Below are 115343 nucleotides of genomic sequence, written 5' to 3'. Positions count from 1 at the left end.
GCCATTGAAATACCAATCAACCGTTCCTTGGGTTTCTCATCAATCACTCGGCGTAGATCAATCAATGCTGTTTCATAATTGCGCGTCACCCCTGTAACCATTGCATCAGCATCCCCTAATGCTACCATACACGCAGAAAAATAATTGCGATCATTATTGACACGGCGATGACAATCACGCAATAACCAACCTTGGCGTTGCATCTTTTTATAAAGATAATTCGCATAAGCGTCCGTGCGACAAGAAAGCTTAGCGTTCATAATAGAAATACCTTCACGCTCAAGATCAATGCCAGCAATAGCAGCAGTTTCTCTCACTTGTTCTTCACGACCAATCAAAATTGCTTGTCCTAGTTTTTGATGAACATAAGAAACAGCTGCCCGCATTACTTGCTCTTCTTCACCTTCTGCAAAGACAATTTGTTTGGGCGCTTGACGAACATGATTATAAACTCCACGCATCACAGAAGAAGTGGGATCACGTCTTGCCCTCAAATCACGCTCATAAGCCTCTAAATCATCAATATGTTTTTGCGCAACACCGCTTTCCATTGCCGCTTTTGCCACTGCCATTGAAACAACCGTGAACAAGCGCGGATCAAAAGGAACAGGGATGATATAATTTGGACCAAATTTTAACCGCTTTCCACGATAAGCCTCCGCAACACTGTCAGGTACTTCCTCATGAGCTAAGCCCGCAAGTGCCCTTGCTGCAGCAATCTTCATATCTTCATTGATAACCGTCGCATGCACATCAAGCGCACCACGAAATATATAGGGAAAACAAAGAACATTATTAATCTGGTTTGGATAATCTGAACGACCTGTTGCTACAATGGCATCACCACGCACTTGCATAACTTCTTCTGGCGTAATTTCTGGATCAGGGTTAGCCATAGCAAAAATGATCGGTTGTGGTGCCATCGACTTTACCATTTCAGGAGTAATAGCGCCTTTAGCAGAAACCCCGAAAAACATGTCAGCGCCTTCCATTGCCTCAGCAAGTGTACGCTTATCTGTTCGAATGGCATGAGCAGACTTCCACTGATTCATTCTCTCTTCACGACCTTCATAGACAACACCCTTCGTATCACATAAAATAATATTTTCAGGTCGAAATCCCATCACTTTAATCAGTTCAATACAAGCAATCCCAGCAGCACCAGCACCATTACAAACTAACCGAGTATTTTGCATATCGCGCCCCGTTAAAGATAAGGCGTTGAGCACACCGGCAGCCACAATAATCGCTGTACCGTGTTGATCATCGTGAAAAACAGGAATATTCATAACTTCACGTAAGCGGCTTTCAATCATAAAACACTCTGGTGCTTTAATGTCTTCAAGATTGATACCACCAAAAGAGGGCTCCAAATGACGCACTAAATTGATAAAACTCTCTGGATCATTAGTATCAACTTCCAGATCAATAGAATCAATATCTGCAAAGCGTTTAAAAAGCACTGCTTTGCCTTCCATCACCGGCTTAGATGCAAGCGCACCTAAATTGCCCAAACCCAAGATAGCTGTTCCATTTGAAATAACAGCAACAAGATTGCCTTTTGCCGTATAGTCATAAGCCAACACTGGATTTTGCGCAATTGCTTTAACCGGAACAGCAACACCTGGCGAATAAGCAAGTGCTAAATCATGCTGCGTTGCCATAGGTTTGGTAGCAATAATTTCGAGCTTTCCAGGCTGACCACGACTATGAAAATCAAGGGCTTCTTGCTCACTGGCATTATAAACCATTTGAGGCATTTTCTGATCCTGCTCTCTTTTTTTCATCTCACTTAATTTTCTCCAAAAACAGTGTAAATTCTGCTTGATAATACATGTCATTATACGATTTTAAAATTTGATTCATATACCATAAATCACTATGCTTGCTTTAATGAACCTGTTCATGCGTTCAATTGAGAGATAATGAAGATAAACATTGAAGTAAACAAAAAATGGCGTCAAAGCCTCACTTGAAAAAACGAGCGCGTAAAATGGATAAGAAAACTAACCATAAAAACAATTTAATCCCACAACCTACGTCCTCATCTGCTCCCCACCAAGAACGTCTCACACCTATGATGGAGCAATATATAGAAATCAAAGCAGTTAATAGCGATTCCCTTCTCTTTTATAGGATGGGTGATTTCTATGAACTATTTTTTAATGATGCGGTTGAAGCTGCTCAAACTTTAGGAATCACACTCACAACACGTGGCAAACATTTGGGTGAAGATATTCCTATGTGCGGTGTACCCGTTCACGCTGCAGATGATTACTTGCAAAAATTGATCGCCTGCGGTTATCGTGTTGCTGTTTGTGAACAAACAGAAGATCCTGCAGAAGCAAAAAAACGTGGTTCAAAATCCGTTGTTCGACGCAATGTGGTTCGCCTTGTTACCCCTGGAACTATAACAGAAGAAAAGCTTCTTGATCCAACGCGTGCAAATTATCTGATGACACTTGCCCGTATCAAAACCAGTGACGGAGAAGATTTTGCCCTTTCTTGGATTGATATCTCAACAGGTATATTTCGTGTAACAGAAAGCCGCCATGAAAAACTTTTGACAGACATTATGCGTGTGGACCCACAAGAAATCATTGTTGCTGACTCTTTTTTTCATGATAAATCCCACAAGTCACTTTTTAATGTTCTCGATCGCATTGTTTCACCTCAACCCGCTAATCTCTTTGATACAATTACCGCTGAACGTGATATTTGTAGTTATTTTAAACTCTTAACCCTTGAGGGTGTTGCCGATTATTCACGCACCGAACTCTCCGCTATTGCCGCTGCTATTCGTTATATCGAAAAAACGCAAATCACGCATCGCCCTCCTCTCATGCGCCCTGAACGCCAAAATGAAAGCGCTACTCTTTTCATTGATGCAGCAACTAGGCTGAGTCTTGAGCTTATCCGAACCACATCAGGTCAACGAGATGGAAGCTTACTAAAAGCTATTGATCGTACTGTAACAGGTGGTGGATCACGCCTTCTCGTCGATCGCCTCATTGCTCCTCTCACCACACCTTCAGCTATTGAGTATCGTCTAGATTCGATCTCCTTTTTTCTACGCAATACATCCCTTGCAGAAGCTGTAAAGCTCATTTTAAAAGGGGGAACAGATATGCCACGCGCAGTTTCTCGGTTAGCTCTTGGACGGGGAGGTCCTCGTGATATGGCCGCAATACTACGCGGTTTTGAAATCATTCGTGAACTTCATCAACTTCTTAACGATGCATTGCCTCCTCAAGAAATAAGCGACGTACAGCAGGTTTTCTCTCACTTACCTACTGCTTTGCACTTTCATTTAGAACAAGCACTAGCCGATGATCTTCCATTGCTTAAACGTGATGGTGGTTTTATTCGTCCTAAGTATCATAAAGAACTGGATGAAATGCGTGCTTTACGTGATGAATCTCGTCGTGTCATTGCTGAACTTCAGGCACAATATGCCCAAGAAACAGATATTAAAACACTCAAAATCAAGCACAACAACATCCTAGGCTACTTTATTGAAGTAACCAGCATACAAGCTCCTGCGCTTACAAACAGTCCACAAGCAAAAGCCCGTTTTATCCATAGGCAAACGATGGCAAATGCTATGCGCTTTACCACAACAGAGCTCGCTGACCTTGAAAGCCGTATCGCTCACGCTGCCAACCACGCATTAACAATTGAATTGGAAATCTTTGATATCCTTGTTAATGAAATTATTGAACAGGTTGATTTCATCCGTAAAGCTGCTGAAGCTCTTGCTGTTTTGGATGTATCTGTGGCGTTAGCACATCTCGCTGAAGAACAAGGATATTGTCGTCCTGTAATTGATCATTCACTTACCTTTCATATTACCGCTGGGCGCCATCCTGTCGTCGAGCAAGCATTACGAAAGCAAGCAGTAGAACCTTTTGTTGCCAACAATTGTGATCTCTCCCCCCAAGAAGGTCATCAATATGCGGCAATTTGGCTTTTGACAGGTCCAAATATGGGAGGAAAATCAACTTTTTTACGGCAAAATGCTCTCATAGCCATTATGGCGCAAATGGGCTCCTTTGTCCCTGCAACTTCAGCCCACATCGGCGTTGTTGACCGCTTATTTAGTCGTGTTGGTGCTTCTGATGATCTTGCACGGGGGCGTTCAACCTTCATGATGGAAATGGTCGAAACAGCAACAATTCTTAATCATGCAAGTCACCATTCCCTCGTTATTCTTGATGAAATTGGACGAGGAACATCAACTTTTGATGGACTTTCCATTGCTTGGGCAGCTGTTGAATATCTTCATGAAGTTAACCATTGTCGTGCCATTCTTGCCACACATTTTCATGAAATGACAGCCCTTACCCAAAAACTTAATCGTCTTCATAATGTAACCATGAAAGTCAAAAATTGGAATGGTGATGTGGTTTTTCTTCACGAAGTCACGCCAGGAGCTGCTGATCGATCCTACGGCGTACAAGTGGCAAAGCTTGCTGGACTTCCCGCGGAAGTTATTACCCGTGCTACAAATGTTCTGCACCAATTAGAACAAAGCGAAATGGCTGAAAAAGGACATAAATTAATTGACGACTTACCTCTGTTTTCTCTTAAAACAGTATCTTCTATAAATGAAAAAACACACAAACATTGCATAATTCATGAAGCTTTAGAAAATATTCATCCCGATGAACTTTCTCCTAAGCAAGCTTTAGAAGCGCTTTATTGCCTTAAACAACTTGAGAAAAATACTTCCCTATAGGAAATCTTAAACAAAACACTTTTTCATAACTATTCTTCACGCATAGCGATCATTCATAGTATTATTTTTATTTCTTTTTATACCAAATGTATCTTGGTAAGCATAATGCATAGACAACAAAAGCCTATGCATGGTATTTCTTAAGATCAATTCTTAGCTCTCAGATAAAAAAATCTCTAAAAACCCTAGCTTTCACAAGATGAACTCTTCATCTCATCAAACATTACGAACTGCTCCCTTAGCAGCAGACGTCGTCATAGCTGCATATGCTTTGAGAGCCTTTGAGATTTTACGCTTACGCTCTTCAACTGGTTGCCAAGCTGCTTGTTTTTTTGCTTCCATTTTGCCATGACGATGCATCATCTCAACGTCATCGACTACCATGTGAATGGTACGATTAGGAATATCTATTTTTATAATATCTCCCTCTTCTACCAAAGCAATTGCTCCTCCTTCAGCAGCTTCTGGTGAAACATGTCCTATCGAGAGCCCTGAAGTTCCCCCCGAAAAACGACCATCCGTTATAAGTGCACAAACTTTTTCTAATCCTTTAGATTTGAGATAGCTCGTGGGATAGAGCATTTCTTGCATTCCAGGACCACCACGTGGACCTTCATAACGAATTACAACAATATCACCTGATTTAATTTTATTATTCAAAATCGCTGAAACAGCTGAATCTTGACTTTCAAAAATTCTTGCTGGACCTTTAAAAGTTAAAATTGATTGATCAACACCTGCTGTTTTTACAATACAGCCATCTTTTGCAAGATTTCCATAAAGAACTGCCAATCCTCCATCTTGAGAATACGCATGTTCATTATCGCGAATCACACCTTTTTCACGATCAAGATCTAGAGTTTCATAGCGGCAAAATTGACTAAAAGCTGTCTGAGTTAGAATACCTCCTGGAGCTGCACGATAAAATTCATGGATCGTTGGTTCATTGGTTTGCTTCACATCCCAACGACTAAGAGCTTCTTTCATCGTTTTTGCGTGCACCGTATAAGCAGATGTATCAATAAGTCCAGCTGCATCTAATTCTCCTAAAAGTCCCATAATACCACCAGCGCGGTGTACATCTTCCATATGAACATTCGCTACAGAAGGTGCAACTTTGCATAAAACGGGAACACGGCGCGAAAGGCGATCAATATCCGTCATAGTAAAATCCACCTCACCTTCTTGCGCCGCAGCTAAAATATGCAAAACAGTATTGGTTGACCCTCCCATAGCAATATCCACAGTCATTGCATTTTCAAAAGCTTTGCGCGCAGCAATAGAACGCGGCAAAACTGTTTCGTCGCCTTTTTCATAATAACGCTTAGCCAAGGTAACAATCTGTCGTCCAGCTTCTTCAAAAAGTATCCGACGATCTGCATGTGTTGCTAGCATCGTTCCATTTCCTGGAAGAGAAAGCCCTAATGCCTCGGTCAGGCAATTCATAGAATTAGCAGTAAACATTCCTGAACAAGAACCACATGTAGGACAAGCAGCACGTTCCATTTCAGCAACTTCTTCTTCCGAATTATGCTCTGAAGCCGCTGCAATCATAGCATCAACTAAATCAACCGTAAGATCTTGGTTTTTCCATTTAATCTTACCCGCTTCCATGGGACCACCTGAAACAAAGATTGTTGGAATATTTAAGCGTAAAGAAGCCATCAGCATGCCAGGTGTGATCTTGTCACAATTAGAAATACAGACAAGTGCGTCAGCACAATGAGCATTGACCATATATTCAACAGAATCAGCAATAATTTCACGGGAAGGCAGAGAATAAAGCATTCCATCATGACCCATGGCAATTCCATCATCTACAGCAATTGTGTTAAATTCCTTCGCAACACCACCAGCAACAGCTATTTCTTGTGCCACTAGTTGCCCAAGATCTTTTAAATGGACATGCCCTGGTACAAATTGTGTAAAAGAATTCGCAATCGCAATAATGGGTTTACCAAAATCAGTCTCTTTCATCCCTGTTGCACGCCAAAGACTGCGAGCCCCTGCCATATTTCGCCCATGAGTCGATATCCTTGAACGGTAAGAAGGCATTATTTTTTTCCCCTCAAATAATTCCATTTTCTCTGTTGTGCTGCAAGCCAGTCTTAAAGACAAGAACTCTTACGTGAAAAAGAGAAAAATGCCTCTATCGGGATAATTAAATCACAAAATTAAAGCTACGCATAGACCCATTCGAGAGCCATTGTTCATAATACAATAAGGATCTCCAATAATATTGTTTTTAAGAAAAATGATCTCTATCATTTGTAGAATTGCGAATACCTGCCTCTTGGCTGTATAAACCTTTAAGAGTGAAGCAATGTTGAAATAGGCATTTACCTAGTCATGGGAAAGGTTGGTTCATCCTATAACACAACCTTTATCGGTGATAACTTTCTAATCTAAAAGCTTTTTATTTTCTATACTTTTATCACGAATGCTAAACAGCTCGTGTTTTTGTCTACACCAGAAGAATATCACCAACCTGTTTTTTCGTTTTTATTACAATAAATCCTATGAATACTATAAACGAACAAACATAGTGAACAATTTTGAAGAAGCACCTTATGAAATCATTGAAAAATACAAGTAGAAGTTACATTGAAGCAATTTCTATGGAAAGCATCGTTCTTCTCAATCAGAGTACAAAGTGTTTTTATAAATTGCCACTGCTTTATTAACCAATTTTTTATCTTTTTGGTGGAGCTAAGCGGGATCGAACCGCTGACCTCTTGCATGCCATGCAAGCGCTCTCCCAGCTGAGCTATAGCCCCACATAAAGACAGATTTCTTCCCTAAAAGAATAGCAAAAAACATTAGAGAAATTTTGTAGAACGATAAAAATCGAAGATCAAGAAGATTTTGCATTCAATGAAAAGAATGCCCTCTCACTCTTTTTAAGAATCATCATTGTTAGAAACACCACCTCCGAGAATATCGGCAACGTCATCATCCTCATCGTCTTCATCGTGAGACAAAAACGTATCATCGTCATCACCGAGATCCACATCACTATCTTCTAAATCAGGAAGATCATCATCTTTAGAATCGTCACCATCCTCTTCAAGAAGCATAAAGGCAGATTTTTCAAGTGCTGTATCAAGCTCTTCCGTATCAACTTCTTCTTCACTACTTGCTTCAGCTGCTGCAACCTCAAAATAAGAACGCGGATAAGAAATTCCTGTATAAGGCGACACAATAGGGTCGCGATTAAGATCATAAAACTTTTTTCCCGTTTCTGGATCAATACGCTTAGTTCCAAGATCCTGTTTTGCCATAAACCATGCCTCTTTGTTTAATTGTAATTCCGTGAAAAGATAAATTTCATGGTGCTTAATCAAAAAATAATGTCTTTGTCAAAGATAAAAACATAGTGCCACATGGATTTCTTCATGACGCCTTTTAAAGCATGTGCTAAAAGGAGCGTAATTTAACAAAACGCAGACAAGATTAAATAGAATTTCTATGCAAAAAGCAATACCCATAACCGCCTACAAATCTGCCAGTCTTTCTGGTAAAATTAAAATACCAGGAGATAAATCAATCTCCCATCGATCTCTTATATTGGGAGGGTTAGCAAGTGGTGAAACACACATTCATGGACTTCTTGAAAGTGATGACGTTCTCAATACAGCTGCTGCTATGCAAGCTATAGGCGCTTGTATTATTAGGAAAAACGGTCTCTGGATCATTCGTGGAACAGGAAATGGTTGCCTTTTAGAAGCACAAAGCCCTTTAGATTTTGGGAACTCTGGAACAGGTGCACGCCTCGTTATGGGAATGGTGGGCCCTTATCATATGAAAACAACCTTTGTCGGTGATACCTCTCTCTCCAAACGCCCTATGGGGCGTATTCTCGATCCACTGCGTTTAATGGGTGTTGAAATCGAAGCAACACATGGCAACGGTCTCCCTTTAACGCTTTATGGACCAAAAATGGCTAACCCGATTCGCTATCGTCTACCAATGGCTTCCGCCCAAGTTAAATCAGCAATCCTCCTTGCTGGACTCAATACCGCCGGCACTACAACTGTTATCGAGCCCATTCTCACACGAGATCATACAGAAAAAATGTTAAAAGCTTTTGGTGCTGAACTTGAGATAGAAACAGATGCTGAAGGTACGCGTTTTATTCATCTTAATGGCCAACCACACCTTACTGGACAAATTCTTGATATCCCAGGTGATCCCTCTTCTGCGGCTTTTCCGCTTATTGCCGCCCTCCTTGTGGAAGGCTCTGATATCACCATTGAAAATGTTCTTATAAACGACTCTCGAATGGGGCTTATCAAAACCTTATGGGAAATGGGAGCTCAAATTGAGCTTTTGAACCAACGCCAAACAGGTGGAGAGGATGTTGCTGATCTGCTAGTACGATCATCAATGCTAAAAGGCGTAACTGTGCCTAAAGAACGCGCTCCGTCAATGATTGATGAATATCCCGCTTTAGCGGTAGCCGCAGCTTTTTCTGAAGGCAAAACAGTCATGCTAGGAATTGAAGAATTACGCGTTAAAGAATCAGATCGACTATCTGCACTTGCGCAAGGGCTAAAAATGAATCACGTAGAATGCGAAGAAGGTAAAGATTTTCTCATTGTTCACGGAAAAAACTCCGCAAAAGGACTAGGTGGTGGACACGTCACCACACATCTTGATCACAGAATTGCTATGTGTTTTCTTGTCTTTGGGCTGGCATCAGAAAAACCCGTTACTATTGATGATAAACAGATGATCGCTACCAGCTTTCCAGAATTTATCCCTTTCATAAAACGACTTGGGGGGAAAATCGCTTGAAACCTTTTGTTATTGCAATTGATGGACCGGCAGCTTCAGGGAAAGGAACATTAGCACGAAAAATTGCTACACATTATCTTCTTCGTCATCTCGATACTGGTCTTACTTATCGCGGTGTTGCCCAAGCACTTCTACAACAAAAATTGGCTCTCGATGATGAAAAAAGTGCTCTTGCTTGTGCCACAGAACTTGATTTTAATACTTTAAATCCAGCCCTTCTTTCTTCTCATGAACTTGGTGAAGCCGCTTCAAAAATAGCACTGATCCCTACTGTACGCGAAATTCTTGTCGCTAAACAACGTAACTTTTCTAAAATTTTGCCTGGTAGTGTGCTTGATGGGCGTGATATCGGCACTGTCGTCTGTCCCAATGCCGATATTAAGCTTTATGTTCTAGCCAATGTTCAAACACGTGCAAAACGCCGCTATCAGGAGATTTTAAAAATAGGAGCCAAAGCAGATTACCATGAAATCCTAGCTCAACTTGAACAACGCGACAAGCGCGATATAACCCGTAGACACAGCCCGCTCAAACCAGCAAAAAACGCCCACTTGCTTGATACGTCAGAATTGAGTATAGAAGCAACATTTGCAATTGCATGCACTTTTATTGATCCGGTCATAAAAACGCGTATAATTGGATGATGTCGTCAAGGTAATTTCCGGCCAAGCGCTAATCTTTCTTCCTGTATTAAGGAAAAAGGCAGGAAGTTACCGTGTATTAACACTAACCTAGCGCTTATACCTTTTGCAATTATAAGGTATGTATCAGGAGTTCTTATGTCACAATACAATCCTACAACAGCGGATTTCGAAGCTCTTTTAATGGAATCCTTTCAAACCAATGATCTTAATGAAGGATCCGTTGTTAAAGGCCGTGTCATTGCAATCGAAAAAGATATGGCCATTATTGATGCTGGACTTAAAGTCGAAGGACGTATTCCACTCAAAGAATTTGGAGCTAAAGGAAAAGACGGTTCTTTACAAGTTGGTGATGAAGTTGAAGTTTATATTGAGCGCATTGAAAATGCGATGGGTGAAGCTATTTTATCGCGTGAAAAAGCACGGCGTGAAGAGAGCTGGATTCGTTTGGAAGAAAAATTCAATGCCGGTGCACGTGTCGATGGAGTTATCTTTAGCCAAGTAAAAGGAGGATTTACAGTTGATCTCGATGGTGCTGTTGCTTTCTTGCCTCGTAGCCAAGTTGATATTCGCCCCATTCGTGATGTTTCACCTCTCATGCATAATTCTCAATCCTTTGAAATTTTAAAAATGGATCGTCGTCGTGGTAATATTGTTGTCTCACGTCGTACCGTTTTAGAGGAAAGTCGCGCAGAGCAACGTTCAGAAATTGTTCAAAATCTCGAAGAAAACCAAATCGTTGAAGGTGTTGTTAAAAATATTACCGATTATGGTGCCTTTGTTGATCTTGGTGGAATTGATGGTCTCTTACACGTCACCGATATGGCATGGCGGCGTGTTAACCATCCCTCTGAAGTTCTGACAATTGGTCAAACGATTAAAGTCCAAATCATTCGCATCAATCAAGATACACACCGTATCTCTCTTGGCATGAAACAGCTTGAAAGTGATCCTTGGGAAAGCATCAGCGCTCGATATCCGGTTGGTAAAAAAATTACTGGTGCTGTTACCAACATTACTGATTACGGTGGTTTTGTTGAAATCGAGCCAGGAATCGAAGGATTAATCCATGTTTCCGAAATGAGTTGGACAAAGAAAAATATCCACCCAGGAAAACTTCTCTCCACATCACAAGAAGTAGAAGTAGTTGTTCTTGAAATTGATCCATCTAAACGTCGTATTTCTCTTGGCTTGAAGCAAACATTTGAAAATCCATGGGTTGCTTTTGCCAATAAATTTCCTGTTAACTCGCAGATTGAAGGAGAGGTTAAAAATAAAACAGAGTTTGGCCTCTTTATTGGCCTTGAAGGTGATGTTGACGGTATGGTTCATCTCTCTGATCTTGATTGGAATCGTCCTGGTGAACAAGTCATTGATACTTACAATAAAGGTGATATCGTTAAAGCAGTGGTCCTTGATGTTGATGTTGAAAAAGAACGTATTTCTCTTGGAATTAAACAACTTTCCAGCGATAAAGTTGGAGAAGCAGCGGCCTCTGGTGAACTTCGCAAAGGTGCTGTGGTGACATGTGAAGTTACTGCAGTGAATGATAATGGCGTTGATGTAAAATTAATTGACCACAATCTTGAAACAACCATTCGTCGTGCTGACTTGGCTCGTGATCGTGATGAGCAGCGCCCTGAACGTTTCGCAATTGGTCAGAGATTTGATGCCCGCATCACAGCATTCGATAAAAAAACACGTAAGCTTTCAGTTTCTATCAAAGCTTTAGAAATTGCAGAAGAAAAGGAAGCTGTTGCTCAATATGGGTCAACAGATTCAGGCGCTTCTCTTGGCGATATTCTTGGTGCAGCTTTGAAAAAACAAGAGCAAGATTAATTATTAAAACATTTAAACAGTTGTTAAAATTAAGGTCGCCTGTTTTCGGCGACCTTTTTTGTTTTTCAAAGAAATTGTCTGTTTATTTCTTAAATTGTAGGCTTAAAAATAGCAAATACTCTCAAAGAAAAGCAAAAAGTTCGTTTTTTTTCTTTGAACTGCTCATTATTAAGATAAAGTGTTCACAGCCTATTAAACATAAAGAAACCGCGTAATTGAATAACAAAGAATATTATGGCACACACAATATCTTTCATGAAATGTTTTTTTTCTCAACAAACAGAACATCTCTATCTTACTGAAACTAACTTTCCTATTCGCTCAACTTATAAACCGCAGAATGAACTTTATAAATTAGGCTATGATATAGCTTCGAAAAGAGAAATCTCGTTTCCTGAATATAAAGGAGAAAATAATTTTCACAAAAGGTTGAAGGAAAATGCCAAACTCATTCTCCACGCCTTTCATACCAGCGATGTTGCCGCTCGTAATGATGAAACTATTGCACCCTCTGCTCAATGGCTCATTGATAATCATTATACCATTGACAAAACTATACAACAACTGCGCCGTGACTTATCCAAGTCCTTCATCAAGCAACTTCCCCTTTATAAACAAAAGGCAGACATACCACGTATTTTTGCTTTAGCTTGGCTTTATATTGCTCACACAGATAGCGAATTTTCACAAGAAACACTCACAGCTATAATCAAGGGATTCCAAAAAATTTGCGCCCTTAAAATTGGTGAGTTATGGGCACTCCCTTCTGTTATGCAAATGCTGTTGATTGAGAATGTTCGTCGTCTTTCATTACGTATTGAACAAACACGGTATATGCGTCATCTCGCGCATAAAGTAGCTGATAAAATTTCTCTCGCAGACAATGAAACAAAATTACATTCTCTTTTTATGCAATATAAACCATTCACTGCCGATTCAACCTTTTCAGCGCATTTATTCTACCGTTTACGTGGTGCATCTATCGATGCAACAACAGCACTCACCTGGCTTGAAAAGCAACTACAGAACCAAAACAGTAGCTTAGAAATTGCAACAACCAATGAACATACCAGACAAGCTTCAGATGGTGTAACCATGGGCAACATTGTCCGTTCCCTTAAAGCCATTGATGGTATTGATTGGACAATATGGTTTGAAACAGTTAGTTCTGTAGACTCTATTTTGCATGAAAACAGTGATTTTTCCGAAATTGATCCTCACTCACGCAATATCTATCGGCAAGTAATTGAGAAAATTGCGCGCTTTTCACCTCTCAATGAGCTGGAAGTTGCACGCAAAGCTGTAGAAATGGCATCTTTTTCCTCTAAAGAGTCCTTTCATTATAATAATCCCTCCGTTGGCTGGTATCTCGTCGATGAAGGACGACATATTCTTGAAAAGGCTTGTGGATACACCCCACCCCTTTTCATAAAATGGACCAAAGTTCTTTATTGTTCAAAAATAAAAATTATTGCAATTCCTGTTTCTCTTTTAACCTTCGCTCTTTTATTTATTGTCTACGCTTTTTTAAAGACATCTGGCACAACACCATGGATAACATTTCTCTTTACCGCATTGGCGCTTTTTCCTGCTATGGATGCAGCTTTTGCTTTCTTTAACACTTTTGTTTCATGGTTTATCCCATCAAAACAGCTCATTGGTTATGAATATAAAGAAGGTATTCCAAAACATGCACGTACAATGGTCGTCGTTCCTACTTTCATCACATCATGCGATTATATTGATGAACAGGTGCGCAATCTTGAAATACACTACCTTTCCAATTCAAAAGGTGCCATCCACTTTGCACTCATCACAGATTGGATAGATTCTTCCTTCGAACAAACGCAAGATGATCTTGATTTATTGCACTATGCACAAAGGAGTATTGATAAACTCAATCACCGTTATCATCGTGATGATATTCCCCTCTTTTTCCTTTTACACCGCCGGCGCCTTTATAATACTAGCGAAAAATGCTGGATGGGATGGGAACGCAAGCGTGGTAAACTTCATGAACTTAATCTGCTATTAAGAGGTGATAAAAACACAAGCTTTTACCCCTCCAATCCACACCTTCCCATGGATTGTCGTTTTGTGATGACCCTAGATTCAGATACACGTCTCACCCCTGACAGTGTTACAAAACTCGTTGGAAAACTTAACCATCCGCTCAACTATCCCATTTTTGATCCACACAATGGAAAAGTTGTAAAAGGTTATAGCATTTTGCAACCGCGTATTACACCTTCTCTTACAACAGAAAAAGCAACATCGGTTCTACAACGGTTTTTTTCTACAAATCGTGGTATTGATCCTTATGTCTTTGCTGTTTCTGACACTTATCAAGATCTTTTGGGAGAAGGAACTTTCATTGGCAAAGGTCTTTATAATATTGATGCATTTCAACAAGCGCTTAAGGATAAAATTAAAGAAAATACTGTCCTTAGTCACGACCTCTTGGAAGGAGGATATGCACGCACTGCATTAGTAAGTAACGTAGAAGTGATTGAAGATTATCCAACAGCTTATAATGTTGATGTTGCGCGTCATCACCGCTGGATTCGCGGTGATTGGCAACTCTTGCCTTATCTCTTGCCCCCCCATAAAATTAGCTCCATTACGCGTTGGAAAATGCAAGATAATCTGCGCCGTTCTCTTACACCACTTATGTGGTTGATCGCAGCAGTTACAGGATGGTCTCTTTTACCGTTTAAAATAGCAATTATTTGGCAAACATTCTTGCTACTTAGCCTCTTCGTCTCACCAATTTTAGGCGTATTACAAATTTTTGTTCCCTCAAATATTGATTATTCTTTGCGCGAATATCTTCAATTAATTTTGAACAAAAGTACTTTTACGCTAACAAATATATTTCTTAGAACCACGTTCATTGCTCATTCTGCTTATTTTATGACTGATGCAATTGTTCGCACACTTTATCGTATGGGGATTTCAAAACAGCACCTCCTTGAATGGAAAACCTCAACCTCAATCAAAACAATGCCTAATAGTTTGGGTTTCTATATCCTTACAATGTGGCCCACGTCGCTCATTGGTATTCTTGCCATAGCAGTGCCTTTCTCCTTTCATAATCTTACAAGCTTTATTGCTTTACCCTTTGGACTCGCATGGTTTTTTTCACCTTTGATTGCATGGATTGTTAGTCAACCCTCAACATTTGAAGATACTCTTCATATATCTTCAGGGGATAACAAAACTCTGCGATGCATTGCACGACGGACATGGCTTTATTATGCAACCTTTGTCAATGCGCAAAACAATTATTTACCACCCGATAATTTTCAAGAAGATCCAGAACCTCTTGTTGCCAAACGTACATCCCCTACGAATATTGGAGTTTATCTGCTTTCTATTATCGCTGCTCGTGATTTTGGTTGGATTAGTTTTAAAGAGGCTATTACGCGCGTCGAATATACATTACGCTCTCTTGCAAAAATGGAAAAATTCCGTGGTCATCTCTACAATTGGTATGAAACGGATACACTCAAACCTCTCTTGCCAACTTATGTGTCAACTGTTGATTCAGGAAATCTTGCCGGCCATTTGGTGACACTCTCTTCAGCCTTAAGTGAATGGGCTAAAAAACCCCATGTTTTTTTTCAAAGTGATCGAGCAGGCTTACGTGATGTTAATGCTATTCTTGAAGAAACTGTAAAAGAGATCCCAGATAATCAATATATTTTACATCCCCTACGTCAACGAATCGAAGAGTATATCACTAATTTTCACCACTTTATCAATGTTTTCAGCAAAAAACCAGATACGACCACTTTCCACACCACTAATCTTTCTCTCGCAGCCCGTAATATTTTATCCTTAATAGAAGAACTCGATCAAAAAATCCAAACAATAGAATCCGCTCGTGCACTCTCTTGGGCCAAATGTCTTGTAGAAACCTGTGAAGCCTATCATCATGACGCTACTGGTAACTATGACAATGAAAAACTACGTAAAAAATTAAACACTTTAGCTGTAAAGGCACGACAAATAGCCTTTGATATGAAATTTGACTTTTTAGAACAACCTAAAAGGCATCTTTTGTCCATTGGATATCGTGTTCAGGAAAACAAACTCGATGAAAGTTGTTATGACCTGCTGGCTTCAGAAGCGCGCCTTGCAAGCCTTTTTGCCATTGCGAAAGGCGATATAAAAATTAAACATTGGTTCCATCTTGGCCGACTCCTCGTCCCCATTGGTTGGAAGGGGGCGCTTTTATCATGGTCTGGCTCCATGTTCGAATATCTCATGCCATCTCTCGTTATGTGCGAACCTTTAGGATCTCTTTTAGATCAAACTAATAGGCTTATTATTCGTCATCAAATACAATACGCCCATAAACGGAAATTACCTTGGGGCATTTCAGAAGCTGCATTTAATGCTCGCGATCACTTAATGAATTACCAATATGCTAATTTTGGTGCTCCAAACCTCGGACTCCAACGTGGTCTCTCACGCAATGCTGTTATTGCCCCCTATGCTAGCCTTTTAGCAGCACAATACGTACCTCGCCAAGCTGTAACTAATTTAAAACGGCTGCGTGATCTTGGTGCTTTAGGTACATACGGTTATTATGACTCTGTTGACTTCACCCCTTCACGCGTGCAAACAGGAAAAAAATATGCTGTTGTGCGTAATTATTATGCGCACCATCATGGCATGTCCATTCTTGCCATTAACAATGTTATTTTTCAAGGGCGGATGCGTGATCGTTTTCACCGTGATCCAGTCATTGAAGCTGTACAATTATTATTACAGGAAAGAGCTCCGCATCAAATTCCCATCATTCATACCAAAGTTATGAATCACATGCGCAGTAACCCTCGAGAACTTGACGGCATCCCTTTGCGTATTATCACTAACCCGCTGCTCAAACCACGTGAAACTTTGCTCTTATCCAATGGTTTTTATTCTACAATGTTGACAGCCAATGGTTCTGGTTACAGCCGTTGGCATAATTATGCAATTACGCACTTTATTCCTGATACGACAGAAGATCAACAAGGTACTTTATTTTTCCTACGTGATACACATAGTGGACGTTGGTGGTCTGTTACTGGTGAACCGACACGCGTTGTTGAAGAAGAAGCGATCTGCATTTTTACAGATGAGAAAGCTGAATACACGAAAATGGTTGATGGTATCAAATCAACACTTGAATGTCTTATTACATCTGAAGGATGCGGCGAAGGCAGACGTATTCAACTTATGAATATAACAAACAAAGATCGTCTCATTGAAGTAACCTCTTATGGCGAACTAGCACTTGCAACAATGGACACGGACTGCGCTCATCCTGTTTTTTCTCGGATGTTTATAGAAACAGAAATTACTGAGGAAGGAAGAACGATTTTTGCTAAAAGGCGTAAACGTTCGCCTAGTGACCCTGAGATTCATATTGCCCATTTTGTTACAGATACAACAGGTACTATCCAAGAAACAGAAGCTGAAACTGATCGCTCCCTATTTATTGGTCGGGGGCGATCCATTCATCGACCTGCTGCATTTGATCAAAACGCCCGTTTTAACAATAGTCAAGGTTGTGTTCTTGATCCAATCATCTCTCTCCGATGCCATATAAAAATCCCAGCACATGAAAAAGCAGAACTTATTTTTTGGACTTTTGCTGCCAATACAAAAGAAGCACTGCACAATCATATTCATCATTATCGACAACCTCATATATTCCAGCAAGAATTTTCAATGGCATGGACACGTTCACAGGTCTCGCTGTATCAGAGTAACATCAATCTTAGAGAAGCTATTACATATCAAAAATATGCAACACCGCTTATCTATCCCAATCCCAAATGGGGTCTTTCTTCAAAAATATTAGCGAAAACTCTTGGTAAACAATCTGATCTTTGGCCAATGTCTCTTTCAGGAGACTACCCTATCTGTCTTCTTAGATTAGATAATAAGGGAGACATAACTGTCTTGCGCGAACTGCTTAAGGCACATGAATATTGGTGCATGCGCGGGCTTATTGTTGACCTGGTCATTCTCAATGAACAGGCATGTTCTTATATACAAGATACGCAACGTGCTGTTGAATGGGTATGCGAATCTTATCGTCACCATACTTATGACACAGATGAACACCAACATATTTTCACGCTTCAACGTAATCAAATGAATGAACAGAGTCTTAAGACACTTCTTGCATCAGCACGCATCATTCTTGATGCCCAAAATGGCTCTTTGTCTGAACAGCTCAAACGACTTGATGAGAGTGATTTCGATCTTACAACCCGCATGATTCATCAAGAATCTCACTATCAATTAAACTACAAAAAATACGACGAGGGAAGACAAGTTACGACACAAACTAAACAAAGCCTTTTTGCTTCCATTGGTCTTATCAGTCATCAAAAAGATTCTATTCTCCCTGTTGATGGACAAGACCTACAATATTGGAATGGTTATGGCGGGTTTGACCAGCATAACTATTATGTGATACGTCTTCATGGACACACCACCACACCACATCCGTGGATTAACGTCATTGCTAATCACAACTTTGGCTTCCATGTTTCTGCTGAAGGTGCACTTTTTACTTGGGCCAACAATAGCCGCGATTATCAATTAACCCCTTGGAGTAATGATCCCATTTCTAACCGTCCAGGGGAGGCAATTTACTTGGTAGACCGCTTATCTTTAAAACGTTTCTCACCCGTTTCTGCCGTTGAATGTGATGAAAATGTTATCTATGAAGCTTGCCATGGTTTTGGATTCTCAACCTTTAAATCCACACATTCAGAAATCAAATTAGAACTTACCCACACACTTGATCAAGAAAAATCTGTTCGCCTTTCACGTCTCATCCTTAAAAATGAGGGAAAAAAACCGCGATATTTGCGTCTTTACAATTATGTTGAATGGGTGTTGGGCAATGTCCGTACAAAATATGCACCCTTTATCCTCGCTTCTTATGATTCCAAACGTGGTGCACATTTTATTCAAAATCCTTATCATATTGAAAAATCTCAACACGTAGCGTTTTTATCCGCATCCGAAATACCATCTAGCACCACCACCAATCGCGCTGAGTTTATCGGTTCAACAGGAACAGTTATACATCCTCACGCAATCCGTAAAGCTGGAGCCCTTTCAAATACAGTTGAAACAGGATGTGATCCTTGTTCAGCATTAGCTTATGATATTGATCTTCTCCCAGGGCAAACGAAAGAAATCACTTTCTATCTTGGCAGCGCGGAAAATAGACAAGAGGCTGAAAAATTACTAGACAAAATACATGCGCGTGATTTTGAAATTCTGCTCACACAACAAAAACAACAATGGAGCGATTTTGTTTCTCCCCTCCAAGTAAAAACACCTGATCCCTCTTTTGATATTATGGTCAATCATTGGCTCCCTTATCAAATCTACGCTTGTCGCATGATGGCGCGCGCAGCTTTTTATCAAGCCAGTGGTGCATTTGGCTTTCGCGACCAATTGCAAGATAGCTTGTCTTTATTATTGCTAGAATCGAACCTAGCACGTGAACAATTGTTAAATGCTGCAGCGCATCAATTTCTTGAAGGTGATGTACAGCATTGGTGGTTCCCTCACACAAATGCAGGTGTTCGCACACATATTTCTGATGATATCGTCTGGCTTGCTTATGGAACAGCTCTTTATGTCAACACGACTGGTGACTACACATTTCTCGATACTCCAATCGCTTTCATTGAAGGAGCTGCTCTCAACGATGGACAACATGATGCTTATTTTCAACCCACACAATCCTCAAAAATTGCAACGGTTTATGAACATTGTGCTTTAGCTTTAGATCTTGCCATCAAGCGCTGTGGACAACATGGACTTCCTCTTATTCTCGGCGGTGATTGGAATGATGGCATGAATTTAGTAGGCATTGAAGGAAAAGGCGAAAGCACTTGGTTAGGGTGGTTTCTTGGAACCACACTACAAGAATTCATCCCCCTTGCTAAAATCCGTGGTGATAACAATCATATGCAAGCATGGAGTACACACCTTGAACGTTTGACGAACGCTCTAGAAGACCACTGTTGGGATGGTGCTTGGTATCGACGAGGTTATTTTGATGATGGGACCCCTCTTGGCTCTAAAATGAATGATGAATGCCAAATTGATACTATTGCTCAATCTTGGGCTGTCATTTCTCAAATGGCATCTCTTGAACGTCAAAAACAAGCAATGGCATCCATGCTTGAACATCTGTGTGATGAAGACGGCGGCCTTATACGTCTTTTCTGGCCACCTTTTAATAGAAGTATTCTCGAACCTGGTTATATTAAAGGCTATCCTCCTGGAATACGAGAAAATGGTGGTCAATACACACATGGAGCTATTTGGAGCATTTTAGCGCTTGCTGAAATGGGTGAAAGAGACAAAGCCTATAATTTGTTCTCTATGATCAATCCCATTACTCATGGGCAAAATCCTGAAACTTATCGTGTTGAACCTTATGTTATGTCCGCAGATATTTACGCTACCCAACCACGTCGTGGACAAGGTGGTTGGACATGGTATACAGGCTCAGCAGGCTGGTTCTACCGTGCCGCGATACAAAGCATTCTTGGGATTAATCGTAAAGCTAATCTATTATCTTTACGTCCTAATTTACCTCCCTTATGGCCAGAATATGAAGTAAAAATGAAATTTCATGATGCTGTTTATACCATTAAAGTAAAATTGGGATCTGAAAATACGCTCAGTGTTAATGATAAAAAATATGCTGATGTTCATGCAGAAATAAAGTTAAAAAAAACAGGAAAACATGAAATTATACGTACTGTTAAATCTTAAAAATAGAAAAGTGAAGAGAATTTTTTATTCTTGCCCAAAACTATAGAATTGTTACCATTCCTATATTGGTCGTGTTGATGTATAGTAACTTTAGATTCTACAATACTGAAAGAAAGAGGGTTATGAATCATCCAGATATTGCGAGACGTGTTTATAATCATACTTGGAAGCTTGATCCTATCATTCGTTCCCTTTTGGATACGGATTTTTATAAACTTCTTATGGTACAGATGATTTGGGGGCTTTATCCCAATGTCAATGTTACTTTCTCCCTCATAAATCGTACCAAAACAATACGTCTTGCCGATGATATTGATGAGGGTGAGTTGCGTGCTCAACTTGATCACGCCCTCGGTTTGCGTTTTACAAAAAAAGAAATGATCTGGCTTGCTGGTAATACATTTTATGGACGTAAACAAATTTTCGAGCCAGATTTTCTTCATTGGCTTGAGAACTTTCAACTACCAGAGTATGAACTTATCCGCAAAGATGGCCAATATATCCTCCATTTTCATGGTTTGTGGTCCCATAGCTCCATGTGGGAAATCCCCGCACTTGCTATTATCAGTGAATTACGTTCACGTGCTGCTATGAAAAAACTAGATCGTTTTGCTCTTGATATACTTTATGCACGTGCTAAAGCAAAAATATGGAGTAAAGTTGAACGTCTCAAAAAATTGCCTGATATTAAAATATCTGACTTTGGTACAAGGCGTCGTCATTCTTTCCTATGGCAACGCTGGTGCGTTGAAGCATTAAAAGAAGGTATTGGCGATTCTTTTACGGGGACTTCCAATGTTCTTCTTGCCATGGATACAGATTTGGAAGCCCTTGGAACCAATGCACATGAATTGCCCATGGTCATTGCTGCTCTCGCTAATAATGATAACGAATTGTGTAAAGCACCTTATAAAGTTTTGCAAGATTGGAACCGTTATTATGGTGGAAATCTTCTCATTGTTTTGCCTGATACCTTTGGTACAGAAGCATTTTTACGCAATGCACCAGATTGGGTCGCGGATTGGACAGGTTTCAGACCTGACAGTGCTCCACCTGTTGAAGGTAGCGAACGCATTATCCAATGGTGGAAAGAAAAAGGGAAAGATCCACGTGAAAAGTTATTGATTTTTTCTGATGCCCTTGATGTCAATACAATTGAAAAAACCTATCATCATTTTCATGGGAGAGTGCGTATGATTTTTGGATGGGGAACAGATCTTACCAATGATTTTGCAGACTGTGCACCCCAAGAAATTGCAACCTTTGATGCTCTTCCCCTTGTTTGTAAAGCCACTCATGTCAATGGTCGACCAGCCGTAAAACTCTCAGATAATCCTGAAAAAACCATCGGTAATCCGCAAGAAGTAGAACGTTATCTTAATTTTTTTGGTAATGAAAAACATGTAGCTACACCTATAAAAATTTAATTATAAGCTTATTTGTATAAAATTAAAGACAAACGGCTATAAAATCGATTGCTGATGGATACCAATTTGCTGATGCGGACTCTTTTCGCATTAACAAAGTAGTGTAGTGTTCCTCTGTTCATAAAATTGTTTCATGAATATATTATTCTGTCTCATGAATCCTCCAGAAGGCTTATTATCTCATATACATCCTTGATATGGAAACTTTAACCCTAAATTTGAGGATAGAAAGTCTCTGGCAATAACTCTAACGCACCAGCAAAGATAAAAAGAGAATTTGATTCATAAAGCCTTTCATTTCTGTCATTATGAAGATGGACGCGTCACAATATAAATGGCAATCAACAATAAAACAGCCGCAACTAATAAAGCAAACCACCAAGCAGGATGTAGCATCACCAAAAATGATAAAAAGCCTCCCACCATACTCACCACCGCAAAAACTTTAACAAATGGTGGAATAACTTTCTTTTCTTCCCATTGCTTAATAGGCGGACCGAAAACGCGGTGATTATTCAACCAATGATGAAAACGTGGTGATGAACGCGCAAAACACCATGAAGCAACTAATAAAAAGGGGACAGTTGGCATAATAGGGAGCACTATGCCGATGATACCCAATATAACCATTACCCAACCCACTATAGACGTGAAAATGCGCAAAGAGTGAGATGTAGTAAAATCTTTTTTCATCTTCTAGCACCATTTTCCTCTACGAAAAGTCATCATATATTTTCTCTGCTTTTTACATGCCTTGGTATATAATCACTTCTCAATACCATTTCATTTATAAGCGTATTTCTTGGTGATAACTCCTTATCAAGGCATAGAGCAACTTACGCAATATGATAATCATTTCAAAAGTTTCAAGAAAGCAAAATAAATTGTTAAGAAATAAAAAATAAAAAGGCTGCAGAATAAATCAATGCAGCCTCTTAATTATAAATGCAGTGTTGGGGGGAGAATACATACTGCATCCATCTGCTAGACATTAGGAGGAAAACGACCTAGCAGCACGTTTTTTAGTTAAAACAAGCTTGAGAGACAATAGACAAAAACGCATATCTGCTATGCACGGACTTTGTTACACTTAAATTTCCTGAACTGTAACTCGGCGAAAAAAGGTCGACATAAAAATAGTGATAAAAATCAAAGTTAAAATCAACACAATCGTGGAAGCAGAATCAGAACCCAAAAATAAGCTTAGATAAACTCCTAAAAAACCAGAAAAAGCCGCAACAAGTATAGAGATCACCAACATAAAAGAAAATCGCTTTGTGATAAGATAAGCTATTGCTCCAGGTGCTATCAGTAAAGAAATAACGAGAACAATTCCAACAGCCTTCAAAGCTGCAACAATCGTGAGAGAAATCATTGTTAAAAGAGTATAGTGGAGTACTGATATTCGCAACCCCATTGCACGACCTTGAACTGAATCGAAAATATATAGCATAAAATCGCGCCATTTTGCCCCTAAAATACAAGTGACAATAGCAGAAATTATCGCTGTTTGGGTAATATCAAGCCAGTTAACACCCAAGAGATTACCAAATAGAATATGGTTCAAATCTAAGCTACTATAAATAGCCGTTGCCAAAACAAGCCCCAAACCAAACATTGATGAAAAAACAACACCCATCACAGTATCCTGTTTGATGCGGCTATTTCTTCCTAAGAAACCTGTTGTAAGAGTACAAACCATACCTGCAACAAAAGCACCACAAGTAATCAAGGTCATTGTAACATTCTCTGGACGTACATGCTGAAACCAAGCAAATGGCAAAGAAGACAAAAATGTTATCATCCACGGTGTTGCCATATAGCCCGCAACGACACCTGGAAAAACTGCATGAGAAATTGCATCTCCTAAAAGCGCCCATCCTTTCAAAATAAGAAAACAAGAAAGCATCGCCATTGGAACAGAAAGGATTATGACAATAAGCATGCCTTTAAGCATAAAAGAAAACTGAAAAGGAAGTAGTAATTGATCAATCATGATAACATCACACCTTTTTTTGCCGCATTTATACGTAGGCGCGCAGCAATAAAACCATGTTTAGGAGCAAAAATAAAAGCTAAAATAAACAGAAATGCTTGAAAAAGTACAACAACACCACCCGTTTGCGCATTCAAAAAATAACTCACATAAACACCTAATACACTTGTGAATGTCCCAATTATAACTGCAATAATCAAAACGTTCACAAAACGGTCACTTAAAAGATAAGCTGTTGCTCCAGGCGTCACCACAAGACAAATAACCAAAAACGCTCCAACTGTTTGCATGGCAGCAACAGTACAAGCGGCAAGCAATGTAAAAAAGAGAATCTTTAAAAATTTTACGTTTAATCCAATAGCACGCGCGTGCGTCTCATCGAATAAAGAAACAAGGAGATCCTTCCATTTCACAAGCAATATAAGCAAAGAAAAAAAACCAATAAAAGCCAATTGTATAATATCTGATGAGCTGACAGCTAAAATATTTCCCAAAACGATCGTATCAATATTAACTGCCATTGGTTTTAATGATTTAAGAAACAAGCCAAAAGCAAAAAAGGAAGAAAAAATGAGACCAATAATAGTATCTTCTTTCAGCTTTGTCCGGTGATTAAAAAAGAGCATCGCTGCCGCAGCAAGCCCACCAGAAAAAAAAGCACCAAGAGAAAAAGGTAATCCTAAAAGGTAAGCTCCTGCTACTCCAGGAACAATCGAATGAGAAAGTGCATCACCAATCAGTGACCAACCTTTTAACATCAAAAAAGCAGAAAGAAAGGCACAAACACACCCAACTAATCCAGAAACCCACATTGCGTTAACCATATATTGGTAACTTAGCGGTTCAAGCAACCAAGATATCATGCAACGTGCTCCACTTTTTCAATATTCTCGAGAACTACAGATTGTTTTCCCGACGTGAAAATATTATTTTTTTTTGCGTCTTGAAGATTAAAAATATGATGGTGTAAAGCACCACCAAAAGTCTTCTCAAGATTTTCCTTTGTAAAGACAGTTTCAGTTAATCCAGAAGCCAAAACTGCTCCCTTTACTAAGACAGTGTGATCACAAAATTCACGAACAGAACCTAAATTATGGGTAGAAACTAATATCACAGCTCCTTCTTCACGCAGGTCTTGTAACAAAGCAATAATTTTGTCTTCCGTTGTGATATCAACCCCTGTAAACGGTTCATCTAACAAAATAGCTTTTGCCTGCTGCGCAAGGGCACGCGCCAAAAAAACACGCTTTTTCTGCCCACCAGAAAGTTCACCAATTTGACGCTTGGCAAATGCTAACATATCGACGCGTTCTAATGCGATACGGACAGCTTCATAATCCCGTTCCCGTGCATAACGAAAAAAATTCATGTGACCATACCGCCCCATCAAAACAACATCTTCAACGAGAACAGGAAAATTCCAATCAACATCTTCACTCTGAGGAACATAAGCAATAAGATTTTGTTTTAAAGCCGTATCAACAGGCAAACCAAAAATGCGAATTTTTCCTTTGGATGGTCGTACAAAACCCATAATAGCTTTAAATAATGTTGACTTACCTGATCCATTAACGCCAATCAACGCTGTAATGGAACCTGTTGGACTCTCAAAATTCACGTCGCGCAAAGCTGTATGTCCATTACGATAAGTGACTGTTACCTCTTGAGCAAATATTCCAGATTCTGTCATTGACCCTTTATCCCATCTAATAAGGCATTGCTAATACGCCCACTTGTGACACGTAATAAATCAATATAGGTTGGTACCTCACCATTTTTTTCACTCAGAGAATCAACATACAAAACACCGCCGTATTTAGCCCCTGTCTCTCTCGCAACCTGTTTAGCAGGCGCAGGGGAAATAGTGCTCTCAGAAAAAACTGCTTGTATATTGTGTTTGCGAACCATATCAATAACATGCTTAACTTGCTGTGGCGTTCCTTGCTGATCAGCATTAATTGGCCATAGATAGAGTTCTTTCAGATCAAAATCACGTGCCAAATAGCTAAATGCGCCCTCACTCGTTACAAGCCAACGCTTGTCTTGCGGTACTAATTCCAATTCAGCCTTGATTGGATCAATCGTTGCGCGAATCTTCTGCTTATAAATTTCGGCATTTTCTTTATAAATAGCAGCATGCTCGGGATCGTGCTTTACAAAAGCGTCGCGAATATTATCGACGTAAATCAAAGCAGAGGTTGGCGACATCCACGCATGAGGGTTTGGCTTACCACTGAAAGGCCCCTCACCAATTTTAATCGGCACAATGCCTTTTGAAACAACAACACTTGGAACATCCTTGATATTTTGAAAAAACTTTTCAAACCAAAGTTCCAATTCTAACCCATTCCACAACACAAGATTTGCATCTTGCGCCCGCATAAGATCACGAGGGGTAGGTTGATATTCGTGAATTTCAGCACCTGGTTTGGTGATTGATTCAACATCAGCTGCATCACCTGCTACATTGCGCGCCATATCAGCAATGATCGTGAATGTCGTAACAGCTTTAAATTTGTCAGCGCTAAAAGCGAAATTGGGTGTAAAAAAAACAACACTCCCCCACAATATGGTAAAAAGTATTTTTACGTTCATTGAGCCTCTCTTTATTGCTAATAATTTGCATTATCATTTATGAATAACAGTTATCCTTGACATTTGCAATGAAGGATTCTGACAAAAAATAACTTTTCAAGTTGTTTAAAAACATTCTTTCACACTTAAAAAAACTGATGATTTAAAGAAAATCTGCTTTGTATGGAAAATTTCTTTCAAGAAACTTCATAAACCATGAATGCCAGAAAAATAAGGGAGCGCTTTTGAGTGCTTACTCTTTATAAAATAATCTGATAGAAGAGAAGAAAACTAACAGCGTAAACATGCACCTGTTACCTTAGTGACATTTTCCACCACTTTCAAAGCAAGCTCTTCTAGATCTTCATCCGTTAAAGTCCGTTCAATGGGCTGAATAGTGACTTCAATCGCAACAGATTTTTTATCTTCACCAAGGCTTGAATCTTCAAAAAGATCAAAAACCTGCACTGAATGAATAAGTTTTTTATTCGCTCCACTTGCAGCACGTACGATAAGAGAGGAGGAAACCGTTTTATCAACAACAAATGCAAAATCACGCCGCACCATTTGAAAAGGTGATAGTTTCAATGGAGAACGACTTTTGGTTACCTTTTTCTTTGAATCTGGGATCTTATCAAGAAAAATTTCAAAACCACAGACAGGACCACTTACATCTAACTTTTCCAATGTGACAGGATGAAAAACGCCAAAAAAACCAAGAATAATCTTTGATCCAAGCTTCATAACCCCTGAACGACCAGGATGATACCAATTAGGTGCTCCAACTTCAATTTGAATCTTGCCTATATCCATACCGCACGCTTCTAAAACAGCCATTGCATCAGCTTTGGCATCAAAAACATCAACTGTTGCAGCATTACCGTGCCAAAAACGCCCTGCCCCTTCAAGTCGTTCTGTTCCTCGACGAATTCCACCAGCAACACATTGCTGTTTATCAGGTGTATCACCTTCATAGATGCTGGAAACCTCAAACAAAGCAAGATCTGGAAAACCATGATCAGCATTTCGCTGTGCTGCAATCAGCAAACTAGGTAAAAGAGAAGGACGCATCACCGACATATCAGCAGAAATAGGATTTACTAATTTAAGCTGTTCTTGACCACCACCAAAAGCAAAAGCCTGACTTTCAGAAATAAAAGACCACGTCACGGCTTCCTTCATACCACGATATGCTAAAGCTAAACGCGCAACACGTGAATGAACCTGTGCATTTGTCAAAACTGAACCTTTTCCCACTGTAAAATCTGCTAACGGAATAGGTTTAATTTTATCCAACCCATAAATTCTCATTACCTCTTCTACTAAATCAGCTTTATCAGCAATATCAGGACGCCATGTTGGTACTTTAATGGTAACTACATTTCCTTTCCCTTCAATACGAAATCCAAGCTGCATCAAAATAGTAATGGCTTGTTCACGCTCTATTTCTAAGTTTGTCAAACGCTTCATTTCAGAAAAAGGAAAGGCGATTTGTTTGGTTTCTGGTTGCTGATAACCAATGACCTTCGTCTTGGATACCTCACCACCACAAAGGTGTAAGGCTAATTCTGTAGCAATCTCAAGCCCTGTTTCCATAAAAGCCGGATCAACACCCCGCTCAAACCGATAACGCGCATCACTGATAAGCCCTAATGCACGTCCCGTCTGCGCAATACTCTTTGAATCCCAAAGCGCCGACTCAATGATAACGCGACAGGTCTTCTCATCACAGCTCGTTCTTTCACCACCCATAATACCGGCAATCGAAACAACTCCCTCTTCATCTGCAATGACACAATCTTTGACACCCAAATCATAGACTTTTCCATTAAGTGCTTGAAGTTGTTCACCTTCACGACCACAACGCACACTCAAATTCCCTTTAATCTTATCCGCATCAAAAACATGAAGCGGACGACCAAGATCAAAGCTTATGTAATTGGTCATATCAACCAACGCATTAATAGGTCTCAAACCAATTGCACTCAAACGCTGCTGCATCCATTGTGGTGACGCACCATTTTGAACATTGCGTATTTCACGCCAAGCAAAACCTGAACATAGCAATAAGCTTTGCGAAAACTCTAAAGAAACATGAAGCGGTGTTTCAAAAGAAGCATCAAATTGTGGCAACGATAATTCTTTTAATCGCCCAATTCCAGCAGCAGCTAAATCACGCGCGATACCACGAACACCCGTGCAATCAGAACGATTGGGAGTCAAACCAATATCAATGACTGGATCATCTAAACCTGCATAAGCAACGAATGAACCTCCTATAGGTGCATCCTCTGGGAGTTCGATAATCCCATCATGCTCACTTGATAATTCAAGCTCTGCTTGTGAACACATCATCCCAAAACTTTTAACCCCGCGAATTTTTCCTACAGACAAGGTCACATCAAGTCCTGGCACATAAGTGCCTGGCAATGCAAGAACACCAACAAGTCCAGCACGTGCATTTGGCGCCCCACAAACAATTTGCATAGGCATACCAGACCCCGTATCTACTGATAAAATCTGTAATTTATCTGCGTCGGGATGTTTTGTTGCTGTTAAAACTTTTGCAATCACAAAACCTTTTAAAGAAGAACGGTCATCAACATGATCAACCTCAAGACCGATAGCGGTTAATTTATCGCAAATTTCATTCAAAGATGCATCTGTCTCTAAGTGATCTTTCAACCAAGACAATGTCAATTTCATTTTAAAACCTCACATCAAAGCTATGATAAGATCACACATTATTTAAAGCAGGAAAAAAGCAGGCATATCAAAGCAACGAAAGCCATAATGATCTAGCCAACGCAGATCAGCATCAAAAAAAGCTCGCAAATCAGGCATACCGTATTTCAACATGGCAATGCGATCAATGCCCATTCCCCACGCAAATCCCTGATATTCATCGGGATCTAAACCAACATTCTTCAATACATGAGGATGAACCATTCCACATCCCAAAATTTCCAGCCAATCCTGTCCCTCACCGAATTTTACTTCTGAACCAGAACGATCACACTGGATATCCACTTCCATAGATGGTTCCGTAAAAGGAAAAAAAGAGGGACGAAAACGCATCTTCACAGATGAAACTTCAAAAAAAGCTTTACAAAAAGTCTCATGAAGCCACATCATATGTGCAATGGTAGAGGTTTTATCAATCACAAGGCCTTCTACTTGATGAAACATTGGTGAATGAGTTGCATCTGAATCCATACGGTAAGTTTTTCCAGGAATAATGATACGTATGGGTGCTTTTTGTTTTTCCATCGTACGAATTTGCACGGGTGATGTATGGGTGCGCAATAATTTGCGCTCTCCTGTTTTACCGACATCAAAAAAGAAAGTATCATGCATTTCGCGTGCTGGATGGCCTTCAGGAAAATTCAATGCCGTAAAATTGTAATAATCTGTTTCAATATCTGGTCCTTCTGCAAGTGAAAAACCCATATTTGTGTAAATAGCTATAATTTCTTCAATCACCTGTGAGATAGGATGGATACGCCCCCGTTCTATAGGTGAAGAACGAACAGGTAAGGTTACATCAACCGTTTCGCTAGAAAGGCGAGCATCCATTGCTTGTTTCTTAAGAAGATCACGCCTTTGCGTCCATAACTCTAAAACACGATTTTTTAACCCATTAAGAGCCGGCCCCATTTTATGGCGTTCTTCAGCGCTCATCTTTCCTAATGTTTTTAATTTTTCAGAGATGCTCCCTTTTTTGCCTAACGCCGCAATACGCACTGCTTCAAGTGCCTGTTCATTATCCGCTGCTTCTAAAGCTAAACAAATTTCTTGTTCCAGATGCTCAACATCGCTCATCTTTTTGCCTATTTTTTTAATAAAAAAAACCCGCACTCGTAAAAACCAGTACGGGACCCTGAATAAATGAATGCTTTAAGAGAACACGACTGGCTTACTTGACAGCGCCTTCAAAAGCATTAGGCGTCGTGTCTTTTAAATATTCCAAAGCCTTCTTTGCATAAACTACTAAAGTAGAAAAAGCTTCTGCTTCGTGAACTGCTATATCTGAAAGAACTTTACGATCAACCTCAACTCCAGCCTTTGATAAACCATCAATAAAGCGCGCATAAGTTAAACCTTCTGCACGAACAGCGGCATTAATTCTCTGAATCCACAAAGCACGGAAAGTACGTTTCCTATTCTTGCGATCACGATAAGCGTACTGCTTTGAACGATCAACTGCTGCTTTAGCTGCACGAATAGTATTTTTGCGCCGGCCGTAAAAACCTTCAGCCTGTTTCAGAACTTTTTTGTGCTTAGCATGCGCTGTCGCACCCCTTTTTACACGTGCCATGTAATAATCTCCTAAAAATCAAAAGCGTAAAGTTTAAACACCATTTGGCAAATAATACTGAATGACTTTTTTAGCATCTTGTTCGCTCAAAACCATCGTTCCACGGGCATCACGAATAAATTTATTTGAACGCTTAATCATGCCGTGACGTTTGCCAGCAGCTGTTACTTTAACTTTGCCTGACGCAGTGATTTTAAACCGCTTCTTAGCGGACGACTTGGTCTTCATCTTGGGCATTTTGCTACTCCATACAATTTTATTTATTCAAGTGGACCTATTCACTCAAGCGAAACAACGGCGGAACAACGCTTGAATAAGCATTTAAACAGCCACGGCATGCCCTGCCGGGCGGTTCTAACAGCGTTTTCATAAGCTAGTATACACAAAATAGCAAGACCATATCAAAAAAAAATCGGAGACCCATTGCCTTGAATTTCAACCAAAGGTGCTGGAATTGCATTTGTTTTGATGGCTGCTTTACACAGATCAGCAATAATACATTGCGTACATTGTGCTTTACGCGCTTGGCAAATATAACGCCCATGTAAAATAAGCCAATGATGCGCATGACGAAGATAATGCACCGGTATAATCTTTAGTAATTTTTCTTCAACAATCTCTGGTGTTTTGCCAAATGCTAAACCAAGACGGTTTCCAAGCCGAAAAATATGCGTATCTACCGCCAATGTAGGCTGATCAAAAGCAACATTCAAAACAACATTAGCCGTTTTACGCCCTACTCCAGGAAGTGCCATAAGTGCTTCACGTTTATCAGGCACTTGACCACCATAGTGATCAATTAAAAAATTGCAAAGTGCATAAATATTACGCGCTTTTGCACGCCAAAGACCAATTGTACGAATATGACGTGCAATTTCTTCTTCTCCTAATGCAACCATTTTTTCCGGTTGATCAGCGAGGCGAAATAATTCTTTTGTCGCTTTATTCACACTCGTATCTGTAGCCTGAGCTGAAAGAACAACCGCAACTAAAAGAGTAAAAACATTGGTATAGATAAGATCACTCTTAGGAGTGGGACGTTGAATAGAAAAACGACGAAATATTTCTTCAATTTCGTCTTTGCTATACAATATTTTAACAAATTTTCGTGTCTGTAATAACTTTATTTTTCTTTGAATCATTGAACTCTCTTATCTTCTCTCTTGAAGTTATCATCCACACTCGCCATATTGAGAGAGATGTAGCGAGCACTTTGTTATAGAGCTTGGTTTAAGTAGAGTCGCTTTGAAGAGGACACTCACAATGACACATGTGACGCCTTTCTCCAATCCCTTTCTTTTAGGATTTGAAACTATAGAAAAAGCATTGCGACGTATTGGTAAAGCTGATGAGGCTTATCCGGCCTATAATATTGAACGTTTGCACAAAAACGACGACACAAACCGTATACGCATAACTTTGGCTGTTGCTGGGTTTAAAGTCAATAACCTCAATATCTTGCTTGACAACAATCAACTAATCATTCATGGTAAACAAGCGGATGGTCAAAATCATGAGTATTTATATCGCGGTATAGCGGCACGTCAATTTCAACGCATCTTTGTTCTCGCTGAGGGAATGCATGTTACGAATGCTGAGTTGAAAAATGGTCTCTTATCAATTAATCTGCATCAACCGAAATCAAAAAAGCAAACAGTGCAGATTCCGATCAATTGTAGTAGCGGTGAGTAATAAACATTAAAGCGTAAAGGAGTAGTGAAATGGGAGAGCACAAACAGAACCTGCCGTTGCAAGATACAACTCACTCCGATACGGGGCAAATTGCTTATTTAAAAAAGGTTTGTACAGATGATTTGGCTAAAAACTTTCCAGATCTTCCACCAATGACCCCAGGCATTACAATATGGGCTCTCTTTGGTGAAACAGGCTATCCAATCATTTTATCCGATGAGCGTGCTATCGCTCTTGCAGGAGCCAACGAGCATGAACTAAAAATTGTAACTCTGCACTAAATTGTTGCACAAAAAATAATGAAAGCATCTACTCTATTAGTCTTGTATGAGAAAGCACGACGGACGATAAACCTTTTTATGGATAAATTGGAAGCAAATTATTCCAGTTTTAGAGATATCGTCATTTTTTTAATCAAAAAGCGCGCTTGTATTTAACTTCGTACTATCCCTCTTACAACTATCAATCTTTTGAGCGATGGTATCTGTTTTTTCTTTGATATTCTGCTGTCTTGTTTTTACTAAGAAGTAATCTTTGTTGATTAATATTCTTTGAATTTATTCTGTTATCGACATTTATCTTGAACTTTTTACCTTCTAATATTGCATTTCTTTATTAATAAAAGCTTTGATAAAAAAATACTCCCATGATATTCTTAAATACATTGAAAGCGTTTTATCCAACCCGTGTAACCAGAAAAACTACATTCGCTCGTTCCAGACATAATAAATTCCGTATTTAAGTCTATACCAATCTAATCCCTGTTGCGGACATCCTCCTTTAACGCCACCCACATGCCTTTAATTGTTGTTCATATTGTTTAGACATTTTTGTCATACGCTGTGCCGCTCGGACAAGCTCTGCACTTACATACCCTCTACTACGCGCATAAGCACCATGTCCCATATGATAATTTAAATAAAGGCTATATGCATCATCAAAACTCACACCGTTGCGTTGAACACTTTGGCGATGGTACCAAGCAACAAAATCAGCGGCATCTGCAAAATTAGTCCGCCATGCAAAAGTCCGTCCCGTAGAGCGGAGATACATTGCCCATGTACTGTCAAGTGCCTGAGAATAACCATACGCTGTCGACCGACGTTTCCATGGAATAAAACCAAAAAGTTTTGTGCGTGGAGGACGTGCATTGTGACGAAAATTCGATTCCATCTTAATGGTTGCAAGAATAATAGGCATAGGAATCCCATACCGCATTTCTGCGCGTTTAGAAGCTTTGCCCCAATTATCAAAAAAACCATTTTTTTGCGCTAAAATGGCGCAAGCATCGTTTGTATAGATCGGGGAAGTTGTTGCACATCCCCCTAGCAGAAACACCAATGCCAAAAAAAACAAAAGGCGCCGCATATCCTCTTTTCCTCTCATTAGGAAATTAATGAGATATGGATACTAAAAAATTATTACCAATCAATAAAGAATATGGACATACCTGTAATTACTGGGAGCCTTGTTTTACTCCTCATCTACCAAATGCAATGATTGAGATTGAATAGAGGTTGTCATTTTCGTTGGCTCAAAGCTATTCTCTTTTAACTCAAAAGTTTCAATGCGATTGGCTCGTTTCATAATTTTGGAGGATGATATTACAATCCCTTCTATGTCTTCACCCGCTTTGTAAAAATGCTTCTGTAACGCGCGAACACGCGTATCCATTCGTCCAAAATCTTCCATCAATTTTGCCACTTCTGACTGAATCAAATGCGCTTGTTCACGCATCCGAGCATCTTTCATAATGGTTTGTACAACCTGAACAGATAACATCAACAAAGATGGTGATACAATAATCACATGGGATCGATTGGCTTTTTGTACCAATGGCTCAAAATCTTCATAAATTGTTGCAAAAATCGATTCCGAGGGCACAAAGAGAAAAGCAGTGTCGTGTGTTTCTCCCGGAATTAAATATTTTTGTGCAATATCGCGAATATGAACTTCCATATCGGTACGGAATTGGCGTTCCGCTTCCTGACGCTCTTGCGCTGATGTTGCTTTACGCATGGCATTCCACGCCTCTAGAGGAAATTTCGCATCAATCACAAGAGAAGGTGCCTTATTCGGCATATGAATGAGACAATCTGGGCGCTTTCCATTAGAGAGAACTGCCTGAAAAGCATAAGCATTTGTTGGTAGGGCATCGGCAATAATTGCTTCCATCCTTCCCTGACCAAAAGTGCCACGTGTCTGCTTATTGCTTAAAATAGCCTGTAACTGAACAACCTGTCCTGTAAGCGACTGAATATTATTTTGCGCCGCATCAATCACCGCTAAACGTTCTTGCAAACGAGCCAAATTTTCATAAGTAGATTTGGTCTGCACTTGAAGCGTTTGACCTAAATTGGCTGTCATCCCATTGAGTTGCTCACTGAGTGACTTATTCAATTCAGCCTGCCTTTGACCAAAAATTTCCGCCATAGTCTGCATTCGCCCTTGCATTTCAGCTTGTGTCTTTAGCAATGCAGCCATCTGCATTTGTGCCTCACGAGCACGTTCAGCAGTTTCATTTTCCAAAAGTGTCTTTTTCCGATGAGAATGTATCAGCATAAAAAATGCCAAGCAAATGAGTATCAGTAAAAAAAGAGCACTCAGTTTAGCAAAAAACTCATCAGCAAGCATAAAAGAAAAAAACGAATCATACATACCAAGTAATATAATCCTCTTATCATAAAAAAGCGCAAGAATCCGTTATTCAATATTGACCCATAACAAACCATTGATTAATCTGTACTTATGCCAATTAAAACTTTAATTACTTTACCTAATCCGATTTTACGGGAAGTTTCCAAACCCGTCGAGCATATCGATTCAACTCTTCGAAAGCTTGCTGATGATATGTTGAATACGATGTATGATGCCCAAGGTATTGGTCTTGCTGCTGTTCAAATTGGTATACCGCTGCGTATGTTGGTCATAGATGTCTCCAGAGATGATATCCAAAAAAATCCGCTTGTTATTATTAACCCAAAAATCTTATGGCTTTCTGATGAGCGTAATATTTATAAAGAAGGCTGCCTCTCTATTCCTGAATATTATGCGGAAGTTGAACGTCCCAAACGCCTTTGTGTTCGCTATCAAGATCGACAAGGAAAACAAACAGAAATTGAGGCTGATGATCTCCTAGCGACTTGCTTACAACACGAAATTGACCATTTGAACGGCTGCCTTTTTATAGATCATATTTCAAAAATCAAACGTGATATGGTGATACGAAAATTTAAAAAACGAGCAAAAGAAAAAAACGCACAGGAAGCAGTTTTGTAATGGCATTACGGTTAAGTTTTATGGGAACACCTGATTTTTCTGTTCCTATTTTACATGCTTTGTTGAATGCGGGACATAATATTGTAGCTGTTTACAGCCAACCTCCCCGCCCAGCAGGGCGTCGTGGTCTTAAACTGATCCCCTCACCTGTTCAAAATGCCGCACAAGAAAAATGCATCCCTGTGTTCACTCCTCAAACGTTAAAAACAGGTGAACAACAAGCCCAACTTACAGCACTTCGTGTTGATGCTGTTGTTGTTGTCGCCTATGGGCTCCTCTTACCGAAAGCTATTCTTGAAACACCACGTTTTGGTTGTTTTAATGCCCATGCTTCACTCTTACCACGTTGGCGTGGCGCTGCTCCTATTCAGCGTGCAATTATGGCTGGTGATAAAAAAACAGGGATGATGATTATGAAAATGGATGAAGGACTTGATACAGGACCTATTGCTCTCTCCCACTCCATCCCTATCACCGATAACATGACGACCTATGAACTTTCAGACAAACTTTCACATATAGGTGCAGAACTTATGGTAAAAGCTCTGTCAGCTCTTGAAAAAGGACAGCTTAAACTTACCCCACAATCAGAAGAAGGCATAACCTATGCCTCTAAAATCAAAAAGGAAGAGACTCGGATCGATTGGACAAAACCTGCAGAACTTATTCATAGGTATATTCGTGCACTTTTTCCCTCTCCTAGTTGCTGGTGCAACATGAATATCGGTGGACGAGAAGAGCGCGTAAAAATTCTTGGAAGTCGCTTAACAATGGGTCCTTCTCTTGAAATTGGTCGGATAGAACCAAATTCTTTGATTGTCCACTGCGGAAAGGGACGTTTAGAAATAACTCATCTCCAAAGATCTGGTGGTAAAATTCTTGATAGCGCCACATTTTTGCGAGGCGCTCATATTTCTGCTGTTTTTTAATATGCCACGTTTTAAACTCACCCTTGAATATGATGGCTCAAATTACGCCGGCTGGCAACGCCAAACAGAACTCCACACCATACAAGGGGCTCTTGAACAAGCTATTTTTCACTTTTGTGGACAACAATTAACCATTACGACAGCTGGTCGAACTGATGCAGGTGTGCACGCTACGGGGCAAGTTGCACATGTTGATTTTGAAAAAAATTGGCACACGCACACTGTACGTGATGCACTCAATGCGTATTTACAAAAACAAGGAGAAGATATTTCGATCTTAAATGTACAAAATGTCCCCGATAACTTTGATGCACGATTTTCCGCAGTTAAACGCCATTATCTTTTTAAAATCCTTAATCGCCGCTCACCACCAGCTCTAAACACCAAGCGCGTGTGGTGGTTGCCAAAACCCCTCAATGCTGAAGCCATGCATGAAGCTGCCCAAAAACTTGTAGGACAACACGATTTTACCACTTTCCGCTCAGCCCATTGCCAAGCAAAAAGCCCTATTCGTACCCTTGAACGCCTTGATGTGCAAAGAGAAGGAGAGGAGATTTTCCTCTATGCACAAGCCCGTTCTTTTCTTCATCATCAAATTCGTTCATTTGCAGGAAGCCTCATGGAAGTTGGTATCGGTCGCTGGACAGCACGAGATCTTGAAGCGGCTCTTCATGCTAAAGACCGTAAACGTTGTGGTGTCGTTGCACCACCTTCAGGGCTTTATTTGACCAAAGTGGAATATTAATCATCCTGCAAAAGTTACTTCTTCAACAGCAATTAAGGAAGCTTATAAAAAGAACGAATTTCTTCAAAAGCTTCCGCTGCTGTATTGACAAATGTCATCAGTGTGAGGTCATCAGGAGAGATCGTACCTTGTGCTGATAAATAATCAAAATTAATAACATTGTTCCAAAATTCTTTGCCAAACATCAAAATTGGAACCTGTTTCATCCGTCCTGTTTGCATTAAAGTTAAAGTTTCAAATAACTCATCTAGGGTACCAAACCCTCCTGGAAAAATAGCTAACGCCTTCGCCCGCATTAAAAAATGCATTTTACGCATCCCTAAATAATGAAAATTAAAACATAAATGCGGAGTTACATAAGAATTAGGCATTTGCTCATGTGGTAAAACAACATTTAAGCCAACCGTTGGTGCACCAACATCAGCGGCACCACGATTTCCTGCTTCCATTACCCCTGGTCCTCCCCCCGTGATAACCACAAACTCACGATACTGTGTCGTGGCAGAATAGCATGAACACAAACGCGCAAATTCCCTTGCTTCATCGTAATAATGTGACATAGCATGTAAATTTTTCTTTTGCGTTTCATTTTTTGCCGACCACGCTGCTTGTCCAGATTCGGGAATACGCGCACCACCAAATAAAACAATTGTTGATTGAATATTATATTCCTGAAGCACTATTTCTGGCTTTAAAAACTCAAGACCAATGCGTTGTGAGCGTAACTCAGGACGCATCATAAACTCTTGGTCGATATACGCCAAACGATAAGTAGGCGAATGCATTTGTACTGAATCAGGAACTTCATGCATCTGTTGTAGAGCATCTTTTACATGGAGAAGTGGCACCCAATTCTTTTGTTCTTTTTCTCTTTTTTCTTTGTCATCCTTTTTCATGCCTTGTCCTATTTCCTCATCGTTTTATTGACTAAACACATTTCTTCGCGTAGGTCATAAAAATACATCTTGAAGCTTTCAACTTATTTAACGGAACTTTGATCATGACTTATCTTACACAACTTGAGATGATTATTGAAAAAGCATTTAACGATCGCAATTCTATCACTACTACCACAAAGGGGGAAATTCGTGAGAGTGTTGAACACGCATTAAACCTTCTTGATAAAGGTGAAATCCGCGTAGCGGAACGTCAAAAAAATGGACAATGGCATGTTCACCAATGGTTAAAAAAAGCCGTCCTTCTCTCTTTTCGACTTAATCCTATGCAAATTATTGCAGGTGGGATAGATGGAACATATTGGTGGGATAAAGTTCCTTCGAAATTTTCTGGTTGGCAAGAAGCTGATTTTAAAAAAGCCGATTTTCGTTCAGTGCCTGGAGCTATTGTACGCCATTCTGCCTATGTTGCTCCCAATGTTATATTGATGCCATCCTTTGTAAATCTTGGTGCCTTTGTCGATGAGGGAACAATGGTTGATACATGGACTACTGTTGGCTCCTGTGCACAAATTGGAAAAAATGTTCATCTTTCTGGTGGTGTCGGTATCGGAGGTGTTTTAGAACCATTGCAAGCAAACCCAACAATTATTGAAGATCATTGCTTTATCGGTGCTCGCTCTGAAGTCGTTGAAGGTTGTATTATTCGTGAAGGTGCAGTTTTAGGGATGGGAGTCTTTATTGGCAAATCTACAAAGATTATTGATCGTACAACAGGCGAAGTTTTTATAGGCGAAGTACCTGCCTATTCTGTTGTAGTTCCAGGCTCCCTTCCTAGCAAACCATTGCCAAACGGTGAAGCAAGTCCGAATCTTTATTGTGCTGTCATAGTGAAACGCGTTGACCAAAAAACACGAGAGAAAACATCTATTAACGATCTTTTGCGTGATTAAAAATATGCTTAAAAAGCCTTAGCCAATCAACAAAATGTAAAAGCACTATCAACGAGGGAGAATAATCTTTTTTTCATTATTTACTCATTTTAAGCGCTTGAATAAAAGCCGATTGCGGAATTTCTACTTTTCCGAATTGGCGCATTCGTTTTTTGCCTTCTTTTTGCTTTTCTAAAAGTTTGCGCTTACGTGTTACATCACCCCCGTAACATTTAGCCGTTACATCTTTACGCAAAGCACGAATTGTTTCACGCGCAATAATTTTACCGCCAATTGCTGCTTGAACCGGAATCTGAAACATATGCTGAGGAATAAGATCTTTTAGTTTTTCGCACATGGAACGCCCGCGCCTTTCCGCAATAGTGCGGTGCACAAGCATCGACAATGCATCAATAGACTCTCCATTCACCAAAATAGACATTTTAACTAAATCGCCTTCTGCATAATCCCTCATCTGATAATCGAAGGAAGCATAACCCTTTGAGATTGATTTTAAACGATCATAAAAATCAAAAACCACCTCATTCAGCGGCAAATCGTATGTTGCCATCGCACGCGTTCCGACATAGGATAAACCAACCTGTATCCCTCGCCGTTCTTGGCAAAGTTCTAAAATTGATCCAAGATAATTATCAGGAGTCATAATTGTAGCCCGAATCCATGGTTCTTCAATGGAAGAAATTTTAACAATATCAGGCATATCTGCTGGGTTGTGTAATTCTTTAACAGAACCATCATTCATATTCATGCGATAAACAACCGAAGGTGCTGTTGCAATTAAATCCAAATTAAACTCACGCTCTAACCGCTCTTGAATAATTTCAAGATGAAGAAGCCCTAAAAAGCCACAACGAAAGCCAAACCCTAAAGCCGCTGATGTTTCCATTTCAAAGGAAAAACTTGCATCATTTAAGCGCAATTTTCCCATTGCTGCACGCAAATCTTCAAAATCAGCTGCATCAATGGGAAAAAGTCCACAAAAAACAACTGGTTGCGCCGGTTTAAACCCAGGTAACGCTTCTGCACAAGAGTGGCGTTCTTCCGTAATGGTATCACCAACCCGTGTATCGGCAACTTCTTTGATAGAGGCCGTTATAAAGCCAATTTCCCCTGGCCCTAATTCATCAACTTGAATCATTTTTGGAGTAAAGACTCCAACCCGTTCAACTGGATATTTTGCTCCTGTACCCATCATGCGAATAGTTTGACCTTTTTTCAATACACCATCAATTACCCGCACCAAAACAATGACACCAAGATATGCATCATACCAACTATCAACCAACATCGCCTTTAAAGGTTCGTTAACATCACCAGTACGTGGAGGTGGCAATTGCATCACAATTGCTTCTAAAACATCAGGAACACCTAAACCCGTTTTTGCTGATATTTCCACTGCCTGAGATGTATCGATACCTATCACATCTTCAATTTGTTCTTTAACACGCTCAGGTTCTGCCGCTGGAAGATCAACCTTATTGAGCACAACAACCAATTCATGAGAATTATCAATAGCTTGATAAACATTCGCCAATGTTTGCGCCTCTACACCTTGGCTCGCATCCACAACCAAAAGTGAACCTTCACAAGCTGCCAATGAACGTGAAACCTCATAAGCAAAATCAACATGACCAGGTGTATCAATAAGATTTAAAATATAGGTTTCACCACTCTTTGCTTTATAGTGCAAACGTACCGTTTGTGCTTTAATAGTAATTCCACGTTCACGCTCAATATCCATGGAATCGAGCACTTGCTCTTTCATCTCACGTGTTTCAAGCCCTCCCGTCATTTGTATCAAACGATCAGCTAAAGTCGACTTTCCATGGTCGATGTGTGCCACGATGGAAAAATTACGAATATAATTACGATCTACTGTCATACGGGCGATTTAGCAAAGAATAGCACAAAACGCAAAGACCAATTACACCTCTTTGAAAACCTTTCAAGAAAATATAAATGGAAAGAGCTTCTCAAAACACAATTTCCAATAACCTAAAAAATGAAGCTTTTGTTTGCTAAACGAAGTATCAATAATTAAAAGTAATGCTATATGCCCGTACGATATTAGAAATGTGTATAAAGTTTAGACTTGTAATAAAATTTACAAAAAGCGTTGTTTTCTATTTGTATACAATAACCTACTTTAACCTACTTTTTTATCAATTTTACACAAAATAAAAAGACTTACACCCTTTAAAGAATTTCTTCTTTTAAAAGTGAAAAAGCGTAACGAATCTCTTTTAATTTATTTGAAAAAGGAGTAAAAGTTGAATCTCTCCAAACAAAATATCACAAAGTAAAATTATGAAAAAAGAGAGAGAAGTTAATCAGCTTTTTCTCACTTTATCTTTTTTCCGCCATTGTGAAGGTTGTAATTCAGCCACGACAATTCCAATCAAGATGAATGCTCCTCCCAATAAAGCTAAAGGGGACAAACGCTCACCAGCTAAACGCCCAACAATGCCAGCCCATACAGGCTCACCTGCGTAAATGAGTGTTGCACGTGTAGGCGAAATAGACTTTTGTGCCCAATTCATCGCCAATTGAATGATAGCACTCATTAATGCCAATCCTATACCGATACTCAGCCATACCCACGAAAATTCGGGAATGCTTTCACCCATAAAAGGCATACAAAGAAATGATAAAAGACCACTAAAAAATAACTGCATAATCGTTACGCGCCGGCTATCAACCTTATTAGCAAAAATTCCAATGAGTATAACCTCTGCAGCAATTGCTAAAGCACCTAACAAAGTCAGAATTTCACCCTTTGAAAAATCAAACCTTCCCGGCTTTTGTCCAGAAATAAGTACAAGCCCGATAAAAGCGAAAACGATACCGATCCAACAAGCTAAACGAGGTGGCTTTTTAAAAACAATCCATTGCAATATTGGAACTATAGGAACATAAAGCGCTGTAATAAAAGCCGACTGACTACTCATAATGGTTTGCAGCCCTGTAGCTTGCAAAGCGTAACCAAAAAACATTCCCGAACCAATAGCCATCCCAGCAAAAATTTCATAAACAGTTATATCTTTCATAGAGCGCCAAAAAATTGCCCCACACATAAGCGATGCAATAATAAAACGAAATCCCACAAAGAAGAGAGGGCCGCTATAGCGTACCGCTATGTGAATCACTAAAAATGTAATGCCCCACAATATTGTTGCAGTAAATAATGCTAATTCTGGCTTGCACAATAAAGGATGTTTCAACTGTTTTATATTAATCATGAAAGGTTTTTCTCCTCCAGTTTTTCCGTATATCTTATGGAATAATAAGCGTTCCAGCTCCCTGTTCGGTGAACAGCTCTAGCAGGACAGAATGGGGAGTTTTGCCATTTAAAATGGCAACACCTTCGACACCATTTTGGAGAGCTTTTATACAAGTCTCTACCTTTGGGATCATACCATCTGAAATTGTTCCATTTTTTATAAGATTCTCAGCTTCAGAAATTGTCAATTTCTTTAAAAGTTTACCCTGTTTACCCAAGACACCAGAAACATCTGTAAGAAACAAAAGGCGTTTGGCCTCTAATGCACCGGCAATGGCTCCAGCAAAAATATCAGCATTAATATTATAGGTTTTGCCATCGCGACCTGGCGCTACAGGAGCAAGAACTGGAATCATTTCAGAACATGCCAAAAGATCCAGTAATGTGCGATCAACTTCAACAGGTTCACCAACAAATCCCAAATCTAAAACACGTTCAATATGTGAATCGGGATCAATTATAGTTTTATAAGCTTTTTCGGCAAAAACCATATTGCCATCTTTACCGCATAACCCTATTGCCCATTCACCCTCTGCATTGATAAGAGCAACAATTTCCTTGTTTATGGAGCCTGCCAAAACCATTTCAACCACTTCCACAACCCGCTCATCGGTTACACGCAAACCATTTTCAAACCGCGACTCAATTCCCATTTTCATCAAAATTTCTGCAATCTGAGGACCTCCACCATGAACAACAACGGGATTAATTCCTGATTGCTTCAACAGAGCAATATCACGCGCAAACGCTCGCCCCAAAGCAGGATCACCCATAGCGTGACCACCATACTTCACAACAACCGTTTCATTTTCATATTTTTGCATATAAGGTAAAGCAGACGATAAAAATGCTGCTTGTTTTTCAAAAACATCTGCAACATCGTTTTCAACATCATCCATTAAAAGGGCCTCCTCATCACTTTTTACCCTTTTTTAGTAGAGTTTAGAAAAAGTGAAAACAAATTTCAAAATAAGTTTTACTCTATCCGTTCCCCTAAAAGACACTTAATTTTTCTTTAAATTACGATCAAAGTAATAATGAGATAATAAAAAAGTAACTTCTTTTAAAAATTCGCCTCGAAAAATTAATCAAAATAAGCGTACAAAATATCATTTCTTTATGATTTTATGTATAAAATTAGGAAGCAGAATTTAGAAGAACTGCTAAGCTATGCCGTACATTCAACTCATTATCTTTACTCTATTGAGCTTTAACAATGAATGTGGATGTATACAACTATTGATTTTATAAGACGAAAACAAGAATTCTTTATAGTGGTGAAATTAATCTCTAATACAAGAAATGACTCAACCGTAGATATACCAAATATGCTAAAGTCTTAACCTAGAAATTCATCTTTTTCACAATAATTAGAAATTAAAAAATACCACTCGAATGCTCTATCTCGTAGCAGCATAATCCAACTTTGTAATCTTATCAGACCATACAAATTTTCCTGAAACAACGCATGAAACTATAAAAATATTATAATTATTTAAAGAAATCCCAATTCATTCAAATTCTGCTATATGTACTAACTAAGTTTTTGCTACCCCATCGGTTCCTATCTTTAACCAAGTGATTTTACAGTTTTAATTTAAAAGAAAAATGAATTACAAGACTCAAAGCAAAGTATATTTTTAGTGAAAAAACTATAAAATACCTTATGCTCTCTGGTAATAAAAAACCATAAAAAATATCCAATTTGGGCTCAAACAAAAACAAGAAGAATCTCCACTTTTTTCTAACGAGTGTGATGCAATAAAAAATTCAATTAAAATAATCTTTCAAGTGGCATTTCCATACCTTAATTCTGTTGAGTATTTAATCATTTCGACCAGAAATATTCTCAAAAAACTCCTTCATCCGCGAAAAAAAACCGTGTGATTGCGGTGAATTCTCATGATTTGAAAGCTTTTCAAACTTTTGCAACAATTCGCGCTGCTCTTGTGTTAATTTCTGCGGTGTTTCAATAGCGATATGAATATAAAGGTCACCCCTTGCCTGCTGACGACGCAACATGGGCATACCTTTGCCTTTAAGGCGGAACTGACATCCATTTTGTGTCCCTTCTGGAATCTTAACACGTGCCTTGACACCATCAAGATCGGAAACTTCAAACTCTCCTCCTAAAGCCGCTGTTACCATTGAAATAGGAACGCGACAGTGAAGATCTGCCCCTTCTCGCTGAAAAAATTCATGTGGTTTAATGGAAAGAAAAATATAAAGATCGCCGCTAGGACCACCACGAATGCCAGAATCTCCTTCCCCAGAAAGGCGAATACGCGTACCATCTTCAATGCCAGCTGGAATATTCACGCTTAATGAACGCTTTTTTTCCATTCGTTTCGTCCCCTGACATTTTGGGCATGGATCCGTAATCGTTTCACCACGTCCATGACATGCAGGGCATGTTCGCTCAATAGAAAAAAAACCTTGGGCAGCACGCACACGACCAGCCCCATGACAAGTTCCACAAACTTGAGGCTTAGAGCCCTTTTTTGCACCCGATCCTTCACAGGCATCACAAGTAACAGAACTGGGAATATTAATTTGCGCAGTTTTTCCTGAAAATGCCTCTTCCAAAGTCACTTCCATATTATAACTCAGATCTGCACCACGCTCGCGACCATCACTACGCTTACGGTGTGCGCCTCCCATAATTTCGCCAAAAAAATCTTCAAAAATGTCCGAAAATCCGCCACCTGCAGCAAAACCACTAAAGGGATTTGCTCCTTCTCGGCCGTTATTTTCAAAAGCTGCATGACCAAATCGATCATAAGCAGCGCGTTTTTGAGGGTCTTTGAGAACTTCATAAGCTTCGCCGATTTCTTTAAATTTTCGCTCTGCCTCTTTATCCCCTGCGTTGCGATCAGGATGATATTGCATCGCTAACCTACGAAACGCAGATTTCAGCTTTTTATCATCACATTCGCGAGTTACGCCAAGAATTTCATAATAATCAACCTTCATCATGTATTCCTGATAATTTTTTGTTATCCATCTTAACGGATAATACTTGTTTTCAATTTATATTTTTAGTCACAAAGTTGCAACTCATCTCAAATAACAAAGCCCAGCCTTATATCCCAAAGGCTGGGTTTATTAATTTAATCAATACATTTGCTTACACTATTTCTTCTTGTCATTAATTTCTTCAAAATCAGCATCGACAACATCATCATCCTTGGTATCTGTTTCAGTGTTATCTGTTGCTGCTTGTGAAGCTTCATACATCGCCTGTCCAAGCTTCATACTGACTTCTGCCAACTTCTGCATTTTTGCTGTCACTTCTTCAGTATCACTGCCATCAAGTGCAGACTTCAAATCAGATATCGCAGTTTCAATTTGTTCCTTTTCTTCAGTTGATACCTTGTCGCCATATTCATTCAATGATTTTTCAGTCGAATGGATAAGAGATTCCGCCTGATTTTTAGCCTCCACACCTTCACGGCGCTTTTTGTCCTCAGCCGCATGCTCTTCCGCATCTTTCACCATTTTTTCTATGTCAGCATCACTTAAACCACCTGATGCTTGAATACGAATTTGATGTTCTTTACCGGTTCCTTTATCCTTAGCCGACACATTCACAATACCATTCGCATCAATATCAAAAGTAACCTCAATCTGAGGCATACCACGCGGTGCTGGTGGAATACCAACGAGATCAAATTGAGCCAACAACTTGTTATCGTTAGCCATTTCGCGTTCACCTTGGAAAACACGAATAGTCACGGCATTTTGGTTATCATCAGCTGTTGAAAAAACTTGCGATTTTTTCGTTGGGATAGTGGTATTGCGTTCGATGAGACGTGTAAAAACTCCACCCAATGTTTCAATACCCAAAGATAAAGGTGTTACATCCAAGAGCAATACGTCTTTTACATCACCTTGCAATACCCCTCCTTGAATGGCAGCTCCCATTGCCACAACTTCATCAGGATTAACACCTTTGTGTGGATCTTTGCCAAAAAAGCTCTGCACAACCTCTTGAATCTTGGGCATGCGTGTCATACCACCCACTAAAACAACCTCGTCAATCTCACCTGCTTTCAATCCTGCATCTTTCAATGCGGCTTTACATGGTTCAATAGTGCGCTGAACCAAATCATCAACGAGAGATTCAAATTTCGCCCGAGTCAATTTCATCGTTAAGTGCTTGGGGCCAGATTGATCTGCCGTAATAAATGGCAAATTGATTTCTGTTTGCTGTGAAGAAGAAAGTTCAATCTTTGCTTTTTCTGCTGCTTCTTTTAAGCGCTGCAATGCTAGTTTATCATTTTTCAGATCAATCCCTTGTTCTTTCTTGAATTCATCGGCAAAATAACCAACCAAGCGCATGTCAAAATCTTCACCACCTAAAAATGTATCTCCATTGGTTGACTTAACTTCAAAAACACCATCACCGATCTCAAGTACAGAAATATCAAATGTACCGCCACCAAGGTCGTAAACAGCGATAGTTTTTCCATCTTTTTTATCCAAACCATATGCTAAAGCAGCAGCTGTTGGCTCATTGATAATCCGCAAAACTTCAAGTCCAGCAATTTTGCCCGCATCTTTAGTAGCTTGACGTTGCGCATCATTGAAATACGCAGGAACCGTAATAACTGCCTGTTCAACTTTTTCACCAAGATAAGACTCAGCGGTTTCTTTCATCTTTTGCAAAATCATAGCTGAAATTTGTGATGGAGAATATTTCTTACCCGCTTCTTCAACCCACGCATCACCATTGTCACCTTTAACAATTTTATAAGGCACAAGCGCTTTATCTTTTTCAACCATAGGATCATCAAAACGACGACCAATCAAGCGCTTAACTGCAAAAACCGTTCCTTCAGGATTCGTAACCGCTTGCCGTTTAGCAGGTTGCCCAACAAGCCGCTCGCCTCCATCAGTAAAGGCAACAACCGAAGGGGTTGTCCGCGCTCCTTCTGAATTTTCAATAACCTTTGCGCTTTTGCCATCCATAACAGCGACACAAGAGTTAGTTGTCCCCAAATCAATACCAATTACTTTTGCCATATTATAATCTCCATTCAGCAAGCTCCCTCAACCTTCATCAAGCATCTTTCCAAGAAAGCTCCTCATAACACTTAAAGCCTGCATCTCACTTCAAGCTACACAAACAATAAACTGCAAGTCGCAACAAGCCTTTCTGTTTTGTATATAAGAACAGGCTCTTATCGCTACAAGAGAATAATGAGAACATTCTAAAAATAAAATTTTTCTTTTAAAAGAGGTGCTCTAACTTACGCATAAATGCTATTGTTATTAAGGAGGCAGGCATCTGAGCATATTTTTCCTACAATGCTTATAATCCTTTCCTAGCTAAATCTTTAATGGCCGCCATATCATAGGATCAATAACATTATCTATACCATTCAACCTCATCTTGCTAAGCACATAGTTCGTGAGGATATTATCTGTCCCTTTTCTCTTAACAACTCTGCCTCTAACAAACCTAATTATTCACTCTATATTTGCAAGCTATATTTTGAATGCGTCCAATATAACCTTTTTTACCTGTATACTAAAAAGGATGCCTCCTTCGCCTTTCATACTGTTACTTCAAACCTTATCGTCTTCTTACAAAACTAAGAGACTTATACCTCCTATCTTTATTTGTATAATTCTGGCAATTCTCTCTTTTATTTTGAAAAAAAACTCTGCTAGAAATATATAAAAGTGAATATCACAAAGGAGGGTAAATCAATGATGATATTTATCGTTGGAAGCATAAAAGATCTCATGTCTAAATATCCAGTTCTCGCACAATATCCACTCAAAAAACTTATCAAAAACGCAATGTGGGCTTTTCTCTTTGCTTTCATAGCCCTACCTGCAACCGCTCAACAATATCAAGTTGGAGATATAGAAATCCTTCACCCTTGGACGCGCGCAACGCCCAAAGGCGTAAAAACTGGCAGTGGTTATCTCTACATCATTAATCACGGTAGTACTCCAGATCGTTTGGTTTCTGTTTCAACAAAAGGGGTACAGACAACAGAAATCCACTCTATGGCAGTCGTTAACGATATCATGAAGATGGAAAAAATGCACAATGGCATTGAAATTCCAGGCAATGGTGAAATCACCCTTAAACCTGGGGGTGATCATATTATGTTCACGGGGCTTGCACAACCATTCAAGTTAGGTGACAAAATCAGCGCAAAATTGACGTTTGAGAAAGCAGGAACTATTGACGTTGATTTCTCTGTAAACCCTATAGGAGGAAGATCGTCTTCTAAATCAGCTCCTACGAACTAAGCTATTTTGTTGTCTTTATCACCATTCAATGCACATTTCAATATAACTCAATACAATAAAAAGAAGCGTGAAAATTTTCTTCACGCTTTCTTATTTTTTAGTATCGCGGAGTGTACTGTAAAAAAATTTAAAAACTATCCTGCGCTTGATTAAACGCGGTCAATTTTAGGAATACGCAAAACTTGTCCAGGATAAATTTTATCAGGTGATTTCAGCATCGGCTTATTGGCTTCAAAAATAAGCATGTTTTTATCGCCTTGCCCTTTTCCATAGACTTCTTCAGCAATTTTCCAAAGATTATCACCAGATTTAACTTCATAAAAGTGAGAAATTTTCGTAGGTGTAGTATCTGTAATCTTTAACTGGTCAACATCAACAGAAGAGATGCCCTGCGAATTTCCAACAACCAAAAGTGCTTTTTCAAGAGTTTCTCTATCTGGAACCTCACCACTCAAAACAGCTCTACCGTTTTCAATTTGGATATTTACTTTTTCCGCGTCCAGTTGGAAATTATCAAATGCAGCCTTAAAATCCTTTTCTTCTGGCTCATGATCACCAATACCAAATTTCTCACCAACCGTTTTAATAAAATTAAAAAATCCCATTATGTCCTCCTTGTGTGCAGTGTACGCAATTTTTTGCGCATATGTCAGCACACTCTTTTCTTTGCTCTTAAAACAGATAGGCAAATTTCCTAAACTTCAACAATCAAAAGCAAACCTGTTCAATTCTGGGACAAAGACAGCAACAAATTTCGATAAAAAATGCCTTTATGAAAATTTTCTCTCAAGCAAAGGGATCTTAACATGTGCAAAAACATTATGAAATTACAAAGATAAAACAATCTTTTACCGTAAAAATGAAAGGTTTTTTACTCTGCTACAATTTGTATCATATTTGTTTTGCAAAAAAAATGTGAACTCCCATATAAATAGTGTGGGTAGTTTGCTACCACAGCAATAGAAAGGTCTAAGAAGCCATGAAAGATACACCAACAATCACGCAAACGATTGTACTTGTTGATGATGACCGCAACATTTTGACATCTTTATCTTTTGCGCTTGAGACAGAAGGCTATCGGGTTGAAAGTTATACAGATGGAGCATCTGCACTCAAGGGTCTAACACTTCATCCCCCACACTTAGCTATTTTTGATATTAAAATGCCCCGAATGGATGGAATGGAACTCTTGCGCCGACTGCGACAGAAGTCTGATATTCCAGTTATTTTTCTTACGTCTAAAGATGATGAAATCGATGAGCTGTTCGGTCTCAAAATGGGAGCTGACGATTTTATTACCAAACCTTTCTCTCAACGTCTTCTCATTGAGCGTGTGAAAGCTATTTTGCGCCGTTCTAACGCGCGTAACCAGCCGCTTGCAACGGGAGCTTCTCCCACCTCTTCTCTTAAACGTGGAGATCTTGTGATGGATCAGGAGCGCCACACCTGTACATGGAAAGATAAACCTGTTATCCTTACTGTCACAGAGTTCCTGATTCTACAGACCTTAGCACAAAGACCAGGAGTTGTAAAAAGTCGTGATGCTTTGATGGATGCCGCATACAGTGATCAAGTCTATGTAGATGACCGCACCATCGATAGTCACATTAAACGTCTGCGAAAAAAGTTTAAACAAGTGGATGATGATTTTGCAATGATTGAAACACTTTATGGTGTAGGCTATCGTTTCCACGAAGTATGAAGCTCTTTTGTCGCACAAGTTTGAACAGCGATCAAATCGATGACAAAAAATACTCAACTGGAAACTCTGCAAAAAACAGCGCCAAATGGTATCCCTTCAACGCCGTTTCCCATGCTTGCCCATTTGTATCTTCGAATACAGCGCCTTCTCAGACAATTGCTTTTTTCTAGTCTTACACGCCGCATTGTTATATTAAATATTGCTGCCCTTGCTGTTCTGGTTACAGGTATTTTATACCTTAATCAATTTCGTGATGGTTTAATTGAAGCGAAAATCGAAAGTTTATTTACTCAAGGAAAAATTATCGCTGGAGCCATTGCCGCTTCTGCAACGGTAGATACAAATTCTATTCTCATTGATCCCCAAAAACTTTTGGAATTACAAGCTGGAGAAAGTGTTACCCCCACACCACAATCAACAGACTCTTGGGACTTTCCCATAAATCCTGAACAAGTTGCCCCTCTTTTACGACGCCTTATCACACCCAAAACAACGAGAGCGCGTATTTATGATCGTGATGCCACTCTCCTTCTTGATTCGCGCGCTCTTTATTCAAGTGGTGAAGTTTTTAGCTATGACTTACCACCACTTAAAACTGAACAAAATACATGGGAACGCCTCTCTTCATGGTTTTCAAACACATTTTACGGCAATGGTGTTGCTCTTGATAGAGAACAAACAAAAAACAATGCTATTGCTTACCCAGAAGTATACCGAGCATTAAATGGGACTCTTTCTACTACCCAACGACGCAACAGACAAGGCCAATTAATCGTTTCTGTTGCTGTACCTGTTCAACGCTACCGTGCAGTAGTAGGGGCACTTCTTCTTTCTACCACCAGTTCAGATATTGACAACATTGTAAAGGGAGAAAGATTGGTCATTTTTAAAGTCTTTGCCGTTGTAGGCAGTGTGCTTTTGGTACTTTCTTTATTTTTAGCTCACACGATTGCGCATCCCTTAAGCAAATTATCTGCCTCTGCTAACCGTGTGCGCAATGGCAATAATAAGCGCGTAGAAATTCCTGATTTTTCAATGCGTGAAGATGAAATTGGTCATCTTTCTACTTCTATTCGTGATATGACAAATGCCCTTTATATGCGCATTGAAGCCATTGAACGTTTTGCTGCTGATGTAAGCCACGAATTAAAAAATCCGCTTACCTCATTACGGAGTGCTGTTGAAACACTTCCACTAGCTAAAAATGAAGAAGCACAGGAGCAATTGTTTGAAATTATTCAACATGATGTGTGTCGTCTAGACCGTTTAATTACTGATATTTCTGATGCCTCTAGACTAGACGCAGAACTTGCTCGCGAAACCGCACAAATTGTTGATATGACACTGCTCTTGGAAAGTCTTGTTCATGCTGTTCAGGAAGTATACCGTAATACGCAAACCATTGATATAAGCCTTAATGTTGTCCCACTTCCTCATGGAAAAGCCTATCTTGTGTTGGGACACGAACTCCGTTTAGGGCAAGTTATTTCCAATCTCATTGAAAACGCACGCTCCTTCATCCCCCATAATAGTGGTAAAATTTGTATAACTATGAAAAGTCATGGTTCAACCCTCATTTTAACTATAGAAGACAACGGACCCGGTATTCGTTCAGATAATATTGAACGCATTTTTGAACGTTTCTACACTGATCGACCAAACGAAGATACTTTTGGACAAAACTCAGGACTTGGACTATCTATTAGTCGGCAAATCATCGAAGCCCATAATGGGACAATTACAGCAGAAAATATTGTTGACCCCAAACTTGGAAATAGTAAAACTGGAGCACGTTTTATTATTATGCTTCCCTTCGCTAAATAAATCGTTTATCCAAAGCAAAAAGCATGAAAACAGAAAGTGAATTACTGCATGCAAATTGTCTTCAGCTCGGAGGAAAGGGGCTGTTGATTATAGGCCCATCGGGTTCAGGAAAATCAACCCTTACCCTTTCTTTGATCGACCGTGCTGAGTGGTCAAAACGTGAAGCAAAACTTATCAGTGACGATTACACTGAGCTCCGTGTGGAAAATGGAAAACTTCACGGATATACACCAGAAGGTTTACAAGGAGGCATTGAAATCCGCGGTGCGGGACTCTATGCGATAGAGTTTGAAAAACAAACAACTATCGATTGTGTTATTCTTCTTGGTCCTGAATATGAACGCTTTTCCATAAATAAAACTTTTCAATTTGCAAATTTACGCATTCCTCTTTTAAAACTTCCTAGCCTTCATGAAGCCGATTGTACAGCCATTTGTCAGGCTATTGAAGCATTCTTTTTTAGAAAAGTATGGCGTAAATCTGTCTGATTTTTTCTAAAAATAAAAAAATCATTATTTTTGCCTTTTTTTTGCAAATTTTTCTTGGCAGCAGAACAAAGCCTTGTAAAATGTCTTTTCCACCAATATGGTCGGGTTTTTAGTTAACAGGAGTTTGTGTAAATGATTGGACTCGTGCTTGTAACGCACGGTGAGCTGGCTGTCGAATTTCTACATGCTGTAGAGCATGTTGTTGGAACACAAGAAAAATTTGCAACAATATGCGTCTATCCCGATGATGACATAGATCAGCGCCGAGGTGATATTATAGCGGCAGTTTCCTCTACAGATACAAACCATGGTGTAATCATATTAACAGATGTGTTCGGTGGAACGCCGTCAAATATGGCTATTTCTGCTGTTGAAAAAGGACGCGTTGAAATGATTGCGGGTGTTAATCTCCCCATGCTCATTAAACTGATATCTATTCGTCAATGTCCTGATATTTCATTATCAGAAGCTTTAAGAATAGCACAAGAAGCAGGGCGTAAATATATTAATGTACCAGTATAATTTTATAGCGGATAATGAAACACTGATGCTTTCTAAAGATACTCTCCCCTGTATAAGCCGTCATTTTAATATCTGTAATAAACGTGGATTGCATGCGCGTGCTTCCGCAAAGTTTGTACAAACTGTTGACAATTTTAACGCCATTGTTGAAGTTGAAAAAGATGGAAAAATCGTTGGCGGTTCATCTATTATGGGACTTATGATGTTAGCAGCCTCCCCTGGTTGTAACCTTACTATCCGTGTATCAGGACCAGAAGCAACTGACGCTCTCGATGCTCTTGAAAAACTTATCAATAATAAATTTGGAGAAGAAAACTAAAGCTTCTCACAAAAAAGGAATGATGGTTATCTTTGAAATGAGGCGAGACTTCTTCTATCATTGTATTGATTGGCTTCCCCATTTTTTCTTAAAAATATCTGCATTCATGTCGATGATAGATTAGGTGTATAATTATTCATAAACATAATCCGTGTTGTGTACAATGTTTGTGTGTAACTTCTCTTCCAAACAATATTTGATCAATTTGAATGTTTATCGTGTATTATAGCTATTATTACGACTTAACACATATGCCTAAATATTTACTACAGAAAAGAGAAACATTCACCTTTTGCCAAATATGCCAACTTTTAAGCTATTTTAGACAAATATAAAGATAATCACATAAATCAGAAATTTATCAACTTTCCTTATCTTAGACTGTATTTACGGTGTTTATAATGAAAACGCAAGCAATCCTCCACTGCACATCTTTGTATTAAAAAGTATGCAAATATGGTTTTTGTTTGCATCATAACCACTCTTTTAGATTCATAAGCTTTATGCATTTAATTATTATAGACATTTTTTAGACATTATTTTTTTGCATCATTGCCTTATACTTGGCGGTACAGGCTTTGTGCTTGTTGTTCGCCATTGCGTTTGTGGTGGCATCTTTTCACTGTAAGGAAATATCATGAACCGTCTGTTTTGTGCTCTTCAAATTCCTCAACAAACAACAGAAGCTCTCATATCGCTGCAAAATGGCTTACCACAAGCGCAGTGGATCAATCCGCAGAACTTTCACGTCACTTTGTCTTTTTTTGGTGAAATTGAAAGCTCCCTAACAGATGAAATTGTGCGTGCTTTTGACACAATAAAGCTCTCTCCTTTTATGCTGCAAGCAAGAGGTTTTGAGGTTTTTGGTTCAGAAAATGCTCCGCATTCCCTTGTTGTTCGTATTGAGCCTTGTGAAACTCTCCGTCTTCTACATGAAAAGATTCAATGTATTCGGAGCAGCCTGCACTTAACACCTGATGAAAAACAATTTACTCCGCATATTACTCTTGCGAGATTGCTTGATATTAAACCTGATGATCTTCCTTCTTATTTGTCTTCTCGAGGTAGTTTTTTGTTCCCTCCTTTTAAGGTCGATCATTTTGTTCTATTGTTATCACCGTCTCCTTCAAGCGACGCTCCGTACATTGTAAAAAGAAGCTGGGCACTTCAAGAATAAAAGGATGTTTCTAACATCCTTTAGAACTTTCTTTGATAGAATGCCTTACGGGTGTAGCATTGCATGCAGTACTGCACCTTTGCGCGGTGGGTATATTTTTGATGCATTTTAAGCTGAATCAGATTTAACAGAAGCTTCTTTTGCTCCACCTTTGGCTACACCTACTATAGCTGGACGCAAAACACGTTCACCGATAATGTAACCTGCCTGAACAACTTGTTGAACAGTGTTATCTGGAACATCAGAGTTAGGAATTTCAAACATTGCTTGGTGAAAGTTAGGATCAAATTTTTGCCCTTCTGGATGAATTTTCTGCACTCCGTGACGTTCCAACGCTGCTATCATTGCACGCTCAGTCATCTCAACGCCCTCCGCTAATGTTTTCAAACCAGCATCACTCTCCTTTGCCCCTTCTGGAATAGCCTCTAAAGCACGATTGAGGTTATCAGAAACAGATAACATGTCACGCGCAAAATTGGCAATTGAATAAGCCCTCGCATCCGCCATATCACGTGCAGTACGACGTCGAAGGTTTTCCATGTCTGCAGCAAGACGTAAAAGCTGGTCTTTCAGGTCTTTATTTTCGTTCTGCAAAGCAGCTAAGGGATCTATAAACTCATTTTCCTCTTTTGAAATCTCTGCGCGAGCTTCGGCTTCGCGCGTTTTTAAAAACTCATCTGCTGCTTGTTTAAGTGCATCACGATCAGTTGGATTTTTCAAATCGCGATTTTCCAATGAAGCGTCAGTAAATTTGTTTTTTTCTTCAGACATAAAAATTCCATTCCTTCATAAGATTTGTTATTCTCGATATCGAAATTCTGCAGGCAAAAATCAAGGGGTATTTACGCATCTCAATACAATGAATATTTATAATATAAATGTTCACCTAAATGTTTTAACGCAACAGTTGTGATATAAGTTGAGCCGTATAATCAACCATGGGCACAATCCTAGCATAATTAAGCCGTGTGGGTCCAATAACACCTAAAGCACCAATAACTCTTTGCTTTGAATCACGATAAGGTGCCACCACTAAAGAAGAACCAGAAAGCGAAAACAATTTGTTTTCTGAACCAATAAAGATACGAACTCCTGAACCTTCATCCGTTAAATCAAGGAGCTGTGCCATACTTTCACGCGTTTCAAGATCATCAAACAGATGTCGTAACCGCTCCAAATCTTCTTCTGCTTTCACATCTTCAAGCAAATTACTGCGCCCACGAACAATAAGGTGTATTTTATGATCAGCACCTTCTCCTCCCCAAAGAGCTAACCCTGTTTCAACAAGATGATGAGACAAATGATCAAGCGCAGCCCGCGTTTCTGAGCATAAACGTGCAATTTCTTCTTTAGCTTCACTCAATGTACGCCCCTGAATATGAGCATTGAGAAAATTCGTTGCCTCTGTCAATTGTGCATGGGTAACACCTTCCGGTAAATGAACAACACGATTTTCAACCTCCCCTTGTTGGGTTACTAAAACTGCAAGAGCTTGCGCCCCATCAAGACGTACAAATTCAATATGCTTCAACGTTCCTTCATATTTCGTTGCTAGAACAAGCCCCGCTCCACGTGAAAGATCTGAAAGAACGCGACTCGCTTGAACGAGAAAATGTTCTACAGATTGTGCATGACCAGCCTCCTTGACTTGCGTTTCGATACTTTCACGCTCCTCGCTTGGCAAATCACCCGCTTCCATAAATGCATCAACAAAAAATCTTAACCCTGATTGTGTTGGCATTCGCCCCGCAGACACATGCGGTGCATAAATCAACCCAAGATGTTCGAGATCACTCATCACATTGCGAATCGTAGCAGGCGACAATGTCTGTTGCAAAAGCCGCGAAAGATTTCGTGATCCTACAGGTTCACCATCATTAAGATAAGCCTCAACAATATGACGAAAGATATCACGTGAACGCTCATCAAGATATTTTAGTTCATCATCAATAGGTTTGTGCTTCATTACAATTAATTCACTACTCTAAAAATACTTCCTTCTTATATAAGTTTTGCCAAGGTTTGGTCAAACAGTCTAAAGTAGTGCAAAAGCACACTATATATTTATCATAAAAAATGCTACCATTAAAGGAGTACAGCCTTTATGTCTTTGCAATTATTATCCTTATCAAATACAAAAGATTTCATTTAAATAGGATATCAATAAACATGCAAAAAGATCGTGTCTTGTAAAATCTGATAAGATCCCTATCATACGGTCACTTAAGCTAGTTTCTAGCATAAAAATAGTATCCCCCTTTCATTTCTGGAGAGATGTATATGAGAAGCATAGCAACAAAAAAACTCGTCATTGCTACACATAACACCGGAAAATTGCATGAAATTACCGCATTGGTTGCCCCTTTTGGTTTAACAATACAATCCGCAAAAGAGCTCGGATTACCAGAACCAAAAGAAACGGGAACAACATTTGAAGAAAATGCCTACATTAAAGCTTTTGCAGCAGCAAAAAATACAGGACTTCCGGCTCTTTCTGATGATTCTGGCATGGAAGTGGATGCATTGGGTGGTGCACCTGGCGTTTATACAGCTGACCTTGCCCTTCAACCTGATGGCACACGTAATTTTTCAAAAGCTATGCAAAAAGTAGAAGATGAACTCCAAAAAGTTGGAGCACATGAAAAAAGCCAACGGAAAGGCCGATTTATATCAGTCATCTGCATTGCATGGCCCGATGCTTATGCAGATTATTTCCGTGGGTGCGTTGAAGGTACATTCATTTGGCCACCACGTGGAGATAAAGGTTTTGGCTTTGATCCCATTTTTTTACCAGATGGATATGAAAATACCTTTGGTGAAATGTCAACAGAGCAAAAACATGGCTGGAAGCTAAATGATAAAACACCCCTCTCGCATCGCGCGCGTGCTTTCAAGCTTTTCGCAGAAAACCTTTTAACACCCTCATGAATAAAATTTTTGGCATTTATATTCATTGGCCTTTTTGCGCTGCTAAATGTCCTTATTGTGACTTTAATTCGCACGTACGCGTCCATGGCGTTGATCAATCACGCTTTGTAACCGCTTTTGAACGTGAAATAGAAACGCAATACCATAAAATAGGTCCACGTCATATTACCAGTATCTTTATTGGTGGGGGGACGCCCTCTCTTATGACTCCTCAAACTGTTGATGCTTTATTGCAAGCAGTTGCAAAAAAGTGGACGGTCGATGATAAAGCCGAAATCACACTGGAAGCCAACCCATCAAGTGTAGAAGCAGAACGTTTTCACGGATACAGAGCGGCAGGAATTAACCGCTTATCCTTAGGTGTACAAGCACTCAATGACAAGGCATTACGACAACTTGGCCGTCTCCATGATGTAAAACAGGCTCTTCACGCGATTGCTTTGGCGCGGAAAATCTTTCCACGTTTATCTTTTGATCTTATTTATGCCCGCCCCGAGCAAACACTCGAGCAATGGAAAAATGAACTTTTTCAAGCCATTGACTTGGCAGCAGACCATCTTTCTCTTTACCAACTGACTATCGAAGAAGGAACCGCCTTTAAGCGGCTTCACGCCGCAGGAAGACTTATCCTCCCCGCTTCAGAACTCGCAGCAGATCTGTATCATCTTACCCAAGAAATAACTACTACACATGGACTTCCAGCCTATGAGATCTCAAATCACGCAAGTCCCGGTTCCGAATCAGCACACAATCTTCTTTATTGGCGTTATCATGAATACGCAGGCTTTGGTCCAGGGGCACATGGTCGCTTTATAAAGCATCCATTGAACAATTTTTCCGCTTTCTCAAAAACATCTTTATCACACAATGAAAACCATGAACGTTATGTCACAATCAATGAAAGGTATCCTGAACACTGGCTTGAATTGGTAGAAACTACAGGACATGGCTGCGTTGAAACAGAACAATTGACCAGAGAGCAACAGGCAAACGAAATGCTTCTCATGGGATTGCGTCTTTGCGAAGGTTTGAATCTTACACGTTATGAAACCTTAAGCCCCAAGGGTTTACCAATGGAAAAGCTTATCGATTTACAACAACAAGGGCTAGTAGAAATGCTAGGAAATCAGCGCTTAAAAGCGACAAAAAAAGGACGCATCCTTCTTGACCACATTATCAACCAATTAGCAAACTAGCATCTTTATGACTTTAACCTGCGTTCTCATCAATTGCGATATAGCATTCACGGTTTTTAATTTGTGGTAAAAATGTTTTTTAAAAAACAATTGCTTCTTTTTTACGCAAAAAAATCAACAATGAAACGTTCATAAATAACAGTGAGAGTTTCCAGTGCATCAAGATTTACACACTCATCCACCATATGCATCGTTTGCCCCAGTAAACCAAATTCAACCACTGGGCAATAATCTTTAATAAATCGCGCATCCGAAGTCCCCCCTGAAGTTGAACATTCTGGTATACTTCCTGTTACGCTTTTAATAGCATTTGACAAAGTCTTAACGAGTTTATCATTTTTTGTCAAAAAAACATCTCCCAAACTTGGAATCCATTCCAGATGATAGGAGGGGTATTGATCAGATTTATTTTTTGATTGTATTGAAGAAAGACGCTTTTCAATTTCTGCTATAAGCGTTTCTTTTGTCCAAAGATCGTTGTAGCGTATATTAAAACGGATCATTGTTTGCGCTGGAATAACATTTACCGCTGAATTTCCCGTATCAATAGTTGTTAATTCCAAATTACTTGGTTGAAAATTTTCTGATCCTTGATCTAAGGCAGTTTGCGTCAATGCTTGAATAAGCTTACTTGCTAAAGGTAATGGATTAGCTGCTCGCTCAGGAAAGGCAACATGCCCTTGGCGACCTTTAACTGTGATAATACCAGAGATTGATCCTCGGCGTCCAATCTTTATCACATCACCAACAACTTTTACGCTTGTTGGTTCTCCCACGAGAGCTGCAGTCCATTTTTCACCTTTTTGCTCCGCCCATTTGAGAAGTTTGACCGTACCGTTAATAGCAGGACCTTCTTCATCGCAGGTAATCAGAAAACTTACTGTCCCTTTAATGGAGCGTTTCTCAAGAACTCGAGCCAGCGCTGCAACAAAACAGGCAATCCCACCCTTCATATCAACAGCACCCCGCCCATATAGCTTCCCTTGATCTATTACAGCTTCAAAAGGAGGATGTATCCAGTGTTCTAACACACCTGGTGGCACAACATCAGTATGACCTGCAAACATAAGATGCGGCCCCTCTCCCCCTATTTTTGCATAAAGATTTTCAACATCTTCTGTATTCTTATCCGAAAAAACAGGACGTTCAATATGAAACCTCATCTTTGCTAGAAATTGTTCCAAAGTTGATAAGGCACCCGCTTCATGAGGTGTAACAGAAGGACAACGAATAAGCGCCTGTAATAGTTGAATTGGATTTGTAAGGACAGGCATAGTGCTCTTCCAATCTAAATTGAGGAGTTACCAGAAATTATTAGGCTGAATTACAAAAAAGATAAAGTAAAAACATTGAAGGCACTCAGCACACTAGGCAGGGGAAGATAATCGTGCTGAGGCTTCAATGGCTTCCTCACCCATGAGTGACTAAGCACACACATAACGGTACACTTAACAAAAAGTTCCATCACATATTATCTTTTAAGGGCTTTTCATATTTCTAACTTATATGAATGAAAATTGATTGCTTGCAGTATATGACCATTTTTCTTCAACCAAGCACGATACTTTTTACTATCTGGACAAAGCTTTTCACAAAGATCCCAAAATTTTTGTCCGTGATTCATTTCGACAAGATGAGCAACCTCATGCGCGACAACATATTCAACAATTTCTTTTGGTGCCATAATAAGGCGCCAAGAAAAAGAAAGACGCTTGTCTATTGAACAAGATCCCCAACGACTTTTTGTATCTTTATAGCAAACTGATTTCACTTTACGCTCTACTTTACGTGAATAATACGCAACCAATGGTGTTATAGTGAGCGCCGCCTGTTTTTTTAGAACATCAGCAACACGCCTTGGTAAATATTCTAATTGACCATAAACGATAATTTGAGGTTCCTGTCCTGCTTCGCCTACAACAATTTCTGATACCCCACGCCCTTCTTTATGTCCTATGGTATGTGCAACACCCAATACAGGAATCGTTGTACCTTTTTTGAGATAAGCATTTTCGTGAGAAACACATCCACGCATAAGACGCGTTTCAATCCAAAATCGGTGCTTTTCAATGAAATCTTGAACCAAACAGAGACTTATCGCTGGCGGTGTTGTTACACAAATTTCCTGCCCGCTTGCATCAATACGTAATGTAAGACGGCGCGCGCACTTATGTCTGCGTACGCGTATAGGTACAATACGATCAGAGAAAATAAAATGTTGTTCATAAACGGTCATACATTATGTCTTTATCTTCAATGAACTTGACCCTTATCCTGCATTAATTCTGTCAATTAACGACCTCAACACTGCTTCGAGGCATTCTAAATCCTGCGGACGCGAAAGCCGATGGTCCGCATCACGAATAAGTGTTAATGTTACATCATGTAAAGGCAAATGATCAAGTAAAGTCAGTGTATGCTGATAGGGTATCTCTGTATCTTCCATACCTTGCAAAATATGAACTGGACACCCAATATCAATGCATCCTTTCATAACACAGTTATCTCGCCCATCTTCAATCAGTGTCTTGGTGAAAAGAAACGGCTCCGTATCACCAACAGCAGGTCGCTCAATACATCCTTTTTCTTCCAGAATTTTCCATTCTGCCGGTCCTAATTCTGGTTCCACTAATGTTTGTGTAAAATCAGGAGCCGGCGCAATCAACACCATACCAGCAAGCCTCTTATTTTTCTGCGCTAGCATCGTCGCAAGTTTGAGAGCAATCCACCCCCCCATAGAGGAACCAATCAAAATTTGTGGTCCTTTACAATAAGTTTCAAAAACCGCTAAACTTTCTTTGACCCAACGCGATATCGTTCCTTGAAAAAAGTTACCCTCTGATTCCCCATGACCTGAATAGTCAAAACGCAAACAAGATAAGTCATTCTTCTGAGCGAAGCTATCAACCATCACCGCTTTTCCCCCCAACATATCGGATTGATAGCCAGAAAGCCAAACCAGACTAGGAGAGCCGCAACCTTTGCGATGGCGCACTGCAAGAGCGGTACCTTCAAACGAAAAAAATTGGCAAGGAATGTTTTGATCCATGATTCTTTTCCTTTATGAACTATTTTCTCTTATAAAAGAAAAATTCCTATCTTCCAAATTCTCTCACAAAGTCATAAATCAAATAATGAAAAAAGCGCGAATTCTTGTTGTTTTTCTGTGTATAATTGTATATTAAATTACATTGTAGATTAATCAAAATTAAGGAGCATAAACCATTCGTAGACCGTTTAAAATAACACCTACTCAAAAAGACGGGCCACGCTCAAATCAGGACATTCGAGTTCCTCGTGTTCAGCTTATCAATGATGAAGGACAACATCAGGGAATTGTTGCAATACAAGAAGCACTTGCTATGGCCGCAGATGCAGGGCTTGATTTAGTTGAAATTGTGCCGAATGCAGAACCGCCCGTGTGTAAAATTATCGATTTGGGTAAATTGAAATATCAAACCCAAAAAAAGGCGGCTGAAACACGTAAAAAGCAAAAAGTCATCGAAATCAAAGAGATTAAGATGCGTCCAAATGTTGATGTCCATGATTATGAGGTCAAGCTCAAAGCTGTTCATCGCTTTATTGGTAATGGTGATAAAGTAAAGATTACTTTGCGTTTTCGTGGTCGTGAAATGGCACACCAAGATCTTGGATTAAAGCTTCTTCAGCGGGTGAAAGAGGATACCTGTGAAATTGCTAAAATCGAATCTGAACCAAAACTCGAAGGCCGTCAAATGATGATGGTGATAGCACCTAAGTAATGTTTCATTGGGATAATATATAAAATATGACTCATCTAGAGTTGAGTATATGAATATGATTTAAAAGTGCCACATATTATTGTTGTGGCACTTTTAAATTGGTAGTTGTTATGCGCTAACCTCTCTCATTAAGAGAATACTCTTTTTATCAAAACGACTAAATGTTTTTAATAAGAGTGCTTCAATCTTGCATGAAACAACAATAAAATATAGAAGCGCTTCATGGTCAAAAAACAAATTTCTGCTTTTGATAGACATCTGATCATCCGTCTTTTGCGAGAAAATTTTCATAAACATGCGTGTTGGTATGGTGCCGCTGTTTTTTCAATGATCATTATTTCCTGCACAACAGCAGCCAGTGCATGGATTATGCGTGACGTTGTCAATTATATTATTGACGCGCAAAATTTCAGTATGATTGTTTTGATTTCTAGCATCATTGCTTTCATTTTTATCCTCAAAGGGATAGCAACTTTTGCCCAAATTTACTTTTTGAGCAAAGCAGGCAACAGTATTGTTGCTGAACAGCAGCGTAAAATTTACGCACGTCTTATGGAACAGGGAGTCTCTTTTTATCATAATAATGCTTCATCTGATCTTCTTGTGCGTGTAACCCATAATGCTACAGCCGCGCGTAATATCATCGATACAATTATTACAACTTTTGTACGTGATTTGCTTTCCGTTAGTGGCCTATTGCTTGTTATGTTTATTCAAAACTTTACGTTAATCGCCATTACTTTAATAATAGGACCACTGGCTTTTTTAGGAGTTCGAATGGCTTTAAAACGTGTTCGTAGCCTTGCGGAAAAAGAACTCCTTTCTCTTGGTGAAATTATCAAAATTGTACAAGAAAGTTCTATTGGTATTCGTGTTATCAAAGCTTTTTCATTAGAAGAGCTCATGAAAAAACGTATGGATAAAGCCATTTGCGATGTTGAAAAACAAGCAAATACTATTGCAACACTTCAAGCCGTTACAAATCCGATTATGGAAACCCTCGCTGGTGTTACCATTGCGGGTATTATCTGTTTTTCCGGCTACCTTGCAACTCAGCGTACAGGCGTTCAAGGTGAGTTCATGTCCTTTATTGTTGCTTTGCTTCTTGCTTACGAGCCTGCAAAAAGACTCGCAAATGTACGTGTTAAAATTGAAGCTGGCTTGGTCAATATCCGTACGATGTTTGAAATCCTCGACCGTCCTCTTACGGTTATAGAACATGCAAAAGCTAAAGATTTGGATAAAAGACAAGGAACTATCCGTTTCGAAGATGTTTCTTTCGCATATACAGGTAACCAAATGGTGTTGAAAGACATTAATCTAGAAATAGAACCTAGAAAAATGACAGCGTTGGTAGGACCATCTGGTTCGGGGAAATCAACACTTATAAACCTTATTATGCGCCTTTATGACCCCACAAAGGGACGTATATTTATTAATGATCAAGACATCCGTTATACTACATTTCGCTCCCTTAGAAATCTGATAGCTTATGTAGGACAGGATACTTTTCTTTTCCAAGGAACTGTTAAATACAATATCGAGCTTGGAAAAGCAGGAGCTCACGACAACGACATTATTAAAGCAGCAAAAGCAGCCAATGCTCACGACTTTATTATGGATCTACCAAATGGCTATGATACACAGATAGGCGATAATGGCTGTAATCTTTCAGGTGGACAAAAACAACGACTCGCCATCGCCAGAGCAATGCTTCATGACAGTGAAATTCTGATTCTTGATGAAGCAACAAGTGCATTAGACTCGCATACTGAAGCACAAATTAATGAAGCTCTTCACCATCTCACAAAAGGGCGCACGACTATCACTATTGCCCATAGACTTTCAACGATTGCTCGCGCTCATAAAATTATTGTTATACAAAATGGTCAACTAGTCGAACAAGGTACTCGAAAAGAATTGCTTGCAAAAGAAAACGGTTTTTACAAAACGCTTCATAATATCCAATTCAAAAAGCATGAGCCTTAGTTTCTAGATACTTAAGTAAGTATTTGAGATAAAAATGGATGAATTCATATTCCTTAAGTGCAGAGATTGGCAAAAAAAATTACACTTTATTGAAGACACACTTTTAGGATTTGTATGATAATTGAAAAACTTCTCTGTTGTTTTACTGAAGAAATTCATCTTACTTCAAAAATGAGGACTCAATGGCGAGAGTTTCACCTTTCCTCAAGCAAGTGGAGTCGCATTCATAAACATTATGAATTTTTATAGCAGCAAAAAAATAGACTTCAAATTTTGAAAAAGCTGCTAAGAACTATGATGATAAATCTGAGTGATGCACCTTTGTTTACCAGCCATTTCCATGCTGCCGGTTATTAGATTACGCCATAAATTAACAATAAGCTTAGCATAAAAGGACTCATTGAAGAGAAACCGTTAATTTATTTATAACGAGACTTCCTGCTGTAGCGGACATCTTGGACTATACTTCACGTTTTATTTTCTCGTCTAAGAACTGGAATAATGTTAAGCACCTTAATTTCTTAAAAATAAAATACATATGTCATTGCTGATAAAAGTTATGATCCTAATGCGCTAAAAAACAGGTGAGAAGCAAAACTATATTCCTATCATTCCTTACTGCTTAAATAGGAAAATATTGCATAGCTGTGATGGTCATCATTACAAAAAAGTTACCTTATCGAACGCATCTTTAAGGAAACACAACACATGGGCTTATAATGATAATTCATCGTTTTGCAATTTAAATGAGAGCTCTGAATACTGTAAGATTTCTTCATTTTAAATCCTTATCATGCCGGAAAATTGTTTGCTTGCACATCACAAGACAGATCAACGCGTGGATAAAAAGCTATTTAAGAAAGCAATAAATATATACTTTTCATAAACCGTTTCAATGCAAGAGCAGCTGGCAAAATTTGGAGCTGGTAAATAGAATGATGTACTCGCTTAACCCTTGCATTAGTAAAAATGGTGGTGCACCATGGATTTTGCGTTATACTCTTTACCAGTGCCAGTGTAGAATGCGATTTGGAGCAACAAGAGATATTAAACAAGCACGTAAATGAACAGTATAACAATGTGCTATTTTTCGTAAAGAGCGTGCTTCTCATTGAGAGAACGTGATAAACAGAAAACAAATATTTTAGACATATCTTCTCGCGATTTGATAAAAAAGCATCTTTTTTTATGGAGTTTCTAGTCTAGGTTTCAGTCTTCCTTTGATTTATAGAGTTAGGTGCATAACACTTCAGTAATTGGAACTTAATAACTTCAACCCTTAATAGTCTCTTTCATAAAATAAACCCACACTAGAATTTTTTTCATTTCCTATAGCGCCTTTGGCTTTAAGATTGCGTGAAATGTCTAAATTAATAGTTCCCTTCGTCTTTCCATCCGATCCTGCTTCAAAGCCTAAATAAATATTATTGTGTATATAACGTCCAACGCGTAAACCCGTATTACCTTTTTCATCAACGATAACATCAAGATCATCAAGACCAATTTTAGACCGTAGAGCATTCAATAAAGATGTATTAGAAGCACCTGCAAGATCAGCTGCCGCTGCCGCAAGCTGAGCAATCTGAAATGGTGATAATTCATTAAGAGAGCGATTAAAAATCAAACGTGCCAAAATCTCATCCTGTGGCAAATTTGGTTGTGAAGAAAAATTAATATCAAGATTATCAATCGTTCCACTTACAGTTACTGTGACGCGAATATCACCACTATTATTGTTGGTGACAAAATAAACCGTAGGATTAAGATTACCGCTAAAACTTGCTTGTCCTTGATCAAAATTAAGACGCTGTGAGAGAATATCAAAACGTCCACGAATCATCTGAAACTCACCAACTGGATGCACATCATTCAATGGACCTGCTATGTTAATGCGTCCTCCCAGTTCAGTGTCTAACCCTCGCCCACGTACAAAAAACTGATTTCGTGCCATAATACGCATATCTGACAATATAACAGATGAGGATTCTTGAGAGATATCACGAGTTTTGGTAGTGATCTTAACATCAGCACGTTCAAGTGTTTTTTGAATCGATTTAGTTAAATTCTTGTTCTTAATATTAAGAAATTTTGCGTTCTGAAAATGATCAGGAACAAGAATTTCAGCTTTTTCAACGATGACATCACCACCAATAACAAGGTTACCCAAAAAATTACCTGCCATTGTCATCTTGCCGGACAACGTTGCAAGAATCATAGAACCATCATTATAATTGGCGTGATCAAGATTAAACACCAAATCTGTCTCTCCATCATGAAAAATACGGCCTGAAGCAGAAATTAATCCCCCCTCAGATGAAGAAGCTGAAGCTTTTTCTATAAAAATATGATCGCCATTCGACTTGCCTTCAATTGTTATATTGTTCAATCCTACATTTGTTTTTGAATCAAAAAAACTACCATCAACTATAGAGAGATCTCCTACCAACTGTGGCTTCCATAATTCACCACTAAGAGTTGCATCAACTTTGGCTGTACCCGTTACATGCGCACCGCGCTTAGCTAATAATAGATCAATAAAAGCAATAGGTATTGTCCCTTTAACATTCAATTTGGCCTCTGAACCATTGAGAGCAACAAGCCCATTTATGGAAAGATCTAAGCCTTTATCTCCAGTTGCTATCATATTCTCAATATGAAAAGTCGATTTTTTGTAAGAACCACTGGTATTCATATTGATCGACATAGGACCTTTATGCGTCATAGCAGTCAAGTTTTGACTTGAAAGATCAAAATGAGCAGATGGCTCTTTCATTGTTCCACTAATATCAACCCTACCAACAATCGTTCCTCCAAGCGCTTGCCCTTCAATAAAACTATTAACCAAATGTGCAGGAAAATCTTGCAAATTAACATGGAGATCAAGCGTATTTTTATCTAAAGATATACGACCTTGTGCCTGTGCTTGTACCCCTTCTCCCGTTAAATTTGCATTCAAAGTAAGGTTTTGATCTACTGTTTTGCCTGTAGCAGTAAGCACAAATGGCATTACTTTTTTATCTTGAAGAGCAACCGTTGTTAGCCCTTCACCTTTTATATTATAGGTTACATCAGGTTTTTTAAAAGGACCCCGGATTATAACCTGCCCTGTTAAAGTACCAGCCGCTCCAAGATTGGATTTCCATAAATTGACTAAAGCAGCAGGAAGCGCATTCATTGTGAGGTACAGATTAAGGGTATCCTGCACATTTCCCGCAAGTATAACTTTGCCTCCATTAATTGCGATTCCTAATTCATTTATTGTTATTCCTTTTTTATCAAAAACAATCGTAGCCGATTTAGGCAATGTCGCGTGAAAATTGTGTTGTTTAACATCTATGGTTTCAATCTGCACTTCTCGTTTTATACCTTCTGGAAATTTCATCGTAACCATACGGCCAGAAAGTTGTGCATTTGTATTATTAGGCAACATCGCTTGAACAGTAAAAGCCGTTTGCCCATCGTTGCCATTGGCATGAGCATTTAGACGATTAACCATCATCAAAGGCGTTTGGATACGCTCTGCATTGATAACTCCCTCAAACTGAGCCATACCAAAAGGATCAAAGACATCTGCTTCGACTTCCAACTTTTTAATTTTATTCTTTGCAAAGCTTAAATGGTCAACATGCGCTTTTAGGATAGCTTTTTGTCTGCCATTTTGTTCGTCAAAAATAAAATCTCCTTTTACTTTTCCACTGCCTTCTTGCAAAAATAATGCAGCAAGCGCTGTAATATCATCAGCGTCAATATGCAAAGCTCCCTTCACACTCCTCCCAAGCTTTTGAGAAAGGTCGCCGGTTATTTTTGCACTTCCTCCTCTTATATCAACATCTTCAAGCGTTCGAATCTGATCAGAATCCTTAAAAGAAGCAGATAAATGCAATGGTTTCTCAGAAAAAGTTCCTTCACCCTTTATAGAACCCGTTACAGAAGTGTTCGGCGCTGTATTATCCACCAGAGTTTTTATAGTGAACGTTGTGTTTTTTAGCTTCTTTCCTACTAAAAATGCTTCAGCAACATCAGCACGTGTATTAAGTTTTATAAGGCTATTGCGCCCTCTAGCAGTACTTTGGATTATGAGCGTACCATTTATTCTCGGATCTAATCTGGCGAGATCAGATATTTGAGCATAGAAATCCATTTTAGCGCTCTCATTTGAAAAATATCCATTAGCTTTTATGTTTGCGTATTGGCTTTTCAAATTTAAATGACGCAAAATTAAACCTGCCGTGTCGTGAACAGCACCACCTGAAAGAGTAAATTTTCCTTTGAATAAACGATCTAAAGGTTCCATGCCTATTTTCACATTGTCTGTCATCCCTGATAATTCAAGATCAAAAACGCCATCAATTAAACCGATAATTCCTTTGGCTTTAATATCTGCGCTACCAGAGAATGATTGTCCACTCAGCAAACTAAAAGGAGCTAGTGTTTGGGCTTTTAAACTAAGGTCGCCTTTAAAAACAAAACGATCCATTTTTCCTTTTAACCAAGCAGAAAACCCCTGACTCGTAACACTAAAATCATGAATCAAAACTGGCTTTTTAGAAACAATATCTGTATCTAGATGCACATGAACTGTTTGTCCTAGACTTTCTCCCAACGTGCTCTCACTTTTTTCAATCCCTTGAAACGTTCCCTTAACCTGAATACCAACATGACGAGAAGCTGCATTATCAAGATTTTCGCTCACCCCCCCCATATCAAAAATCGCATTACGAATATGAATATTTTTATTGCTCAAATGATGTACAACAAGCCGGCCATTCCAAGATTGTTGCCCTTCACGGCCATAATCAATATTTAAAGCAAGATTATCTACACGCATTGGGGATTTTGACGTTGCTAAATGAGTAGCATCATTTTCCTTATCAAGAGCCATTTTGCCATCAACAAAAAGCCGCCGCAAAAATCCATCTGTTGTTATTTCAGCATTAGCCAAAATATTCATTGTTTTACTCTGAATCACCATATGATCAAGATGCTTCACACCGTCTTTTGTCATCCTTGCCTCTGCTTTCAATGTTACATCAGATTCAAAGAAGCTACGATATTGTGGAGGCATTAAAGGACCAAGTGTGCCTACCAGTTTAGTAGAAAAACTGTGCCCTTCTGCAACACTTGCAAGAATAACATTGCCATCCAAAATAGGACGGTGATCGGCTTCTAAAGAAAGACTGACAACTAAATCATCGAAAGTACCATCACCTCTCATGGAGAGATTTAATGCGGGACGCTTTTCAATGTTAAAAATATTTGCCAAAATGCCATTTTGCGATTCATCAACAGAAATATCAATTTTAGCTGTACGATTGCTATCGGATATCTTTGTTAGAATAAAAAAAGATCCCTGTGCATCTAAACGATGAGCTGCTATATTAACATCAAAATCACTATTAGCTAAGGTTAGATTGCCTTTTAAAGACACATCAGCAGAAAAACCAAAAAGATCCTGTTCAAACACCACGTGTTTAGCCGCAAGCGTGTTTATAGAAATGGCAAGTGGCAACTTTGGTAAAGAAAACTTTCCTGCCTCAAGAGAAGCAAGAAGAGAAAGATTGTCATGTGGTTTGCGTAAAAACGTAATCTGTTCTGCTGAAAGCTGGTTAATATCTATGCGCCCTCTCATTAACGCTAGGCGGTTCCAGTCCATTTTAGCATTGGTAATTTTAAGCCAAACACCTTTTTTATCACTCACAGTAATAACATCAATCGACGTTTGAGAAGATAGTGCCCCTTGCATATTATGTAAACGAACTTGGCGATTAGGCGCTGAAAGTCCACGTTCAATCAAAGAGATAAACCATGAACGATCATCCACTGTTGCTTCGCTAGAGGATGAATTGCCTCTCTGGGCAAAAACAAAAGTGCTCACCAAAAAAAATAAAAGACCAAATAAGAAAGCCGATAAACGCACACTTTTTTTCATTAAAACGCTTGTCCTATACCCACATAAAAACCAATACGAGGATCACCTTTTTCCCGCTTAAGAGGAAAAGCTAAATCAATGCGTAAAGGACCAAGACCTGTCATATAGCGACCTCCAATACCCGCTCCCCATTTCATTTTTTGAGAAAAATCAACAAACACTTTTTCTCCTACAAGACCTCCATCAAGAAAACCGACAACTCCTATCTTATCATTTAAAGAAAAACGTAATTCTGCTGCCCCCTCAACAAGTGACCGCCCGCCAACAACAGCATCATTTTCTGTTTTGATACCAATATTGCGATAAGCATAACCGCGAACGGAACCACCACCACCAGCAAAAAAGAGCGTATCAGAAGGTATTTGTGCTGTATCACTCCCAAGAATTGTACCAAATTTTGCCCGAGCCGCAAAAATAAAACGATCATTTTTATCCAGTGTCCAATAAGAACGACCTTCCACAGTCGTCTTTGTCACAAAATTACTAAAACGCATTTCATAAAAAGGTTCAACAATCACTTCACCATACAAACCTTTTGTCGCATTAAACTTATTATTACGACTATCATAAATCAAACCACTCGGTAATCCGATTGTTGTAAAATTACGGCTCCCAAAATAAATATCACGTGAATAACCATTAGAAACTTCTACAGCAACTTGTCCTGATAGATTACTATTAAAGATATGCGTTATACCCAACTTTCCTTTGATGGCTTTTGTCGTGTAATTGTCTAGAACATCTTGCTGTATTTTCAGTTCTGCCATAAAGTCAGTATCAGGAGTGAATATACCAGGCTTTAAAAATGTGCCGCCGAAAAGATAATCAAAATTTTTCAGATTATATGCTTTCTCCCTGTTCCTGCTAATACCGCTTATTTTAGTCTCAACTTTGAGGCGTTCTGCATGACCAAAAAGATTGTTATGCATCCAATAAGCTTCAAAACCAGCACCATCTAATGTTGAATAGCTACCACCAACACCGAAACGGCGTGGTTTACGTTCTTCTAAAACAAGCGCAAGCGGTAAACTCCCATCAGGGTTAATTGTATCAGCCTCACGTATATCCACAGCACGAAAAACATTAAGTCGTGCAAGCATTCCATTTGCTTTGGCTAATGCATAAGAATCATATTTTTGGCCTATCTTCAACCCTGTCATCCATGCAATGTAGGCTGAATCCACACTTGGCTTCTTACTAACATTACGTACAGTTAAAGGGCCGTAATAAGCTTTTTGTCCAGGATCAACAGTAATCTGCGCATCAATAAGACGGGTTGCATGATCAGCGACCACTTCACTTTTCATAATTTTAGCTTTAGCATAACCCTGTCGACGCCACCCTTCAATCGCCCATCTTTCTGCTTTCAAAATGGTTTCAGATTTGGCAACAGCCCCAACCTGATAACCTAATTCTTCAATTGTTGGCACTCTATTAGTTTCATATTTCACAAATGGAGCAACTTTATCTATATCTGCAACATTAAAAACATATTGTGGACCAGCATCAATGGTAATAACAACATTGGATTGTGCAGGAAGTTGAGTCATAGGACTCAAATCAGCAGCTTCTAAACCATTAATCTTAATACTGATCACACCACCGTAGCGTCCATCAGCATAAAGAGCAGAAAGAATTGCCTGATAATCTGAACGCGCTTTAGCCAACAAGCCAGAAGAACTGGATGCCTTATCTTGATCAACAACGAGAGAAGATACAGCCTTAACTATCTTAACGCCTTCTGATGGAGTACCTAACGGTGTAACAATATCAACTTTATAAAATTTTTCCGTACCACTGATATGAGAAAAAGAATTTGTTTTTTTTTGACCAAAAAGAGGTATGCCGAAAAACTCAAATGCCGCAAGTTGCTGCGGAAACGCACAGACGAAGCATAAGACTATAAATATACTGCGTATGGTTCCTGATTTAAAAAAAACTCTCGTCTGATATACCATTAAATCAGATACCTTCAATATGCTTTACATCACTTTGTACTATAAATAACATTGAACAAGAAAACTAAATATACCTATTCTGGATATTTCATACGTTTGATCACAGCAAATAACATTCTTTTCTTGCAATGCATAACGCCTCCCCTCCTTATATTCATAAAACCTTGCACTACTGTGTAATATAAGCAGCCTCTCTCCCTTTTTCCTAGCATATTCATTTAGTTCATTATAAATGTTTTATTTAACCACATATAATAATGGTTAAATTTGTACAAATTACTCTCCATGGCTGTATTCAAAAAACTTGCACCTCTATATAGATCTCTCACTCAAAAAAACCATAGAGACACTTCTTGATTTTTATGTGCAAATATGATTTTCTTCTCTAGGTAAAAGGGGGGGGCAGACTGATGATCGCGCATGTTACAACTGTTGCTTTTCGTGGTCTAGAAGCAGTACCTGTTGATGTACAGGTTATGATTTCTCCCGGTAAAATAGGAATGGCTATTGTTGGATTAGCCGATAAAGCAATCGCAGAAAGTCGTGAACGCGTACAAGCAGCTCTACATGCTTGTGGACTTTCTATGCCTAACAAACGGGTTACGATTAATCTTGCACCAGCTGATCTGCCTAAAGAGGGATCACACTATGATTTACCAATAGCTGTAGGCTTAATGCTTGCTATGGGGCTTCTTCCTCCTGAAATTGCGCAAGACTACATCATTCTAGGCGAATTATCGCTGGATGGTTCTATCACCGCCGTTAACGGTGTTTTACCAGCTGCAATGACAGCTTTATCGTGTGATAAAGGACTCATTTGTCCCCATTCATGTGGATCTGAAGCAGCATGGGCAAATGCAGAGATGAATATTCTCGCCCCCGAAACCCTTCTTACTATAGTCAATCATTTTAAAGGAACCCAAATTCAAAAACGTCCACAACCCCGCCAATATACTATACAAACTGAACTTCCAGACCTTTGTGAAATTAAAGGACAGAAAACCGCCAAACGTGCATTAGAAGTTTGCGCAGCTGGACGACATAACCTTTTGTTTGTAGGTCCTCCTGGCGCTGGAAAATCTATGTTAGCCCAACGTTTACCTTCCATTTTGCCCCCTCTTGATAGCCGTGAGCTTTTAGATGTTTCTCTGATTGCTTCCATCACAGGAGAAACAGTCCATAATACCATTTCACTTCACTGTCCCTTTCGTGCTCCGCATCACTCTGCTTCCATGGCAGCAATGATCGGTGGTGGATTTAAAGGACGACCAGGAGAAGTGTCACTTGCACATAATGGCGTTTTATTCCTTGATGAATTACCTGAATTTTCTCCACAAGTCCTCGATTCTCTTCGTCAACCTTTAGAGAGCGGAGAATGTGTTATCGCCCGCGCAAACCACCATATCAGTTATCCTGCCCGCATCCAACTCATTGCCGCGATGAATCCTTGTCGATGTGGTATGGCAGGCGAAAAAGACTATGTTTGCGCGAAAGGAATACGCTGTCAAATCGATTATCAATCCCGTATTTCTGGTCCTCTGCTCGACCGAATTGATTTACGAATTGATGTTCCTGCTTTAACGGCTATGGATCTTATGCAACCAGAACAATCAGAAAAAAGTTGCGATGTCGCAAAACGAGTCGCACGGTGCCGTGCGATTCAAGCCAAACGTTTTGTTAAACTGGGACTTGATCATATTCGCACCAACGGTGATTGCCCCGCTAAAATCATCGAAGAAATTGCCATTCCTGACCAAAACGCAGCTAAACTCTTACGAGATGTGAGTGAAAAAATGCACCTTTCTGCACGTGCCTATCATCGCATTCTCAAAGTTGCACGCACCATTGCTGACCTCAACGAAGCAGACCATCTTTCACGCTATCATCTCGCAGAAGCTATTTCCTACCGACTCGGCACTGAAAAACTAACAGCTATTACTTAAGGAAAGTATTCATCAATAAAAACTGATGGGAAAATAACGCAGATAAAGTTCTGCAAGCTTGCCATCATCTTCTAAAGATTTTAAAGCATAATTGAGTATATCAACCAATTTTTCGTTTTTTTTTGCAACAGCAAGACGCATTCCTTGCCCTAATAACTGTGGAGCCATATACGCTCCTCCAATAAAACGGCAGCAATTAATAGATTTTGCATCATTTAGCCATAAAGATAAAGCAAATCCGTCATCAAAAATAAGATCAATTCTATGGTCTTGTAGCGCTTTATAGAGCTCTTCCCTATTATTAAATCCCTGTCCTTTGGCTTTAGGAAAATAACTCTGAAACAGCTTTTCATGAGCACTGTTGAATAAAAATCCACTGTTTAAATGTGCTAGTCTATCGCTGATTGGCTCATCAAGCTTCACAAGTCGAGACGCAACAAATCGAGCCGGAAAGCGCAAATAAGACTTTGTAAAAAGAAGATCTTGACGTGTTTTGATTGTTTCTTTTAAACCAGCGATAATCACTTCTGCGCCACCATTTTTTACATGGTCCACGAGCTCTTTCCAAGGAACAACTTCTACCTCACAAAATTTTTCAAGCTCTAATTTCGAGCAAATAGCACGCAACAAATCAAGATTATAGCCTGCAAGATGTCCTGTTTTGTCAAGAAAGTTAAAAGGAGGAAAATCAAAAGTTGTTACAAAACGCAAACGAATTATATTCGTTGTATCAGGTTGTACAAAATGTTCATGCGAATCAAAAAAAGAAGGCAGTTCTTTAACCGTTTCAGCCTTTGCAAAAGAGGCAAATAAAAATCCCCATGCTACAAATAACGCTCCAATAAGAGTATTAAATATATTCTTGGGAAGAAAATTCTGTAAGCGCAGTTGAAGATGTTTTGCATATATAGATTTCTTTATGTTCAAAATCTTCACCTCATTTTGCAAAATTAAAATGCAACTCTTCTCAGACATAATATCTAACGCACTTAACTGAAATATCTGCTATTTTAATGAAGGAAAATTCTTAGTATTCTGTAAAACAGTTAAAAAACTTAACAGTTTTCATATATTTCCAGAATATATTGATAATACTAAAGCTTTAGCGCAAACTTATTCCAAATGAATTCTAAAAATACAAGAATCGATAAAACTAGCTTGACAGGTAATTTCATTCACTACAACAAAGGAAAGGGATAATATTCCAATTTTTGCATGAACTGTCACACTCAAGTAACTAAATTTTCTCCTAAAACATTAATACCTCGTAGAAGATAAACTTTATAAGATCGATTATTTGTGCCTTTGCCTCAAAATGCAGCGCAGTAATACACGTTGTTTATGTGTGCAAAAATCATTCTCTCTAATATGTGTGCTGACAGATGTTGAATATAAATCCGATATACGGTAAATATTTAACTGGTTATTCCATAAATAACTAGCCAGAACATTAAGCTTAGAAAAAGCTAATGAAATATTGCAAATCGAATACAGAAATGGATTAACTTATGAGTGATGAAATCACCTCACCGAAACAGAGTGATGACTACGGCGCCGCTTCCATCAAAGTTCTCAAAGGTCTTGATGCTGTACGGAAACGTCCTGGCATGTATATCGGTGATACCGATGATGGCTCAGGATTGCATCATATGGTCTATGAGGTCGTGGATAATGCTATCGATGAAGCTTTAGCTGGTCATGCTACTCTTGTAAACGTCACACTCCATGCTGATGGTTCTTGTTCTGTTCGCGATAATGGTCGTGGAATTCCAACAGATATCCATCCCACAGAAGGCATTTCAGCAGCTGAAGTTATCATGACCCAGCTTCATGCAGGTGGAAAATTTGATCAAAATTCTTACAAAGTCTCGGGTGGATTACACGGTGTTGGTGTTTCTGTTGTTAATGCTCTATCCGTTTGGTTGCGGATGCAAATCAGGCGCAATGGCAAAATTCATGAAATGTCGTTTACGCATGGAGTTGCCGATTCTCCCCTAAAAATTGTTGGTGATTGCGATGCAGAAAGTGGAACAGAAATCAGATTTTTGCCAAGCTCTGAAACCTTTACTATGGTTGAATTTGATTTTGAAACTTTGGAACGTCGCTTGCGCGAACTCGCTTTTTTAAATTCTGGTATACATATTCTTCTTGTTGACGAACGTCATGCTGATATTCAATCCATTGAATTGCACTATGATGGTGGATTAATTGAATTTGTCAAGTACATTGACCAAACGAAAAAATCGCTGCTTGACATTCCTATTTACATTACAAGTGAAAAGGATGGAATGAGCGTTGATGTTGCCCTATGGTGGAATGATTCCTACCATGAGAAAGTCTTGTGTTTTACAAATAATATTCCTCAACGTGATGGTGGAACCCATTTAATAGGCTTTCGTAGCGCTTTAACGCGTCAAATTAATGGTTATGCTGAATCTTCAGGCATTGCAAAAAAAGAAAAAGTTAACTTAACTGGTGATGACTGCCGTGAAGGACTCACAGCTATTCTTTCCGTCAAAGTTCCCGATCCCAAATTTTCTTCACAGACAAAGGATAAGTTGGTTTCTTCTGAAGTGCGCCCTATTGTTGAAAATTTGGTAAATGAAGGTCTTTCAGCATGGCTGGAAGAGCATCCTAATGAAGCGAAGCTTATCATCAGTAAAGTGGTAGAAGCTGCGACAGCCCGTGAAGCGGCACGCAAAGCACGTGAACTAACAAGACGAAAAGGAGCTCTTGATATCACTTCTCTGCCGGGAAAACTTGCCGATTGCCAAGAACGTGATCCAGCAAAATCTGAAATCTTTATTGTCGAGGGAGATTCGGCTGGAGGTTCAGCAAAAAGTGGACGTTCACGTCAAAATCAAGCAATTTTGCCCTTGCGTGGCAAAATTCTTAATGTAGAACGAGCACGTTTTGACCGAATGCTTTCATCTGATATGATCGGGACACTCATTACCGCCCTTGGTACCTCCATCGGTAAAGATGAATTTTCACCAGATAAATTGCGTTACCATAAAATCATCATTATGACAGATGCGGATGTTGATGGTGCGCATATCCGTACTCTCCTTCTCACCTTCTTTTTTAGACAAATGCCCGAATTGATTGAGCGCGGGCACCTTTATATTGCTCAACCCCCTCTTTATAAAGTATCGCGAGGAAAATCCTCTCAATATATCAAAAATGAAGCAGCATTCGAAGAATTTTTAATTGATACTGGACTGGAAGAAGCAACATTAGAATTGTCAACAGGCGAGATTTGTGCCGGTGCTGATTTGCGCAAACTTGCTGAAGATGCTCGCGCGTTCCGCCAACTTTTAAATGGTCTTCATACACGCTATGACCGCACAATTGTTGAACAAGCCGCTATTGCAGGAATTTTTAATTCTGAAGCCCTTTCAACACCAGAAAAAGCCCAAAAAACAGCAGATAAAGTGGCAAGCCGTCTTGATTTAATTGCTGATGATATGGAACGTGGTTGGAGTGGTTATAATGCATCAAATGGAGGGTTATGTTTTGAGCGCATTTTACGTGGAGTTAAAGAAATTATTACCCTTGATGCGGGACTTATTAATTCAGCGGATGCACGTCAAATTGATCGTGTCTCCCAAAATTTCATAGAAGTTTATAATTTTCCACCTCTCTTGCACCGTAAAGATAAGTCAGAGCGCATTTTTGGACCGATTAGCCTTTTAGAGAGTATTTTTATAAATGGTAAAAAAGGCATTACTCTCCAGCGTTATAAAGGCCTTGGAGAAATGAATGCTGAACAACTTTGGGAAACAACCCTTGATCCTGATGGTCGCTCTCTTTTACAAGTCAAAATCAATGATGCAACCGATGCCGATTCACTCTTTTCCCGTTTAATGGGGGATGAAGTTGAACCTCGACGGGCCTTTATTCAAGACAATGCTTTAAGCGTTGCCAATCTTGATATCTAAAGGTAGTTTTTTGTTTCTGGCTGTATAAACGTCACAGTTTTATATATTATTTTTTCGTATTTGAATATTTTTTATACTTCACTTCATTTACGATAAAAGAAAAATAAGGAAGGTCATGTATATGACAGCTGAAACAGAACGCTTAGGAGCCAAAAGTGGTATGGAGAACTCTTTTGGCTTTACAAGAGTTGATGCAGCACAAAAACAATCTATGGTTGATGGTGTGTTTCACTCTGTTGCTGAAAACTATGATAAGATGAATGATATCTTATCGTTAGGGCTACACCGTGTGTGGAAAAATTCTATGGTTGCATGGCTCTCTCCACCTGCACTTTCCAATTGGAAGGTTCTTGATGTCGCTGGCGGTACTGGTGATATCGCTTTTCGAATTCTTAATGCTTCACGCCAAAAAGCCCATGTTACAGTGCTTGATATTAACGGCTCAATGCTCAGTATCGGAAAAAAGCGCGCACAAAAAAATGGCCTCACCCCTCTGATTAATTTTGTTGAAGCCAACGCAGAACATCTGCCTTTTGAAGATCAAAGTTTTGATGCTTATACTATTGCCTTTGGAATTCGCAACGTGCCTCACATTGATAAAGCTCTTAGAGAAGCTTTTCGTGTTTTAAAACCGAGTGGGCGTTTCTTATGTTTAGAATTTTCAAATGTCGAGATGCCACTGCTTGACAAAATTTATGATCTTTGGTCTTTCCATGCTATCCCTAAGCTTGGTCAATTCATCGCAAATGATGGCGATGCTTATCGTTATTTAGTTGAATCTATTCGTAAATTTCCTAAGCAAGATGATTTTGCCCATATGATAAATCGTGCAGGATTTTCGCGAGTATCCTACCGTAATCTCACAGGTGCAATCGCAGCGTTGCATTCAGGTTGGAAAATTTAAAAATGGTGCAAATTTCCACTTACTTTCAGTTAATGCGTGCGGGATGGGTTTTAGCACGTGAAGGTGTTTTGAGTGCTCTGCCTCACGATGATCTTCGAGGATTTCCGGCATTATGTCATCATATAGCAGGTGTGATAGCACGCCGAAAAACAAAAAAAAAGCGGCGATCTGAAAATATTTCCGATGCCATCAATAGGCTTGGTCCCTCTTACATAAAACTTGGCCAATTTCTTGCTACCAGACCTGACATTGTTGGACGTGATATTGCAGAAGATTTGGCACAGCTACAAGATCGTGTCCAAACATTTTCTTGCACTGCTGCTATTGCACAAATTGAAAGTTCACTTGGTCGGTCTCTTGATGATTTATTTGTAAACTTTTATCCACCCATCGCTGCCGCTTCTATTGCCCAAGTCCATCCAGCTGAATACAATGATGGAACCGGTCATAAAAAAAAATGTGCTGTTAAAGTCATCCGCCCCAATATCAGGACGCGTTTTACTAAAGACCTTAGAAGCTTTTATCTCATTGCCCATTTACAAGAGCGTTATATACCAGCTTCTCGAAGGCTACGCCCTGTTTGTGTAGTTGACACTTTAGCACAAACCACACGTATTGAAATGGACCTACGGTTAGAAGCAGCGGCCATATCAGAAATGGCTGAGAATATTCAACGTGATACAGGATTTCGAGTTCCACAAATTGACTGGGAGCGAACAGGACGCAATGTTTTAACAATGGAATGGATTGATGGTATAAGAATATCCGAGATTTCTGCCCTCAAAGAGGCTGGTTTTAATTTAGAAGCGCTCGCAATTACGCTTATTCAATCTTTCCTTCGTCATACATTGCGTGATGGCTTTTTTCACGCTGATATGCACCCTGGTAATTTATTTGTAGACCCAAAAGGGTGTATTGTTGCTGTTGATTTGGGAATTACAGGACGGCTTGGAAAAAAAGAAAAGCATTTTCTTGCTGAAATCCTCTACGGCTTTATTACGCGTGATTACCATCGGGTAGCGCGTGCTCATTTTGAAGCAGGATATGTGCCTTCACATCACAATATTGAGAGCTTTGCTCAAGCCAATCGTGCCATTGGTGAACCAATTCACGGGCAATCAGCGCAAAGCATTTCCATGGCTAAGCTGCTCACCTTATTGTTTGAAGTCACTGAATTGTTTGATATGCAAACACGTCCTGAACTTTTACTGTTACAAAAGACTATGGTTGTCGTTGAAGGTGTCGCACGCACATTAGACCCTCATTTTAACATGTGGAAAGCTTCTGAACCGGTTGTCAGAGAATGGATTGGCAAAAATTTAGGACCCGTGGGGCTGGCAAAAGATTTTAGTGAAGGAGCACAATCACTCCTTTCACTGGCACGCAAAACACCGCAATTGATACAAAATTTCCAACGTATGGAAGAAGACCTCAACAACATGAGAAAAACAGGTCTTAATCTTTCTCCCACCACTCTTAAACAACTTGCTGTCGAACAAAGTCACACCAGCCGTTATGGCCGTTATAGTCTATTTATCATTGCGCTTTGTTGTGTTTGTCTCACTTTTTACCTTTTTCATCTTTTTTAATCTGCTTAATATGCTAAAAAATACTAATAATGAAATCATTGCAATCAATTCACTTCTTGGATGTATTTTATGGCTAGTATTACCATTCGTAATCTTTCACCCGAAGTTAAAGAATCTTTGCGCATACGTGCTGCAAAAAATGGTGTTTCTATGGAAGAGGAAGCCCGCCGCCTTTTAAGCAATCCTTCCACCCCAACTACATGCCTCTCTCAAGCAAGTGCTGCTGAAGAGCAATCATTGCAATCAAAATCACTTCTCCTTATTATTGGTGGTGGTATCGCAGCTTATAAAACACTTGATTTGATTCGCCGTTTGCAAGAACGGGGCGCGCACTTGAACATTATTATGACAAAAGCAGCGCAAAAATTCATTACCCCTTTAGCAGCTGAAGCTTTAAGCGGTCATACTGTGTATAGTGATTTGTTTTCACGCGAAGAAGAACATGATATTGGACATATCCGATTAGCACGTAATGCTGACCTCATTATTTTAGCGCCCGCTACAGCTAACCGCATTGCAAAAATAGCCAACGGCATAGGAGGTGATCTGGCTGATTGTGTGCTTTTAGCAGCACAATGCCCACTCTTGATTGCACCAGCTATGAATCCTACGATGTGGATACATCCAGCAACGGTTCGCAATGTTGCACAACTGCGCACAGATGGCATTCATATAGTCGGACCAGAAATTGGAAAAATGGCTGAACGCGATGAAACAGGCTGTGGACGCATGAGTGAACCCTTAACCATTGTAGCCGCAGTAGAGACTCTTTTGGATATGCAAGAAAAACCACTTGCTGGTCGCCATTTCATTGTTACTTCTGGCCCTACCCATGAACCAATTGATCCCGTACGTTACCTTGCTAATCGCTCTTCAGGCAAACAAGGTCATGCTATTGCGATAGCTCTTATGTATTTGGGTGCTAAAGTGACACTTATTTGTGGACCTGTTAATCTTGCCGATCCACAAGGGGTCAAAACCATTCATGTTGAAACAGCGCATCAAATGTTACAAGCCGTTCAGACCGCCTTACCTGCTGATGGCGCAGTTTTTGTTGCTGCCGTTTGCGACTGGCGAAGCCAAACGCAATCTTCACACAAGATCAAAAAGCATGCTTATCAAACACCACCATCCTTGCAGATGGTTGAAAATCCTGATATTTTAGCGACAATTGGACACGCTCAAAACCGTCCCCCACTGGTGATTGGTTTCGCTGCTGAAACCTGTGATATTATTGCAAATGCGCAAAAAAAATGTATCGAAAAAAGAGCAGATTTTATCCTTGCTAATGATATTTCTCTTCAAGCTGATGGCACAAGCGTTATGGGTTCTGATACAAATCAAGTTTATCTCGTTAGTAAAGAAAATGTTGAACAGTGGCCGCGTATGAGTAAACAACAAATAGCGCAAAAATTAGCAAAGATTATTGTGTCATTTTTCGGCACTCATACCCCTATTCATCAATAAGAGAAAGATGCCCTGTTTCAAATAAAAATTTTTCAGACATCAAATCATCAAATACTTAGAAAGTGCAACACAAAACAAAAATGAAACTCACTTATCAGATCAGGTGAAATATCCGTACGTATAATTCTCACTAAGAAAACAACCACCTTAACAATCCCTTTTTCTTGAAAGAGTGAAAATTTTTATGTATTTTGGTCTGTTTATAAAATAGTGGGATTGGTTGTTTTTATTGCTACCCGCGTGTGCTGTTCATTTTGTGAGCCTCGCGGAAAAATTCTATCGTGGTTTTCCACAATGCTTAACATCCTCCAAGCTCTAAAGGACAAAGACTCCTAACCACTACCTGCTTGTCATTAAGTTGGTTTTCTCAGACGATTTTCGTCTGCTGACCACTTATGTGATTGGTTTCATAAGCTCTTATGTATAATTCCCAACCTGAATATTCTGTACTGTTTTGTACCTCTATACGTGGTTGATCAAAAAAATGAACTCCGACATAAACAATTTTGCATTTTTAAATATACATGAATGCGCCTTACGCCGCACTGCAAAAAATGTTCTACAGCATTACAGATAAAAAATGCCATCTTTTGGCAATTTATCTCTCATCAACAAAATTATATGCTTTATAAAATTAAGTGCATATGTTGCATATGTAAAGTACTTTTCAATCTACTCTTGTTTTCACTTTTTTCTCTTATTTATTTAGTTGCTATGATTTTTACTGCTGCTTATCGCGCTTTACAACGTCTTCTTACCCCACAATATCGCACTATGATATTGAAAGCTTTAGGAATTACTGTTTTTGTGCTTATCATTCTATGGTTATGTGTGCACCAACTTTTTGTATCCTACTTTTGGCCTTGGATTGCTTATTTTTTTCCCGGTTTACCAAGTTGGGCAGGATGGTTGAGATTGGGCATGCTTATCATTTTTAATCTTGGCTTAGCTTTGCTGATGGCTTTTTTGATCGCTCCAATCACAGCTATGATTGGTGGTTTTTTATTGATTCTGCTGCTGAAATTATTGAAAAAGAAGATTATCCAAACGAGCCTATTGGACATTCTCTATTGTTTGGGCGTTCTCTCATTCTCTCCTTTAAATTTGTTATTTTAAGCCTTTTCGGTAATGGAATCGCTCTTCTTTTGTTTTTTGTGCCAGGTATCAATTTGATTGCCTTTTATGTTATTAACGGCTACTTGCTTGGCCGTGAATACTTTGTGTTTGCTGCTTACCGTTTTCGATCCGAACAAGAAGCGCATGCTTTTTTACACACCCATTACACAACAGTTTTTGGTGCAGGATTGTTGATTGCGCTTTTTGTTTCAATTCCCATTCTTAATTTAGCAACACCACTTTTCGCTGCCGCCTTTATGACGCACTTACACAAGATGCTTTCCCTCAAGATCACCGTATGCATCACACAAAAATAGTAGTACTTACTTAAAACCCAACAAAGTTCATGAGTAAAAAGAAGTATTGAACTTGCTTTGTACTTTTAAAAACAGCTCCCATTCTTCTCATCAGAGAAACTCCTTGAAAAAAATCTTTCTCAGGTGCTGGTATTTGTTAACATACACATTATCGTATTCGTTTGTTTTTATGGGTTATTATAGCCTTATTGGTATTCTATTATAAGGTTTCTTTGCTTCCAGGCACTTGGATTAACGGTTAATCGAATATTGGTTTTCATCAGAAGCAAATGAAGGATTCGCAGACCTATAGAGAAAGTGGATTTTGATATCAAAGCAAACAAACAAATAGTGTAAGTTATAAATCTGTTGAGAGGCTTTTTGTAAGGAGTACTCTTCATGCAAATAATTACCTGTGATATTGGAATAAAAAATTAAAAGACAATCAAGTTAGAGCTATACGTATACTGGTAAAAGTATTAAATAGATTTGTTTATTCAGATGGCAAAACGAGTCTGACTACTGAAGTCCTATATTTTTCAAATCGTGCAAAAAGTGCATAATGTTTAAGAAGAGAGGCTATAAAGATGAACTGGATTACAAATTATGTTCGTCCTAAAATTAACTCTATATTGGGGCGCCGTGAAATTCCAGAGAATCTATGGATTAAAGATCCTATCAGTGGCGAAATGGTCTTCCATAAAGATCTGGAAGTGAACCAATATGTAGTTCCTACTTCTGGATATCATATGCGCATCAGCGCTAAAAATCGTCTCATGCATTTTTTTGATGATGGCGTTTATACGCCTCTTGAAAATCCAAAAGTTGTAACAGACCCTTTAAAGTTTCGCGATGAAAAACGCTATATTGACCGGTTAAAAGATTATCGTTCTAAACTTGGTGTTGATGACAATATTTTAAGTGCACGAGGAACTATAGAGGGCTTACCGATTGTAGCGACCGTTCAGGACTTCGCCTTTATGGGTGGTTCTCTTGGCATGGCTTCAGGGGAAGCTATCATAAAAGCTTTTGATACCGCGATTGCTGAAAAACGCCCTTTAGTTCTTTTTGCTGCTTCTGGTGGTGCACGCATGCAAGAAGGAACACTTTCATTGATGCAAATGCCTCGTACAACCGTAGCCATTGAAATGATGAAAGATGCAAAACTCCCCTATATTGTGATTCTTACTAATCCAACCACCGGTGGTGTTACTGCTTCTTATGCCATGCTTGGTGATATTCACATTGCCGAACCCGGTGCTATGATCGGTTTTGCGGGACCACGTGTCATTCAACAAACCATACGTGAAACCTTACCAGAAGGTTTTCAAAGCAGTGAATATCTGCTCGAACATGGCATGATCGATATGGTTGTATCGCGTTTAGAAATGAAAGCGACCATTGCACGCCTTCTACGCTTGATGATGAAATATCCTGCTGCTGTTAACCCTTCCAATCCATCCTCAACAAATTCTCAAATATCGGTTTCTACAACAAAAGTAGCTTAAGTGCATGGAGAAAAGCCAAGTACAAAGGATGGTAGACGATTTACTGAAAAACTATCCAAAAAAATTTGATCTTTCTTTAGAACGTATTCTTCACCTTTTAGAACGTCTCGGTAATCCACATTTAAAGCTTGCACCTGTTATTCACATTGCTGGTACAAATGGCAAAGGATCTGCTTCAGCTATTTGTCGCGCTCTTCTGGAAAGCGCAGGCTACCGCGTTCATGTCTATAGTTCACCTCATCTGGTAAACTGGAATGAACGCTGTCGGCTAGGCCAAATAGGAGGTGGACAACTTGTCGCAGAGACCCAATTGGCTGAGACACTTCGTGAAGTTATAAAAGTGAATCGTGACAAACCGATTACTGTTTTTGAAATTTTTACAGCAGCTGCCTTTATGTTATTTAGCACATATCCAGCTGATGTAGTGATTCTAGAAGTTGGGTTAGGAGGGCGTTTTGATGCTACAAATGTGATTAATAAACCAGCCGTATCTCTTATTATGCCCATTGACTATGATCATGAGGCTTTTCTTGGAAAGACAATTGCACAAATCGCTTTTCAAAAAGGGGGAATTATCAAACCAGCTGTTCCAGTGGTTATCGGTAAGCAAGATCATGATGAAACGCTTTCACTTTTAACAACCCTTGCGGATAAAAATAAAGCACCTTATTTCCTGTTTGATCAAGATTATCAAAGCTACACAGAATATGGACGTATGGTATTTCAAAATAGTCAAGGTCTTATGGATCTACCACTTCCTAACCTTATCGGAGCTCACCAAATTGCTAATACGGGTGCCTCTCTTAAAGCAGTGTATCAAGCAGGTTTTCAACTTTCAGAACAAGCAATAAACCATGCTTTGCAAAATATTTACTGGCCAGCACGGATGCAACATCTCACCCATGGCAACTTGGTTGATCAGCTGTCCCCTAATATTGATGTATGGTTAGATGGTGGTCATAATCCCGCTGCTGGAAAAGTTGTTGCGGCAGAGTTTACTCAATGGAGAAAAAAAACAAATCGTCCTCTCATTATGATTGCTGGTATGCTCAATACTAAAGACGCTGTAGGTTATTTCCGTCCTCTAGCAAAACTCGTAGATAAAGTCTATACGATCCCATTAACTGACAACAACGCTAGTATTTGTCCAACGATTTTAGCTGAATCTGCACGGAAAGTAGGACTTTTTGCTACCCCTCAAGCTCATCTACAAGATGTCTTACATAAAATTAATTCAGAGCATAAAGATGCAATTGTCTTTATTGGTGGTTCCCTTTACCTTGCCGGCGATATTTTACGTGACAACAAAACACCACCATGTTAGGAGTTGATTATTCATAGAGCTTTGAAAGATTGACCTTTTAATCATGCAACTTGATTTTGCACTTTATCAACATCCTAAACTTATTACTGTTTTCGGCGGCTCTGGATTTGTGGGGCGGCATGTTGTTGAAACTTTAACCAAGCGGGGTTATCGCGTTCGCATTGCTGTTCGTTGTCCGCAAAAAGCTTATTACATGCTCCAAATAGGAGAAGTGGGACAAACCCAAATGCTTAAAACCGATATCAAGCATCGCGCCTCTGTTGCACGCGCATTGCTTGGAGCAGATGGTGCAGTGTTTCTTCCTGGTAGCTTAGCGCAAACAAATCAGTCAAACTTTCAAAAAATACAAACTGAAGGTACGCAAAATGTTTCTGAATTAGCAGCAAAAGCCGGCATTCCACTTATTTACATGTCAACACTTGTTGCCAATCAACGTGCTTCATGTCTTTATGCACGTGTCAAATTTATAGGTGAACAAATCGTTCAAAATAAGCATCCTCAAGCGATTATTATGCGCCCATCTGTTATCTTTGGACCAGAGGATTGTTTCTTTAATACCTTAGCAGACTTATCACGTTTTTTACCAATCATGCCCCTTTTTGGTGGTGGACAAAGTAAATTGCAACCCGTGTATGTAGGTGATATCGCGGAATTTGTTGTACGCGCTTTAGAGGAGCATGTTACCTTTGGAAAAATCTATGATCTTGGTGGCCCACAAATTATGACATTCCAAAATGTCCTTGAAAGTATATTTAAAATTATTCATCGCAAAAAGACAACTCTACCCATGCCTCTTTTTACCGGACTGTTGATTGGAAATCTTTTGGGAATTATCGGTAAATTACCCTTCGTGCCCACATTGTTAACGGCCGATCAAATACGTTTTCTACAAATAGATAATGTTGTCTCTCAAGCAGCGATAGAAAACGGATACACTTTAGAGGGAGTAGGAATTGTCCCCAGAGCAATGGCTGCACTCTTACCTAGTTATCTCTGGCGATTTCGTCCACATGGCCAATTTTCCAAAAATTTTCCAGCTTAGTGTATATGCCTAAAATTATTTAATATATTGATTTATAATGATAATTTATTGTTTTTCTATACTGAAATGTGTACACCGAAGATAATTAATATTTTCTCGAATCATCGCTTTCTGAATCAGAAAAAACACTCACTTGTATACATAACAAGAAAAAGCCAAGACTAAATATGCACGCTATAAAACCGCCTTAATACAGGAGCAAATGCGACAGAGGAAGTCAAAAATATGATAATAGTTCTGGCTTGTTATTTTACAAGTATAAGTTAAAAGAGATGATATCCAATGCATTTTGCATTATACCATTATGGGTAGTGCTAAAAAATGAAATCAAGAGCAATGAGATATGTTTCTTTAAAACAAATACGCGAATGAACAGCACAACGACATGCTATTCTTCATGAGTGTATATATTTTTCACATCTGAATTAATTTCTTACTCCGCAAAAGAGAGTACAGCTATATTGAAAAAATAGATATGTCTCTCTTTTTTTTCAGAATGCCGAATCTGATAGCTGTTCTCTTTGTCACCTTATCCTCTTAACAGTTTAAAAATGAACGAATATCGATAAATTTTGTTCATTAAGAAAACCTTGCATGTGCTTTTTGTAGCCTGCTGGTATCAGTATTGCGCAATAAATAAAGCGTGTTTATTGTATAAAATTTCTGAGAATTTAAAAATTTTTTCTAAGTAAAAAAAACCTTTCTATTCACTTCACTTGCATTTTTTTTTAATTTCTCCTACCGTCTTGCAAAAACTGATTTTAAAGGAATAACGAATGGCAACTCTAGATTATGTTGTCAAAGATATCGCACTTGCTGCCTATGGGCGTAAAGAACTTGATATTGCTGAAACTGAAATGCCTGGTTTAATGGCTTGCCGTGAAGAATTTTCTTCTAGCCAGCCTTTGTGTGGAGCACGTATTTCTGGTTCATTGCACATGACAATTCAAACAGCTGTTTTGATTGAGACATTAAAAGCGATCGGTGCCGATATACGCTGGAGTTCTAGCAATATTTTTTCCACGCAAGACCACGCAGCAGCGGCTATTGCAGCCACAGGTACTCCCGTTTTCGCAGTTAAAGGTGAAACACTGGAAGAATATTGGACTTATATAGATGCAATTTTCCAATGGCCTGATGGCAATCCCTCCAATCTTATCTTAGATGATGGATCTGATGCTACACACTATATTTTGATGGGATGCTGTGCAGAAGAAAATAAAGATATTCTATCTCACCCAAAAACAGAAGAAGAGGGGATTTTTTTCAAACAAATCCAAAAACGTATAGATGCTACACCAGGATTTTTCATACGCCAACGTGCAGCAATCAAAGGTGTAAGCGAAGAAACAACAACGGGTGTACAACGCCTTTATCAATTGCAAAATGAAGGGCTTTTGCCTTTCCCAGCCATTAACGTCAATGATAGTGTCACTAAATCAAAATTTGATAATAAATATGGATGTAAAGAATCACTAGTAGACGGCATTCGACGTGCAACAGACGTTATGATAGCTGGTAAGATTGCCATTGTCTGTGGTTATGGTGATGTGGGTAAAGGTTCAGCAGCCTCTCTTTCAGGTGCTGGTGCTCGCGTTAAAGTAACAGAAATTGATCCCATCTGCGCCCTTCAAGCAGCTATGGATGGCTATGAAGTTGTTAACTTAGATGATGCCGCCTCCAGTGCTGATATTATCATCACAACAACGGGCAATAAAGATATTGTACGATTAGATCATATGCGACAAGTTAAAGATATGTGCATCCTTGGAAACATTGGCCATTTTGATAACGAAATCCAAGTAGCAGCTCTTAGAAATTTGCCATGGATGAATATTAAGCCACAAGTTGATATGATCACTTTTCCTGATGGGAAACGCATTATTTTGCTCTCTGAGGGGCGTTTACTTAACCTCGGTAATGCTACTGGACATCCTTCTTTTGTCATGTCAGCTTCATTTACCAATCAAGTTTTAGCGCAAATTGAACTCTTTACCCGTTCAGAACATTACAAAAATGAAGTAGCTGTTTTGCCAAAGCACCTTGATGAAAAAGTTGCGCGTCTTCACCTTGATCGGTTAGGGATAAAATTAAGCGTTTTATCAGAAGAACAGGCCGCTTATATTGGAGTCACACCACAAGGACCCTATAAACCAAATCATTACCGTTATTAAAACGTTTCCCTCAGTTAAAAGAAAAAAGGAAAACGCACCGTGCTCAACTTTGGTGATATTACCCCCAAAGAAAAAGCTCAAAAAATGATCCGAATCTGTACTCATCTCTTTTGCTTTTTTTTCCTTTTTTCTCCAACGTGCGCTGTTGCTCTGTCATTGGAAATGCATCTACCACCTACCTTCACTTTGCCAGATGGACCATGGCTTCTTTTAGCGCTCTGCGGAGGAATTTCTTGTGCCTCACTCCTTATGTGTATGGCTATTATTATGCGCGTAAAAAAAGCTTCACAAAAGCCTTTGAAGGTATTTCAAGCAGACTGTTCTGAAAAACTTCGATATTATGAGTGGCTTTTAGAAGAAACTGGACAATCTCTTCTTATTTGGGAAAATCCAACGGCTTCACCCCGTGTAGTTGGTAATATTCCCGTATTACAAAAAGCAGGAATTCATCAGAAAGACTTTCAGCATTTTAACTTATGGCTTGAAGAAAACTCAAGCCGAGAACTTGACTACGCATTAACGCAATTACGTTACAACTCTCACCCTTTTGAACTTTTCATCACCACCACAAACAATATGCTGTTACAAGTTACAGGGATAATCGCCGGAACAGCAGCCATTGCACGCTTTCAAGATATTTCAACACAACAGAGCGAAAATGCTCGTTTACAGAAAGATATAGCCACAATTCTCACCGAACTGAGAATGCAGCGCAATCTTCTTGATCGTATACAAGAACCTGTATGGATACGAGATTGTGAGGGGAAGGTTTGCTTTATCAATCGCGCCTTTAAAGAAATGACAAGCTTTAGAGAAAGCAACAATGAAGTCATTGATCTTTTTAATGAAACAACACAACCTAAAACAGATGAAATAGAAACAATTTTTCAAGAGCACGTTCATACCGTCATTGATGGGGAACGGCACTGTTTTTACCTCACACGGATTACAACAGAAGAAGGAATGGCAGCTTTTGCCCGTGATGACAGCGCATATGAAAATCTTGCCAATGAACTGAGGCGCGTTCTTCAAAGCCATTGTGAGACACTTGATCAAATCTCAACAGCTGTAGCCATTTTTGATACAAATCAAAAATTAAAATTTTGTAATCAGGCTTTTAAAATTTTATGGCCGTTGGAGAGTTCTTTTCTAGAAAGTAAACCAAGCCATACATTGCTTCTTGAACGCTTGCGTGAAAAAGGACTCCTTGCGGAACATCCTGATTGGCGCGCGTGGAAAGAAGAACTTTTTAAAGCCTATCGGCAAACAGAATCGAATCAACAAATTTGGAATCTTCCTGACGGGCGCACGGTATGTGTTATTTCCAGTCCTCATCCACAAGGAGGCGTCACTTGGCTTTACGAAAATCTCACAGAAAAAATTAATCTTGAACGACGCTATAACACACTCATTAAAATACAAGGCGAAACACTTGATAAACTTTCAGAAGGAGTCGTGGTTTTTGGCACTGATGGGCGTCTGCGTTTATCGAATCCAGCTTTGTCTAAATTATGGTCTCTTCCCTATAATTTATCGGTAGAAGGTACCCATATCACACAATTACAAAGCCATTGTTCTGCTCTATGCACGGGGTCAGAGTGGGATCAATTTGCCAAATTTATTACAGGTTTTGCTGAAAAACGTGACACATATTCAGGTCGTATGGATCTCAAAAATGAAATGATTATTGACTACACATTGGTCCCTCTCCCCAATGGGCAAACGATGCTCACTTTCGTTAATGTTACGGACACCGTCCATGTTGCACGTGCTCTTCAAGAAAAAAATGAAGCCTTAGAAAGTGCTGATCGTTTGCGTAATGAATTTGTCCAACATGTTTCCTATGAATTACGCACACCTCTTACCAATATTATAGGGTTTTCCGATATTTTACGTGATCAAATTTTTGGCTCTATCAATGAACGTCAAAAAGAATATCTTGGGCACATTCATTCAGAATCAGGCACTCTTTTGAATATTGTTAATGATATTCTTGATCTTGCAACCCTTGATGCTGGTATCATGGAGTTGGACATACAGCCGGTTAATATTGCCAATGCTATGATACACGCAGTAGCACGTGTAGAAGAGCGCCTTAACGGACGCCATATTACACTTCTACAACAAATTTCTCCCTCTTTAAATTTTATTTTTGCTGATGCCACACGTTTGCATCAAATCTTTGTTAATGTTCTGAGTAACGCGATTAATTTCGCAGCAGAAGCAAGCACAATTGAATTTTGTGTTGATGAACAAGATAATAACGTCGTCTTTAGTGTCCACAATGAGGGATCTGATATTCCTGAAGATATTCTTGATCGCATTTTCAAACGTTTTTCTTCTTATTCACATCATGGTGGACGTGCAGGAGCAGGTCTTGGACTTTCCCTTGTCAAAAGCTTTGTTGAACTCCATGGTGGTCACGTTGAAATTCTCACAGGAACGGGACAAGGAACAACGGTTAAATGTTTTTTTCCAATTCCTAAAGGAGACGAAGTTTTTTAATCTCGTTCTTTATCATTACATAATTTTTTCTCGTTCATTTTATGGAACTCACAATGCATTTTAATTTTTTTCTTGAAAATGAAGAAGCAACCAAGTTTTTCGCGCAAGATCTAGCCCTCGCTTTAAAGCTAGGTGATATTGTAACGCTGCAAGGTGATCTTGGAACAGGAAAATCAACCATCGCACGAGAAATCATTCATACACTTGCCAACGACAATACTCTAGATGTTCCAAGTCCTACTTTCACTCTTGTTCAAAGCTATCAGCTTTCACAATTTGATGTTCTTCATGTTGATCTTTATCGTCTTTCTATGGAAGAAGAAATTGATGAATTAGGACTTCATGAAGAACGTGAACAAAGAATTTTACTCATTGAATGGCCAGAAAAAGGGGCTGATATTTTAAGTCCTGCTACCTTTGCAATTACTTTACAGCATGAAGGCTGTGGGCGTCGTGTGATTCTTAAATCAGCACAACATTCTATTGAGCGTCTACAGAGATCTTTTGCAATTCGCACATTTTTAAAAGCCCATAACCGTAGTCATGTTCATCGCCGTTTTTTAGCTGGAGATGCCTCTGCTCGCACCTATGAACTTTTGGATGATGGAAACTATCAAGAAGTTCTTATGAATGCGCCAATCATGCAAATGGAACAAAATACAGATCTCTCTTACGTAACAATGACACGCCTTGCAAAAGACATCCGTCAATTTATAGGAATTAATCAACTAATTTTGGACAATGGATTTTCTGCTCCCCATATCTTTGTTGAAGATTTTGAAAAAGGGCTTTTGATTCTAGAAGATTTGGGGCGTGCAAGGATTTTAGATCAAACTGGCAATCCTTTGGAAGAACGTTATATCGCCTGTAGTGAATTACTGGCTACCTTTCACCAAAAATCATGGCCTTCTGAAAAGCAATTTGCAACATTTTCGCTTCAAATTCCCTCTTATGATTGTCAAGCACTAAAAACAGAACTCTCCTTATTGCTAGACTGGTATTTTCCCTTCCAAACACAAAAAACCTTGGATCAAGAACAGCGTAAAGCCTTTTTTGCGTGTTGGCAGCCCTATCTCGTTAGTCTCACCAAAGGAGAAAACACCTTTGTCATGCGTGATTACCATTCCCCTAATATTCTTTGGCGCGCACATAAAGAGGGATTTTCCCGTATTGGTCTGATTGATTTTCAAGATGGCTTAATCGGTTCAACAGCCTATGATCTTGTCTCTTTAGCACAAGACGCACGCCTGTTTATTCCACCAACACTCGAAGCGAAAATTCTTGATGCCTATTGTAATGCACGTCATCAAGCATCACGACCTTTTAATGAAGATGAATTACGTAAGCTTTACGCTTTTGCAGGCGTTCAACGAGTTTCAAGAATTTTAGGACTTTTTGTACGTCTCCACCAACGAGATGGAAAATCATCTTATCTTAAACACCTGCCCCATTTGCAGGATTATCTTGCCCGCAATCTCTCACACCCAATGCTTGCACCTTTACAAAGTTTTTATCAAGAAATGGGGCTCATTTCAAAAGCATAATAGAATTTCACACATTGACTTTTTCAAAATACTCTTCATACAAGCAATTTACTTTTGTTAAAGAAAGTGAGGATAAGTATATGCCCGCGACTATTCTCTTTTTCCAAATCTTTGATGAGAATTAACAGATATTATCTACTTAACTGGCTGCTTAATTTAAATTAAAAAATCTACCGCACAAGCGTAGCTTTTTAGTTTTTCCCTGCATAAAAATTGTATACAGTATGAACAATCAAAAAATCAATAAAATGGAATGTTTACTATCCAAAATGAGACCATATGACCTATAAACCGCGTGTTTTTTCTATTTCTTCAGGAACTGCTTTTTTACCACATTTTGTTGATGCCCTGCTCTCTGGTGTTCTTATTGATAACTTTGCACCAAATGGAGATATTCAGGCTGCTCTTGCTGATACTCTTATTTACGTACCGACACGCCGTGCTGCGCGCGCTTTACGTACAGCCTTTGTTGAAGGAAGTGCTACACAATCAACCTTCTTGCCTACCATACGCGCTCTAGGAGATCTAGATGGAGATAGTTTCTTTTTTGTTGAAAACTATACCTGTACCCTAAATCTTCCGATTGGAGAAAGTGAACGCCTTCTGCTTTTAGCACGCCTTATTCGTCTTTGGCGTGAAAATTTACCTGCTCATTTGCGTGCTATGTTTGAGGCAGAAGACGTGCTTATTCCTGCTCGTACTGCTGATTCAATTTGGCTTGCTCAAGATTTAGCACATTTGATGGATGAAATTGAAACAGAATCAGCAGATTGGTCAAAACTTAAAGATATTGCTCCTGATATGGTAGCCGAATGGTGGCAAATAACTCTCGATTTCCTTACTATTGTCACACAAAGCTGGCCGCAAATCTTACAGGAGAGACAACGAAGTAATCCAGCTGAATGGCGTAATCAAGCACTCAAAATGCACGCCGAAACTTTACACCACACAAAACCTAATAAACCTATACTTGCAGCTGGTGTTTCAGGGTCCATTCCTGCTGTTTCTCATCTTTTAAGGGTAATTGCCTCTCTGCCCAAAGGTGCTGTTGTTCTTCCTGGGCTTGATTTTCATATGGATGAAGAACAATGGAAAGCATTAGATACAATCAATAAAGAAAAAACAACTTGTGATTTTTCCGATTATGAAACGAATGCTTTTAGCCATCCTCAATATCATTTAAAAAAACTTCTCTCTCTCATGAAATGTCATCGCACTCATGTTCGCGAAATCGGTCAACAAAGTGCAATAACGAAAAAACGTACGGCTCTTTTATCAGAAGCCCTCCGACCAGCCTCTACAACAGATCGATGGGTACAAATTGTCCGCGATGATTATGAAAATCTTTGTGCAAATTGGTCCTTCATTGAAACTATAAACGAGCGAGAAGAAGCTCTTGCTATTGCTGTTGCTTTACGCAATGCCATTGAAGAACCTCAAAAAAACGCAGCTCTTATTACAAATGATCGTAATTTAGCACGTCGTGTCTCCGTTGAATTACAGCGATTTGGAATTGAAGCAAATGATTCAGGAGAAATACCATTAGCACAAACGCTACCTTCAACTCTGTTACGGCTTATTTTAGAAAATGTGTTTCAGCCTAGTGATCCAATTGCTTTTCTTTCTCTTCTCAAACATCCACTTATAACACTCAAACAAAATCGTCATCGCTTACGCGAAATGGCAGAAAATTTTGAACTCTTTGTTCTTCGAGGCAGTACTGGACGTATTCATCTTCGCAAATGTGACCAATTTATTGAAAAATGGATAAAAACACGTTCCAAGAATACTTCTGATGACTGCACTCTTGATCAACAAAAGAGTGAAGAAGCACATCTGCTTTGTCAGCTTTTGGTTAAAGCCGTTGAACCTTTAGCATCTCTCATGGAACAGGAGAAGGAATGCAGCATCAATGAAGCCGCAATAGCGACTGTTGAAGTTTTTGAAAATTTTGGGCGTGATGAAAACGATTCTCTTGCTCATCTTTATCAACATGAAGCGGGACAAGCATTATCAACTTTTTTGCGTGAATTGGTGAGTGATCAATCAGGACTAAAATTTCATCTTTGCGAATGGCCCGCTATGTTTTCAGCGCTTATAGCAACCCGCTCGGTCACACCTTCCCCTGGGGGACATCCACGCTTATTCATCTGGGGCACTTTGGAATCACGTCTGCAAACGGTTGATACAGTGGTCATCGGTGGTCTCAATGAAGGATCATGGCCTATAACAACCCATAATGATGCTTTTTTATCGCGGCCAATGAAAATGATGTTAACTCTTGAACCACCAGAACAGCATATTGGGCTTTCTGCACATGATTTTCAATGGGCCATGGGAATGAATAAAGTAGTGATGAGCCGAGCACTACGGGTTAATCATGTTCCTTCACTCCCTTCACGCTGGCTACAACGCTTAGAAACTGTCATAGGAAAACAAGTCTGGAAACAAATCCGTGCACGGGGTGAAAAGGTGCTCCATTGGGCAAAAATGCTTGACAATACAAACATGGTTGCTTGTGCGACACGTCCTTGCCCTGTACCACCCCTTAAGATGCGTCCACGTCATTTTTCTGTTACCGAAATAGCAACGTTGCGCTATGATCCTTACGCCATTTACGCAAAAAAAATCTTGCATCTCAAACCGCTTAAAGCACTCACCTATGACCCTTGCGCAGCTGAACGCGGAACGCTTTATCACGCTATTCTTGCTGCTTTTTGCACACAAATAAAAAATCCAAAAGCTGCAAATGCATTAGATGTCCTCCTAACTCTTGGACGTAAAGAATTTGATAAACTTAATTTGCCTGCCGATGTTGAAACAATCTGGTGGACAAATTTTGAAAATCTTGCTCCTTTCATTCTCCAATGGGAACGAAGTTTGGAACCTCGAGAACGATATGCTGAAGTGGTATCGCAAAAAATACCCATAGATACAACAGGCGTAACCCTTTCAGGACGCGCTGATCGTATTGATGTATTGCCAAACAAAACGGTTGAAATTATTGATTTTAAAACCACTACACCACCCTCATCAAAACAAGTTCGTGATTTATTATTTCCACAATTAGCACTGGAAACAGCTTTGTTAATGAAAGGAGCCTTTACAGATTTTCAAAATCTTACCCCCTCAAATCTATTTTACATCCCCCTCAATGGAAAAGGTGAAATAACACCTAAATCAATCTTTTCAAAAAAAGGGGAAAAAGAGCACCAAAGTATCATTAGTCTCGGTGAAAAAGCATGGGAACATCTTATCGCATTAATAGAGTATTATAAAAATCCACAACAAGGCTATCTTTCGCACGCAGTCCCCATGATAAAACAATATGAAAGTGACTATGACCATCTGGCACGCTTATGGGAATGGTCAAATGGATTTCACAAAGGGGATCAGTCATGACTCTTTTTTCTATTCCTGAGGCAGCTCTTGATGCACAAGCAACGGCAACACACCCAAAAACAAATGTGTGGGTTTCTGCAAATGCAGGCTCTGGAAAAACTCATGTTCTAACCGAGCGCGTTATTCGTTTGCTTTTAAACGGTACTCCTCCAGCACGTATTTTATGCCTCACTTATACGAGAGCTGCCGCCGCTGTTATGCAATCGCGGATTTTTCGTACACTCTCTAGCTGGAATGAATGCGATGATGTACAGCTTAAAGAAATCTTATCGCAGCTTGAAAACAAACCTATCAATGCAACAAAAATAACCTATGCACGTCAACTCTTTGCTCGTGCCCTAGAAACACCTGGTGGCTTGAAAATACAAACTATTCATGCGTTTTGCGAATCTCTCTTGCATCAATTTATGCTGGAAGCCAATATTGCTGGACATTTCGAACTCATAGATGATGTCAACCGCAAAAAATTACTACAAGAAGCCCGCTGCCAACTTTTAAAGCATAATGGTGCACAACCCGCTTTGAAACAGCTGCTTACGGTTATCAGTGAACACACTTTTAACCAATTGTTGTATGAAGCAACTGAAAAGCAACATAAACTATCTGGTTTTTTGTCTTCTCTTCTGTCTGAAAATGGAGAAGAAAAATTGCGTGCACTGTTTAATTTAGCACCCGATGAAACAAACAAATGGTTGCTGAAAAAAATTCAACAGACTGCTTGCCTGCCTCTTTATGCTCTTACACATTGCCAAACTTATGGCAACCAACACATCAAGGATATGATCGCGAAATTTTCCCAATTAGCAGAAGCCCATGATGATACAACCATTATCAACATTATTTCCGATATCTATTTTACAACGAAAAATGATCCCCGTAGTTTTTCACGTTTATCTCGTAAAAAATCAGATGAAATTTGGCACTTTGTTCAACAAATGCTTGAAGATAAACAAAGCAAACTTTCTGTTCTTTTAGAAAAATATCAATGCTTAAAAATTGTTACACTTAATATGGCTGCTTTTCAGCTTTGTGCCATGTATCTCAAAATTTATGCAAATTTAAAAAAAGCCAATGGTTTCTTAGATTTTGATGATCTCATTGAACGCACGCTCCATTTGTTACAGCGTAAAGGTGCAAGCCAATGGGTGCACTATAAACTTGATAATGGTCTTGATCACATTTTGCTTGATGAAGCACAAGATACCAACCCTGAACAATGGAAAATTATTCAACTTTTAGCGCAAGAATTTTTCACAGGTTATAGTCAACGCACAAACATACGTACTCTTTTTGCTGTTGGAGATGAAAAACAATCTATCTATTCTTTTCAGGGCGCTGCTCCAGAAAATTTTGCTGCAAATGGCAAAATGATTCAAAAAAAAGCAGAACACGCGAAGCAGAAATTTGAAAAAATACAACTGAATTATTCTTTTCGCTCCACAGCCGATGTCCTTAAAAGCGTTGATCTTGTCTTTGAAACACCAGAAAATTACAAGGGACTTTCAGCAGAAAATACAAAAACGGTACACGAAGCTATTCGTGTTCATAGCCCAGGTGAAGTTATTCTATGGGATGCCATTTCCAAAGAAACAAACGAATTTCCTGATGATTGGCATGCAACTGTTGATCAGTTAGACACACCCGCAGTACGTTTAGCAGAAAAAATTGCTGAAACGATTGCAGGCTGGTTACACAATGGAGAAATGCTTCCAGCAAAGGGGCGTTTATTGCGTGCAAGTGATATTATGGTCTTGGTTCGTAAGCGTGATCAGTTTGCCTTAGCGCTTTCTCGTGCCCTTAAACAACGCAACATTCCTGTCGCTGGCGCTGACCGTTTACAGCTTACAAAACATATGAGTGTACGTGATTTAATGGCACTTGCACGTTTTGTTTTGCAACCACAAGATGATTTATCTCTTGCTTGTGTTTTAAAAAGTCCACTCTTTGCGCTTAGCGAAGAGGAACTTTATCAACTTGCCGCTCACCGTACAGGTTCCCTTTGGCAAAGCCTTTGTAAACAAGCGTCATCGCATATCCCTTTTAAAGATGCTTTCGAAAACTTGAGTAAATATCGTACCTTAGTGGATAAAATACCAGTTTTCGAATTCTATAGCCATATCTTAAATAATGATAAAGGACGACAAAAGATTCTAGCGCGCTTAGGATCGGAAGCAAATGATGTACTTGATGCTTTTATGGATTACACACTTACGATTCAAAAAACGGGTTTACCAGGATTACAAGCTTTTTTGGAGACATTAAGTATAAGTGAACCAGAAATTAAACGTGAGTTTGACCAAAACCATGAAGAAATTCGTATCATGACTGTTCATGCTGCAAAAGGACTGGAAGCTGCCGTTGTGTTTCTGGTTGATCCTGGTAGTGCAATCTGGCATCCCCAGCATGCACCTCACTTGCTTAAAGTTCCCTTGAACAATGCACATTTAAGCGACCAACAAGCTTTTATCTGGCGTCCTAATGCAGAATTTGATACAATGCTCTCTAAACAGGCAATCTCGCGCTTAAAACAGCGTGCAGAAGAGGAATATAGGCGCCTTCTCTATGTAGGAATGACACGCGCGGAAGATCGGTTGTTTGTTTGCGGGTATAGTAGTGAGAGAAACACCCCTCATACGTGGCTACAATTGGTAAAGAAAGCTCTCAAACCGCATGCAGTTCCCATCAAAGGTCCTGCAGAAGATATTGCAGCTTGGCGTTATTGCATCACAGATTCTTCTTCTGCCCCAATAAACCAAGAAGTCTCTTGTGCTGAGTGCCAAGCACTTCCACCTCTACCAGATTTTTTCTCCCATAAAGTACCAGCTGAACCGGTGTTACCAAAACCGCTGAGGCCCTCTGTTGCTAGTCTTTCCATTGAGGCTGATACCGAGATTTCTCCCAATTCAAAATATCTTAGCATCTCGCCTGTCTTAGGAGAAACAAATACCAACAGAGCTTTTTTCATTGAATATGGTAATATTGTTCACCGATTGTTGCAATATTTGCCCAATTGCCCTCCCGAAAAACGTCGAGATTGTGCCCAACACTATCTCAACACCAAAGCCTCTCATTGGCAGGAGTCCCAAAAAGAAAAAGCACTTTGTCATGTTTGGAAAATTTTAAATCATTCGTATCTCAAGCCCCTCTTTTCTGACAATTCACATGCTGAAGTGTCCTTAATGGGCACTGTCAAAATCCGTGGAAAAGAACAGGCAATTTCTGGTCAAATTGACCGCCTATGCATCACAAAAAATAGCATTATCTTTGCTGATTTTAAAACAGGAATCCCACCAGAAAACGAAGCTGCTATCGCCCCACATTATTTACTACAAATGGCTCTTTACCGAAAATTGCTGCAAGCTATTCATCTCGATAAAGAAATCCAAGCTCTTCTTGTTTACAGTAAAGAAGCAAAAATTTTCAAACTTCCTCCGGAAAAACTCGATGCACTTCTTGATGAAATTGCCTTATAAGCTAAGGAACTTCTCTTATAATTTATCTTTGCAATAACTTGATATGAAGTGCCATTATACCAATGTATAGAAATGGATATAAAGGATAAAATAATGACCTGTATAAAAATTGATAAGAGCAATTTTGAAAGTGAAGTTCTCACCTCTTCCATCCCTGTTGTAGTTGATTTTTGGGCAGAATGGTGTGGTCCCTGCAAAATGATTGCTCCGATTTTGGATGAAATTTCAACAGAAATGCAAGATCAGATAAAAATTGCCAAAATAAATATTGATGAAAATCCAGAATTGGCGACCCAATACGGAGTACGGTCGATTCCTACCCTATTGATGTTTAAAAATGGAAATGTCTCATCGAATATGGTTGGCGCTGCTTCTAAAGGGCGTGTTTCTGAATGGATTAAAGATGGTCTTCGTTAAGCCCATTTATAGTAACTTTTTTCAAAGGAGAGAGGTTTTATCTCTCCTTTGTGTTTGGTTTGTTAAAAAAATAACTGCTTCTATCATAACAGAAGCTTTTGTTTATTCAGAGCGTATTTGATAATCTTTAAAAGTTGCAAATTTTATTTTCGGCGCTCGTTCTGCTTCATAATTCAATGAAAAATGATTTTCTGCCAAAAAAACTGGATCACCATCCAAATCATACGCAATCGCAGAGCGATTATTGGTAAGAAATTTTTGCAGATCATCTTTCGTTTCTGCTGAAATCCAACGACATACATTAAAACGCGCTGATTCAAAGCTCACCGGTAAAGAATATTCTACCTTAAGTCGTTCCGTTAAAACATCAATTTGCAAAGCACCAATGACCCCAACAAGAGCAGGTGACCCATCATCAGGAATAAATAATTGCACAACACCTTCTTCAGCCATTTGCTGTAAAGCTTCTTTGAGCTTTTTTGCTTTCATCGGATCACCCAAACAAACACGACGTAAAATTTCCGGTGCAAAATTGGGTACACCTTTAAAAAGAATCTCTTCACCTTCCGTCAAGGTATCACCAATCCGCAGCGTTCCATGGTTTGGAAGACCAACTATATCACCAGCATAAGCTTTATCAGCAATTTGACGTGAGCGGGCAAAGAAAAATTGAGGTGCTGACAGTGTCATTGGCTTTCCAGTCCGTACCAACTTTGTCTTCATACCACGCTCAAGTGTCCCTGAACACACCCGCAAAAATGCAATACGATCACGATGATGAGGGTCCATATTAGCCTGAATTTTAAAGACAAACCCTGTCATTTTGGGTTCTGTCGCTATGACATTGCGTTGATCTGCTAACTGATTACGAGGACTTGGACCAAAATCAATGAACGCATTGATCAAATCACGAACACCAAAATTTCTTAAAGCCGAACCAAAATAAACCGGTGTCATATGTCCTTCACGGAAAGCTTGCAGATCAAAATTTTTGCAAGCACTTCGAGCAAGGTCTACTCCTTCGATAAAAGACAAGCGTTGATTTTCAGGAAGCAAATTTGCAACTTCGTTAGGTCCCGAAACCGTCTGTTGCGTAACCTCATCATCTTTTTTTCGAAAACGGTCATGATGAAGGTCAAATGTTCCAACAAAATCTTTACCTATACCAATGGGCCACGTTATTGGTGCGGTATCAAGTGCAAGTTTCTCTTCAATTTCATCTAAAAGTTCTATAGGGTCGCGCGCTTCACGATCCATTTTATTGACAAAAGTAATAATAGGTATATCCCGCATCCGACACACTTCAAATAATTTCAGTGTTCTCGGTTCAATTCCGCGTGCACCATCAAGCACCATAATAGCACTGTCAACTGCCGTAAGAGTACGGTACGTATCATCGGCAAAGTCCTCATGACCTGGAGTATCTAACAAATTAAATATATGGTCTTGATATTCAAATGTCATCACTGAGGTCACAACCGAAATACCACGATCACGTTCAATATTCATCCAATCGGAACGGGTTTGAATACGATCTTTTTTCGCCTTTACTTCACCGGCAAGTTGAATCGCTCCACCAAATAATAAAAGTTTTTCTGTCAGTGTTGTCTTGCCCGCATCAGGATGAGCAATAATCGCAAATGTACGCCGCCGTTTTATCTCTTGCACTCTCTGTTCCATTATTCCCCCGTAGGCCGTGCAAGCGCTTCAGCAATCAGTGTGCGCATTTCATTAATCCCATACAGTGCAATAAATGATCCTAATCGTGGTCCTCGTTCTTGCCCTAAAAGGACTTCATAGAGCATTTGAAAAAAAATATTTGAAACACCTGGACCTCCTTCAGGGCTTTTTTTGTTATGGTCTTGATAACGCTCCGTTAAACGTGCAACATCAAGAAGCGCATTTTGAAGAATGTTGCCATCAGCATTTTCTGGTAAACTAGCTAATTTTGCATCAATTTGCTCTAATGTTGTGCGTTCATCCTTATCTGGTGTTCGAAACTTTTTGTTTGGTTTGACAAAGACATCAAAATATTTAATGGCAAATTGCACTAACTGGTCAAGTTCTGGATAAGCTTGTGCATTGGCTCCTTTAGCATAGCGAGAAATAAAACCCCAAAGGACCTCTTTATTCTCCGCATTTGAAGCACTAACTAAATTTAAGAGCATCGCAAAGGATACAGGCAAATCAATCAGCGGAGGGCAACCACTATGGATATGCCATACGGGGTTATTAAGCCGCTCTTGCCATTTTTGACGACCATAGGCTGAAAGATGTGCATAATACTCATCAACGGCTTTCGGAATAACATCAAAATAAAGTCGTTTTGCTGTTTTGGGCTTTGAAAACATGTAAAGCCCCAAACTTTCTGTTGGTGCATAGGTTAACCACTCATCAATGGTTAAACCATTTCCCTTGGATTTGGAAATTTTCTGTCCCTTATCATCCAAAAAGAGCTCATAATTAAATCCTTCTGGTGGATTTCCACCAAGCACTTTGCAAATTTTAGAGGAAAGATTGGTAGAATCAATAAGATCTTTACCCGCCATTTCATAATCAACCCCAAGCGCTTTCCAACGCATTGCCCAATCCACCTTCCACTGGCATTTAACCTTGCCACCTGTGACCTCCGTTTCAATGGCTTCTCCAGTTTCAGGCTCAATATAGGTGACTGTTCCTTTCTCAACATTACGGGAAACCATCGGCACTTGTAATACTTTTCCAGAAAAAGGAGAAATAGGTAAAAAGAGAGAATAGGTAGCTCGCCGTTCTTCACCCAATGTTGGGAGGATAATTGCCATTACCTTGTCGTAACAGATAAGTATTTTTAAAAGTGTTTCATCAAAACGACCAGAACTATAATAGTCCGTGGCACTCGCAAATTCATAGTCAAAACTAAAACGATCAAGAAAAGCGCGCAAACGTGCGTTATTCGCTGCTCCAAAAGAAGGATAACTATTGCCAAAAGGATCCGGTACGCGGCTGAGCGGTTGACCAAGATAACTTTCCATCTTTTCTCGATCAGGTACATTATCAGGTACTTTACGCAAACCATCCATATCATCAGAAAAACAAAGCAGTTTTGTTTTAACTTTATTCTCCGTGAGAATATGGAAAGCATGACGCACCATGGTTGTACGTGCTACCTCCCCGAAGGTTCCAATATGCGGTAAACCAGAAGGTCCATAACCAGTTTCAAATATTACACTCTGTGGATAACCTGTTTTTTCATATCGCTTTATAATTTTACGTGCTTCTTCAAATGGCCAAGCTCTCGATTGAACAGCCGCATCTCTTAATTCTGACGTAAGGCTAAGGGTATCACACTGATCACGCATCATTTCTTTATCCTAAAAATTAAACTCTTTCATGATATGGCGTATAGTTCTTGAATTTATTCGTCAATAATAGCAAGTGAAAAGGCATAATCTCTTACATACTCTTGCCACAATTAGCATCCGCTCTATTATTCTGTTTATATTTTACGTCAACAAAAGTGTGAATATTATGAATCGCAATTTACTGGTTTTGATTATAGGCGCTTTACTTGTTCTTCTTATAGGTTTTTCTTATTACACTTATCGGCAAGAAAGCAAAACTTCTAGCATTGAACTCAAAATTGATAAATAAGCTGTTTGTAACCAAAATCAATTAAAGAAGTTACCTTCTTCAACTTTTAATATTAAGAGCTGTTCTACGCTTGACACTATCAAAATGACTTCTGTTATGTTTCTGTGTGTTGATGAGCGTGCTGCTCGTGTGCGCAAATGTAGAGAATTTAATTTAATAAAGCCAGCAGCATCTTTTGGTCATAAGTTATCATCCTCAAAGGTTACCAATTTATTGGAATAAAGCGACTTTTTGCTTTCGCGTCCTCCAACGATCACATCGCTCTTATAAAGTTTTAATGTAACTCCACTTTCAACATTTTCTTGGGATAAATCAATAGCTGCCTGCAACATTTTGCGCTCAAGGGAAAATCAAAAGTCGTAATAAGTAAGTTCTGCATAACGCGGCATTAATTCATCTTTCAAATGAACCGCACCCCGATCCAATGTCAAAGCTTCCATCGCGCGATGAACAATTAGGAGAATGATTCTTCCTAGCATCTCATAAATGCCACGCAATTTCATACCTACAAAACAATTTTCTACTAAATCTAACCGACCAATATCATTGTCGCATCCATAACCATTCAATTTAGAAAGTAATTTTACAGGGGAGAAACTTTTCCCATTGATCGAGATTACATCACCTTCTTTAAAACCAATAGTGATTCTCGTTGCTTGATCTGAAGCAGCTTCTGGCGAAAGAGTACGCATATGCACATATTCAGGAGCAAGAAGAGCCGGATCTTCTAAAATTTTTTCCTCTGATGAGGTATGCAATAGATTCGCATCAACCGGAAAAGGTGCCTCACCTTGCTTATCCTTTTCCGCCGGAATTTGCTGTGCATGCGCAAAATCAATTAAATCCATCCTGCTTTTAAAAAACCAATCACGCCATGGAGCAATAATTTTGATATCAGGATTAAGTGCATAAGCAGAAAGCTTAAAGTGTACTTGATCATTGCCTTTTTCTGTTACTCTGGGCAATTGCATCTTCTCCTGTTTCTTTGGCAATTTTAATAAAACGCTTTGCAATAAGTGGACGGGCAATTGACCTTACTAAAAGGTAGGTCTCTTCATAAACTGCATTAGCCCGAAACATCGGAAAGACAAAATCACGCACAAATTTTTTGCACAAATCTTCGATATAGATTTCTTTAACATCAAGCATTTCAGCTTTACGATGAAGTACGAACTCTTCCTCCCCTACCCAAATCGGCTGCAAAAGTTACAACTTCAGCACCTAGTTTGTTTTGCAACCATTTAAGAATAATTAAGGTACCCAGTCCGCCTGAATGAGCCAAAACAGCTTTCTAACATTTTGCCACTTTTTTATTTTAAAATTCTACTGTGTTTGTTTTCTTTGAACTTAGAATTATGCAAAGAATGAAAATAAATTCCTTTTGAGCAGCATTTAAAAGATGCAAAAAAAAACAAAAAAGTGTAAAGAAGCATTTTTTGTAAGAGGTGTAAGTTATTTGAACCTCTTTACACGATAATGAAGAGGTTTATATGTCATTTCTTCCTGAATGGTCTATTTTAATACAGTTTTCTGCGGCATCGTTGATTTTAGCACTTATTCCAGGACCTGATATGATGCTTTCTATAGGACGAACCATTACACAAAGCAAAAAAGCCGGAGTCATGTGTGCTTTAGGGAGTGCAACAGGCTTTGCTATTCAAGTTACCGCCGTAGCACTTGGTTTATCAGCTCTTATTTTTGCTTCACCGCACGCTTTTGTTCTTCTTAAAATTGCTGGTGCTTTTTATCTTTTATGGTTTGCTATTCAAGCATTACGTAAACACTTAACATTTTTTGTTGAACCAGTACCATCTAAATACCAAAGCTTTAAACGCAACTATTTCGCTGGTATTGGAATTAATCTTTTAAATCCCAAGATCATTCTCTTTAATGTGACCTTTTTACCGCAATTTATCAATGCTAAAGATCCTATGGCGACACAGAAATTACTCATTTTAGGACTTTCTTATATCCCTATCTCTCTCCCCATTACAATTTCCGCGGTTTTTATGGCGCACAAACTTTTGCAAAGCCTCAAACAAAATCCTCTTTATATGCGTTTTCTTAACTGGCTTATTGCTGGTACCTTTACCAGCTTTGCTCTTCACCTCCTTATAGCTGAAAATTGAGTCATTGACTGGCAGCCGCATCTTCAAATTGCACACGTTCAGACTTACGTAAACGTTCTGAAGCAGATTTAAGCTGACCACATGCAGCTAAAATATCGCGTCCGCGCGGCACCCGAATAGGTGAGGCATAACCTGCTTGATTAACCACATCGGCAAAACGCTCAATTTGTTCCCAATCAGAACATTGATAATTCGTCCCTGGCCATGGATTAAAAGGTATCAAATTGATCTTAGCAGGAATACCTTTAAGTAACTGGACCAACCGTTTGGCATCATCCAAACTATCATTTATGTCTTTCAGCATAACATATTCAAATGTAATTCGCTTTGCATTAGAAAGACCAGGATAATTACGGCAAGCATTCATTAACAAAGCAAGTGGATATTTTTTATTGATCGGAACAAGCATATCCCTTAGCGTATCATGTACTGCGTGAAGTGAAATCGCCAACATAACACCAATTTCCTCTCCGGTTCGGATAATTCCTGGAACGACCCCGCTGGTTGAAAGCGTAATTCGGCGTTTTGATAAAGAAAGCCCATCTCCATCGGAAGCAATTAATAAAGCTTTTTTAACTGCTTCAAAATTATAAAGTGGCTCCCCCATTCCCATCATAACGATATTGGTGATCTTGCGCCCTTCAACTGGAACAATTGCCCCATCAGGAGTATTTCTATCAGGAAAATCCCCCAAACAATCACGTGCAACCAATAATTGCGCCAAAATTTCTTCCGCTGTCAAATTACGAACTAGAACTTGCGTTCCCGTATGGCAAAAAGAACAGGTTAGCGTACACCCTACCTGAGATGAAAGACATAAAGTACCACGCCCTTCCTCAGGAATGTAGACTGTCTCAATTTCAACAGGCCTTCCAGCCCCACGTGCTGGAAAGCGCAACAGCCATTTACGCGTACCATCTTTTGATATTTGTTCCCAGACAATTTCCGGACGTGCAATGGAAAAATGACTTTTAAGCATTTCTTGCATTGGTTTAGAAATATTCAGCATTTCATTAAAATTTGAAACACCACGCACATAAAGCCAATGCCAAATTTGGCGTACACGCATACGTATTTGACGTTCTGGAACACCAATAGTCTTTAAGGCTTGCATCATTTCATTTTGCAATAAGCCAATTAAGGAAAGCTTAGACCTCTCTTTCACGACAACGTTATCTGTGTCTCGTGCTGGACATTCACCAACCGGTCTAAGATCATATGAAACAGACATTCTTTTCTAATTTATACCACTATTTTAGAGTTACAGAGACCTTAATGGCATTTCTGGACCGCACTTAATGCAGCCGTGACTCCTTTTAAGGAATAAGTGTAAGTCGTATGGGTTCCCCGTTTTGAGGTCGCCTTCACCGTCATATTTCTTCCAGCACGCATAGCAGAAACAAGTTGTTTTTCTGACTCTGGTGACGCCAACCAAGCGGAAGAATCCTTTGTGAAAAAATCAAAATCCTGCCCTCCAATAGTAACAATAACTTTTGATCCTTCTTTAAGGGTATAACCAGCCATGAATTGTGGTTCAAACACAACAGGTGAATTCGAGCGCTTGGTAACCAAAAAGAAATTATCGCCATGATTAACCGTCGTTGGAAGTGCCTCCAAAGGTACTGACAATACGTAGCAAATTGTATTTTGGGGCGATTTATAAGAATAAGCTCCCCAAGCCTCAAATTGATTTAGACGGCTTGGCACTTGTGCACATGCTGCTCCTGCTGTAACTAAAACCATTATAGATGCAGCAATAAAAGTCTTTTCAAACATCTTCATTTAACCCACTTCTTTAGTCTTTCACAAAATTTCTTCATTGAAAAAGCTCAACAAAAGCTCGTCTACGCCTTAGTATAGTTCTTACCCTCCCCTCATGAAAAAATATTTTTGCACTAATTTAAGAGCAGATTTATTTACATTCAATCATGACCCTTTGGTTGTTATTAAAACATGAACTCTTTAATTCAATAGAAAAACTAAAAAACAATATATAGCTTTTCAAATATTATTTATAAACTTAACACACTCAATGCACTTGGTTAATAAAAATCGCGAACACCTCTCCTTGGTTATTGTGTGTTCATAGTATGTATTCAATGTCGTCTTTTCACGGCCTTAAAGCCTTTTCGCAAAAAGTTATCAGCATATTTACTATACAACATAGAATGTATAGCTCCGACCTTGACTATTCTACGTAATTTTGCCTGCCTTGATACCATTTATCTTTACTATACATCTTCCCATTTTCAATTGCCAATTTCTGAAGAGATTTCAACAATCTACATTAGTTTAACCGTATTGTTTTGATGTATTTCTTGTCATAGCTGTTGCTAAACCTTCTACCTTATAGTTTTTTAAACAACTTCCTAATTAATTAAACCGTGATTAAACAAGCTTGTACATGCGTAAAAAATCCTCTTACCCAATCTAAAACCTCTCATTTTCATTCTTACCGTACAAAATCGTTTTTTCAGTATTGGGTTCTATGCAAGAACTGATACTTAAAGCAAACCTGCTCTTAGACCGTTAGCCTCCTTCATCAGCTTACATAAAGAAATGATAACCCTTATCTCACTTTAAGACCTAAATACCAACATTATCAAAAAATATTTAAATCACACTGATTAAGAAAAAAGACCAATTTGTAATACCCAACTCATTAAATAGGCCTAAAAGCGTGATAATTAAGGGCTGTGTACATGAAAAATAGCGAAAGTCTGTAATTTTTTCTATCCTCTCCCATTTTTAACATGAAAAATTTCTTGATAGCAATTTCTTCAAAATTACATAATATGATTAGTAATCCTCAGTTTTTTAAGCATAAATTATGCCATTTTCTAACCCACTTTGTGATAAACTATCCGCAATATACCCCACTGTCTTTTAAGCGGCATTTGATTCTGAATTTTGAATCAATAAAGCATAAAGTGCGCTGGCATCATGAGTATTGCGCAATTTTTGAACAACATCAGCATGACGCAAAACACGCGCAATCTGCGACAAAGCTTTTAAGTGATCTGCACCTGCATTCTCAGGTGCTAAAAGGAGAAAAACAAGATCAATAGGCTCGTCATCGAGAGCTTCAAAATCAACGGGGCTTTCAAGGCGTGCAAAGATACCAATGATCTTGTTAATACCAAGCAATTTTCCATGAGGAATCGCAATACCGCCACCAAGACCCGTTGAACCTAATTTTTCACGCTGCAAAACAATATCAAAAATTACACGTTCACTAAGACCTGTCAGTTCAGCAGCTTTTTCAGCTAAAATTTGCAGAACTTGTTTCTTCGAATTTGCCTTAAGAACCGGAATCATTGCTTCCGGTGCAATTAACTCACTCAAATTCATACTTTAATTTTCCTTTTACACGCTCAAATGCTCACCAATAAACCTGTAAAAAGTGCAGATACCTAAAGTTCTCTCACTTTCTTGCATCATCACATGTGACGTTACTTTTCAATTTATAATGGGTGATAATTCAATTCATCTCATATCACTCTCAGCGCAACAATAAATAGTATTCAGATCCTCATTAACAGCATGAGAAAACAAAGAAATGAAGTTATCCATAAAATTAATTTCCCTACAACATGAGTAAAGACCATCATTCATAAATTTAATGACCGTTCCGCTACAAAAGTTGGTGTACAATTCTTTACCAAACTTTTTCCTTCTTTTTTAAATTAGCTCCTATAAAATGAGAAGCACATCGAGACAAAATAGTACTTTACTTCGACAATATAGCGTGGGGCTTTAGTGCTGCCTGACTACAACAATTTAAAGGCTTTAAATCGTTCAATGGTTATTTTAAAGAGATTTACAGATTTTATCTGATATCCGCAATTGCGCTTCCGTTTTTAAATGCATAACGCAAGCCACCAAAATACCACAAATCCTATTCGGCAACCATAATACATATAACCCATAGCGTTACCATCAAAATATCTAAAACAGCATCCTCGACATATTGCTTAATTCAATAATGAAAAGCATTATTAGTATCTATGTAACTTTCAACAACATGCGCATTTATTTATAGCCTCGTTTATCATTCATTATTATGTTAATCTAGGGATATTTTCTCCACGGTACGATCAAAAGCAAACTAAACCGATAATAATAATAGAATCACCGTACTTTGATGAGTTCCTTTTTCACAACTCAGCAAAAATTCAGTTTAAGATTATAGTCATAAAAGAAGTTTTGGCATAAATAAGGAACTTCTTAGCAATAATGCGATAAATACAACCATTAGAGGAAGTCTTATTGTGTAATCAAACAAAAACACCTACTTTCCAACAACTGTATCACCTTATTTTATTTACAGCTTTTAACAATATCACCACAGCTTCTACATACCGGCACCATCATACTCATTGCTAGCTCCCAATAATTGATAACTGTTCTTGAGAGGCATTTTAGTCCTTTTTAAATGGCTTTTAATTGATTCACCATATGAAGATTTGAGACAAGGAACTCTTACTGTATTTGGGTTTTTCATTCAACAAGCAAAATGTTTAATTATCATTATAAATAAATGTGTTGTGACAAAATAAGCAACTATTTTTCTTAATTTATGTGATGAAAACACATATCGGTCAACAGTTGTATTTAAGAATTAAAATGAAGTCTCATTCACTCCTGTGGAATATTTTTGATTGCTTAAACATATAAAAATGGCTCTTGTGCTTATCACGTTGATCCGTCTAAGCTTAAATGAGAACGCATAAAGACTGTAAAATCAGAGAGAAAATTGATTTCCTAAATAAATCCTACGTACATCAACATTGTTAATAATATCATTAGGACAACCGTGAACTAACACTTGTCCCGCATGAATAATATAAGCGCGGTCGACAAGTCCCAATGTTTCGCGCACATTATGATCCGTTATCAAAACACCAATTCCACGTCGTGTTAAATGACGAATAAGCTGCTGAATATCAAAAATGGCGATAGGATCAATTCCTGCAAATGGTTCATCAAGTAACATAAAATTTGGGCGAGAAGCTAAAGCACGCGCGATTTCAAGCCGCCGACGTTCTCCCCCTGATAAAGAAAGAGCAGACATTTTACGTAAATGGTCAATTTTAAACTCACGCAAAAGACTCTCTAACTCTTCTCGTCGTTTAAGGTGATCTTTTTCAACGACCTCTAAAACAGCTTTAATGTTATCTTCTACTGAAAGACCACGAAAAATAGAAGCTTCCTGCGGAAGATACCCAATACCTAAACGAGCACGTCGATACATCGGAAGATGCGTGATATCAAAGCCATCAATTTTAATGGACCCTCCATCAGATTTAATGAGACCGGTAACCATATAAAAACAGGTTGTTTTTCCCGCACCATTAGGACCTAAAATGCCAACGGCCTCTCCAGTACGAATGCCAAAAGACACACCATTAACAACCTGTCTTCCGCGGTAAACTTTAATCAAATGACTGGCAATTAAAGTTCCCTTTAAGCGCTTTTTTAAAGCTTCACCTGTAAGATCATGTTGGTCCATCTGTTTTTTTCTTTTGATTCCAAACATGAAATCTTAATGGCCATTCTGTTGACTTTGTTTAAAAATAATAGAAACACGGCCCTTTTTCTCAGAAGTATCACATCCTTCTAGAAAAGCCTTCCCGCTTTTCATATCTGCCGTTAGTTTGCACCCTGTTGCCACATTATTACCATCAGTTAAAACAACATTCTTTCCTGTTAAGCTCATTATTTTCGACTTTCCGTCAAAAACGCCTTTATCACCCGTAGCGATTTGTGTGGCAATTTTTATATATACTTTTCCTAAAGCTTCCATTTTCTTAATATCTGTCGAGCCAAACCAAGCAGGTGGAGATGCTTTCGTATCTATTGGGCCCTTATCAGCAACTTTATGCGCTTTATCGTAGTAAACAACTAATTTTGCTGTTCGCAGAAGACGCTCACCTTGAACAACCGAAACATCACCATTAAAGAGTGCTATTCCCTCTTTATCAAGTATTTCTAAAGAATTTGCATAGAGTTCTAAGGGTTCTTTGTCATTTGATAAATCTATCCCAAAATGGGCATTTTCAGTATATCCAAAAGCTGTTCCAACCCCTAATATTCCTAAACTCAAAGCCAAACTTACACCAATCCATTTTTTGTATGATCCCTTCGGCTTCATTTCACTACTCTCATATTCTTTTGTTCATATATACACATACTTCTCTCTCATAAAGATCATTTAAATTCGTATTGATACCTTCTCATTGTTTGTCAAACACTAAATGCACACCACCATGAAAGTATATGCTTTGTCCTTTTTCTCGAACTTGCAAAGCATTTGCTACAAGATGTAAACCTGCACGCTGAATATTGACAGGTTGTTTTGTATTTAATTGCCCCTCTGACAAATTAATATTTGCCGCTATAAATTGTGCAACCATTCCGTCATTTGTTGTAATGGTAAATGGCTTATCCAACTGTAAATAACCATTAATATTATCGTAAAATCCCCCTTGTGCATTGAGAAAAACGCGTTTTTGTTTGCCCACAAACACTTCAGCTGTAATGCTTTGTAACCCAATTACTCCAGAACGTGTACGATCTTGAAACGCCTCTTTTGCTTTAAGCCAATAAGGTTCACGAGAGCGCGTGTAACCTTCTAATTTTGGATTGAGCATTGTCAATTTCATTACCCCCTCTTCTTTGCTATTCAAACTCTCAGGATCAGAAGCAACGGGAGTAAAGGAAAATGTAAACCAGCAAAAAATGAACGCTACTATTAGTGCTAAGAAAGGTAAAAAAAATTTTAATATGCTAATACGACGCGAATGGTGAGATGCTTTTTTAAAAACATCACCAAAAGACGATTGCGGTGAAAAAGCTTCATAATGATTGTGTACGGACATACTATCCTAATCTTTTAAATGTTCCGTGTTTTTCAATTTGATACCACTTATAAGATGTATTTTAAAATTTTGTTTCTTGCAATTTGTTTTTTCTTGGTTTTATTTTGCTTTCATCCATTTATATATTGTAATGTGCAATTATAGAAAACCTTTTTGTGTGAAAGCGAGGCTATTTTGGTTAAATCAGAGCTTGTGCAAATTATTGCCCGTCAGAACCCGCATCTCTTTCAACGTGATGTGGAAAATATTGTGAATGCTATTTTTGAGGAAATTGCAACAGCACTCGCGAATGGCAATCGTGTTGAACTTCGCGGATTTGGAGCTTTTTCCGTCAAAGGCCGCTCAGGACGTAAAGGTCGTAACCCGCGAACAGGTGAAGCTGTTGTTGTTGAAGAAAAGTGGATTCCTTTTTTCAAAACTGGTAAGGATTTGCGTGATCGTCTTAATCAATGAGTAAAATTATGACAATTAAACGTTTCTTTTTAGCAATTATTTTGGTGATTCTCACGGCATTTTTGCTTGCTTTTATCGTAACTAATCGTCAAATAGTTACATTAACTCTTGATCCTTTTCGGATAAGCTCTGGAAATTTTACTTATCACGCTCCTCTTTTTATATGGCTCTTTATTTTTTTCGGTCTTGGTATTTTATTAGGAAGTTTAACCAATTGGCGTGCATACCATAAATGCAAAAAAAACCTCAAAAAAAGCAAAGCTGAGCTCGAAAAGTTAAAAAGGTCGATCACAGATATGATATAATAGTATTTTAGTACTCTTTATTTATAGTGTTCAATAAAGAATAAAAATACTCTTTTTCTTTTTTTCTATACATGTTTTAATTGTTTTTAGCCTCTTTGCACTCTTACTTGAAATTCAAGAGGTTTGTAACGTAAATTTTTAAAAATACCTGTATCGTGATACAAAATATGCCTGCACAATACTTTAAACCTCATCATAATAATAGATATCCGCAAGAAAAGTTACCTCTTATTTTAGAAACAGGTATGAGTGCAGATTATGCTCTCATTGATTCTGGTAATGGGCAAAAATTAGAGCGTTATGGAGGTTACCACATTATTCG

General features: G+C 39.0%; 80 protein-coding genes, 1 tRNA gene and 2 pseudogenes (2 of these 83 cut by a window edge). 43 read left to right on the top strand and 40 right to left on the bottom strand.

The window, feature by feature from the left end; genetic code table 11:
• Positions 1-1787, bottom strand: the 5' portion of a protein-coding gene (locus tag GQO39_RS01665; RefSeq protein WP_156850672.1) for an NADP-dependent malic enzyme. 511 nt of this gene lie to the left of the window's left edge; only the first 1787 of its 2298 coding nucleotides appear in the window; the start codon lies at positions 1785-1787; its stop codon lies beyond the left edge, outside the window.
• Between the two features lie 206 nt (positions 1788-1993).
• On the opposite strand from GQO39_RS01665, the gene mutS reads away from it, so the two are divergent.
• Positions 1994-4738, top strand: a complete 2745-nt coding sequence (gene mutS, locus GQO39_RS01660; protein ID WP_156850685.1) for a DNA mismatch repair protein MutS — start codon at positions 1994-1996, stop codon at positions 4736-4738.
• Positions 4739-4954: 216 nt separating this feature from the next.
• Here mutS and ilvD read toward each other — a convergent pair whose 3' ends face one another.
• From ilvD to GQO39_RS01645, 3 genes are all read right to left on the bottom strand, one after another.
• A complete protein-coding gene (ilvD, locus tag GQO39_RS01655) occupies positions 4955-6793 on the bottom strand; it encodes a dihydroxy-acid dehydratase (RefSeq protein WP_156850671.1) in 1839 nt (612 codons plus the stop codon).
• A gap of 646 nt (positions 6794-7439) precedes the next feature.
• Positions 7440-7515: transfer RNA gene (locus GQO39_RS01650), tRNA-Ala, on the bottom strand.
• A gap of 123 nt (positions 7516-7638) precedes the next feature.
• Entirely contained in the window at positions 7639-8019 is a 381-nt protein-coding gene (locus GQO39_RS01645) for a TIGR02300 family protein (protein ID WP_007552344.1), read from the bottom strand.
• A 187-nt stretch (positions 8020-8206) separates the two neighbouring features.
• Here GQO39_RS01645 and aroA point away from each other — a divergent pair, with 187 nt between their 5' ends.
• From aroA to pncB, 5 genes are all read left to right on the top strand, one after another.
• Positions 8207-9535, top strand: coding sequence for a 3-phosphoshikimate 1-carboxyvinyltransferase (aroA, locus tag GQO39_RS01640; protein ID WP_156850670.1), 1329 nt, complete (start codon positions 8207-8209; stop codon positions 9533-9535).
• The gene (gene cmk, locus GQO39_RS01635; RefSeq protein WP_156850669.1) at positions 9532-10179 is read left to right on the top strand and encodes a (d)CMP kinase; all 648 of its coding nucleotides are present in this window, start codon (positions 9532-9534) and stop codon (positions 10177-10179) included. The genes aroA and cmk overlap by 4 nt, the downstream gene beginning before the upstream one ends.
• Before the next feature lie 135 nt (positions 10180-10314).
• Positions 10315-12015: a 30S ribosomal protein S1 gene (gene rpsA / locus GQO39_RS01630; protein ID WP_156850668.1), complete on the top strand. Its 1701-nt coding sequence runs from the start codon at positions 10315-10317 to the stop codon at positions 12013-12015.
• 234 nt (positions 12016-12249) lie between these two features.
• Complete coding sequence (locus GQO39_RS01625) at positions 12250-20826, top strand: glycoside hydrolase family 94 protein (protein WP_156850667.1); 8577 nt, start codon at positions 12250-12252, stop codon at positions 20824-20826.
• Between the two features lie 122 nt (positions 20827-20948).
• Entirely contained in the window at positions 20949-22253 is a 1305-nt protein-coding gene (gene pncB, locus GQO39_RS01620) for a nicotinate phosphoribosyltransferase (RefSeq protein WP_156850666.1), read from the top strand.
• Positions 22254-22559: 306 nt separating this feature from the next.
• Here the strand turns inward: pncB and GQO39_RS01615 are convergent, their stop codons facing one another.
• From GQO39_RS01615 to nth, 10 genes are all read right to left on the bottom strand, one after another.
• The gene (locus GQO39_RS01615) at positions 22560-22946 is read right to left on the bottom strand and encodes a YbaN family protein (RefSeq protein ID WP_156850665.1); all 387 of its coding nucleotides are present in this window, start codon (positions 22944-22946) and stop codon (positions 22560-22562) included.
• A gap of 397 nt (positions 22947-23343) precedes the next feature.
• Entirely contained in the window at positions 23344-24249 is a 906-nt protein-coding gene (locus GQO39_RS01610; RefSeq protein WP_156850664.1) for a metal ABC transporter permease, read from the bottom strand.
• Complete coding sequence (locus GQO39_RS01605; RefSeq protein ID WP_007552334.1) at positions 24246-25112, bottom strand: metal ABC transporter permease; 867 nt, start codon at positions 25110-25112, stop codon at positions 24246-24248. Before GQO39_RS01605 ends, GQO39_RS01610 begins: the two co-directional genes overlap by 4 nt.
• Positions 25109-25939: a manganese/iron ABC transporter ATP-binding protein gene (locus GQO39_RS01600; RefSeq protein ID WP_156850663.1), complete on the bottom strand. Its 831-nt coding sequence runs from the start codon at positions 25937-25939 to the stop codon at positions 25109-25111. The genes GQO39_RS01605 and GQO39_RS01600 overlap by 4 nt, the downstream gene beginning before the upstream one ends.
• Positions 25936-26844, bottom strand: a complete 909-nt coding sequence (locus tag GQO39_RS01595; protein ID WP_156850662.1) for a metal ABC transporter substrate-binding protein — start codon at positions 26842-26844, stop codon at positions 25936-25938. Before GQO39_RS01595 ends, GQO39_RS01600 begins: the two co-directional genes overlap by 4 nt.
• 270 nt (positions 26845-27114) lie before the next feature.
• Complete coding sequence (gene pheT / locus GQO39_RS01590; protein WP_156850661.1) at positions 27115-29529, bottom strand: phenylalanine--tRNA ligase subunit beta; 2415 nt, start codon at positions 29527-29529, stop codon at positions 27115-27117.
• Between the two features lie 42 nt (positions 29530-29571).
• On the bottom strand, positions 29572-30645 hold the full coding sequence (gene pheS / locus GQO39_RS01585; RefSeq protein WP_156850660.1) for a phenylalanine--tRNA ligase subunit alpha: 1074 nt from the start codon (positions 30643-30645) through the stop codon (positions 29572-29574).
• A 94-nt stretch (positions 30646-30739) separates the two neighbouring features.
• Positions 30740-31141, bottom strand: coding sequence for a 50S ribosomal protein L20 (gene rplT / locus GQO39_RS01580; protein ID WP_156850659.1), 402 nt, complete (start codon positions 31139-31141; stop codon positions 30740-30742).
• Positions 31142-31174: 33 nt separating this feature from the next.
• Entirely contained in the window at positions 31175-31378 is a 204-nt protein-coding gene (rpmI, locus tag GQO39_RS01575; protein WP_007552328.1) for a 50S ribosomal protein L35, read from the bottom strand.
• Positions 31379-31542: 164 nt separating this feature from the next.
• Positions 31543-32283 (bottom strand): endonuclease III, encoded by a 741-nt coding sequence (gene nth, locus GQO39_RS01570; RefSeq protein ID WP_156850658.1) that lies wholly within the window; start codon positions 32281-32283, stop codon positions 31543-31545.
• 121 nt (positions 32284-32404) lie between these two features.
• Between nth and GQO39_RS01565 the strand changes: the two genes are divergently transcribed.
• Together GQO39_RS01565 and GQO39_RS01560 are read left to right on the top strand one after the other, a co-directional pair.
• Positions 32405-32833: an Hsp20 family protein gene (locus GQO39_RS01565; protein WP_156850657.1), complete on the top strand. Its 429-nt coding sequence runs from the start codon at positions 32405-32407 to the stop codon at positions 32831-32833.
• Positions 32834-32862: 29 nt separating this feature from the next.
• A complete protein-coding gene (locus GQO39_RS01560; protein WP_007552323.1) occupies positions 32863-33114 on the top strand; it encodes a BQ00720 family protein in 252 nt (83 codons plus the stop codon).
• A gap of 499 nt (positions 33115-33613) precedes the next feature.
• On the opposite strand, the gene GQO39_RS01555 is transcribed toward GQO39_RS01560, so the two are convergent.
• Both GQO39_RS01555 and GQO39_RS01550 read right to left on the bottom strand, forming a co-directional pair.
• A complete protein-coding gene (locus tag GQO39_RS01555) occupies positions 33614-34201 on the bottom strand; it encodes a transglycosylase SLT domain-containing protein (protein WP_156850656.1) in 588 nt (195 codons plus the stop codon).
• Positions 34202-34306: 105 nt separating this feature from the next.
• Positions 34307-35491 carry a DNA recombination protein RmuC gene (locus GQO39_RS01550; RefSeq protein WP_156850655.1) on the bottom strand — a complete coding sequence of 395 codons (1185 nt, stop codon included), beginning with the start codon at positions 35489-35491 and terminating at the stop codon, positions 34307-34309.
• Positions 35492-35581: 90 nt separating this feature from the next.
• On the opposite strand from GQO39_RS01550, the gene def reads away from it, so the two are divergent.
• Genes def through truA form a run of 3 tightly spaced genes read left to right on the top strand, consistent with a single transcriptional unit; the run spans position 35582 to position 37786 of the window.
• Entirely contained in the window at positions 35582-36112 is a 531-nt protein-coding gene (gene def / locus GQO39_RS01545) for a peptide deformylase (RefSeq protein WP_156850654.1), read from the top strand.
• Positions 36112-37041: a methionyl-tRNA formyltransferase gene (gene fmt, locus GQO39_RS01540; RefSeq protein WP_156850653.1), complete on the top strand. Its 930-nt coding sequence runs from the start codon at positions 36112-36114 to the stop codon at positions 37039-37041. The genes def and fmt overlap by 1 nt, the downstream gene beginning before the upstream one ends.
• Position 37042: 1 nt before the next feature.
• Positions 37043-37786 carry a tRNA pseudouridine(38-40) synthase TruA gene (truA, locus tag GQO39_RS01535; protein ID WP_156850652.1) on the top strand — a complete coding sequence of 248 codons (744 nt, stop codon included), beginning with the start codon at positions 37043-37045 and terminating at the stop codon, positions 37784-37786.
• 32 nt (positions 37787-37818) lie between these two features.
• Here the strand turns inward: truA and GQO39_RS01530 are convergent, their stop codons facing one another.
• On the bottom strand, positions 37819-38682 hold the full coding sequence (locus GQO39_RS01530; protein WP_156850651.1) for an LOG family protein: 864 nt from the start codon (positions 38680-38682) through the stop codon (positions 37819-37821).
• Positions 38683-38786: 104 nt separating this feature from the next.
• Here GQO39_RS01530 and dapD point away from each other — a divergent pair, with 104 nt between their 5' ends.
• Positions 38787-39635: a 2,3,4,5-tetrahydropyridine-2,6-dicarboxylate N-succinyltransferase gene (dapD, locus tag GQO39_RS01525; RefSeq protein WP_007552315.1), complete on the top strand. Its 849-nt coding sequence runs from the start codon at positions 38787-38789 to the stop codon at positions 39633-39635.
• Between the two features lie 76 nt (positions 39636-39711).
• On the opposite strand, the gene lepA is transcribed toward dapD, so the two are convergent.
• The 5 genes from lepA to dnaK all read right to left on the bottom strand — a co-directional run bounded on the left by lepA (position 39712) and on the right by dnaK (position 47940).
• Complete coding sequence (gene lepA, locus GQO39_RS01520) at positions 39712-41517, bottom strand: translation elongation factor 4 (RefSeq protein WP_156850650.1); 1806 nt, start codon at positions 41515-41517, stop codon at positions 39712-39714.
• 448 nt (positions 41518-41965) lie between these two features.
• Positions 41966-42874 (bottom strand): DMT family transporter, encoded by a 909-nt coding sequence (locus GQO39_RS01515; protein WP_156850649.1) that lies wholly within the window; start codon positions 42872-42874, stop codon positions 41966-41968.
• Positions 42875-42908: 34 nt separating this feature from the next.
• A complete protein-coding gene (gene argB, locus GQO39_RS01510) occupies positions 42909-43814 on the bottom strand; it encodes an acetylglutamate kinase (protein ID WP_156850648.1) in 906 nt (301 codons plus the stop codon).
• Between the two features lie 925 nt (positions 43815-44739).
• Positions 44740-45888 (bottom strand): molecular chaperone DnaJ, encoded by a 1149-nt coding sequence (gene dnaJ, locus GQO39_RS01505; RefSeq protein WP_007552309.1) that lies wholly within the window; start codon positions 45886-45888, stop codon positions 44740-44742.
• Between the two features lie 159 nt (positions 45889-46047).
• Positions 46048-47940 (bottom strand): molecular chaperone DnaK, encoded by a 1893-nt coding sequence (dnaK, locus tag GQO39_RS01500; RefSeq protein WP_156850647.1) that lies wholly within the window; start codon positions 47938-47940, stop codon positions 46048-46050.
• Positions 47941-48630: 690 nt separating this feature from the next.
• On the opposite strand from dnaK, the gene GQO39_RS01495 reads away from it, so the two are divergent.
• Positions 48631-49185, top strand: coding sequence for a copper chaperone PCu(A)C (locus GQO39_RS01495; RefSeq protein ID WP_156850646.1), 555 nt, complete (start codon positions 48631-48633; stop codon positions 49183-49185).
• Positions 49186-49334: 149 nt separating this feature from the next.
• On the opposite strand, the gene lysM is transcribed toward GQO39_RS01495, so the two are convergent.
• Positions 49335-49790: a peptidoglycan-binding protein LysM gene (lysM, locus tag GQO39_RS01490; RefSeq protein WP_156850645.1), complete on the bottom strand. Its 456-nt coding sequence runs from the start codon at positions 49788-49790 to the stop codon at positions 49335-49337.
• 374 nt (positions 49791-50164) lie between these two features.
• Here lysM and GQO39_RS01485 point away from each other — a divergent pair, with 374 nt between their 5' ends.
• From GQO39_RS01485 to thpR, 6 genes are all read left to right on the top strand, one after another.
• Positions 50165-50887 (top strand): response regulator transcription factor, encoded by a 723-nt coding sequence (locus tag GQO39_RS01485; protein ID WP_007552305.1) that lies wholly within the window; start codon positions 50165-50167, stop codon positions 50885-50887.
• A 39-nt stretch (positions 50888-50926) separates the two neighbouring features.
• Positions 50927-52711, top strand: a complete 1785-nt coding sequence (locus GQO39_RS01480; protein ID WP_156850644.1) for a sensor histidine kinase — start codon at positions 50927-50929, stop codon at positions 52709-52711.
• A gap of 23 nt (positions 52712-52734) precedes the next feature.
• The gene (locus tag GQO39_RS01475; RefSeq protein WP_156850643.1) at positions 52735-53199 is read left to right on the top strand and encodes an HPr kinase/phosphatase C-terminal domain-containing protein; all 465 of its coding nucleotides are present in this window, start codon (positions 52735-52737) and stop codon (positions 53197-53199) included.
• A 132-nt stretch (positions 53200-53331) separates the two neighbouring features.
• A complete protein-coding gene (locus GQO39_RS01470) occupies positions 53332-53721 on the top strand; it encodes a PTS sugar transporter subunit IIA (protein WP_007552302.1) in 390 nt (129 codons plus the stop codon).
• Positions 53722-53746: 25 nt separating this feature from the next.
• Entirely contained in the window at positions 53747-54040 is a 294-nt protein-coding gene (locus GQO39_RS01465; RefSeq protein ID WP_040298666.1) for an HPr family phosphocarrier protein, read from the top strand.
• A gap of 637 nt (positions 54041-54677) precedes the next feature.
• Positions 54678-55217 carry an RNA 2',3'-cyclic phosphodiesterase gene (gene thpR / locus GQO39_RS01460; protein WP_156850642.1) on the top strand — a complete coding sequence of 180 codons (540 nt, stop codon included), beginning with the start codon at positions 54678-54680 and terminating at the stop codon, positions 55215-55217.
• Between the two features lie 108 nt (positions 55218-55325).
• Here the strand turns inward: thpR and grpE are convergent, their stop codons facing one another.
• Positions 55326-55988, bottom strand: coding sequence for a nucleotide exchange factor GrpE (gene grpE / locus GQO39_RS01455; RefSeq protein WP_156850641.1), 663 nt, complete (start codon positions 55986-55988; stop codon positions 55326-55328).
• A 124-nt stretch (positions 55989-56112) separates the two neighbouring features.
• Positions 56113-57183 carry a heat-inducible transcriptional repressor HrcA gene (gene hrcA / locus GQO39_RS01450; protein ID WP_007552296.1) on the bottom strand — a complete coding sequence of 357 codons (1071 nt, stop codon included), beginning with the start codon at positions 57181-57183 and terminating at the stop codon, positions 56113-56115.
• Between the two features lie 314 nt (positions 57184-57497).
• Here hrcA and rdgB point away from each other — a divergent pair, with 314 nt between their 5' ends.
• Positions 57498-58145, top strand: coding sequence for an RdgB/HAM1 family non-canonical purine NTP pyrophosphatase (rdgB, locus tag GQO39_RS01445; RefSeq protein ID WP_156850640.1), 648 nt, complete (start codon positions 57498-57500; stop codon positions 58143-58145).
• A complete protein-coding gene (gene hemW / locus GQO39_RS01440; protein WP_007552294.1) occupies positions 58142-59341 on the top strand; it encodes a radical SAM family heme chaperone HemW in 1200 nt (399 codons plus the stop codon). Before rdgB ends, hemW begins: the two co-directional genes overlap by 4 nt.
• Before the next feature lie 101 nt (positions 59342-59442).
• On the opposite strand, the gene dapE is transcribed toward hemW, so the two are convergent.
• The 3 genes from dapE to GQO39_RS01425 all read right to left on the bottom strand — a co-directional run bounded on the left by dapE (position 59443) and on the right by GQO39_RS01425 (position 62390).
• Positions 59443-60615 carry a succinyl-diaminopimelate desuccinylase gene (gene dapE / locus GQO39_RS01435; protein WP_007552293.1) on the bottom strand — a complete coding sequence of 391 codons (1173 nt, stop codon included), beginning with the start codon at positions 60613-60615 and terminating at the stop codon, positions 59443-59445.
• 215 nt (positions 60616-60830) lie between these two features.
• Positions 60831-61577, bottom strand: coding sequence for a M48 family metallopeptidase (locus GQO39_RS01430; RefSeq protein ID WP_156850639.1), 747 nt, complete (start codon positions 61575-61577; stop codon positions 60831-60833).
• Positions 61578-61610: 33 nt separating this feature from the next.
• The gene (locus GQO39_RS01425; RefSeq protein ID WP_156850638.1) at positions 61611-62390 is read right to left on the bottom strand and encodes an alpha/beta hydrolase; all 780 of its coding nucleotides are present in this window, start codon (positions 62388-62390) and stop codon (positions 61611-61613) included.
• A gap of 193 nt (positions 62391-62583) precedes the next feature.
• On the opposite strand from GQO39_RS01425, the gene infC reads away from it, so the two are divergent.
• Together infC and GQO39_RS01415 are read left to right on the top strand one after the other, a co-directional pair.
• On the top strand, positions 62584-63102 hold the full coding sequence (gene infC / locus GQO39_RS01420) for a translation initiation factor IF-3 (RefSeq protein WP_040298621.1): 519 nt from the start codon (positions 62584-62586) through the stop codon (positions 63100-63102).
• Positions 63103-63324: 222 nt separating this feature from the next.
• Positions 63325-65091, top strand: coding sequence for an ABC transporter ATP-binding protein (locus tag GQO39_RS01415; protein ID WP_156850637.1), 1767 nt, complete (start codon positions 63325-63327; stop codon positions 65089-65091).
• Between the two features lie 1279 nt (positions 65092-66370).
• Here GQO39_RS01415 and GQO39_RS01410 read toward each other — a convergent pair.
• Positions 66371-71020: a translocation/assembly module TamB domain-containing protein gene (locus tag GQO39_RS01410; RefSeq protein WP_156850636.1), complete on the bottom strand. Its 4650-nt coding sequence runs from the start codon at positions 71018-71020 to the stop codon at positions 66371-66373.
• Positions 71020-72978, bottom strand: a complete 1959-nt coding sequence (locus GQO39_RS01405) for an autotransporter assembly complex protein TamA (RefSeq protein WP_156850635.1) — start codon at positions 72976-72978, stop codon at positions 71020-71022. The genes GQO39_RS01410 and GQO39_RS01405 overlap by 1 nt, the downstream gene beginning before the upstream one ends.
• Positions 72979-73388: 410 nt before the next feature.
• Between GQO39_RS01405 and GQO39_RS01400 the strand changes: the two genes are divergently transcribed.
• The gene (locus tag GQO39_RS01400) at positions 73389-74921 is read left to right on the top strand and encodes a YifB family Mg chelatase-like AAA ATPase (protein ID WP_156850634.1); all 1533 of its coding nucleotides are present in this window, start codon (positions 73389-73391) and stop codon (positions 74919-74921) included.
• Between the two features lie 12 nt (positions 74922-74933).
• On the opposite strand, the gene GQO39_RS01395 is transcribed toward GQO39_RS01400, so the two are convergent.
• A complete protein-coding gene (locus GQO39_RS01395; RefSeq protein ID WP_198039397.1) occupies positions 74934-75896 on the bottom strand; it encodes an ABC transporter substrate-binding protein in 963 nt (320 codons plus the stop codon).
• Positions 75897-76429: 533 nt separating this feature from the next.
• On the opposite strand from GQO39_RS01395, the gene gyrB reads away from it, so the two are divergent.
• The 14 genes and pseudogenes from gyrB to trxA all read left to right on the top strand — a co-directional run bounded on the left by gyrB (position 76430) and on the right by trxA (position 101623).
• Positions 76430-78862, top strand: a complete 2433-nt coding sequence (gene gyrB, locus GQO39_RS01390) for a DNA topoisomerase (ATP-hydrolyzing) subunit B (RefSeq protein ID WP_156850633.1) — start codon at positions 76430-76432, stop codon at positions 78860-78862.
• A gap of 121 nt (positions 78863-78983) precedes the next feature.
• Positions 78984-79766, top strand: a complete 783-nt coding sequence (gene ubiE / locus GQO39_RS01385) for a bifunctional demethylmenaquinone methyltransferase/2-methoxy-6-polyprenyl-1,4-benzoquinol methylase UbiE (protein ID WP_156850632.1) — start codon at positions 78984-78986, stop codon at positions 79764-79766.
• 2 nt (positions 79767-79768) lie between these two features.
• Positions 79769-81355 carry a 2-polyprenylphenol 6-hydroxylase gene (gene ubiB, locus GQO39_RS01380; RefSeq protein ID WP_156850631.1) on the top strand — a complete coding sequence of 529 codons (1587 nt, stop codon included), beginning with the start codon at positions 79769-79771 and terminating at the stop codon, positions 81353-81355.
• 69 nt (positions 81356-81424) lie between these two features.
• On the top strand, positions 81425-82822 hold the full coding sequence (coaBC, locus tag GQO39_RS01375; protein WP_156850630.1) for a bifunctional phosphopantothenoylcysteine decarboxylase/phosphopantothenate--cysteine ligase CoaBC: 1398 nt from the start codon (positions 81425-81427) through the stop codon (positions 82820-82822).
• Between the two features lie 714 nt (positions 82823-83536).
• Positions 83537-84255 (top strand): annotated as a pseudogene (locus GQO39_RS01370) (sulfate transporter family protein).
• A 566-nt stretch (positions 84256-84821) separates the two neighbouring features.
• Positions 84822-85742: an acetyl-CoA carboxylase, carboxyltransferase subunit beta gene (gene accD / locus GQO39_RS01365; RefSeq protein ID WP_156850629.1), complete on the top strand. Its 921-nt coding sequence runs from the start codon at positions 84822-84824 to the stop codon at positions 85740-85742.
• A gap of 4 nt (positions 85743-85746) precedes the next feature.
• Positions 85747-87066: a bifunctional folylpolyglutamate synthase/dihydrofolate synthase gene (locus GQO39_RS01360; RefSeq protein ID WP_007552272.1), complete on the top strand. Its 1320-nt coding sequence runs from the start codon at positions 85747-85749 to the stop codon at positions 87064-87066.
• Between the two features lie 43 nt (positions 87067-87109).
• Positions 87110-88108 (top strand): complex I NDUFA9 subunit family protein, encoded by a 999-nt coding sequence (locus tag GQO39_RS01355; protein WP_156850628.1) that lies wholly within the window; start codon positions 87110-87112, stop codon positions 88106-88108.
• A 776-nt stretch (positions 88109-88884) separates the two neighbouring features.
• Positions 88885-90282: an adenosylhomocysteinase gene (gene ahcY, locus GQO39_RS01350; RefSeq protein WP_156850627.1), complete on the top strand. Its 1398-nt coding sequence runs from the start codon at positions 88885-88887 to the stop codon at positions 90280-90282.
• Positions 90283-90321: 39 nt separating this feature from the next.
• Positions 90322-92787, top strand: a complete 2466-nt coding sequence (locus GQO39_RS01345; RefSeq protein ID WP_156850626.1) for a sensor histidine kinase — start codon at positions 90322-90324, stop codon at positions 92785-92787.
• A gap of 53 nt (positions 92788-92840) precedes the next feature.
• Positions 92841-94331 carry a tRNA (adenosine(37)-N6)-threonylcarbamoyltransferase complex ATPase subunit type 1 TsaE gene (gene tsaE / locus GQO39_RS01340; RefSeq protein ID WP_156850625.1) on the top strand — a complete coding sequence of 497 codons (1491 nt, stop codon included), beginning with the start codon at positions 92841-92843 and terminating at the stop codon, positions 94329-94331.
• Positions 94332-94610: 279 nt separating this feature from the next.
• Positions 94611-97733 carry a double-strand break repair protein AddB gene (gene addB, locus GQO39_RS01335; RefSeq protein WP_156850624.1) on the top strand — a complete coding sequence of 1041 codons (3123 nt, stop codon included), beginning with the start codon at positions 94611-94613 and terminating at the stop codon, positions 97731-97733.
• Positions 97730-101206, top strand: a complete 3477-nt coding sequence (gene addA / locus GQO39_RS01330; protein ID WP_156850623.1) for a double-strand break repair helicase AddA — start codon at positions 97730-97732, stop codon at positions 101204-101206. Before addB ends, addA begins: the two co-directional genes overlap by 4 nt.
• A gap of 93 nt (positions 101207-101299) precedes the next feature.
• Positions 101300-101623, top strand: a complete 324-nt coding sequence (gene trxA / locus GQO39_RS01325; protein WP_156850622.1) for a thioredoxin — start codon at positions 101300-101302, stop codon at positions 101621-101623.
• 102 nt (positions 101624-101725) lie between these two features.
• Here the strand turns inward: trxA and GQO39_RS01320 are convergent, their stop codons facing one another.
• Positions 101726-103303, bottom strand: coding sequence for a peptide chain release factor 3 (locus tag GQO39_RS01320; RefSeq protein WP_156850621.1), 1578 nt, complete (start codon positions 103301-103303; stop codon positions 101726-101728).
• A complete protein-coding gene (locus GQO39_RS01315; RefSeq protein ID WP_156850620.1) occupies positions 103303-104964 on the bottom strand; it encodes a lysine--tRNA ligase in 1662 nt (553 codons plus the stop codon). The genes GQO39_RS01320 and GQO39_RS01315 overlap by 1 nt, the downstream gene beginning before the upstream one ends.
• Positions 104965-105130: 166 nt before the next feature.
• Here GQO39_RS01315 and GQO39_RS09385 point away from each other — a divergent pair, with 166 nt between their 5' ends.
• A complete protein-coding gene (locus GQO39_RS09385; protein ID WP_256375694.1) occupies positions 105131-105253 on the top strand; it encodes a hypothetical protein in 123 nt (40 codons plus the stop codon).
• Between the two features lie 116 nt (positions 105254-105369).
• Here the strand turns inward: GQO39_RS09385 and GQO39_RS01310 are convergent.
• Positions 105370-106567: pseudogene (locus tag GQO39_RS01310) on the bottom strand (argininosuccinate synthase); the annotation flags it as partial.
• A gap of 176 nt (positions 106568-106743) precedes the next feature.
• Between GQO39_RS01310 and GQO39_RS01305 the strand changes: the two are divergent.
• The gene (locus tag GQO39_RS01305) at positions 106744-107382 is read left to right on the top strand and encodes a LysE family translocator (protein WP_156850619.1); all 639 of its coding nucleotides are present in this window, start codon (positions 106744-106746) and stop codon (positions 107380-107382) included.
• A 1-nt stretch (position 107383) separates the two neighbouring features.
• On the opposite strand, the gene rlmN is transcribed toward GQO39_RS01305, so the two are convergent.
• The 6 genes from rlmN to lptC form a co-directional block, all read right to left on the bottom strand.
• Positions 107384-108613, bottom strand: a complete 1230-nt coding sequence (gene rlmN / locus GQO39_RS01300) for a dual-specificity RNA methyltransferase RlmN (RefSeq protein WP_156850618.1) — start codon at positions 108611-108613, stop codon at positions 107384-107386.
• A gap of 41 nt (positions 108614-108654) precedes the next feature.
• Positions 108655-109158: an invasion associated locus B family protein gene (locus GQO39_RS01295; protein WP_156850683.1), complete on the bottom strand. Its 504-nt coding sequence runs from the start codon at positions 109156-109158 to the stop codon at positions 108655-108657.
• 1110 nt (positions 109159-110268) lie between these two features.
• Entirely contained in the window at positions 110269-110733 is a 465-nt protein-coding gene (gene ptsN / locus GQO39_RS01290; protein ID WP_156850617.1) for a PTS IIA-like nitrogen regulatory protein PtsN, read from the bottom strand.
• 1393 nt (positions 110734-112126) lie between these two features.
• Positions 112127-112921, bottom strand: coding sequence for an LPS export ABC transporter ATP-binding protein (lptB, locus tag GQO39_RS01285; protein ID WP_156850616.1), 795 nt, complete (start codon positions 112919-112921; stop codon positions 112127-112129).
• 6 nt (positions 112922-112927) lie between these two features.
• Positions 112928-113536 carry an LptA/OstA family protein gene (locus GQO39_RS01280; RefSeq protein ID WP_156850615.1) on the bottom strand — a complete coding sequence of 203 codons (609 nt, stop codon included), beginning with the start codon at positions 113534-113536 and terminating at the stop codon, positions 112928-112930.
• 82 nt (positions 113537-113618) lie between these two features.
• Positions 113619-114263: an LPS export ABC transporter periplasmic protein LptC gene (gene lptC / locus GQO39_RS01275; RefSeq protein WP_156850614.1), complete on the bottom strand. Its 645-nt coding sequence runs from the start codon at positions 114261-114263 to the stop codon at positions 113619-113621.
• Between the two features lie 174 nt (positions 114264-114437).
• Between lptC and ihfB the strand changes: the two genes are divergently transcribed.
• The 3 genes from ihfB to GQO39_RS01260 all read left to right on the top strand — a co-directional run.
• Positions 114438-114716 carry an integration host factor subunit beta gene (gene ihfB, locus GQO39_RS01270; RefSeq protein ID WP_007552248.1) on the top strand — a complete coding sequence of 93 codons (279 nt, stop codon included), beginning with the start codon at positions 114438-114440 and terminating at the stop codon, positions 114714-114716.
• Between the two features lie 8 nt (positions 114717-114724).
• Positions 114725-115021, top strand: a complete 297-nt coding sequence (locus GQO39_RS01265; RefSeq protein ID WP_156850613.1) for a lipopolysaccharide assembly protein LapA domain-containing protein — start codon at positions 114725-114727, stop codon at positions 115019-115021.
• A gap of 167 nt (positions 115022-115188) precedes the next feature.
• On the top strand, positions 115189-115343 hold the 5' portion of the coding sequence (locus GQO39_RS01260) for a class I SAM-dependent methyltransferase (protein ID WP_156850612.1). Its footprint extends 778 nt past the window's final position; only the first 155 of its 933 coding nucleotides appear in the window; its start codon is at positions 115189-115191; the stop codon falls past the right edge of the window.

The organism is Bartonella refiksaydamii (assembly GCF_902652675.1).
Lineage (GTDB): Bacteria > Pseudomonadota > Alphaproteobacteria > Rhizobiales > Rhizobiaceae > Bartonella > Bartonella refiksaydamii.
This window is presented reverse-complemented; position numbering and strand designations above follow the sequence as displayed.

What these genes read in the sequence shown, in the direction of transcription:
- mutS (WP_156850685.1), top strand. Translation starts at nt 1,994, where the DNA reads ATGGATAAGAAAACTAACCATAAAAACAATTTAATCCCACAACCTACG.
- ilvD (WP_156850671.1), bottom strand. Translation starts at nt 6,793, where the DNA reads ATGCCTTCTTACCGTTCAAGGATATCGACTCATGGGCGAAATATGGCA.
- GQO39_RS01645 (WP_007552344.1), bottom strand. Translation starts at nt 8,019, where the DNA reads ATGGCAAAACAGGATCTTGGAACTAAGCGTATTGATCCAGAAACGGGA.
- aroA (WP_156850670.1), top strand. Translation starts at nt 8,207, where the DNA reads ATGCAAAAAGCAATACCCATAACCGCCTACAAATCTGCCAGTCTTTCT.
- rpsA (WP_156850668.1), top strand. Translation starts at nt 10,315, where the DNA reads ATGTCACAATACAATCCTACAACAGCGGATTTCGAAGCTCTTTTAATG.
- GQO39_RS01625 (WP_156850667.1), top strand. Translation starts at nt 12,250, where the DNA reads ATGGCACACACAATATCTTTCATGAAATGTTTTTTTTCTCAACAAACA.
- pncB (WP_156850666.1), top strand. Translation starts at nt 20,949, where the DNA reads ATGAATCATCCAGATATTGCGAGACGTGTTTATAATCATACTTGGAAG.
- GQO39_RS01615 (WP_156850665.1), bottom strand. Translation starts at nt 22,946, where the DNA reads ATGAAAAAAGATTTTACTACATCTCACTCTTTGCGCATTTTCACGTCT.
- GQO39_RS01610 (WP_156850664.1), bottom strand. Translation starts at nt 24,249, where the DNA reads ATGATTGATCAATTACTACTTCCTTTTCAGTTTTCTTTTATGCTTAAA.
- GQO39_RS01605 (WP_007552334.1), bottom strand. Translation starts at nt 25,112, where the DNA reads ATGATATCTTGGTTGCTTGAACCGCTAAGTTACCAATATATGGTTAAC.
- GQO39_RS01600 (WP_156850663.1), bottom strand. Translation starts at nt 25,939, where the DNA reads ATGACAGAATCTGGAATATTTGCTCAAGAGGTAACAGTCACTTATCGT.
- GQO39_RS01595 (WP_156850662.1), bottom strand. Translation starts at nt 26,844, where the DNA reads ATGAACGTAAAAATACTTTTTACCATATTGTGGGGGAGTGTTGTTTTT.
- pheT (WP_156850661.1), bottom strand. Translation starts at nt 29,529, where the DNA reads ATGAAATTGACATTGTCTTGGTTGAAAGATCACTTAGAGACAGATGCA.
- pheS (WP_156850660.1), bottom strand. Translation starts at nt 30,645, where the DNA reads ATGAGCGATGTTGAGCATCTGGAACAAGAAATTTGTTTAGCTTTAGAA.
- rplT (WP_156850659.1), bottom strand. Translation starts at nt 31,141, where the DNA reads ATGGCACGTGTAAAAAGGGGTGCGACAGCGCATGCTAAGCACAAAAAA.
- rpmI (WP_007552328.1), bottom strand. Translation starts at nt 31,378, where the DNA reads ATGCCCAAGATGAAGACCAAGTCGTCCGCTAAGAAGCGGTTTAAAATC.
- nth (WP_156850658.1), bottom strand. Translation starts at nt 32,283, where the DNA reads ATGATTCAAAGAAAAATAAAGTTATTACAGACACGAAAATTTGTTAAA.
- GQO39_RS01565 (WP_156850657.1), top strand. Translation starts at nt 32,405, where the DNA reads ATGACACATGTGACGCCTTTCTCCAATCCCTTTCTTTTAGGATTTGAA.
- GQO39_RS01560 (WP_007552323.1), top strand. Translation starts at nt 32,863, where the DNA reads ATGGGAGAGCACAAACAGAACCTGCCGTTGCAAGATACAACTCACTCC.
- GQO39_RS01555 (WP_156850656.1), bottom strand. Translation starts at nt 34,201, where the DNA reads ATGCGGCGCCTTTTGTTTTTTTTGGCATTGGTGTTTCTGCTAGGGGGA.
- GQO39_RS01550 (WP_156850655.1), bottom strand. Translation starts at nt 35,491, where the DNA reads ATGTATGATTCGTTTTTTTCTTTTATGCTTGCTGATGAGTTTTTTGCT.
- def (WP_156850654.1), top strand. Translation starts at nt 35,582, where the DNA reads ATGCCAATTAAAACTTTAATTACTTTACCTAATCCGATTTTACGGGAA.
- fmt (WP_156850653.1), top strand. Translation starts at nt 36,112, where the DNA reads ATGGCATTACGGTTAAGTTTTATGGGAACACCTGATTTTTCTGTTCCT.
- truA (WP_156850652.1), top strand. Translation starts at nt 37,043, where the DNA reads ATGCCACGTTTTAAACTCACCCTTGAATATGATGGCTCAAATTACGCC.
- GQO39_RS01530 (WP_156850651.1), bottom strand. Translation starts at nt 38,682, where the DNA reads ATGAAAAAGGATGACAAAGAAAAAAGAGAAAAAGAACAAAAGAATTGG.
- dapD (WP_007552315.1), top strand. Translation starts at nt 38,787, where the DNA reads ATGACTTATCTTACACAACTTGAGATGATTATTGAAAAAGCATTTAAC.
- lepA (WP_156850650.1), bottom strand. Translation starts at nt 41,517, where the DNA reads ATGACAGTAGATCGTAATTATATTCGTAATTTTTCCATCGTGGCACAC.
- GQO39_RS01515 (WP_156850649.1), bottom strand. Translation starts at nt 42,874, where the DNA reads ATGATTAATATAAAACAGTTGAAACATCCTTTATTGTGCAAGCCAGAA.
- argB (WP_156850648.1), bottom strand. Translation starts at nt 43,814, where the DNA reads ATGGATGATGTTGAAAACGATGTTGCAGATGTTTTTGAAAAACAAGCA.
- dnaJ (WP_007552309.1), bottom strand. Translation starts at nt 45,888, where the DNA reads ATGAAGGTTGATTATTATGAAATTCTTGGCGTAACTCGCGAATGTGAT.
- dnaK (WP_156850647.1), bottom strand. Translation starts at nt 47,940, where the DNA reads ATGGCAAAAGTAATTGGTATTGATTTGGGGACAACTAACTCTTGTGTC.
- GQO39_RS01495 (WP_156850646.1), top strand. Translation starts at nt 48,631, where the DNA reads ATGATGATATTTATCGTTGGAAGCATAAAAGATCTCATGTCTAAATAT.
- lysM (WP_156850645.1), bottom strand. Translation starts at nt 49,790, where the DNA reads ATGGGATTTTTTAATTTTATTAAAACGGTTGGTGAGAAATTTGGTATT.
- GQO39_RS01485 (WP_007552305.1), top strand. Translation starts at nt 50,165, where the DNA reads ATGAAAGATACACCAACAATCACGCAAACGATTGTACTTGTTGATGAT.
- GQO39_RS01480 (WP_156850644.1), top strand. Translation starts at nt 50,927, where the DNA reads ATGACAAAAAATACTCAACTGGAAACTCTGCAAAAAACAGCGCCAAAT.
- GQO39_RS01475 (WP_156850643.1), top strand. Translation starts at nt 52,735, where the DNA reads ATGAAAACAGAAAGTGAATTACTGCATGCAAATTGTCTTCAGCTCGGA.
- GQO39_RS01470 (WP_007552302.1), top strand. Translation starts at nt 53,332, where the DNA reads ATGATTGGACTCGTGCTTGTAACGCACGGTGAGCTGGCTGTCGAATTT.
- GQO39_RS01465 (WP_040298666.1), top strand. Translation starts at nt 53,747, where the DNA reads ATGCTTTCTAAAGATACTCTCCCCTGTATAAGCCGTCATTTTAATATC.
- thpR (WP_156850642.1), top strand. Translation starts at nt 54,678, where the DNA reads ATGAACCGTCTGTTTTGTGCTCTTCAAATTCCTCAACAAACAACAGAA.
- grpE (WP_156850641.1), bottom strand. Translation starts at nt 55,988, where the DNA reads ATGTCTGAAGAAAAAAACAAATTTACTGACGCTTCATTGGAAAATCGC.
- hrcA (WP_007552296.1), bottom strand. Translation starts at nt 57,183, where the DNA reads ATGAAGCACAAACCTATTGATGATGAACTAAAATATCTTGATGAGCGT.
- rdgB (WP_156850640.1), top strand. Translation starts at nt 57,498, where the DNA reads ATGAGAAGCATAGCAACAAAAAAACTCGTCATTGCTACACATAACACC.
- hemW (WP_007552294.1), top strand. Translation starts at nt 58,142, where the DNA reads ATGAATAAAATTTTTGGCATTTATATTCATTGGCCTTTTTGCGCTGCT.
- dapE (WP_007552293.1), bottom strand. Translation starts at nt 60,615, where the DNA reads ATGCCTGTCCTTACAAATCCAATTCAACTATTACAGGCGCTTATTCGT.
- GQO39_RS01430 (WP_156850639.1), bottom strand. Translation starts at nt 61,577, where the DNA reads ATGACCGTTTATGAACAACATTTTATTTTCTCTGATCGTATTGTACCT.
- GQO39_RS01425 (WP_156850638.1), bottom strand. Translation starts at nt 62,390, where the DNA reads ATGGATCAAAACATTCCTTGCCAATTTTTTTCGTTTGAAGGTACCGCT.
- GQO39_RS01415 (WP_156850637.1), top strand. Translation starts at nt 63,325, where the DNA reads ATGGTCAAAAAACAAATTTCTGCTTTTGATAGACATCTGATCATCCGT.
- GQO39_RS01410 (WP_156850636.1), bottom strand. Translation starts at nt 71,020, where the DNA reads ATGAAAAAAAGTGTGCGTTTATCGGCTTTCTTATTTGGTCTTTTATTT.
- GQO39_RS01405 (WP_156850635.1), bottom strand. Translation starts at nt 72,978, where the DNA reads ATGGTATATCAGACGAGAGTTTTTTTTAAATCAGGAACCATACGCAGT.
- GQO39_RS01400 (WP_156850634.1), top strand. Translation starts at nt 73,389, where the DNA reads ATGATCGCGCATGTTACAACTGTTGCTTTTCGTGGTCTAGAAGCAGTA.
- GQO39_RS01395 (WP_198039397.1), bottom strand. Translation starts at nt 75,896, where the DNA reads ATGTCTGAGAAGAGTTGCATTTTAATTTTGCAAAATGAGGTGAAGATT.
- gyrB (WP_156850633.1), top strand. Translation starts at nt 76,430, where the DNA reads ATGAGTGATGAAATCACCTCACCGAAACAGAGTGATGACTACGGCGCC.
- ubiE (WP_156850632.1), top strand. Translation starts at nt 78,984, where the DNA reads ATGACAGCTGAAACAGAACGCTTAGGAGCCAAAAGTGGTATGGAGAAC.
- ubiB (WP_156850631.1), top strand. Translation starts at nt 79,769, where the DNA reads ATGGTGCAAATTTCCACTTACTTTCAGTTAATGCGTGCGGGATGGGTT.
- coaBC (WP_156850630.1), top strand. Translation starts at nt 81,425, where the DNA reads ATGGCTAGTATTACCATTCGTAATCTTTCACCCGAAGTTAAAGAATCT.
- accD (WP_156850629.1), top strand. Translation starts at nt 84,822, where the DNA reads ATGAACTGGATTACAAATTATGTTCGTCCTAAAATTAACTCTATATTG.
- GQO39_RS01360 (WP_007552272.1), top strand. Translation starts at nt 85,747, where the DNA reads ATGGAGAAAAGCCAAGTACAAAGGATGGTAGACGATTTACTGAAAAAC.
- GQO39_RS01355 (WP_156850628.1), top strand. Translation starts at nt 87,110, where the DNA reads ATGCAACTTGATTTTGCACTTTATCAACATCCTAAACTTATTACTGTT.
- ahcY (WP_156850627.1), top strand. Translation starts at nt 88,885, where the DNA reads ATGGCAACTCTAGATTATGTTGTCAAAGATATCGCACTTGCTGCCTAT.
- tsaE (WP_156850625.1), top strand. Translation starts at nt 92,841, where the DNA reads ATGCATTTTAATTTTTTTCTTGAAAATGAAGAAGCAACCAAGTTTTTC.
- addB (WP_156850624.1), top strand. Translation starts at nt 94,611, where the DNA reads ATGACCTATAAACCGCGTGTTTTTTCTATTTCTTCAGGAACTGCTTTT.
- addA (WP_156850623.1), top strand. Translation starts at nt 97,730, where the DNA reads ATGACTCTTTTTTCTATTCCTGAGGCAGCTCTTGATGCACAAGCAACG.
- trxA (WP_156850622.1), top strand. Translation starts at nt 101,300, where the DNA reads ATGACCTGTATAAAAATTGATAAGAGCAATTTTGAAAGTGAAGTTCTC.
- GQO39_RS01320 (WP_156850621.1), bottom strand. Translation starts at nt 103,303, where the DNA reads ATGGAACAGAGAGTGCAAGAGATAAAACGGCGGCGTACATTTGCGATT.
- GQO39_RS01315 (WP_156850620.1), bottom strand. Translation starts at nt 104,964, where the DNA reads ATGATGCGTGATCAGTGTGATACCCTTAGCCTTACGTCAGAATTAAGA.
- GQO39_RS09385 (WP_256375694.1), top strand. Translation starts at nt 105,131, where the DNA reads ATGAATCGCAATTTACTGGTTTTGATTATAGGCGCTTTACTTGTTCTT.
- GQO39_RS01305 (WP_156850619.1), top strand. Translation starts at nt 106,744, where the DNA reads ATGTCATTTCTTCCTGAATGGTCTATTTTAATACAGTTTTCTGCGGCA.
- rlmN (WP_156850618.1), bottom strand. Translation starts at nt 108,613, where the DNA reads ATGTCTGTTTCATATGATCTTAGACCGGTTGGTGAATGTCCAGCACGA.
- GQO39_RS01295 (WP_156850683.1), bottom strand. Translation starts at nt 109,158, where the DNA reads ATGTTTGAAAAGACTTTTATTGCTGCATCTATAATGGTTTTAGTTACA.
- ptsN (WP_156850617.1), bottom strand. Translation starts at nt 110,733, where the DNA reads ATGAATTTGAGTGAGTTAATTGCACCGGAAGCAATGATTCCGGTTCTT.
- lptB (WP_156850616.1), bottom strand. Translation starts at nt 112,921, where the DNA reads ATGTTTGGAATCAAAAGAAAAAAACAGATGGACCAACATGATCTTACA.
- GQO39_RS01280 (WP_156850615.1), bottom strand. Translation starts at nt 113,536, where the DNA reads ATGAAGCCGAAGGGATCATACAAAAAATGGATTGGTGTAAGTTTGGCT.
- lptC (WP_156850614.1), bottom strand. Translation starts at nt 114,263, where the DNA reads ATGTCCGTACACAATCATTATGAAGCTTTTTCACCGCAATCGTCTTTT.
- GQO39_RS01265 (WP_156850613.1), top strand. Translation starts at nt 114,725, where the DNA reads ATGACAATTAAACGTTTCTTTTTAGCAATTATTTTGGTGATTCTCACG.